At 68.7% G+C, this 113237-nt stretch carries 112 protein-coding genes, 1 tRNA gene and 1 riboswitch (2 of these 114 cut by a window edge); of the genes, 40 read left to right on the forward strand and 73 right to left on the reverse strand.

The genetic code is table 11. The features are described 5' to 3' along the window. Positions 1-511 carry the 3' portion of an alpha/beta fold hydrolase gene (locus AC069H_RS10750; protein ID WP_478232104.1) on the forward strand. 317 nt of this gene lie to the left of the window's left edge, so 511 of the gene's 828 nt are visible here — the last part of the coding sequence; its start codon lies off the left edge, out of view; it ends in the stop codon at positions 509-511. Positions 512-529: 18 nt separating this feature from the next. On the opposite strand, the gene AC069H_RS10755 is transcribed toward AC069H_RS10750, so the two are convergent. The 3 genes from AC069H_RS10755 to AC069H_RS10765 form a co-directional block, all read right to left on the reverse strand. Next, positions 530-1558 carry a helix-turn-helix domain-containing protein gene (locus AC069H_RS10755; protein WP_478232105.1) on the reverse strand — a complete coding sequence of 343 codons (1029 nt, stop codon included), beginning with the start codon at positions 1556-1558 and terminating at the stop codon, positions 530-532. Between the two features lie 269 nt (positions 1559-1827). Beyond that, the gene (locus tag AC069H_RS10760; RefSeq protein ID WP_478227750.1) at positions 1828-2745 is read right to left on the reverse strand and encodes an SDR family NAD(P)-dependent oxidoreductase; all 918 of its coding nucleotides are present in this window, start codon (positions 2743-2745) and stop codon (positions 1828-1830) included. Positions 2746-3221: 476 nt separating this feature from the next. After that, on the reverse strand, positions 3222-3710 hold the full coding sequence (locus tag AC069H_RS10765) for a sigma-70 family RNA polymerase sigma factor (protein WP_478232106.1): 489 nt from the start codon (positions 3708-3710) through the stop codon (positions 3222-3224). A 371-nt stretch (positions 3711-4081) separates the two neighbouring features. Between AC069H_RS10765 and AC069H_RS10770 the strand changes: the two genes are divergently transcribed. Further along, the gene (locus AC069H_RS10770; RefSeq protein ID WP_478232107.1) at positions 4082-4498 is read left to right on the forward strand and encodes an SSI family serine proteinase inhibitor; all 417 of its coding nucleotides are present in this window, start codon (positions 4082-4084) and stop codon (positions 4496-4498) included. 80 nt (positions 4499-4578) lie between these two features. Here the strand turns inward: AC069H_RS10770 and AC069H_RS10775 are convergent, their stop codons facing one another. From AC069H_RS10775 to AC069H_RS10785, 3 genes are all read right to left on the reverse strand, one after another. Next, complete coding sequence (locus AC069H_RS10775) at positions 4579-8394, reverse strand: S8 family peptidase (RefSeq protein WP_478232108.1); 3816 nt, start codon at positions 8392-8394, stop codon at positions 4579-4581. Positions 8395-8725: 331 nt separating this feature from the next. Further along, positions 8726-9628, reverse strand: coding sequence for a hypothetical protein (locus AC069H_RS10780; protein WP_478232109.1), 903 nt, complete (start codon positions 9626-9628; stop codon positions 8726-8728). 585 nt (positions 9629-10213) lie between these two features. Continuing rightward, positions 10214-10645, reverse strand: coding sequence for a hypothetical protein (locus AC069H_RS10785; protein ID WP_478232110.1), 432 nt, complete (start codon positions 10643-10645; stop codon positions 10214-10216). Between the two features lie 1110 nt (positions 10646-11755). Here AC069H_RS10785 and AC069H_RS10790 point away from each other — a divergent pair. Next, positions 11756-11890 (forward strand): hypothetical protein, encoded by a 135-nt coding sequence (locus tag AC069H_RS10790; RefSeq protein WP_478232111.1) that lies wholly within the window; start codon positions 11756-11758, stop codon positions 11888-11890. Positions 11891-11902: 12 nt separating this feature from the next. On the opposite strand, the gene AC069H_RS10795 is transcribed toward AC069H_RS10790, so the two are convergent. Beyond that, positions 11903-11975 (reverse strand) — tRNA-Asn (locus AC069H_RS10795). A gap of 162 nt (positions 11976-12137) precedes the next feature. Here AC069H_RS10795 and AC069H_RS10800 point away from each other — a divergent pair. Then, complete coding sequence (locus AC069H_RS10800) at positions 12138-12317, forward strand: hypothetical protein (protein WP_007031230.1); 180 nt, start codon at positions 12138-12140, stop codon at positions 12315-12317. A 52-nt stretch (positions 12318-12369) separates the two neighbouring features. On the opposite strand, the gene AC069H_RS10805 is transcribed toward AC069H_RS10800, so the two are convergent. Genes AC069H_RS10805 through dnaG form a run of 3 tightly spaced genes read right to left on the reverse strand, consistent with a single transcriptional unit; the run spans position 12370 to position 15590 of the window. Beyond that, the gene (locus AC069H_RS10805; RefSeq protein WP_478232112.1) at positions 12370-13134 is read right to left on the reverse strand and encodes a trans-aconitate 2-methyltransferase; all 765 of its coding nucleotides are present in this window, start codon (positions 13132-13134) and stop codon (positions 12370-12372) included. Positions 13135-13167: 33 nt separating this feature from the next. Then, positions 13168-13680, reverse strand: coding sequence for a hypothetical protein (locus AC069H_RS10810; RefSeq protein WP_478232113.1), 513 nt, complete (start codon positions 13678-13680; stop codon positions 13168-13170). Positions 13681-13682: 2 nt separating this feature from the next. After that, entirely contained in the window at positions 13683-15590 is a 1908-nt protein-coding gene (dnaG, locus tag AC069H_RS10815; protein WP_478227740.1) for a DNA primase, read from the reverse strand. A 142-nt stretch (positions 15591-15732) separates the two neighbouring features. On the opposite strand from dnaG, the gene AC069H_RS10820 reads away from it, so the two are divergent. Further along, entirely contained in the window at positions 15733-16671 is a 939-nt protein-coding gene (locus AC069H_RS10820) for a sigma-70 family RNA polymerase sigma factor (protein WP_478232114.1), read from the forward strand. Between the two features lie 58 nt (positions 16672-16729). Here AC069H_RS10820 and AC069H_RS10825 read toward each other — a convergent pair whose 3' ends face one another. Beyond that, positions 16730-17296: a carboxymuconolactone decarboxylase family protein gene (locus tag AC069H_RS10825; RefSeq protein ID WP_478232115.1), complete on the reverse strand. Its 567-nt coding sequence runs from the start codon at positions 17294-17296 to the stop codon at positions 16730-16732. Between the two features lie 184 nt (positions 17297-17480). Between AC069H_RS10825 and AC069H_RS10830 the strand changes: the two genes are divergently transcribed. Then, a complete protein-coding gene (locus AC069H_RS10830) occupies positions 17481-18737 on the forward strand; it encodes an aldehyde dehydrogenase family protein (RefSeq protein WP_478232116.1) in 1257 nt (418 codons plus the stop codon). Here the strand turns inward: AC069H_RS10830 and AC069H_RS10835 are convergent. The 12 genes from AC069H_RS10835 to AC069H_RS10890 all read right to left on the reverse strand — a co-directional run bounded on the left by AC069H_RS10835 (position 18727) and on the right by AC069H_RS10890 (position 31702). Then, positions 18727-20523, reverse strand: coding sequence for a glycosyl transferase (locus AC069H_RS10835; protein WP_478232117.1), 1797 nt, complete (start codon positions 20521-20523; stop codon positions 18727-18729). The genes AC069H_RS10830 and AC069H_RS10835 overlap by 11 nt on opposite strands. Positions 20524-20705: 182 nt before the next feature. Then, entirely contained in the window at positions 20706-21782 is a 1077-nt protein-coding gene (locus AC069H_RS10840) for a serpin family protein (RefSeq protein ID WP_478232118.1), read from the reverse strand. Positions 21783-22095: 313 nt separating this feature from the next. Beyond that, positions 22096-23364, reverse strand: a complete 1269-nt coding sequence (locus AC069H_RS10845; protein WP_478232119.1) for a deoxyguanosinetriphosphate triphosphohydrolase — start codon at positions 23362-23364, stop codon at positions 22096-22098. Between the two features lie 39 nt (positions 23365-23403). Then, positions 23404-24057: a YdcF family protein gene (locus AC069H_RS10850; protein WP_478227733.1), complete on the reverse strand. Its 654-nt coding sequence runs from the start codon at positions 24055-24057 to the stop codon at positions 23404-23406. Positions 24058-24089: 32 nt separating this feature from the next. Further along, the gene (locus AC069H_RS10855) at positions 24090-24695 is read right to left on the reverse strand and encodes a response regulator transcription factor (protein WP_478232120.1); all 606 of its coding nucleotides are present in this window, start codon (positions 24693-24695) and stop codon (positions 24090-24092) included. Then, positions 24692-25888, reverse strand: coding sequence for a sensor histidine kinase (locus AC069H_RS10860; RefSeq protein WP_478232121.1), 1197 nt, complete (start codon positions 25886-25888; stop codon positions 24692-24694). The genes AC069H_RS10855 and AC069H_RS10860 overlap by 4 nt, the downstream gene beginning before the upstream one ends. A gap of 13 nt (positions 25889-25901) precedes the next feature. Then, a complete protein-coding gene (locus AC069H_RS10865) occupies positions 25902-26630 on the reverse strand; it encodes an ABC transporter permease (RefSeq protein ID WP_478232122.1) in 729 nt (242 codons plus the stop codon). Continuing rightward, on the reverse strand, positions 26627-27544 hold the full coding sequence (locus tag AC069H_RS10870; protein WP_478232123.1) for an ABC transporter ATP-binding protein: 918 nt from the start codon (positions 27542-27544) through the stop codon (positions 26627-26629). Before AC069H_RS10870 ends, AC069H_RS10865 begins: the two co-directional genes overlap by 4 nt. A 146-nt stretch (positions 27545-27690) precedes the next feature. After that, a complete protein-coding gene (locus AC069H_RS10875) occupies positions 27691-29079 on the reverse strand; it encodes a glycine--tRNA ligase (protein WP_340685416.1) in 1389 nt (462 codons plus the stop codon). Positions 29080-29170: 91 nt separating this feature from the next. Continuing rightward, positions 29171-29833 (reverse strand): class F sortase, encoded by a 663-nt coding sequence (locus AC069H_RS10880; protein ID WP_478232124.1) that lies wholly within the window; start codon positions 29831-29833, stop codon positions 29171-29173. A gap of 158 nt (positions 29834-29991) precedes the next feature. Beyond that, entirely contained in the window at positions 29992-30621 is a 630-nt protein-coding gene (locus AC069H_RS10885; RefSeq protein ID WP_478232125.1) for a class F sortase, read from the reverse strand. A 7-nt stretch (positions 30622-30628) separates the two neighbouring features. Next, a complete protein-coding gene (locus AC069H_RS10890) occupies positions 30629-31702 on the reverse strand; it encodes a hypothetical protein (protein WP_478232126.1) in 1074 nt (357 codons plus the stop codon). A gap of 257 nt (positions 31703-31959) precedes the next feature. On the opposite strand from AC069H_RS10890, the gene AC069H_RS10895 reads away from it, so the two are divergent. Continuing rightward, on the forward strand, positions 31960-32343 hold the full coding sequence (locus tag AC069H_RS10895) for an ArsR/SmtB family transcription factor (protein WP_478232127.1): 384 nt from the start codon (positions 31960-31962) through the stop codon (positions 32341-32343). Positions 32344-32345: 2 nt separating this feature from the next. Continuing rightward, positions 32346-32759, forward strand: a complete 414-nt coding sequence (locus AC069H_RS10900) for a Fur family transcriptional regulator (RefSeq protein WP_034316411.1) — start codon at positions 32346-32348, stop codon at positions 32757-32759. Between the two features lie 85 nt (positions 32760-32844). Here the strand turns inward: AC069H_RS10900 and AC069H_RS10905 are convergent, their stop codons facing one another. The 21 genes from AC069H_RS10905 to AC069H_RS11005 form a co-directional block, all read right to left on the reverse strand. Then, positions 32845-33570, reverse strand: a complete 726-nt coding sequence (locus AC069H_RS10905) for a TIGR03943 family putative permease subunit (protein ID WP_340685421.1) — start codon at positions 33568-33570, stop codon at positions 32845-32847. After that, positions 33567-34583, reverse strand: a complete 1017-nt coding sequence (locus AC069H_RS10910; protein WP_478227725.1) for a permease — start codon at positions 34581-34583, stop codon at positions 33567-33569. The genes AC069H_RS10905 and AC069H_RS10910 overlap by 4 nt, the downstream gene beginning before the upstream one ends. A gap of 37 nt (positions 34584-34620) precedes the next feature. Then, the gene (locus AC069H_RS10915) at positions 34621-35043 is read right to left on the reverse strand and encodes a hypothetical protein (RefSeq protein ID WP_478232128.1); all 423 of its coding nucleotides are present in this window, start codon (positions 35041-35043) and stop codon (positions 34621-34623) included. Then, positions 35040-35870: an isoprenyl transferase gene (locus AC069H_RS10920; protein WP_340685422.1), complete on the reverse strand. Its 831-nt coding sequence runs from the start codon at positions 35868-35870 to the stop codon at positions 35040-35042. Before AC069H_RS10920 ends, AC069H_RS10915 begins: the two co-directional genes overlap by 4 nt. A gap of 39 nt (positions 35871-35909) precedes the next feature. Then, positions 35910-36671 (reverse strand): DNA repair protein RecO, encoded by a 762-nt coding sequence (gene recO, locus AC069H_RS10925; RefSeq protein WP_125676128.1) that lies wholly within the window; start codon positions 36669-36671, stop codon positions 35910-35912. A 49-nt stretch (positions 36672-36720) separates the two neighbouring features. Continuing rightward, a complete protein-coding gene (locus tag AC069H_RS10930) occupies positions 36721-37152 on the reverse strand; it encodes a CD225/dispanin family protein (RefSeq protein ID WP_038517052.1) in 432 nt (143 codons plus the stop codon). A gap of 38 nt (positions 37153-37190) precedes the next feature. Next, entirely contained in the window at positions 37191-37658 is a 468-nt protein-coding gene (locus AC069H_RS10935) for a CD225/dispanin family protein (protein WP_091599740.1), read from the reverse strand. Between the two features lie 54 nt (positions 37659-37712). Continuing rightward, a complete protein-coding gene (locus AC069H_RS10940) occupies positions 37713-38933 on the reverse strand; it encodes an RDD family protein (protein WP_478232129.1) in 1221 nt (406 codons plus the stop codon). Positions 38934-39080: 147 nt separating this feature from the next. Continuing rightward, complete coding sequence (locus AC069H_RS10945) at positions 39081-39533, reverse strand: DUF2752 domain-containing protein (RefSeq protein ID WP_478227722.1); 453 nt, start codon at positions 39531-39533, stop codon at positions 39081-39083. Further along, positions 39530-39880, reverse strand: coding sequence for a CD225/dispanin family protein (locus AC069H_RS10950; RefSeq protein ID WP_478227721.1), 351 nt, complete (start codon positions 39878-39880; stop codon positions 39530-39532). Before AC069H_RS10950 ends, AC069H_RS10945 begins: the two co-directional genes overlap by 4 nt. 25 nt (positions 39881-39905) lie before the next feature. Next, positions 39906-40247 carry a CD225/dispanin family protein gene (locus tag AC069H_RS10955; RefSeq protein ID WP_478227720.1) on the reverse strand — a complete coding sequence of 114 codons (342 nt, stop codon included), beginning with the start codon at positions 40245-40247 and terminating at the stop codon, positions 39906-39908. A 156-nt stretch (positions 40248-40403) separates the two neighbouring features. Beyond that, the gene (gene era / locus AC069H_RS10960; protein WP_478227719.1) at positions 40404-41303 is read right to left on the reverse strand and encodes a GTPase Era; all 900 of its coding nucleotides are present in this window, start codon (positions 41301-41303) and stop codon (positions 40404-40406) included. Beyond that, entirely contained in the window at positions 41303-41629 is a 327-nt protein-coding gene (locus AC069H_RS10965; RefSeq protein WP_192745782.1) for a cytidine deaminase, read from the reverse strand. The genes era and AC069H_RS10965 overlap by 1 nt, the downstream gene beginning before the upstream one ends. After that, complete coding sequence (locus tag AC069H_RS10970) at positions 41622-42974, reverse strand: hemolysin family protein (RefSeq protein WP_478232130.1); 1353 nt, start codon at positions 42972-42974, stop codon at positions 41622-41624. The genes AC069H_RS10965 and AC069H_RS10970 overlap by 8 nt, the downstream gene beginning before the upstream one ends. A gap of 11 nt (positions 42975-42985) precedes the next feature. Continuing rightward, positions 42986-43540, reverse strand: a complete 555-nt coding sequence (gene ybeY, locus AC069H_RS10975; RefSeq protein ID WP_340685430.1) for an rRNA maturation RNase YbeY — start codon at positions 43538-43540, stop codon at positions 42986-42988. Between the two features lie 55 nt (positions 43541-43595). Further along, complete coding sequence (locus AC069H_RS10980; protein ID WP_478227716.1) at positions 43596-44678, reverse strand: PhoH family protein; 1083 nt, start codon at positions 44676-44678, stop codon at positions 43596-43598. A gap of 114 nt (positions 44679-44792) precedes the next feature. Then, positions 44793-45143, reverse strand: coding sequence for a histidine triad nucleotide-binding protein (locus AC069H_RS10985; protein ID WP_478232131.1), 351 nt, complete (start codon positions 45141-45143; stop codon positions 44793-44795). 528 nt (positions 45144-45671) lie between these two features. Beyond that, entirely contained in the window at positions 45672-46424 is a 753-nt protein-coding gene (locus tag AC069H_RS10990) for a 16S rRNA (uracil(1498)-N(3))-methyltransferase (RefSeq protein ID WP_340685433.1), read from the reverse strand. Between the two features lie 3 nt (positions 46425-46427). Further along, positions 46428-47588, reverse strand: a complete 1161-nt coding sequence (gene dnaJ, locus AC069H_RS10995) for a molecular chaperone DnaJ (RefSeq protein WP_340685434.1) — start codon at positions 47586-47588, stop codon at positions 46428-46430. 42 nt (positions 47589-47630) lie between these two features. Beyond that, positions 47631-48656, reverse strand: coding sequence for a heat-inducible transcriptional repressor HrcA (gene hrcA, locus AC069H_RS11000; RefSeq protein WP_478232132.1), 1026 nt, complete (start codon positions 48654-48656; stop codon positions 47631-47633). An 81-nt stretch (positions 48657-48737) separates the two neighbouring features. Then, positions 48738-49346, reverse strand: a complete 609-nt coding sequence (locus tag AC069H_RS11005; protein ID WP_478232133.1) for a DUF1707 SHOCT-like domain-containing protein — start codon at positions 49344-49346, stop codon at positions 48738-48740. 298 nt (positions 49347-49644) lie between these two features. Here AC069H_RS11005 and AC069H_RS11010 point away from each other — a divergent pair, with 298 nt between their 5' ends. Then, positions 49645-50835, forward strand: a complete 1191-nt coding sequence (locus AC069H_RS11010) for a lipase family protein (protein ID WP_478232134.1) — start codon at positions 49645-49647, stop codon at positions 50833-50835. 104 nt (positions 50836-50939) lie between these two features. Here AC069H_RS11010 and AC069H_RS11015 read toward each other — a convergent pair whose 3' ends face one another. Beyond that, positions 50940-52436: a CoA-acylating methylmalonate-semialdehyde dehydrogenase gene (locus AC069H_RS11015; protein WP_478232135.1), complete on the reverse strand. Its 1497-nt coding sequence runs from the start codon at positions 52434-52436 to the stop codon at positions 50940-50942. A gap of 145 nt (positions 52437-52581) precedes the next feature. On the opposite strand from AC069H_RS11015, the gene AC069H_RS11020 reads away from it, so the two are divergent. Both AC069H_RS11020 and AC069H_RS11025 read left to right on the forward strand, forming a co-directional pair. Then, positions 52582-54204 (forward strand): PucR family transcriptional regulator, encoded by a 1623-nt coding sequence (locus AC069H_RS11020; protein WP_478227711.1) that lies wholly within the window; start codon positions 52582-52584, stop codon positions 54202-54204. A 59-nt stretch (positions 54205-54263) separates the two neighbouring features. Beyond that, entirely contained in the window at positions 54264-54629 is a 366-nt protein-coding gene (locus AC069H_RS11025) for an SSI family serine proteinase inhibitor (protein ID WP_340685441.1), read from the forward strand. Between the two features lie 121 nt (positions 54630-54750). Here AC069H_RS11025 and AC069H_RS11030 read toward each other — a convergent pair whose 3' ends face one another. The 3 genes from AC069H_RS11030 to AC069H_RS11040 all read right to left on the reverse strand — a co-directional run bounded on the left by AC069H_RS11030 (position 54751) and on the right by AC069H_RS11040 (position 58100). Beyond that, positions 54751-56313 (reverse strand): DUF4153 domain-containing protein, encoded by a 1563-nt coding sequence (locus AC069H_RS11030; protein WP_478232136.1) that lies wholly within the window; start codon positions 56311-56313, stop codon positions 54751-54753. 69 nt (positions 56314-56382) lie between these two features. Continuing rightward, positions 56383-57420 (reverse strand): HAMP domain-containing sensor histidine kinase, encoded by a 1038-nt coding sequence (locus AC069H_RS11035; RefSeq protein ID WP_478232137.1) that lies wholly within the window; start codon positions 57418-57420, stop codon positions 56383-56385. Further along, the gene (locus AC069H_RS11040; RefSeq protein WP_340688479.1) at positions 57417-58100 is read right to left on the reverse strand and encodes a response regulator transcription factor; all 684 of its coding nucleotides are present in this window, start codon (positions 58098-58100) and stop codon (positions 57417-57419) included. The genes AC069H_RS11035 and AC069H_RS11040 overlap by 4 nt, the downstream gene beginning before the upstream one ends. Before the next feature lie 241 nt (positions 58101-58341). Here AC069H_RS11040 and AC069H_RS11045 point away from each other — a divergent pair, with 241 nt between their 5' ends. The 4 genes from AC069H_RS11045 to AC069H_RS11060 are packed head-to-tail and all read left to right on the forward strand — an operon-like array spanning position 58342 to position 63093. Further along, positions 58342-59913: an NCS1 family nucleobase:cation symporter-1 gene (locus tag AC069H_RS11045; RefSeq protein WP_478232138.1), complete on the forward strand. Its 1572-nt coding sequence runs from the start codon at positions 58342-58344 to the stop codon at positions 59911-59913. Next, entirely contained in the window at positions 59864-60706 is an 843-nt protein-coding gene (locus tag AC069H_RS11050; RefSeq protein ID WP_037310537.1) for a nitrilase-related carbon-nitrogen hydrolase, read from the forward strand. Before AC069H_RS11045 ends, AC069H_RS11050 begins: the two co-directional genes overlap by 50 nt. Then, a complete protein-coding gene (gene hydA / locus AC069H_RS11055; RefSeq protein ID WP_478232139.1) occupies positions 60706-62091 on the forward strand; it encodes a dihydropyrimidinase in 1386 nt (461 codons plus the stop codon). The genes AC069H_RS11050 and hydA overlap by 1 nt, the downstream gene beginning before the upstream one ends. 12 nt (positions 62092-62103) lie before the next feature. Then, positions 62104-63093, forward strand: coding sequence for a TIGR03842 family LLM class F420-dependent oxidoreductase (locus AC069H_RS11060; protein WP_063274641.1), 990 nt, complete (start codon positions 62104-62106; stop codon positions 63091-63093). A 61-nt stretch (positions 63094-63154) separates the two neighbouring features. Here AC069H_RS11060 and AC069H_RS11065 read toward each other — a convergent pair whose 3' ends face one another. Further along, positions 63155-64648, reverse strand: a complete 1494-nt coding sequence (locus tag AC069H_RS11065; RefSeq protein WP_478232140.1) for an FAD-dependent monooxygenase — start codon at positions 64646-64648, stop codon at positions 63155-63157. 174 nt (positions 64649-64822) lie between these two features. Here AC069H_RS11065 and AC069H_RS11070 point away from each other — a divergent pair, with 174 nt between their 5' ends. Then, a complete protein-coding gene (locus AC069H_RS11070; protein WP_478232141.1) occupies positions 64823-66286 on the forward strand; it encodes an alpha/beta hydrolase in 1464 nt (487 codons plus the stop codon). Here the strand turns inward: AC069H_RS11070 and AC069H_RS11075 are convergent. The 6 genes from AC069H_RS11075 to AC069H_RS11100 form a co-directional block, all read right to left on the reverse strand. Next, the gene (locus AC069H_RS11075) at positions 66262-67491 is read right to left on the reverse strand and encodes a styrene monooxygenase/indole monooxygenase family protein (protein WP_478232142.1); all 1230 of its coding nucleotides are present in this window, start codon (positions 67489-67491) and stop codon (positions 66262-66264) included. The two genes, AC069H_RS11070 and AC069H_RS11075, sit on opposite strands and share 25 nt — an antisense overlap. Positions 67492-67500: 9 nt before the next feature. After that, positions 67501-68736 carry a serine hydrolase domain-containing protein gene (locus AC069H_RS11080; protein ID WP_478232143.1) on the reverse strand — a complete coding sequence of 412 codons (1236 nt, stop codon included), beginning with the start codon at positions 68734-68736 and terminating at the stop codon, positions 67501-67503. A gap of 10 nt (positions 68737-68746) precedes the next feature. Beyond that, a complete protein-coding gene (locus AC069H_RS11085) occupies positions 68747-69547 on the reverse strand; it encodes a siderophore-interacting protein (RefSeq protein WP_478227702.1) in 801 nt (266 codons plus the stop codon). A 632-nt stretch (positions 69548-70179) separates the two neighbouring features. Next, positions 70180-71394 carry a radical SAM family heme chaperone HemW gene (gene hemW, locus AC069H_RS11090; protein ID WP_478232144.1) on the reverse strand — a complete coding sequence of 405 codons (1215 nt, stop codon included), beginning with the start codon at positions 71392-71394 and terminating at the stop codon, positions 70180-70182. 65 nt (positions 71395-71459) lie between these two features. Next, a complete protein-coding gene (locus AC069H_RS11095; protein WP_478232145.1) occupies positions 71460-71816 on the reverse strand; it encodes a hypothetical protein in 357 nt (118 codons plus the stop codon). Between the two features lie 85 nt (positions 71817-71901). Next, positions 71902-72315: a VOC family protein gene (locus AC069H_RS11100; protein WP_126729537.1), complete on the reverse strand. Its 414-nt coding sequence runs from the start codon at positions 72313-72315 to the stop codon at positions 71902-71904. An 83-nt stretch (positions 72316-72398) separates the two neighbouring features. Between AC069H_RS11100 and AC069H_RS11105 the strand changes: the two genes are divergently transcribed. The 10 genes from AC069H_RS11105 (at position 72399) to AC069H_RS11150 (ending at position 80382) form a co-directional block, all read left to right on the forward strand. Continuing rightward, entirely contained in the window at positions 72399-72971 is a 573-nt protein-coding gene (locus AC069H_RS11105; RefSeq protein WP_340685465.1) for a TetR/AcrR family transcriptional regulator, read from the forward strand. 153 nt (positions 72972-73124) lie between these two features. Continuing rightward, positions 73125-73211 carry a putative leader peptide gene (locus AC069H_RS11110; RefSeq protein ID WP_360907593.1) on the forward strand — a complete coding sequence of 29 codons (87 nt, stop codon included), beginning with the start codon at positions 73125-73127 and terminating at the stop codon, positions 73209-73211. Between the two features lie 36 nt (positions 73212-73247). After that, on the forward strand, positions 73248-74942 hold the full coding sequence (locus tag AC069H_RS11115) for a nitrite/sulfite reductase (protein WP_478232146.1): 1695 nt from the start codon (positions 73248-73250) through the stop codon (positions 74940-74942). Next, positions 74939-75091 (forward strand): eL43 family ribosomal protein, encoded by a 153-nt coding sequence (locus AC069H_RS11120; protein ID WP_007034818.1) that lies wholly within the window; start codon positions 74939-74941, stop codon positions 75089-75091. The genes AC069H_RS11115 and AC069H_RS11120 overlap by 4 nt, the downstream gene beginning before the upstream one ends. After that, positions 75088-75783, forward strand: coding sequence for a phosphoadenylyl-sulfate reductase (locus tag AC069H_RS11125; RefSeq protein WP_192745816.1), 696 nt, complete (start codon positions 75088-75090; stop codon positions 75781-75783). The genes AC069H_RS11120 and AC069H_RS11125 overlap by 4 nt, the downstream gene beginning before the upstream one ends. Before the next feature lie 11 nt (positions 75784-75794). Beyond that, entirely contained in the window at positions 75795-76715 is a 921-nt protein-coding gene (cysD, locus tag AC069H_RS11130) for a sulfate adenylyltransferase subunit CysD (RefSeq protein ID WP_340685467.1), read from the forward strand. Then, positions 76715-77977: a sulfate adenylyltransferase subunit 1 gene (locus AC069H_RS11135; protein WP_478227690.1), complete on the forward strand. Its 1263-nt coding sequence runs from the start codon at positions 76715-76717 to the stop codon at positions 77975-77977. Before cysD ends, AC069H_RS11135 begins: the two co-directional genes overlap by 1 nt. Continuing rightward, entirely contained in the window at positions 77974-78711 is a 738-nt protein-coding gene (locus AC069H_RS11140; RefSeq protein WP_478232147.1) for a sirohydrochlorin chelatase, read from the forward strand. Before AC069H_RS11135 ends, AC069H_RS11140 begins: the two co-directional genes overlap by 4 nt. Before the next feature lie 194 nt (positions 78712-78905). Beyond that, on the forward strand, positions 78906-79529 hold the full coding sequence (locus AC069H_RS11145; protein ID WP_478232148.1) for a cyclase: 624 nt from the start codon (positions 78906-78908) through the stop codon (positions 79527-79529). 79 nt (positions 79530-79608) lie between these two features. After that, positions 79609-80382, forward strand: a complete 774-nt coding sequence (locus AC069H_RS11150) for an enoyl-CoA hydratase-related protein (RefSeq protein WP_478227687.1) — start codon at positions 79609-79611, stop codon at positions 80380-80382. On the opposite strand, the gene AC069H_RS11155 is transcribed toward AC069H_RS11150, so the two are convergent. Genes AC069H_RS11155 through AC069H_RS11165 form a run of 3 tightly spaced genes read right to left on the reverse strand, consistent with a single transcriptional unit; the run spans position 80379 to position 81426 of the window. Continuing rightward, positions 80379-80735: a barstar family protein gene (locus AC069H_RS11155; RefSeq protein ID WP_340685472.1), complete on the reverse strand. Its 357-nt coding sequence runs from the start codon at positions 80733-80735 to the stop codon at positions 80379-80381. The genes AC069H_RS11150 and AC069H_RS11155 overlap by 4 nt on opposite strands. After that, the gene (locus tag AC069H_RS11160) at positions 80732-81211 is read right to left on the reverse strand and encodes a guanyl-specific ribonuclease (RefSeq protein WP_340685473.1); all 480 of its coding nucleotides are present in this window, start codon (positions 81209-81211) and stop codon (positions 80732-80734) included. Before AC069H_RS11160 ends, AC069H_RS11155 begins: the two co-directional genes overlap by 4 nt. A gap of 11 nt (positions 81212-81222) precedes the next feature. Next, positions 81223-81426 (reverse strand): hypothetical protein, encoded by a 204-nt coding sequence (locus AC069H_RS11165; protein WP_340685474.1) that lies wholly within the window; start codon positions 81424-81426, stop codon positions 81223-81225. Positions 81427-81485: 59 nt separating this feature from the next. On the opposite strand from AC069H_RS11165, the gene AC069H_RS11170 reads away from it, so the two are divergent. From AC069H_RS11170 to AC069H_RS11180, 3 genes are all read left to right on the forward strand, one after another. Next, positions 81486-82463 (forward strand): zinc-binding dehydrogenase, encoded by a 978-nt coding sequence (locus AC069H_RS11170; RefSeq protein ID WP_478227684.1) that lies wholly within the window; start codon positions 81486-81488, stop codon positions 82461-82463. A gap of 171 nt (positions 82464-82634) precedes the next feature. After that, complete coding sequence (locus tag AC069H_RS11175) at positions 82635-83678, forward strand: alpha/beta hydrolase (RefSeq protein WP_478232149.1); 1044 nt, start codon at positions 82635-82637, stop codon at positions 83676-83678. Between the two features lie 79 nt (positions 83679-83757). Beyond that, positions 83758-85233 carry an amino acid permease gene (locus AC069H_RS11180; RefSeq protein WP_478227682.1) on the forward strand — a complete coding sequence of 492 codons (1476 nt, stop codon included), beginning with the start codon at positions 83758-83760 and terminating at the stop codon, positions 85231-85233. Here the strand turns inward: AC069H_RS11180 and AC069H_RS11185 are convergent. Next, positions 85208-86257 (reverse strand): NAD(P)H-dependent flavin oxidoreductase, encoded by a 1050-nt coding sequence (locus AC069H_RS11185; protein ID WP_478227681.1) that lies wholly within the window; start codon positions 86255-86257, stop codon positions 85208-85210. The genes AC069H_RS11180 and AC069H_RS11185 overlap by 26 nt on opposite strands. A gap of 155 nt (positions 86258-86412) precedes the next feature. Here AC069H_RS11185 and AC069H_RS11190 point away from each other — a divergent pair, with 155 nt between their 5' ends. Then, on the forward strand, positions 86413-88176 hold the full coding sequence (locus AC069H_RS11190; RefSeq protein ID WP_478232150.1) for a family 20 glycosylhydrolase: 1764 nt from the start codon (positions 86413-86415) through the stop codon (positions 88174-88176). A 57-nt stretch (positions 88177-88233) separates the two neighbouring features. Further along, entirely contained in the window at positions 88234-88680 is a 447-nt protein-coding gene (locus AC069H_RS11195; RefSeq protein ID WP_478232151.1) for a pyridoxamine 5'-phosphate oxidase family protein, read from the forward strand. Between the two features lie 52 nt (positions 88681-88732). Here the strand turns inward: AC069H_RS11195 and lepA are convergent, their stop codons facing one another. Next, positions 88733-90574, reverse strand: a complete 1842-nt coding sequence (gene lepA, locus AC069H_RS11200) for a translation elongation factor 4 (protein WP_478232152.1) — start codon at positions 90572-90574, stop codon at positions 88733-88735. A 113-nt stretch (positions 90575-90687) separates the two neighbouring features. Between lepA and AC069H_RS11205 the strand changes: the two genes are divergently transcribed. After that, positions 90688-91275, forward strand: a complete 588-nt coding sequence (locus AC069H_RS11205; RefSeq protein WP_478232153.1) for a class I SAM-dependent methyltransferase — start codon at positions 90688-90690, stop codon at positions 91273-91275. On the opposite strand, the gene AC069H_RS11210 is transcribed toward AC069H_RS11205, so the two are convergent. Together AC069H_RS11210 and AC069H_RS11215 are read right to left on the reverse strand one after the other, a co-directional pair. Beyond that, positions 91272-91646, reverse strand: a complete 375-nt coding sequence (locus AC069H_RS11210; protein ID WP_007034800.1) for a VOC family protein — start codon at positions 91644-91646, stop codon at positions 91272-91274. The two genes, AC069H_RS11205 and AC069H_RS11210, sit on opposite strands and share 4 nt — an antisense overlap. 23 nt (positions 91647-91669) lie before the next feature. After that, positions 91670-92548, reverse strand: a complete 879-nt coding sequence (locus AC069H_RS11215) for an EamA family transporter (RefSeq protein WP_478227677.1) — start codon at positions 92546-92548, stop codon at positions 91670-91672. A gap of 359 nt (positions 92549-92907) precedes the next feature. Between AC069H_RS11215 and rpsT the strand changes: the two genes are divergently transcribed. Further along, complete coding sequence (gene rpsT / locus AC069H_RS11220; RefSeq protein WP_007034798.1) at positions 92908-93168, forward strand: 30S ribosomal protein S20; 261 nt, start codon at positions 92908-92910, stop codon at positions 93166-93168. A gap of 52 nt (positions 93169-93220) precedes the next feature. Here the strand turns inward: rpsT and holA are convergent, their stop codons facing one another. After that, positions 93221-94204, reverse strand: a complete 984-nt coding sequence (gene holA, locus AC069H_RS11225) for a DNA polymerase III subunit delta (protein WP_478227676.1) — start codon at positions 94202-94204, stop codon at positions 93221-93223. Positions 94205-94339: 135 nt separating this feature from the next. Next, positions 94340-94472, forward strand: a riboswitch (SAM riboswitch). 13 nt (positions 94473-94485) lie between these two features. On the opposite strand from holA, the gene thrC reads away from it, so the two are divergent. Next, entirely contained in the window at positions 94486-95751 is a 1266-nt protein-coding gene (thrC, locus tag AC069H_RS11230; RefSeq protein ID WP_005158594.1) for a threonine synthase, read from the forward strand. 17 nt (positions 95752-95768) lie between these two features. Here the strand turns inward: thrC and AC069H_RS11235 are convergent, their stop codons facing one another. The 7 genes from AC069H_RS11235 to nadD all read right to left on the reverse strand — a co-directional run bounded on the left by AC069H_RS11235 (position 95769) and on the right by nadD (position 102299). Beyond that, positions 95769-98174 carry a ComEC/Rec2 family competence protein gene (locus AC069H_RS11235; protein ID WP_478232154.1) on the reverse strand — a complete coding sequence of 802 codons (2406 nt, stop codon included), beginning with the start codon at positions 98172-98174 and terminating at the stop codon, positions 95769-95771. Then, entirely contained in the window at positions 98171-98893 is a 723-nt protein-coding gene (locus AC069H_RS11240; protein WP_478227674.1) for a ComEA family DNA-binding protein, read from the reverse strand. Before AC069H_RS11240 ends, AC069H_RS11235 begins: the two co-directional genes overlap by 4 nt. Before the next feature lie 146 nt (positions 98894-99039). Beyond that, positions 99040-99885: a DegV family protein gene (locus tag AC069H_RS11245; protein WP_478227673.1), complete on the reverse strand. Its 846-nt coding sequence runs from the start codon at positions 99883-99885 to the stop codon at positions 99040-99042. Positions 99886-99895: 10 nt separating this feature from the next. Beyond that, the gene (octT, locus tag AC069H_RS11250; protein WP_478232155.1) at positions 99896-100624 is read right to left on the reverse strand and encodes a diglucosylglycerate octanoyltransferase; all 729 of its coding nucleotides are present in this window, start codon (positions 100622-100624) and stop codon (positions 99896-99898) included. A 4-nt stretch (positions 100625-100628) separates the two neighbouring features. After that, on the reverse strand, positions 100629-101243 hold the full coding sequence (locus AC069H_RS11255; protein WP_340685488.1) for a histidine phosphatase family protein: 615 nt from the start codon (positions 101241-101243) through the stop codon (positions 100629-100631). Next, positions 101240-101644 (reverse strand): ribosome silencing factor, encoded by a 405-nt coding sequence (rsfS, locus tag AC069H_RS11260; protein ID WP_016332398.1) that lies wholly within the window; start codon positions 101642-101644, stop codon positions 101240-101242. Before rsfS ends, AC069H_RS11255 begins: the two co-directional genes overlap by 4 nt. A 22-nt stretch (positions 101645-101666) precedes the next feature. Then, the gene (nadD, locus tag AC069H_RS11265) at positions 101667-102299 is read right to left on the reverse strand and encodes a nicotinate-nucleotide adenylyltransferase (RefSeq protein WP_478227671.1); all 633 of its coding nucleotides are present in this window, start codon (positions 102297-102299) and stop codon (positions 101667-101669) included. A 216-nt stretch (positions 102300-102515) separates the two neighbouring features. On the opposite strand from nadD, the gene AC069H_RS11270 reads away from it, so the two are divergent. From AC069H_RS11270 to argS, 3 genes are all read left to right on the forward strand, one after another. After that, positions 102516-104621 (forward strand): RecQ family ATP-dependent DNA helicase, encoded by a 2106-nt coding sequence (locus AC069H_RS11270; protein ID WP_478232156.1) that lies wholly within the window; start codon positions 102516-102518, stop codon positions 104619-104621. Between the two features lie 92 nt (positions 104622-104713). Next, complete coding sequence (locus AC069H_RS11275; protein ID WP_478232157.1) at positions 104714-106000, forward strand: MFS transporter; 1287 nt, start codon at positions 104714-104716, stop codon at positions 105998-106000. A 72-nt stretch (positions 106001-106072) separates the two neighbouring features. Continuing rightward, positions 106073-107797: an arginine--tRNA ligase gene (gene argS / locus AC069H_RS11280; protein ID WP_478232158.1), complete on the forward strand. Its 1725-nt coding sequence runs from the start codon at positions 106073-106075 to the stop codon at positions 107795-107797. On the opposite strand, the gene AC069H_RS11285 is transcribed toward argS, so the two are convergent. Continuing rightward, the gene (locus AC069H_RS11285) at positions 107792-109066 is read right to left on the reverse strand and encodes an FAD-dependent oxidoreductase (protein ID WP_478232159.1); all 1275 of its coding nucleotides are present in this window, start codon (positions 109064-109066) and stop codon (positions 107792-107794) included. The two genes, argS and AC069H_RS11285, sit on opposite strands and share 6 nt — an antisense overlap. A gap of 91 nt (positions 109067-109157) precedes the next feature. Between AC069H_RS11285 and AC069H_RS11290 the strand changes: the two genes are divergently transcribed. From AC069H_RS11290 to AC069H_RS11300, 3 genes are all read left to right on the forward strand, one after another. Further along, the gene (locus AC069H_RS11290; RefSeq protein WP_478232160.1) at positions 109158-109793 is read left to right on the forward strand and encodes a TetR/AcrR family transcriptional regulator; all 636 of its coding nucleotides are present in this window, start codon (positions 109158-109160) and stop codon (positions 109791-109793) included. Between the two features lie 77 nt (positions 109794-109870). Next, on the forward strand, positions 109871-110365 hold the full coding sequence (locus AC069H_RS11295; RefSeq protein ID WP_478232161.1) for a SigE family RNA polymerase sigma factor: 495 nt from the start codon (positions 109871-109873) through the stop codon (positions 110363-110365). Positions 110366-110367: 2 nt separating this feature from the next. After that, positions 110368-111054 carry a hypothetical protein gene (locus tag AC069H_RS11300; protein ID WP_478232162.1) on the forward strand — a complete coding sequence of 229 codons (687 nt, stop codon included), beginning with the start codon at positions 110368-110370 and terminating at the stop codon, positions 111052-111054. Here AC069H_RS11300 and proB read toward each other — a convergent pair. Beyond that, positions 111051-112160, reverse strand: coding sequence for a glutamate 5-kinase (gene proB, locus AC069H_RS11305; protein ID WP_043847979.1), 1110 nt, complete (start codon positions 112158-112160; stop codon positions 111051-111053). The two genes, AC069H_RS11300 and proB, sit on opposite strands and share 4 nt — an antisense overlap. Then, positions 112157-113237: the 3' portion of a GTPase ObgE gene (gene obgE / locus AC069H_RS11310; RefSeq protein ID WP_340685497.1), read on the reverse strand. Its footprint extends 383 nt past the window's final position; only the last 1081 of its 1464 coding nucleotides appear in the window; its start codon lies off the right edge, out of view; it ends in the stop codon at positions 112157-112159. The genes proB and obgE overlap by 4 nt, the downstream gene beginning before the upstream one ends.

Consider the following 113237-nt stretch of genomic DNA (forward strand, 5'->3'; position numbering starts at 1 on the left):
CATCGCCGCCGGCAAGGCGCCCGAGCTGGTCGCCGGGGTGATTCTCAGCGGCGCCGTCGTCCGTGACGTGCAGCTCGGCGCGGCCGAGAGGGCGATGATGCGGCTGGCGAACTTGCCCCGGCTGGGACAGACCTTGTGGATGTCCTACTGGCCCAAACTTTTCGGCTTCGAGAAACCGGCCAACTTCGAGCAGCGCCGGCAGGAGCTGGCGGAGAACATGGCCGAGCCTGGCCGGTTCGCGGCAGCCAGGGAAATGCTCAGGAGCAGCCGGGCCTCTGCGGAGCAGGCACTCAGCCAGGTCAGCTGCCCCACGCTCGTTCTGATGGGTGACCATGATCCGGACTTCCGGGATCCCGCCGCCGAGGCGCAGAACACCGCGACCCGCCTCGGCGGTCCGGCGACCGTCGTGATGGTCCAGGGGGCCGGGCACTATCCACACACCGAAGACATGGAAACCGTCGCTCCGGTGGTGATCGACTTTCTCCGCACTGTGGCGCCGGCCAGGTCCTGAACCTCACCACGGAGGGGTTCAGCGATCCGTTGGCGCTTGAGAGGTGGATCGCTGGGTGCCGTCGTCCGCAACCGGGTTGGGAACCAGACCACGGAAGGCAACCTGAAGGCCGGCCTGAAATCGGGTGCGGGCACCCAGTGATTCGATCAAGGAGACCAGTCGGCGCTGGAACGTGCGGTAGGACAACCCGAGTTGCCGCGCGATGGCCTGGTCGGGAAGGCCGGCCGTCAGCAAACCGATGAGACGGAGATCTTCGGCGCTGATCGAGTCCGCGGAGATGTCCCCCCGCTCCGCTGCCGACAGCGGAGCCGCCGATCGCCATAGCACCTCGAATAACGCACCGAGTGCGTCCAGCAGAGCCGAGGGATGAACGATGACGACACTCTCGACCATTGTCGGATCCGACTGAAGTGGCAGCATGGCACGGCGGTTATCCGACAAGATCAGTTTGACCGGCGCCTCGGGAAGCACCCTCGCCTGCTCTCCTCGCGCGATCGCAGGTTCGACCTCGGTCTGCAAACTACGTGTCGCCAGTCCGGCCGTGTCATAGAGCGCACGGAACACGACGCCCCGTTCCAGCATCAGTGCCTCGACCGGAGCGAGAACCTTGGGCGCCACCACGTATGGATGCTTGTCGATGAAGCGAATCTCATTGCTGGTACCGCGGAGAAACTGTTCGACCCGCTGAGCGACCGCGTCCGCACCGGTGACGACCTCGACCAGTTCGGAGGGCTCCCAGCCGGCAGCGGTGCGGAGATTGCGAGCCGAGAGTTGCTCGGCATAGATCCGCGCACGCTTGATCCGCTCCTGTTGCTCGAGGAGCAGCACTTCAAGCGTGGCATCGGGAGCCGGTGTCATGAACGCCGGCGGTCTGTTCTCCGTGCGGGCGACAAGACCGAGGGCTTCCAGCCTGTCCAACAGCCGCCGAAGCTGCTCCCCGCCGAGCCCGGTCTGATCACGGATATCCTCGAAAGTGACCGGCGGGCTGTCGACGAGGAACTCATATACGGTCTGTGCGGCAGCGTCCAAGCCTACGATCTCAAGCATGAGTCGATCCTCTCGCTTACCCCAGCTCGATCCGACGACAAAACTGGCGGGAAGTCGAAACTGGCCAGAATACGCCACCGGTCGAGATTGACGGTTCGCGTGTTCATCCAGAATCATAGGACCTACGGCAACGCAGGGAGTGGTGACGGAATCGCCACTTGGGAGTGTGGAATAGTCGCTGGCGTACAGCGACTGAGGAGGGATGCCGGGTGGAACATGTGGAGCAGCACTGTTCCACTCGGCACTTCCTCAGAGAAACACTGGTTTCGTCAGTAGCAGGCCGAAGAGCACCCCTGAGTTGTTTCCCCCCAGGGAAGCCGCCTGCCGAGCGCATCCTCGGTCATCTCTTCGAGCGCCCGCTGAACGGGAGCACGCAGGATTTCGGGTTCCGGCTGCACGATCTCCTTTCCCTCCAAATAGAACTCGTGTGGCATCGTCCGCATCGTGGCGGCGTACAGCACGTTGTCGGCCGCTTCCGAAACCACGCCTCCCGGAAGCACCACCAACTTTCGCCGCAACTTGGTCTCGGTGACGCCAGGGTCAAGGCAAACTGCCGTGCATCGACTTCCCGCGAAAGCCGACGCCAGCGATGCGGTGTGCACCGCCAAGGCGAACTTCGACTGCGCATAGGCGAGCAAGGGATGATAGCGCCGGCCGTCTACGCATCCCAGGCCTATCGTCCTCGCCTGCCGATGTATGTCACAGACTACGTTGACAACACGGCAACAACGGGCCGCCCGCAGCAGATCGTAGAGTTCGGCCACCAAGAGCACAGGAGAAAGATAGTTCACCTGGAAGATCGACTCGTTACCATCCTCGGTCAGCGCACGTGGGTGCTGACCCGCGGTCGCGGCGTTGTTGACGAGAATGTCGATGTGGTCGAATGTGGACCGGATCGAGGCGGCCATACGCCGTACGTCAGCGAAGGAGCGCAGGTCAGCCAAGACCGGGACGATACTCGTGCCGGGATGCGCCGGAGCCAGCTCCGCGGCGAGTGCGCTCAGCAGAGAAGCCGACTTACCGTGTACCAGCAGTGTGTCGACGATCCCGGCGAGGCGATGCGACACCGCTTCCCCGATACCGTCCGTCGCCCCGGTGACAAGAGCCAATAGCCGCTGCCCGGTCGATGTGATGTCTCTCCGCTCCGACCGGCCACGAGTAGCTGAATTGTTTTCCGCTGATCCCATGTATCACAACCTTTTGTCCACCGGCGCGACCCTCGCCATCGTGCGCAGAACCGGCATTCTCCAGCCGATCGATCTCACTCGCCAGGTAGCTATCAAGGCACACCGCGCCCCCGGCCGGCCAAAGCCCGGAATAGCCGGACCGCCCGCAATGGGGACAAACCGCAAGAAGGTGTTGCATCACAGAGTGACGAGCCCAAGCTTCGATCATCCCCCAATCTCGCCCAACTGGCCGTCAGCGCGTGACCGACGCTTAACGTGATGCAATACTGGCGCGACCCCAAATTTCACACAACACCCGATCGTGTGGTTCGATTACATCCTCTGAGTAGGATGTGAATTGCCAACGTCTCAGTGACCACTACCTGGGCGCGTCGCACCGTCACTCGAATGGCACAACAGGATGTTTCGCCCCACCCCGGCTTGAACTACGTTCAAGAAGATTCACAGCCGAAGCGCTCGCGAATACGATCCAGGTTCTAGCACTCGTAGCAGTTGTTGATACGCCGGCGAATTCGATAGAGCGCCGAGTACGTTCCCTGCGGGGTGGTACGCAGCACTTTCGCGATCTCCGCAGGGGGCAAGCCATCCGTGACCATCGACACCAACTTCCGGTCGCGCGGCGAAAAGTTGTCAAGTCGGCGCCTGAGCCAGTGCGCCTCGGCCCTGTCGCATACGGACTCGGAAGGATCCTGTGAACTCGCTGGGAACAACCGTCGGTCCCTGGCCATTCGCACAGCGACCGCGGTGCGGCGATTTTCGTCGATGCACAATCTGATCACGACCGTGACGAGAAACTGCTGCAGGCGCTCCATATCGAGGCTGGAATAGCAGGCTCCGCGAACGAGCGCCTCATGCACGATGTCTTCCGGATCGCCGGACGGGGAACATCTGCTCGCCGCTACCCGTATCAAAAACCCGCGCAATTTGGCGGACTCCCGCCAGTAGGTGCTGGGCGAGACGGTCATGACGTCCCCCCAACCGCCGCAACACTCCTCAGGTCAAGGTGATCCCAGACCTGCATCAACGATCGCTCCCGTACAGAGAATTTCAGCCAACGTATTTGTTCCACGAGCGTCCGCATACAAGACAGGAACGCTTCATGAAGGAACGCTAACGTTACCTGAACGAAAAGGCCAGGGCCTTAGGACCCTCGTTCCACGCGCCCGTTCGACTGTACGGTGCAAGCGTCGGGGGCCATCCGAGTTAATCGCGTGAGATCCGGCGACGCACCGCGAAACATAGTGGAGGCGAGGCACTGGAGACAGCATGCCCTTGCGCGAGTGTCATCCGATCGTCAAGCGTGAACACGTGGACGGGAAGAAGGCGAAGATTCGAAGTGATCTACAAACACGCTCTTTGGCCTTTGCTGGCCATGATCCTTATCGCACACACCGGGACCGCCGGTGCCACGACCGTGGCCGAACCACCGCCTCAACGGTCGAAGCATTTCGTACAAATGGAACTGAAGGTATCCGACGAGCCGACCGGGTCGGTCGCGCGCACTCGTTACCTGTACTGCGACCCGACCGGCGGCAACCATCCCTACGGAACCGGCGCCTGCCATGATATCGATGTCGCCCGTGGTGAGCTTGACAAGCTACCCGGTAAGCCCGGCAAGCCCTGTAGCGGACTTTACGCTCCGGTAAAGGTCACCGCGATGGGCGAGTGGCGAGGTACGCCGGTGTATTTCAGCCACACCTACCGGAACCAGTGCGTTCTCCGCATCAGCACTGGGCCGGTGTTCCAGTTCTAGATGTTCGCCGGGTCTCAGCACACCGGTCACCGCGCGAGGAGGATCACGTCTCCATCGCGCGGCGACCGGATACAGTGGTGCTATGGAGCGGGGTGTTCCGTAAGCGCGTACGCCCGTTCGAGAGTTTGACTCATCCGATTCCCGGCTGTGTCCCAAGCTTCAGCACGAAGCGAGACGAACCCCGATGTCTCACCGAGCCTCGGATGCGTGATCCGTACCGAATAGCGGCCGTCAGCAGAACGAACCACCTCCGCTCGGTCCCATTTGGCGCCGTCATTCGTCGAGTACCAGAGCCGAAACTCGCTGATGCGGCCCGCTCCCTCTGCACCGTGATGGTGTCCAGCCGTGACGTCGAAGACATGGAGCTTGCCGGCCGGCGCCTGGTTGAGCAGATCAAGCCCGAGCTGGTAACCAATGGTGATGAGCGGTTGGTAGCTACATTTCCGCCAGTCGTCGAGGCAGCCATACCCGGGCGGGATTGCCTCCGGGGGAGCCGACCTGAACGTCGATGCCGTACTGATCCGCGGTGTCAGGCGGTGCACCGCCTTGTTCGGCCAGCCGAACACCGGACGGTCCGGCACGGTTTCCTCCGAATCGAGCCGGAAGATCCCCGTTCGTCTGTCGAGCGGGAAGAGGGGGATGGGCAGATCCGGGCGCCGCATGGCAGGAATTTCTTCACCACCCTGGCGCAAGGTGACCTTACTGATGTACTCCCCGGACTGCCAGGGCTCGCTGTAGTGCCCCGGCGTGGAATCCATCCACTGGGCGGCAGGCAAGAACTCTCCGTTATCGCCGCGGCACAGCGAGCACAGTACGGGGAAGGCGCCTGGGTTGTGGTCTGCCGCGCCACCACGAATCGGTGACTGGAACCATCTTTCCTCTGGGGCGCGTCCGGCATTCGCGAAGATGTTTTCCGCGATCATGGTGAAGGTTGTCGAAAAGTCCGGCACGCCGTCCTTACCCGGTGCCATCTGAGTGACGTACCGCTTCCAGAACACCGTGTCGTCGGCGGGCCCGACGTACTCCGTCCATTTGCCCTGCCCCTGGAACTGGGTCCCGCTGAGCGCGATGCTGGACGGGCCGTCCGTGGGCAAGGCGAACCACCTCTTCCGGTACACCAGATCGGCGCGGTCGCCGTGATAGCGGGTGTCGATGGCCAACATCCGCCGACGATCGACCTTGTTGACATGCTGCGCGGGCACGCCGTTCCGATCACGGAAGTAGACGTTGTACATGTATTCCGGCTGGTTCCGGCTGCTCAGCAGAAGGACGGCATCACCGCCGCGGATCAACTGCTCAAGCCGGTCGCTTTCCGGCCGGTCCAGTGACAGCAGAACCTTGCCACCGGTCAGCATGCCCAGGACCTTGGCGGGTTCGAAGCCGGACGTTGCCATCGAAGCCGGCACCGCCACCTGCCGCTCGCCGACGAACTCGCCGGCGACCGCGGCGGGATCGTACTCGGGACGCAGGATCTGCTCGCCGGCCCGCGTTCGGACTCGCAGGCTGACCAGTGCCTGGCCTAGCGTCAGATAGTCCTGTGACCCCACTGTTCCGTGCCCGGCCGGGGTGGCCGGTGTGACGAACATCTTCCATCCGGTTCCGGACGTGAGAACACCACTCGCGAAAGCGACCGGCGCGCCGGGGATGGTGCGATGTACCGAGGTGAACCGCTCTCGAGTGTCGGTGAGTTCCTGGGTCTGGATCTGCATCGGCACTGTGGCGCGCGCGTCCAGGGCGACGGTGCTGGGCTTGTGAACAGGGACGCCGGCCGCGACAAGCAGGCTGGCACGCCGCGTCTGCCCCCTTCGCTCGGCGATCGTGGCCGTCACCGAATAGTGCCCATGCGGCACTGAGATGGTGCCGGTGCCTCCCTTCACCGTCACCGAGTAGACCGGCGGAAGGAACGGATCGTTGTTCTTCCAATTGCTCCAGTCGTAGTCGTCACGAACGACGGTCAGTGATTGCGCCCCAGGCGCTTTGCCCTGGGAGTCGATCATCTTCACGGTCAAGGGGACCTTTTCGGGCTCCTTGTAGAAGCTGATCGGTGTCCTGACGTCAGCCTTGCCATCAGCGGCCTTCGCCCTGACCACACCGCCATACGCACCTGATCCCCCGCCGACGGTGGGATCGATCGTCACCGTGGCCGTGGCCTTGCCGCCGCTGGGCACGACGAGGGTGTCGGAATCGAGCGTGGCCATGCCGGCAGGCACCGGCTCGCCTTTCCACGTCGTTACGGAAGCTTCGAGCGAAACCGTGACGGCGCGGTCGGAGAGGTTGGTGTAGGTCACCGGACGCTTCGCTTTCGCGCTACCCGCCGAACCGGGTAGGCGTCCGAAGGAGATCGCCGACGGTGCGAGCACCGTGCTCGCCATTGTCTTGGGAATGTCGGCTCGGCCTGCGCCTTGCTCATACCAGGCGACACCGACGTCCTTACCCGTCGAGGTGAGCATCGCCTTCAGCTCGCTCGACCGCCATTGCGGGTGCTTCTGGGCGAGAATGGCCGCCGCTCCGGCAACATGCGGTGTGGCCATGGACGTACCGGAGAGCCGCGTGTAACGCTCACCCACCGGTTCCCCGATGTCGGTTCCGCCGGCGCGGGCAGCCGCGATGTCCACGCCCGGCGCGACGATTTCGGGTTTCACCATCGCGTCGGTCAGCCGCGGCCCCTTGCTGGAGAATTGGGCCGGCCTGTCCGCCTTGTCCACAGCGCCCACCGCGAGCGCCGTACTCGCCGCCGCCGGAGTCTCCACCATGGCGATCCCGCCCGAGTTGCCCGCGGCGGCCACGAAGAGCGCACCGGTCGCCGCGGTCAGCTTGTCAGCCATCTCGCTGAGCGGGTCACCGCCGGCCGAAGGGCCCGCGCCGAGACTCAGATTGATCACTCGTGCTCCGGAGTGAGCCGCCCACTCCATACCGGCCATGAGCTGTGATTCCTCGCCATAGCCCGCGCTGTCGAGAACCTTGGCGTTGAGCAGCTTCACCCCCGAGGCCACGCCGCGATACTTGCCCGCCGATGCCGCGCCCGATCCGGCGATGATCGAGGCTACATGCGTGCCGTGGCCGTACCCGTCATTCGTGTCCGGGTCCGTGGTGAAGTTCCGCGAACCCGCGATCCTGCCCGCCAGATCAGGGTGCGCGGCGTCGATACCGGTGTCCAGCACCGCAACGGTGACGCCGCTGCCGTCGAGTCCTGCCCGCCAAGCCTGGGGAGCACCGATCTGCGCCGCGCTCTCGTCCAAGTTCACCCTGACCCTGCGGTCGAGGCGAATCTTCACGTCACCACTGAACGCCTCTGGGTTACCACCTTGGCCGACCAACGCCCGCCAGAACGCTCCCGCCTCGGCGCGGCGGACCTTCACGGCCGCCGCGTTGATGGTGGGCAGGGTCAGCGTCCGGTCGCTCGCGGGAAAGGCATCCGCCTGGTGGGCGACGACCTCGGCAGGTGTGTCATTCCCGTAGCTCACTATCACCGGCAGCTTCCCGGTCTTGGCATCGGTCAAACCCTGACGGACGAGTTCCTTGACGTCGAACAGCTCCGGGTCGATCGCACCGGATACCAGGTAAGGCTCCACATCCGAGGGGATCACAGAGAAGCCGTCCGAATCGGTCCTGGTCTGAAAGATGGGTGGCTCCCCGGGCCGAGGAGCCGGCTCGATCGACACTCCTGCTTGGCCGCCTGCACGTTCGAAGTAGGTGACGACGTCACCGGTCAGCAAGGTCACGCGATGCGACTGCTCGCCGCCACTCGCGAGCCTGTCCGCACGAGTGGCGACGGACTGCTCTGCCGACGCTCCACCTACGACGATCATGGTGAGGAGGAGGCTGAGCACTATCAGGAACAGACACGGGCGGCTGCGTAGAACACCACCAGCCAGCGGATTCAAATGGGCCTGCATAACACCCTCGTTTCCAAGAAAACACAGAGAACATGGATCGGGCGTCGACTGCAGGCTGCATCGCCTTCATCCGCCCGGCACGTCCGCTCTCCTTTGTCATCCGTAGGTCGACTGCGTCAACGCATGATGACCTGGTTCTCTGGCCCCTGGTTACAGGAATCGTCGGCGGAATCTCGACAATGACCACTACTCGCCGTCACACACCGAGATGGTACGGGTGCACTCAGCGAGGCCACGGGCCTGCTTCCGTGACCCGCCGACGACGTCAGCCGCCCTCACTCCGCCAGTTGGGGCACGCGGGTGTCCTCCTGGGGCAGGGGGTGTCCGTCGTTCAGTACCTCGCAGTACGTGCGGCGACAAGGGCGCTTACAACGGCCTCCCTGCCGCGTTCGTCGGCGCGAATTGTGCTATTCACCTCGATATGCACGAAAGCCGTGCGTTTGGCAGCCGCCATCTTTCCCTGCACATTGGTGTCACCCTCGAGGCCGCGGCACGATTCAGTCCAGGCATGACACAGCGCGAATCCGGCCGCCGTCAGCCGATCGGCCACGCCCAACGCCATGTCATCGACCTCGGCCGCCCCGGTGGAGAGCACGATATCCTTGCCGGGTTGGCTCGAGTCGTGAAATCCGTGGAGCTGAATTTGACCGTACCCGCGTTCGGCCAATTCCGTGGCGATGGCGTGAAACATGGAATTCTCCCGATGCGCGACATCTGCTTGTGTACCGGCGCGCCGGTGAGCTCCCGCCATCAGCAGCACCGCACCGGGGACCATTCTGAAGTAGGACAATCCCATCTGTTCGGTGCGCAGGTCCGAGTTGGGATGCGGTACCTCGACAACGATCGACGGAGGTGCTGAACGATCGATCAGGTAGACGCCCCAGGCACGCTCGGATTCAGGTTCGTTCATCACGAGCGTGTAACCTCGGCCGGTCGCCGAGTCGACACCGTCATGAACGGAAAATCCCAGCTCGTCAAGCCGGGATCCGGTCGCCTCCCCGCGGTCGAGGAGCGCGGTGAACCCATCGGCCCCAGCACGGCGTTCAGCCACATTCGGTGACCGATACGGCCGTTCTGCATCAAGTCCGGCGACGAAGGACGAGATATGCGGGGCCAGATCGAGGCCCCTGGACGATTCCTGAGGCCCGCGTCCGAGCTTGAAGATCACCACCAGGACAATCGCCAGTGTGACAGCTACGCTGACCACGGCGATGGTTCGAGATCTGCTGCGCATTCGAGAAGTGTATTACCGGCGGTCGTTCAGCAGAAGGTCCAGTGCTTCCCATCAAGAATAATGCATACCTGGCTTGGATGCAGGAAACGGTGATACTGCCTGGAGCTGCGATTCCAATGGCCAGGCACCAAGACGGATCCGGCTAGCGCATTCAGATTCTTGATCATTTTCCCCTACGAGGCCCCGCCGGCTGATGGCACCGACGAGGAACCGGTCACCCCGGAGAGGCTGAAACCCTTGCAGACACGTGGTCACGGCCACCTGATCCCTGCGCCGGCCGTTCGCTGAAGGTGAATTTCCCTCGAATCCAAGCCACATGCGGCGCGATGAAGCCGCATTCTTGCGCAAGACCCGCCCTGATCACGGCGAGGACTCGTCCATCGACGTCGAAGCGGCCAGCAGACATCCTTGACCTCCGGCTCTCGCGCGCGGATCCACTCCGGTCCCGCGGCGGACGTCCCAGGTTCGGAGTGGACTCGATGGTAATTCCCCCGCCTTCGACCCCGCGGGGACCAGCCTTGGCACCGCGGTCCATCAACCATGTGATGCCGCGAGTCCCCACCGGCGGGAACTCGCGGACCGCGGCTAATCCTTCCGGCAGTGGTCGACGAAGGTGACCGTGGTGACCCTGTCCTTCACAACCTTGACCACGGCGGTAGCTCTCTTCACATTGATGCGCTCGAAAGGTCCCTGCACCCTGATGTTGACGACCTCGCAGTTCTTGGGCATGTCCCGTTCCCTCACCTGATAACTGCCAACAGCAAGCTTTGGCTCCGAGCGGCACTCCCAGCCGCGCAACAGCCACTCCGCGATCTTTCCTTCGCCAGGTTGACGGATGATGAATCTGAACTTCCCCTTCACGTCTTCGAAACCGCGAACCTGTTTGCACACCCTGATTTCCCCCAGGTCCTTGCGATCAGCCGCCGCCTCTGGCGCCACCAGCGCCGACCCGCCCGACATGAGCGCGAAACCAGCCGTGAGCGCGACGGTCGAACGGCCGCGAACTTGCCATTTCATCGACATTACTCCTCCCGTATCGGCCGATTTTTAATATGACCTCAGTAGCATTGCAGAATTCCATGAACAGCTAAAGATATCCGCATGGCGAATAGTCGTCACTGACCGATGTGAAATATTCCACAAGAAGGAACACTGTTCGCGATTAACCCGTGCGCCCATGACGACAGGCGAACCCGCCGACGGCGAACTCTACCCGGCCACCTCGTTTGGCCGAGCGACTGCGCCAAAATGCGCAAGGGAGAGGTCCGTGTGCGAGGTGTCGAGGTGACGCGGTCCGTGCGAACGCCTGTCGAACCAGACGCCCTGTCCCTTGTGTCCCCTGGTCGAAGACGCCGTCGGCGACTTCCCCCCGGTGACCGCCGCGCGCACGGTCACGTTCCTGCTGCGCACCGGTGCGATCGTCACCGGAGTCATGATCGTGGTGGTCGCTCGCCCGCGGCGCCGGGGTCGCCCCAATATCACGTGGCTTAAGTTGACCTTGGACGACGTTGACAGGTGGGGTGAAGGCTCCCTTCGCTGCGCCTGATGCGACGAAGGGCGCCTTCGGCCTGGTCGCGGGTCGGGTTGGTCGTGAGTGGCGTTTCGGGTTCTGTCGGCCAGGGCAACCGAGCGCGTGACCTGCGGCAATCCTCACCGCTTACGATCAAGACCCCCATCCAAGATCAACTTAAGCTACATGGCATTGGGATCGCCCCGTCCTTGATGAACCGGGCGGGGCATTCGGTGCTCGGCCTGGCGGCACCGCCGGCGCTCCTGGTCGCGACCGCGTGCTCGGTGTCCTGGCGTGCTCGGCCCGGCACGGACGTTGCGAGCGCCGACTGCCGTCATCACGATCACCGGGCCGACCGGCGCCGTGCCGCCGGGGCCCGCGATGTACCTGCCTGTCGCAGGTCTTCGCTCGAGTCCCGGCTCCTGGACGGCCGCGGGCGAAGCTGGACCTGTTCTCACGGTCCTGCTCATCACCTCCCGCTCAGGGTGGCGACCTGGTGGCGACATGGCCGACCGCGCCACCGCCGAGGCGGTGATCCGGAACCGGCCCCCCGCAGGGCACGATCGGCCCGCCGATCAACTCAAGGCTGTTCTCGCAGGTCAGAAAGCTTGCCCTTGGTGACTCCGCTTTCCGCGGAAAGCCGTCTACCCGAGAGCAGCACGCTGGGCACCGCCACAGCCACGATCTTCAGCACGCCGCACCTGGACCCCGAACACGAAGAAGCCCAGGCCGCGTGGCCTGGGCTCTCCTGAAGGAACTCTGTGCTCCCCCGCTTGGACTCGAACCAAGAACCCTCCGGTTAACAGCCGAATGCTCTGCCAGTTGAGCTACAGGGGATTGTGCTCCGTACCGGCCGGATCGCTCCGACCGATGAGAGAACTTTAGCCCATGCCCCCGGCAGCCGCGCACCCACCCCCCACTTCGGGGATCACCTCGTCAAGCCCGCGTTTTGAGGGACAATGACGGCTGGAGCAAGATTGAACGGAGGCGTGGACTCGGATGAAGATGTTCCTGCTGGGCGCGGCCGCGGGCTACGTGCTGGGCGCGAAGGCCGGCCGGGGGCGGTACGAGCAGATCGTGCGGACCTACCGCAAGATCGCTGACCACCCCATGGTGCAGGGCGCCGCCGGGGTCGCTCGCGCCAAGGTCGGTGAGCGGTTCGGGCGGCCTCAGCGCTGACCGTGCCCGAGACGAACCGAAGGGGCCCTTCGCCATTGGCGGAGGGCCCCTTTCACGGCACGACGGCGACCACGAAGACGCGCCGGAACTCGAACCAGGTGGTCCCGTCGGGACGCGGCGGGTAGACCTCGTCCAGCTTCCGGGCGATCTGAGCCCGGAAGTGGTCCCAGTCCTCCCCCGGCAGGGCCTCCTTGACCGGCCGAAGCGAGGTGCCGGTGATCCATTCGAGTACGGCGTTCTCCCCGGTCAGCTGCTGCAGATACGTCGTCTCCCAGGCGTCGACCGCGCATCCCTCGTCGGCCAGCAGGTTCCCGTAGCCGAGCGGGCTGTCGACGGCCTCGTTCTCCCGCAGGACGACGTCGGCGAGGCGCGGAGCCCACTCCTCGGTGCGTGCGAGGGCGCGGACCAGGGCATGCGACGGGGCATCGAAGTTGCCGGGGACCTGGAACGCGAGCGTCGCCCCGGACGGCAGGAGGCTCACCCAGCGGCGGAGCAGGTCGCGGTGCTCCGGGACCCACTGGAGCACGGCGTTCGAGATGACCACGTCGGTGTCCGGTCCGGGCACCCAGTCGTTGACGTCGAGCACTCGCGCGTCGACGCCGCGTGAACGGGCGGCTTCGACCATTTCCGGTGAGCTGTCGCTCGCCTCGATGATCGCGCCGGGCCAGCGTTCCGCCAGGCCGGCGGTCAGGTTGCCGGGTCCGCAGCCGAGGTCGGCGACCCGGCGGGGCTGGTCGGCGGGTATCCGCCCGACGAGGTCGTGGAACGGCCTGGCCCGCAGGTCGGCGTAGTCGAGGTACTTGACCGGATCCCACATGGCGCCTCCCAGCGATACAGTACGAGCGTACTGCTAGCCGCCGGGCTTCGCCAGCTTCCTGGCCGCTTCCTCGGCGATCGCCTTGACGACGTCGCCGTCGGTGCCCGGATCGGGGCGTACCTGAAGCACCGTGCCGTCCTGACCGGGGACCTTGCGCTCGACGAACCACGCTCCCCCGGTTCCGAGGTCCTTGCGGTGCCGTCCCCGGACCGAGCCGTCGACCCGCTGCCGCACCAGGATCGGGACCTTGCCGGGCTTGGGCAGCCGGAACCGGACCGGGGCCTTGTCGGCCAGCAGCACGGCGTTCCCCGCGGTCCCGGTCTCCTCGGACTCGGTCAGGGTCAGCACGCCGTCGGACCACGCGGCCTTGCCGACCAGATGCCAGCCGACCCGGCGCGGCCCCGGTATCCACAGGCCCAGCGCCGTGACCAGCAGGTATCCGCCGCCCTCGACCGCCGCGCCGCCGACGACGTGCTCGCCGTCGTCGAGCGAGCCGTCGAAATCCGCCGGGACACGGTCACCCAGCAGGTGACGCAGCCAGCCCATGCTCAGTCCAATCCGCCGATGGCCTGTTCCTTCAACGCCTTCCGGTACTGCTCGAGCGCGACGAGGTCGCCGAACAGGGCGCGGTAGTCGTCCGGCGCCTCGACCGGGGAAAGCCGCTGGAGCTTCGACTTGATCTCGTTGATCTGGCGGCCGACGAGGCTCTCCTGCACCGCCGCGAGTTGCGCGGAGATATAGCGCGAATCGACCTCGCCCTTGGCGCGCAACGGTTCCACCGAAAGCTCGCTGAGCACTCGCCGCACCGTCCCCTGCGGGCAGTGCGGGGCGGCGGCGTCGAGCAGGGCGGGTCCGGTCAGCCCGGAGCCCGCTCCCCCGGCGGCCAGCAACGCCTTGTGGATGGTGACGTAAACCGGATGGGTGAACGCGTCCTCGGGGAGCGAGTCGTACTCGGCCCCGGCGAGCATCGGTTGCTGCAGCGCCGCCTTGAGCGCCTCACGCTGCGCGATGAACCGCGGGTCGCCGGGCGCGGGCCTGGGCAGGTCCTCCTCGGCCGCGGCCGCCGCCGAGGAGGGAGCGGGCCGCCGGACCTCGACGGTGGCGGAGCGTTTCGCCGTGGCCCCCGCGCTGCCGCGCACCCGGTTCACCACCTGCGCCGCGTCCTGCCAGCCGACCCACCACGCGAGCTTCGACGCGTAACCGTCGCGGCTGGCGCGGTCCTTGATCCCCGCGACCATCGGGACGGTCTTCTGCAGCGCCGCCACCTGACCGTCGACGGAGTCGAGGTCGAACGCCTTGAGCATGCTCTTGATCGCGAACTCGAACAGCGGGATCCGCCGCGCGACCAGGTCTCGCACCGCGGCGTCGCCCTTGGCGAGCCGCAGCTCGCAGGGGTCCATGCCGTCGGGGGCGACCGCGATGTAGGTCTGCCCCGCGAAGGTCTGGTCGCCCTCGAACGCCTTCAGCGCCGCCTTCTGGCCCGCCTCGTCACCGTCGAAGGTGAAGATCACTTCGCCGCGGAAGGCGTCGTCGTCCATCATCAGCCGCCGGAGGACCTTCATGTGGTCCTCGCCGAACGCCGTCCCCGACGACGCGACGGCCGTCGGGACACCGGCGGCGTGCATCGCCATCACGTCGGTGTAGCCCTCGACGACGACGACCTGGTGCCGCTTCGCGATCTCGCGTTTGGCCAGGTCGAGGCCGAACATCACCTGCGACTTCTTGTAGATCGGCGATTCCGCCGTGTTCAGGTACTTCGCCGAGACGCGGTCGTCGTCGTACAGGCGCCGCGCGCCGAACCCGACCACCTCGTTGCCGACGTCGCGGATGGGCCAGAGCAGCCGCCGGTTGAACCGGTCCATCGGCCCGCGCTGCCCCTCCTTGGCCAGCCCGGCCGTGAGCAGTTCCTTGACCTCGAACCCGCGATTGAGCAGATGTTTCGTGAGCTTGTCCCAGCCCGCGGGCGCGTACCCGCAGCCGAACGTCTGCGCGGCGGCCGCGTCGAAACCCCGTTCGGACAGGAAGTCCCGCGCCGCCCGCGCGTCCGGGGTGAGCAACTGCTCGGCGTAGAACTCCTGCGCGGCGCGGTGCGCCTCGATCAGCCGGGAGCGGGTGCCGCGATCACGCTGGACGCTTCCGCCGCCGCCTTCGTAGGTCAGCCGGAACCCCACGCGATCCGCGAGGCGCTCGACGGCTTCCACGAACGAGATCAGGTCCATCTTCTGGATGAACTTGATCACGTCACCGCCTTCGCCACAGCCGAAGCAGTGGAAGGTGCCGTGGGTGGGGCGCACATTGAACGACGGGGTCTTCTCGTTGTGGAACGGGCAAAGCCCTTTCAGGCTGCCGCCGCCGGCGTTGCGGAGGGCCACGTAGTCACCGATGACCTCGTCGATCCGGTTGCGCTCGCGCACCTCCGCGATGTCGCTCTCCCGAATCCGTCCTGCCACGCTCATCACTCTAGGCCGTGTCCGGTCAGTCGCTTCGATGGGCTTCGTGATCCAGGTCAGTGGCCGCCCGGGCGCGAAGACCGCGAAGTGACTGACCGGACACGGCCTGACCTCCCGCTCCCCGAGCGCTGTACGGCACACTCGGGGAATGAGCACCGCCCTGGACGAACTCGCCGGGAATTTCGCCGCGCTGCGCCCCCATCTGGTGTCGGTCGCCTACCGGCTGACCGGCACGCTGTCCGACGCCGAGGACGCGGTCCAAGAGTCGTGGCTGCGCCTGAGCGGCCTGGACGAACGACGTCGCTCGGCCATCGAAGACCACAAGGGCTGGCTGACCACCGTCGTCAGCCGTATCTGCCTCGACCGGCTGCGGTCCGCGGTGGTGCGCCGCGAGCGGTACGTCGGCGAATGGCTGCCCGAACCCGTCCTCGGCCCGCTGGGCACGCCGTCGCCGGAGGATCCGCTGACCGTCGCCGTCCGCGACGACGGGATGCGCATGGCGGCGATGGTGGTCCTCGACCGGCTGACGCCGGAACAACGCGTCGCGTTCGTTCTGCACGACGCGTTTTCGGTGCCGTTCGGCGAGATCGCCGAGATCCTGGGCTGCACACCGGAAACCGCGCGCCAGCACGGTTCCCGCGGCCGCCGCGCGGTCGCGGACGCCGATCCGCCGCCCCGGACGGCGCTCGCCGAACAGCAGCAGATCATCGAGAAGTTCATGACCGCGATGCTCACCGGCGACATCCAGGCGGTGGCCGAGGTGCTGCATCCCGACGTCGTCCTCGTCGGCGACGGCGGCGGCAAGGCCCGCACGGCGATCCACACGGTCGCCGGGTTCGACAAGGTCACCCGGCTGTTCCAGGGCCTCATGCGAATGTACGACCCGGCGGGGATGGAGCAGGCGAGGTTCGCGCTGGTCAACGGCGACCTCGGGGTCTACCTCCCGCCTCAGCCCGGTTCGGACCGGTACCGGGCGCTCGACGAGCACGTCGACGCGTTCGTCATCCGCGACGGGAAGATCGTCGCGATCTACGACATGGCGAACCCGGACAAGCTCACCACCGCGCGGACCCGCGTCGGCCCCTGACCGCGTTTAGTCCTCTGAATGCGCCCAGGGCGCATTCAGAGGACTGAACGCGGGAGTCTCAGGGAAGCGGGATCTTGCAGGCGTCGCCCGAGGTGAAGCCCTGCGCGGTGATGTCGAGCGCGCTGTTCATCCGGGCACGCATGTTCTCGAGGCCGATCTGGTAGGTCAGCTCGATGACGCCTTTGCGGCCGAACTCCCGTTCCAGCTCGGCGACCTGCTCGTCGGTGACGGTCACCGGGCTCGCGGTCATCGCGTCGGCGTACGCGAGCGCGAGCCGTTCCTGGTGGGTGAACGCGGGCGACTTCGCGTAGTCGTCGATGTTCTTCAGCCGTTCGATGTCGAGGCCCTCGTGCAGCTGCAGCATGGTCCCGAAGTCGACGCACCACGAGCAGCCGAGCTGGGTCGCGACGCGGTACACGGCCAGCTCGCGCACGTTCGACGGCAGCGTCTTGCTGGCCTTCTCCGCCATCATTTCGTGCATGCCGTTCGCCCGGAGCAGCGCCGGGTGGTGCGCGTAGACGGCCATCGGCTCGGGCACGGCGCCGAAGCGCTTGCCGGCGAACTTGTAGAACAGCTTCAGCAGGAAGCCGGCTTCGGCGGTCTTCACGGCGGGAATACGCGGCATGGTGTCCTCCTCGTGCGGTTGCGATCACCGAATGGACGAGACTGCCCGCGCGGACGTGACAGCACCATCGGTGACGTGCGCCACGCGGCAGGAGGGCCGTCTTTCGCCTTTTCGCCGGAACCGCCAGTCGATCATCGAAGGTACGCTGGCGAGTCGGCACTTTTCCTTCCACCGAGGAGGACCGATGCTCGCCGTCGAGGATCCCGCCACCGGACAACGGATCACGGCCGTCCCCGACTGCGGGCCAGCCGAAGTCGACAAAGCGGTACGCGCCGCCGCCGAGGCCTGGCCCGCTTGGCACGCCTCGGATCGGCGCGCGGCGCTGACGTCGTGCGCGGTCGTCGTCGAGGAGGCCGCGCCCGTGCTGGCCCCCGTGCTCTCCGAAGAGCAGGGGAAACCGCTTCACGAGGCCAACGCCGAGTTCGCCGGGGCGGCGTCGCGGTTCCGGTACTTCGCCGGGCTGCGGCCCGGACCGCGGGCCGACGGCCAAGGACCGGTCGCCGCGATCACGTCGTGGAACTTCCCTGTGCAGTCGGCCGTCGCGAAACTCGCGCCGGCGTTCGCCGCCGGGAACACGGTGGTGCTCAAGCCGTCGCCGCGCACCCCGCTCACCACGCTGCACCTCGGCCGGATGCTGGCGCAGGTGCTGCCGCCGGGCGTGCTGACCGTGCTCACCGGACACGACCCCCTCGGCGAGCGTCTGCTCGCCCATCCCGGGATCCGGAAGGTCGACTTCACCGGATCGGCGGACACCGGGAAGCGGATGGCCGCCGCGTCCGCGCCGGAATGGCGACGGCTGACGCTGGCACTGGGCGGCAACGATCCCGCGATCGTCCTCCCCGGCACGGATCCGGCCGCCATCGCGGAACGGCTCTTCTGGAGCGCCTTCGCCAACTGCGGCCAGATCGGCGTGGCGGTCGAGCGGGTCTACGCCGTCGGGTCCGTCCACGACGGCGTCGTCGAGGCGCTGGCGGCCGTGGCGACCCGGGTCGTGGTCGGCGACGGACGGACACCCGGCACACAGCTCGGCCCGGTGAACAACCGGCCGCGGTACGACCGCGTCACCGGTCTCACCGACGAGGCACGGGCGGACGGCGCGAGGATCGTGACCGGCGGACCACTCGACGGACCCGGGTACTTCTTCGCCCCGGCGATCCTCGCCGAGGCGCACGACGGTATGCGAGTCGTGACCGAGGAACAGTTCGGCCCGGTGCTGCCGGTGGTCCGATGCTCCACAGTGGACGAAGCGGTCGGGCTGGCGAACGCCACGGCGTCCGGCTTGTGCGGATCGGTGTGGGGCGCGGACGAGGAGTACGCCGCCGAAGTCGCGGCACGGCTCGGCAGCGGGACGGTCCGGGTCAACGAGCACCTGGCGATGTCCGTGGACGGACCGTTCGCGGGCTCGCGATGGTCCGCGAGCCGCGCCGGCCTCAGGGGGTGATCGTCCGGACGTCCCACACCCAGACGCCGTCGACGAACTCGGCGGGCTTCCGCAGCAGCAGGTCCACGGTGGTCCGGAAGGCGTCCTGGTGTTCGCGCGGGATCAGCACGAGCACGTCGGCGTTCCAGTACCGCAGATCCTCCAGCGCCTGCACCCGCTGCGAATCGGTGATCGTCGGCGGTATCCCGGTCTGCTTGATCTGGTCGAAGATGATCGACGTCGGCCGCTGGACGGCGCCGTAGCGGCCGCGTTTGTCGTCAGGACCGCTCGGCCCGACGAAGTATCCCTCCGGCATCGAATAGCCGAGGCCCGCGTCGATCTGCCAGTGCAGCGGTTCGGATTCGCCGGAACTCGGCAACGGCACGGGGACCACGGTCCCGCCGGGCGCGACATAGCTCCGCCAGGTGCCGTCGGCGAGGAACCTCGGCGTCGGCGGCCGTTCCTTCACGATCAGCTGCGTCGGCGCGATCGGCAGCAGTACCGCGATGACGACGCCGATCCACAGCAGCCGCAACGGGAATCGCCGCTCCCCCGGCACTTCGGGGAGTTTCGACGCGACCGCGTAGACGCGCTCGGTCGCCAGCGCCAGCAGAGCGCCGATCAGCGGGATGCAGCCCATCGCGAGCCGCGACTCCAGCAGCGACTCGAACAGCGGCAGTTCCGAGAAGAGTTTCCACGGTCCCGGGATCCCGGTCTCCTCGTGCACCACGATGATCTGCACACCGAGCGAGAGCCAGGCCATCACGAACATCGAGATCGCCAGCGCCCGCGCGAACACCTCGCGCCACAGCCACGCGGTGATGACCACCATCAGCACGATCAACGGCCAGCCGAAGAAGGCGTTCTCCTCAGTGCGGTTCATCGACACGTCCGCGGCGGCCTGCGGCTGCCCGGCGACCGACTGCGTCGCGAACCGGGTGAACGCGGCCGTGTCGTTCCCGACCGGGCCGTGCTCGATCGCCTGATAGCTCTGCGGGCCGAAGAACTGCCACCACAGCGGGAAAGCGCACAGCACGAGCGCCACGAGGACCCCGATGCCGACGCCGATCCCCAGCGGTTTCGCCATCGGCGGGAACTCGCGGTAATTCGTCGCGAAGTAGGCGATGGCGAAGATCGCGAACGCCATCGCGAAGATCAGCAGCGGTTCCTCACCGAGGAAGATCTGGTACGCCGCCAGCAGGCCGAGGAAGATCCCGTTGCGGACGGGCCGTTCGCCGCGGGCGATCTTGAAGACCAGCAGCGCGATGAACGGCAGGACGAACCACGCGACGAAGTTCGGGTGCGCGTTGCCGTGCGAGATCATCGGCGGGGCGAAGCCGGCGAACGCGCCGCCGATGGCCGCGCCGACCCGGTGGGTGACCAGATGCCGCGAGAAGACCCAGTACCAGGCCGCCGCGGTGCCGGCGAGACCGCCGGTGAGCGCGATGGCCCAGGTGACAGTCGGGCCGAAGGTGAGCGTGACCGGCGAAAGCGGGATGCCGATGCCGAGCATGGCCGTGTTGGCCATCAGGTTCACGCCGAGCGGATGGTTCTGGAAATGCGAACTGAGCGGATTCCTCAGGTGCAGCACGTTGTCCGCGGTGACGGAGAAGAACCACTCCCACAGGTTCTGGTCCGACGCGCTGTTCCAGAGATAGCCCTCCTTGAGATCGAGCCAGAGCCCGTTGTAGAGCAGGAAGGCGAACAGCAGGAAGCCGCCCATGATGGCGGCGTCGGTGGCGGCGAACCGGCGGGGTCTCGTGGGAGTCTTCTCGGCCTCCACCTCCGCCGCCTCAGTGGTTGCCATCGGAAGTCCTTCGGGGGTATTCGACGGATCCAGGTTTTCGCTGGGCGTGCGGCCGTGGGGCCCTCGTACCGGGCTGTACTCGGGTCTCACGGCCGTGCGTCCAGCGGGAAGCTGGGCCGTCGAGACCCCCGGAGGACTTCCGATGGTGACCACTTAGCCTGGAAAAGACTCACTGACCATCCTCACGGCTCGACAACGCGGGCGAGAAAGTAGATCACACCCGTCGAGGCATGCCTGACGAGCAGAAGGAAGGGCCGATCGACGGCGACCTCCAGGGGTTCGTCGACGATGAGCGACGTCAGCCGCATCAGCACCGCCGTCGCGGCGGCGCCTTCGAGGCCTTGTTCGTCGATACGGAGCACGGACTGGTGGAGGACCTCGGACACTTCGAGCCGATCGTCGTCGGCGAGCCCGGTGAGGTCGGCGTCGGCGGTGAACATCGTCCGCACCCCGAGGTCCTGGAGTTTCGCCGTCAGCGGGCTGTCGACGTCGAGGTCGAGTTTCGGCAGCGACAGGGCGATGGTCTTGGACCGCGTGTTCTCCAGCAGCCGCGCCAGCTTGCCCGCGTCGAGTTCTGCGTCGTCGAGATCGCCGTCCGGAAGCAGGACGACCGCCTCCACCCCACCCTCGGCGCCGAGGCGGACGACCTGCCAGCCGTCCTCGTGGGTGTGGTCGAGCCGCTTTTCGAGCCACATCGTCGGCACCGTACGGGTGCCGGAGGGCGCGTGGAAGTCCGCGGGCGCGGTGTTGTCACGCGAGAACGGGTTGGTCCAGGCGGTTTTGAGATACAGGGCGTTGACGATCGCGGCGACGGTGTCCGGCGCGACGGTCCCCGGCTTCAGCAGTTCGGGGATCAGTTCGCGGGTGGCCTCGGCGACGTCGGCGTTGATCAGCCGTCGCGCGGCCTCCGGATCGTCGCCGAACGGGGCGCTCTCGACCTTCCCGCCCGGCCAGGTGGCGAGTTCCTCGCGGAAGGAGCCCTCGAGCGGGAGCCCGTCCCAGGCCCAGAGCGTGTTCGCGACCGCGAGTTCGGGGCCGTCGTCGAGCAGCGACGAGGCCTTGCCCAGCAGGTCGGCCAGCTCGTCCGGGTCGCCGAGCAGGGCGATCAGCTCTTCTCTGGTCTTCCCCTTGGCGGCCTGCGTCACCAGGCCGAGCGCGCTCGCGATCGAGTACGGCGAGAAGCACGCGTTCTCCGCGCGGCTCGCCAGCACCCGATAGAGGTCCAGACCAAACCGGAGGTGGCTTTCGACAGCGCCCATGCCGCAGACCGTACCGTGGACGGGCCCGCCCGTCTCCTGTCCGAAGGTTCCGCCTTGGGCGATCCGGGTTCTCTAAAGAGGTAAGTCGAAGGTGTCGTGCCCTGAAGGCCCCCTTTGAGACGGTGAACCCCTCAAAGCGGGCCTTCAGAACATCAGCTTCGACGCCGGGACAGCGGTGTCCCCGATGCGGCATCGGGGACGCTCAACGCCTCCAATGCCACATCGGGAGCACCGAACGGGTAGTGAAGGCCTCCTTCACTACCGTCAGGGTAGGCAAGGGGGCCTTCACCACCCTTTGCTGTAGATGAAGGCCTCAGCCGTGCCTGCCCGTGTGCCAGGCGTGCCACGCGTAGGCCTGCGCGTCCGTGAGCGACGCCACCTGGTCGACGACCACGCGCAGGCGCGCCGCGTCGTCCGGGGCGGCCTCCCACGCGGGAAGGAACAGCCCGTCCAGCGCGTCGGGCGCGCGACGGCACAGCGCCTCGACCAGTTCGGCGAGTGTCTGCCGCTGGCCGTCCTGCATCGCGAGGCGCCGCCTGTCGCTCATCACGTACCGCAGCGCGAGCGCCTTGAACAACGCGACCTCGGCCGCGACCTGCTCCGGAATGACCAGCCGCGCGGCGTAGCGGCTCAGCGGCCCTTCGCCGTACACCTCCCGTGTCGCGCCGACGACCGCCGTCGCGAACCGGCCGACCAGCTCGCTCGTCAGCCGTTTCAACGCGACCTGCGCCTTGAGCGATCCGTCGAGCCCCGGTTCGCTGAGCTCGGCCACCACCGGCAGATCGAGCAGTTCCTTCGCCGCACCCTCCAAAGTGGACTGCGACTGGTGCGAGAACCTTCGCGCCGCCTCGGCCACCGCCGCGCGTTCCTCCGCGTCGGCCAGCACCCGCAACGAGATCCGGCCCGCCAGCACCCCGTCTTCCACGTCGTGCACGGAATACGCGACGTCGTCGGACCAGTCCATGATCTGGGCTTCCAGGCAGGTGCGGCGCTCTGGGGCGCCTTCCCGGACCCACGCGAACACCTCGGCGTCGTCGGCGTAGACGCCGTACTTCGGATTGCCTTCTTCCCGTTGCCACGGGTACTTCGTCGAGGCGTCGAGACAGGCGCGGGTGAGGTTCAGCCCGCCCACGACCCCGCCTTCGAGCAGGACCTTGGGCTCCAGCCTGGTGAGGATCCGCAACGTCTGCGCGTTGCCCTCGAAACCACCGCACGGCTGGGCGACCTCGTTCAGCGCGCGCTCGCCGTTGTGCCCGAACGGCGGATGCCCGATGTCGTGCGCGAGGCCGGCGGTGTCCACCAGATCGGGATCGGCGCCCAGCTCGTCCGCGATGCCCCTGCCGATCTGGGCGACCTCCAGCGAATGCGTCAGCCGCGTACGGGGCACGCCGCTGACCTCGGCCCCTTCACCCGGGCCGACCACCTGGGTCTTGCCCGCCAGACGGCGCAGAGCGGCCGAGTGCAGCACTCGGGCGCGATCACGGGCGAAGGCGCTCCGCCCGTCCGCGGCGCCTTCCAACGCCGCGCCCTTGGGCCGCTCCGGCAGCAGGCGCGCCCTGTCGGCCTCGGTGTAGGTGTCCACCCGACCAGACTAAACGTGGTCACCGACACTTATCGGGCGTCAGACCTCGCCGGTACCGAACAGACTGTCCGCCGGCGACTTCGTGAGGCGGTAGTACAGCAGCGCGCCGGTCTCGCGGACGATGTAGCGCGCCTGCGTCTCGCGGGTCTGCACGATCGGGCCGCGATGGGTGGGCGACGTCCAGGTCTCGAGCCCGAGGTCGTCGGCCATCACCCGGGCGCGGAAGGAGTGCCACGGGTCGCTGACCAGCACCGCGGTCTTCCAGCCCCGTTTCCGCACCTGCTCGGCGACCGCGCGGAGGCTCCGCAGGGTGTCGCTGCCCTCGCCGACCGGCAGCGTCGCCGATGTGGGCACGCCGCGTTTGCGCAGCCACTGCGCGCCCGCGTGCGCTTCGGTGTAGTTGTCGTCCGCCTTCTTGCCGCCTGCGGTGACGATCACCTTCGCCACGCCCTGGTCGTACAGCGTCTTCGCCTTGGCCAGCCGGGCCTGGAAGATCTCCGACGGCCTGCCGTTGTACTGGGCCGCGCCGAGCACCACGATGACGTCGGCCCGGTCGCGCACGTCCTCTCGCGCGACCTGCCAGACCCGGAACGCCGTTCCGCCGATCACCGCGACGACGACCAGCAGGAATCCCGCCACGATCCGGCGCACCCAGTTCGCGCGAGTCGGTTTCGTCCGTTCGGCGGTACTCACGCGGGTGATTCTCGCAGAGCGGGGAGTCGATCTCAGAGCCAGCCATGCTCTTCCGCGAGCCGCACCGCCTCGGCCCGGGTCCGCGCCCCGGTCTTGCCCATCGCGGCCGAAAGATGGTTGCGCACGGTTCCTTCCGAAAGGTGCAGCGCACGGGCGACGTCGGCCACCGTGCTGCCGCCCTTGGCGGCCCTGAGGACGTCGTGTTCGCGCCCGGTGAGCGGGCTCGCGCCGGTGGCGAGCGATTCGGCGGCGAGCGCGGGATCGACCACGCGGAGGCCACCGTGGACCCTGCGGACGGCGTCCACGAGCTGCTCCGGCGGAGCGTCCTTGACCACGAACCCCGCAGCCCCCGCGGCCATCGCCCGCGAGAGATAGCCGGGCCTGCCGAAGGTGGTGCAGATGATGATCCGGCACAGCGGAAGCGCGCCGTGCAGCTCGGCCGCGGCTTCGAGACCGTCCTTGCCCGGCATCTGGACATCGAGCAGCGCGACGTCCGGAGCGGTCTCCTTCGCCCGCTGGAGCACTTCGTCGCCCGAGCCGACCTGGGCGACCACCTCGATGTCGGCTTCGAGGCCGAGCACGGTGGCCAACGCCCCGCGCACCATCGCCTGGTCGTCGGCGAGCAGGACCCGGATCACGCGCAGCCTCCAGCGGGTTCGGAGAGTGGCGCGAGCGCGCCGCTCCGCAAGGCGGATGCGGGTACCTCCGCCCGGACGAGCCATCCTCCCCCAGGTGGCGTGGTAGCGGTCAAGGTCCCGCCGACCGCGTCCAACCGTTCGGTGAGCCCGCGCAGGCCGTTCCCCGCCGCGGCGTCACCACCCTCACCGTCGTCCTCGACTTCCAGCCAGGTCTTGCCGAGGCGGACTTTCACCCGTTTCGCCCCGGAATGCCGGATCACGTTGGTGACCGCTTCCCGCAGCACGTAGCCGAAAGTGCGCTGCAGGGCGGGATCGACGTTGTCCACCGCGTGCGGCAGATCCGCGTCGATCTCGGCCGCCCGCAACGCCGCCCGCGCCCCGGCGACCTCCGCCGACAGCGACACCTCGCGATACTCGGAGACCGTGGCCCGGATGTCCGAGAGCGCGCTGCGGGTCAGCCCCTCGACCTCGCGGATCTCCTGCAGCGCGCGGGAGTCGTCCTTGCCGCTCTCCAGGATCCGGCGGGCGAGCCCGGCCTTGACCGTGATGGTGGTGAGACTGTGGCCGAGGATGTCGTGCAGATCCCGCGCCAGGCGCTCGCGTTCACCCGCCACCGCGAGCGCCGCGATCTCCTGGTTGGCCGCCTCCAGTTTCCGCACCGCGCGGACCAGGTTCGCCATGAAGAACATCGCCGCCGTGATCGAGAGGACCGCCACCAAGTCACCGAAATCGTCCTTCCCGACGGCCAGGTGGACGGCCAGCACCAGCAGCAGGGCGCCGCCGTCCAGGATCACCGCCCACGCCGGCGGCAGCGTGAAGGCCAGCACCGACGTCGCGTAGATCAGGATGTACGGGTTGTTGTCGTGCAGGAAGACCAGGATGAGGCCGATGAGCAGCATCACCACCGAAAAGACGTAGGTCGTCTTCCGCCGGGAAGGCCGCAGTACGAGCGGGAACAGCAGATAACACGCGCCGTAGGCGATCAGGAAACCGACGACCACCAGCGTTTCCGCGGTGACCCCGCTGGTGGTCAGCTCGACCACCGTGGGAATGAAGGTCGGCAGGACGAAGGCGGTGCCCAGTACGGCCCACTTCGCCGGCCGAGGCCCCCGCCCGGTCCGCGGCGGCATGTCCGACCACCAGTTCTCCCGGTCGTCCAAACCCGTCTTCACCCTGCCCGGGTACTCGTTCACCGGTTCACCCTTCTCAGACCCGCGCACTGTCCTTACGGTAACGCCTGATCACGAGCGCCCCGAGGACCGCGGTCCACGCCGCCAGCACGCCGAGCGCGGCCGGGAGACTCACCGTGAGCTGGTCGGTGACGACCGGGCGGACCAGTTGGATCAGCCAGTACGTCGGCGTCACCCGGGCGATGCCGGCCATCCACGACGGCATCCCGTCGATCGGGATCCACAGGCCGCCGAGGAACCCCATGCCCATCATGACGATCATGTTCAGCGGCTGCATCGACTCCGGCGTGCCGAACTGGCCGAGCAGGAGGCCGAGCAGCACCAGCGGGATCGCGCCGAGCCAGATACCTGCCACGAGCCGCAGCCAGCCGGCGGCGTCGAGGTGGACGCCTTGGAAGAGGACGCCGGCCAGCGGGACGACGAGCAGCGACGGGAGCGCGACGAGCATCGCCGAGAGCGCCTTGCCGCCGAGGTAACCGGCTCCGGTCAACGGGGTCAGCCGCAGCTGGCGCTGCCAGCCGGTGGACCGCTCGATGGCGAGTTTCGCGCCGCTCGTCATGGCGGCGGAGAAGGCCCCGAAGGCCATCATGTTGACCATGATCACGCCGGCGATGTCCACCTCGCCCCCTGCGAGAACGTTGGCCTGCAACAGGAACATCAGCACCGGGAAGGCGACGGCGAAGAGCACGAACCGCGTCGAACGAAAGGTACGGACGATCTCGGTCTTGAGGTAGGCGGGGTTCATCGGACGGCTTCCTCGCCGGTGGTCAGGGACAGGAACGCGCCTTCGAGACCGACGGCGCTGATCTCGATGTCGTGCGCTCCGGGCACGTGGGTCAGCAGCGCCCGCAACGTCGTGTCGGAATCGGAACTGGAGATCGCCACGCGACCGGCGCGGAGTTCGAAACCGGTGACCGCGGGCAGCCCCGCGATCACCGGCTCAGCCGCCGCGGGCGCCACCGCGCGGATCGTGCGCCCGCCGGCCAGCGCACGGACCTGCGCGACCGAACCGTCCGCGACGATCCGCCCCGACCGCATCAGCACGACACGGTCGGCGAACTCTTCGGCCTCTTCGAGATAGTGGGTCGCGAACAGGACCGTGCAACCCGAGTTCGTGTACTCGTACATGGACTTCCAGAACTCGCGGCGAGTGCCGACGTCCATCGCGGCGGTCGGCTCGTCGAGGATCAGCAGATCGGGGTCGCTCACGAGCGCGACGGCGAACCGCACGCGCTGCTTCTGCCCACCGGAAAGCTTGGTGGAGAGCCGGTTCGCGAGGTCATCGATCCCGGCGCGGCGCAACGCCTCGCGCACGGGCATCGGCTCGCGGTGCAGCGCCGCGACCATGCCGACGGTCTCGGCGACCGTGAGATCCTCGACGAGGGCGCCGCCCTGCAGCATCGCGCCGATCATCCCGTCGCCGACCGCGTCCCCCGGCTCACGCCCGAAGACGGTCACGGAGCCGCTGTCGGGCACGCTCAGGCCCAGGATCATGTCGACCGTGGTGGATTTGCCCGCGCCGTTGGGGCCGAGGAGGGCGACCACCTCGCCCGGCGCGATCGTCAGGTCCACGCCGTCGACGGCGTGGACGTCGCCGTAGTGCTTACGCAGACCGGAAAGCCGGACCGCCGCCCCCGCGGTGATGTCTTGTTCTCGCATGCCTCAAGCCTGTCGCGACCGGGCGGCCTGGGCGTGGGCCGCGCGTCACGACCTGAGGGTGACAGTTGTCAGGGGTATAGCGCGTGAAGGCCCCCTTCCCTCGGCTGAGCAGAGGGAAGGGGGCCTTCACGCGCTAGGAACGGGCGTCAGGCGCCGATCAGCCGACCCGCCAGGTACGACTCCAGCTTGTCGATCGCGACCCGCTCCTGCGCCATGGTGTCGCGCTCCCGCACGGTCACCGCGTGGTCGTTGAGCGAGTCGAAGTCGACGGTGACGCAGTACGGCGTCCCGATCTCGTCCTGGCGCCGGTAGCGGCGGCCGATCGCGCCGGCGTCGTCGAAGTCGGCGTTCCAGTGCTTGCGCAGCGCCGCCGCGACGTCGCGCGCCTTCGGCGTGAGATCGGCGTTGCGCGACAACGGGAGGACGGCGACCTTGAACGGCGCGAGCCGGTAGTCCAGCTTGAGCACCGCGCGGGTGTCGGTGCTGCCCTTGGCGTTCGGCACCTCTTCCTCGTGGTACGCGTCGACGAGGAACGCCATCATCGACCGGCCGACACCGGCCGCGGGCTCGATGACGAACGGGCGGAACCGCTGCTTCGTGGCCTGGTCGAAGAACGACAGGTCGACGCCGGAGTGGTTCGAGTGCGTCGTGAGGTCGAAGTCGGTGCGGTTCGCGATGCCTTCGAGCTCGCCCCATTCCTGGCCCGCGTTGAACGCGAAGCGGTACTCGATGTCGACGGTGCGCTTCGAGTAGTGGGAAAGCTTTTCCTTTGGGTGCTCGTAAAGGCGGAGGTTGTCCGCCTTGATGCCGAGATCCTTGTACCACTCGGTGCGCGCGTCGATCCAGTACTGGTGCCAGGTCTCGTCCTCGCCCGGCTCGACGAAGAACTCCATCTCCATCTGCTCGAACTCGCGCGTGCGGAAGATGAAGTTGCCCGGCGTGATCTCGTTCCGGAACGATTTGCCGATCTGGCCGATGCCGAACGGCGGCTTCTTGCGCGCCGCGGTCTGCACGTTGAGGAAGTTGATGAAGATGCCCTGCGCGGTCTCCGGGCGGAGGTAGTGCACACCTTCCTCGGACTCGACCGGGCCGAGGTAGGTCTTGAGCATCATGTTGAAGTCACGCGGCGCGGTGTACTGCCCGCGGGTGCCGCAGTTCGGGCACGGCACCTCGGACAGGTCGTCCTCGGACACCTCCTTGCCCGAGCGGGCGGAGAAGTCCTCGGCCAGCTGGTCGGCGCGGAAACGCTTGTGGCAGGACAGACATTCGATCAGCGGGTCGGTGAAGACGTCGAGGTGACCCGACGCGACCCACACCTGGCGCGGCAGGATGACCGAGGAGTCGAGGCCGACGACGTCGTCGCGGCTCTGCACGACGGTCTTCCACCACTGGCGCTTGATGTTGTCCTTCAGTTCGACACCGAGGGGCCCGTAGTCCCACGCCGACTTGGTACCGCCGTAGATCTCTCCACACGGGAAAACGAAGCCTCGACGCTTGCACAGGCTGACGACGGTCTCAATGGTGTTGGCGGGCACTCCACGCTCCGAAGCATGCGGGGACGGGTATGGACTAGAAGGACAAGACTAACCGCCCGTCCCCGCACGACCTCCGGCGAGGTCGGACCGCTCAGGGCCTGCTGACCAAGGAGGCGGTGACGATGCGGTTGTCCTCGTAACCGTCGGTCCCGCCGACGTACTCGCCACCACAGGTGACCAGCACCAGCCGATGCGGCCCGTCCGGTCCGAACAGCTTCTCCGCCTGCTCGGCCAGCTTCGTCTTGTGCACGGTGACGATCTCGCCGATCTGGTAGACCCACTTGCCGCCGTCGGTGTCGACGAGGTCGACCTGCTGGCCGGTCTTGAGCCGCCACAGGTCGTCGAACGGGCCCTTCTTCCCCTTCCAGTTCACATGCCCGGAAAGCAGGGAAGCGCCCTGGCCGGCGCCCAGTTTCGCGCCCCACCAGGTGGCTTCGTCGAGACCCTCGGGGATGGGGAGGGTCCCGTCCGCGGTCAGTTCCTTGCGGATCAGTTTCGCCGTGCCGCCGCCGGGGAGCCTGACCGTGCCGGGCGCCTGTCCCATGTCCGCCGGAGCCTGGGGTGTCTGCACCGACGACGTGGTCACCTGGTCCTGGGCGGCCGCGACGACGGAATCACTCTTTCCGGTGAAAACCAGCACCGCGACCACGGCCGCCACCACGAAGATCGCGCCACCGGCGAGGATCCAGCCCAGGCCGGAACGCTTTCTCGGCCGCTCCTCGCTCGCCGTACCGTCGTCGAACTGTCCCACCATCGGGTATTACTCCTTGCTCGCGTCAAGCCGCCGGAGCGGCCGGTGTGGCTAGACACGCGACGCGAGCCGAGAGAGGTTGCACCGACTTCCCGCATTTCGTCCTCTGAATGCGGTAGTTGCGCACGCATGGACCGCATTCAGAGGACGAAATGCGGGAGTCAGGCGGGCGGCCCGGAAACGAGAGTCGCGACGATGACCCGGTTGTCCCGGTAGCCGTCCGTTCCCCCGAGGTAGTCGCCGCCGCAGGTGACCAGCACCAGCCGGTGCGGCCCGCTCTGCGCGAACAGCTTCGCCGCCCGCGCGGGCAGGTCGTTCTTGTGCACGGTGACGACCTCGCGCACGCGATAGACCCAGATGCCGCCCGCCGCGTCGCTGACGGCCACCTCCTGGCCCTCGTGCATCCGCCACAGCTCGTCGAAGGGCCCTTTGACGCCGCCCCAGTTGACGTGCCCGGAGATCAGCGACGTACCCGTTTCGGCGCCGAGCCGCGCACCCCACCACGCCGCGCCGCCGAGGCCGCGCGGGATCGGGAGGACACCGTGGGAGGTGACCTCGGAGCGGACGAGTTTCGCCGATCCGCCTTCGGGCAGGCGGATCGTGCCGGGCCGCTGCCCCCGTTTCGAACTGTCGGCGGGCAGCGCCAAGGGAGCGCCGTCCTCGCCCGGCATGACCGCGGGTTCCGCGAACGAGACCGCCGGTTCCGGCGGGATCCAGGTCAGCACGACGACGCCCGCTGAGATGGCGAGCGCGGTGACGACGGCGGACAGTACCGCCAGCCAGGACCGCACGGGGCCGCTACTTCTCCCGCACCGGCACGGGCTTGCGACGGCGGAGCAGCAGCATGGCCGCGGCGCCGATCACGATGCCGCCGCCCAGCAGCCCGAGCCCGACCACGGTCCGCGTCGAGTCCGCGGTCTGCGGCGGGATACCGCCCGCGGGCACCGTGCCCGGCACCGCGGGCTGCGCGGGCGCGGCGCCGGGTCCCGTACCGCCGGCGGGCTTCGCCACGAAGTTCCTCGGGATACCGCAGCTCACGCCGCCGAGCACGATCGTCGTGCGGGCCTCGCGCAGATCCTTGTCCTCCTCGTCGCGCACGTGCGTGACGACGTCGACCTTCCAGCCCGCCACCGCGGTCACGTCACCGGCGCGCCAGCCGTCCTGCCGGATGAGCTGGTCGAAGGCGGTCACCCGCGACACGGTCAGGTCGGAGGTGGTCTTGTCCTTGCTGGCCGTCTTGTCGATCCCGCCGGTCGACGGCGGGCCGAGCTTGAGTCCCTTGACGTCGATACCCGAAGCGCCGGACGGCTTCAGGTCACCGTTCTGGTCCCGCACCCAGATCTTGCCCACGCTCGTCGACGACGTCGCCTTGCCAGGCGAGGAGCAGTCGACGGAGCTCTTCGCGCCTTCGAGCACCAGCACGGTGTTGTCGATGGGCTTCGCGCCGCCGCGCCCGTTGTCGATGAGGGCGTAGTTGCTCTCCGCGACCGCCGTCGGGACCGTGGTCTGCTGCAGCGCGGCGATCACGTTGTGGTCGCGGCTGGCGATCCCGGCCGGGAAGGGGCTCTGATCGCCGTAACGGCCAAGGTTGATCGCCCATTGGTCACCGAGGGTGGTCCGCTCACCGGCGTCACGCGGGACGACGGTGCGGTCCGGGGAGAGTTTCGACTGGCCGGGGGTCAACGGCGAACGCTGGGTCTCGGTGATCAGTGATCCCGGGTTCCCGATGCGCACCGACGCCACGTTCGCGAACGACACGGGACCGGTCTTCTCATCGACGGCCTGCGTCGTCTGCGCCGAGGCGAGCCCCGGAACCGACGCCAAAGCGATGGCCGCCGTCGCGGCGGCCAGCTTCGTCACGAAACGAGTCATGTCTCCCCACTGCCTCTCGGGCTCTCAGAGCGCGATCGTCAGCGAGAAGCGACGAAACGCTCCGCGACAACCTTGCACCGTCGGCGACGACATGCGAAGCGGAATGGCCATTTCTCCGCGAAGTCACCCGAATGGAGCAGTAACGCCGCCGCCGAGTGGTCGCCCGGTCGGCGAACAGACCACCCGGGACGGGAACACTAAGATGGACTGGACTGTTACTGGCAATGACTTCGGAAATCATGAACATGGAGGCGGCGATGGCTACGGTGACCCCGGACTCGGCCGCCCCGGGCCTCTCGGAAGACCCCGGTCCGCATTCGTCGGCCCGTCCCCCCGCCGAACCCGCCGTGTCGGCCTCGCCCGCCGTCCTCTCGGACGCCGGCGACCTGCTCCGGGCACTCGCCGCACCCGTGCGCATCGCCATCGTGCTGCAGCTGCGTAACGCGGACCGGTGCGTCCACGAACTGGTGGACACGCTCGATGTCGCGCAGCCGCTGATCAGCCAGCACCTGCGGGTACTGAAGACCGCGGGTGTCGTACAGGGTGAGCGACGCGGCCGTGAGGTGGTGTACCGGCTGGTCGACGATCACCTTGCGCATATCGTGGTGGACGCCGTAGCCCACGTTCAGGAGGGGAAGTGAGCATGAGTCCGACGACGGCCAACAGTTCCGCGCCGGTGCCGGGACGCCGGTCGACGAAACAGCGGGCCGCCGTGGTCGAGCTGCTCAAGGAGATCGACGACTTCCGTTCCGCCCAGGAACTGCACGACGAGCTGCGCAAACGTGGCGACGGGATCGGGCTCACCACGGTGTACCGGACGCTGCAGTCGCTCTCGGAGGCGGGCGAGATCGACGTCCTGCGCACCGATACCGGCGAGGCCATCTACCGGCGCTGCTCGTCTCACCACCACCATCACCTGGTGTGCCGGATCTGCGGCAGCACCGTCGAGGTCGAGGGACCGGCCGTGGAGCGGTGGGCCGAGAAGATCGCCTCGGAGCACGGCTTCTCCGACATCAGCCACACCGTGGAGATCGTCGGGACCTGCTCGAACCACTGACGCCCTCTAGTGGTGCGATGAAGGACGCTTTCATAGCAAATTTTGCTATGAAAGCGTCCTTCATCGCACGCCGCAGGGGGCGCGGTCAGTACTCGTAGGGGTCCTTCGGCGCCGGCACCTGCCGCACCGAGGTGAGCGTCAAGTCCGGCATGTAGCTGTTCTCCCGCACCGCGGTCCCCGGCACGACCGTCCCGGTGACCTCCAGCCAGGTGTCGTCGCCGAATCCCGACGCGCCCTCGCCCACCATCCGCACGGTGATCGGGAAGGCGTCGGCGGCGCAGCAGCCGATCACCATCCTGGCCAGCATCGTGTTGCCCTCGTTGTGCACCACGAACCCGGACAGCCGCACCGTCCGCCCGTTCAGGCTGCCGCTCTTGTCCCAGCCCGCCCGGCTGACGAACTCGTTGACCTCCAACGGGACCACGTCCCCGGCGGGCAGCGGCGGGAAGGCGGCCGCGTTGCTGGCCGAAGCGCTTTGCGGCGCCCTGGCCTCGGTGCGCGTCACCGAATCGGCGCCCAGCGCGGGCGGCGCGACCAGGAACACGGCCAGCACCGGCACCATCAGCAGCCAGGCCGACCGGGTGTTGTGGTCGTGCGCGTGGACGTCCCCGGACACGACGGCGGCGGCCCGCGCGGCCAGCAGGTCACGGACGATCGCGACCGCGCCCAGCGCGACCATCACCGCACCGCCGGCGATGATCCACGGCTGTTGCGCGGGTTTGACGTAGCGCAGGTAGTCGCCGTTGATCGTGATCTTGAGCAGCGCCCCGCCGAGCAGGATCAGGAGGATGTTCTGGGTCTCGCGTTTCACGCGCCACCTCCGAGGATGAGTACGCCGGAGACGACGGCGCAGGACAGCGCGACGACGAACGTCACGGGCGCGAACCGCAGCGCGAACGACTTGCCGAAGGTACCGGTCTGGAGCGCGAACAGCTTCACGTCGATCGCGGGCCCGACCACCAGGAACACCAGCTTCGGCAGCAGCGGCATCGCGGTCAGCGACGCGGCGACGAAGGCGTCGGCCTCACTGCACAGCGCCAGCACGACGGCGAGCACGGCCATCACCAGCACCCCGAGCACGATCTGCTCCCCCAGTACCCCGAACCATTTGGCGGGCACCAGGACGTTCATCGCGGCGGCGATCATCGCGCCGAGCACGAGGAACCCGCCCGCCTCGACCAGGTCCGCCCGCGCGGTCTCGGCGAAGGTCTTCCAGCGCGAACCGTGCTGGACCTCGGGAAGACGCCGCAAAGCGCGCTCCGCCATCCAGTCGAGCTTCCCCCACTTCGCCCACAGCCAGCCCATCACCATCGCCGTGGCGAGCGAACCGGCGAACCGGGCGAACACCATCTCCGGGTTCCCGGGGAACGCCACCGCGGTGGCCACCAGCACCACCGGGTTCACCGCGGGCGCGGCCAGCAGGAACGTCAGCGCGGCCGCAGGCGCGACCCCCTGTCCGATCAGCCGCCGCGCGACGGGCACCGACGCGCACTCACAACCCGGCAGCGCGACCCCGGCCAGCCCCGCGACACCGACCGCCGCGCCGGCCCGGCGAGGAAGCACCTTCTCCAGCACCCGCGCGGGCACGAACGCCGCGATCGCGCCGCTGATCAGCACCCCGAGCACCAGGAACGGCAACGCCTGCACGCAGACCGCGACGAACACCGTCGAGCCGGTCCGCAGCGCGGGCACGTCGAACACCTGCTGGAGCCAGCTCTGCCCGAGGATCGCGATCAGCAGGATCGCGCAGAGCACCTCGATCGAGGTGATCTTGAACCGCCGGGCGGGCTTCCGCTCCGGGGCGCTCCTGGAAATGGTTTCCATGCGCGCGATGATGCCAGGTGACCCTGCGTTCCGGCGGTCACTCCCCGGGAGCGGTCCCCAGCAGGTCCGAACGCAGCTGCGACGCCGTCGAGACGACCAGCATGAGCAGCGTTCCGAGCGGCGAGGAATCCATGCCCTCCGCCGGGAACGCGTACCTCAGCGTGATGTCGATGCCCTTCTCCGAGCGCACGACGCCGAGCGTCCCGAACAGGCCCTGTCCGGCGCGTTCCGCCGCAGAGGCCGCGATCGCCGGGTCGTCCGGCAGGTCCCAGGCGACGACGCAGGTCAGGCTCAGCACGGTCAGCCCTTCGGCCAGCCGGGTCGCCTGGATGACGCACGGGACGTCCGCGTGCGAGAAGGTCAGCGCGCCGTCGTCGTCGACGTGGACTTCGAGATAGCGCTCGAGGGCTTCCCGTGCCGACGTCAGCAACGCCGCCGTGTCCGCTGCTTCGGTGGTCATGCGGTCCCTTCGGAAGCCTTGTCGGCTTTGTCGACGGCCCCGCCGAAGCGGCGGTCCCGTTTCGCGAACTCGAGGCAGGCCCGCCACAGGTGGGTGCGGTCGAAGTCCGGGAAGAGCGTGTCCTGGTAGACCATCTCGGCGTAGGCCGACTGCCAGAGCAGGAAGTTCGACGTGCGCTGCTCCCCCGACGGCCGCAGGAACAGGTCCACGTCCGGCATGTCGGGCTGATACAGGTACTTCCCGATGGTCTTCTCGGTGACCTTGTCCGGGTTCAGCTTCCCGTCGGCGACGTCCTGGGCGATCCGCCGCATGGCGTCACCCAGCTCGGCGCGGCCGCCGTAGTTGACGCACATGGTCATGTTGAGCGCCGTGTTGTGCTTGGTCTTCTCCTCGGCGACCTGCAGTTCCTTGATGACGCTCGCCCACAGCTTGGGGCGGCGGCCCGCCCAGCGGATGCGGACGCCGATCGAACCGAGGTAGTCGACCTGGCGGCGGATGGTGTCGCGGTTGAAGCCCATCAGGAAGCGGACCTCCTCCGGGCTCCGCTTCCAGTTCTCGGTGGAGAACGCGTACACCGACAGCCATTTGACGCCCAGCTCCACGGCACCGCTGGCGACGTCGATCATCACCGCTTCCCCGCGTTTGTGGCCTTCGATCCGCGGCAGTCCCCGCTGGTTGGCCCAGCGGCCGTTGCCGTCCATCACCAGCGCCACATGCTTCGGGAGGAGTTCCCGGGGGATCTCCGGCGGCCGGGCACCGGACGGATGCGGCTCCGGCGCGCGAAGTTCGAATTGTGACGCCTTGTTCTCGCGTCCCCTGCGCAGCACCTTCGAGCCTCCTGATCGAGCGAACCTGTGCCTGCGACCCTACTGCGCCTGCGTGCTGGTCTCCCGCGCACGCCTCTCCACCAGCGGCAGCGACCGCAACTGGCGCTCCAGATGCCACTGCAGATGGGCCGCGACCAGGCCGGACGCGTCCCGCCGCGGCACCGGCTGCGAAGCCTCGGCCACCGGCCACTCGCCGTGCAGGAGCGCCGCGAGCAGGGTCAGCACCTCCGGGGAGGGGTGGACACAGCCGGGGACCCGGCAATCCGGGCACATCGAGCCGCCCGCCGACACGCTGAACGCCTTGTGCGGTCCTGGCAGGCCGCACCGGGCGCATTCGGTGATCGCGGGCGCCCAGCCGGCGTACGCCATCGCCCGCAGGAAGAAGGCATCGAGGATGAGGGAACTGTCCCGCTCCCCGCCCGCGAGCGCGCGAAGGGCTCCGACGACGAGCATGTAGAGCTTGAGCACCGGCTCGCCCTCTTCGGCGGACAACCGGTCCGCCGTCTCGGCGATGGCGCTCGCGGCGGTGTAGCGCTGGTAATCGGCCACCAGGGGCAGCGCGAAGGCGTCGACCGTCTCGACCTGGGTGATCACGTCGAGGGAGCGGCCGGTGTAGAACTGGACGTCGACGTGCCCGAACGGCTCCAGACGGGCCCCGAAGCGCGATGACGTCCGACGCACGCCCTTCGCGACCGCACGGACCTTGCCGTGCCGCCGCGTGAGCAGGGTGACGATCCGGTCGGCCTCACCCAGCTTGTGCGTCCGCAACACCACTCCGGTGTCGCGATAGAGGTTCACCACCCCGACATCGTCCCACCCGGGACCGACATCGGGGTGGTGCGCCCCGGAATCAGCAGTAGCGGCCGTAGCAGCTCGGCACGGACGCGGCCGCGACGATCGAGATGATGATCATCACGATGGCGAAGAGGCAGCCGAGGCCGCCGATGATCGACGCGATCATGCACATGGTCCGTGTCGACCGTGACGCGTCCGCGGCGGCGGCGTAGTTGCCCTGCATCTTGTACGTGTTGACCTCGTTGGACTTCATGATCGCGAAGATCGCGATGATCCAGCAGAGGAAGATGCAGCCGATCGCCCAGCCCTTGTAGTCCTTGATGGCGTTGATGTCGCCACCGCCGCCCGGCATACCGCCCGGAGCGCCGTAAGGGGAAGGCTGGCCGTACGGGGCGGGCTGCCCGTAGGGAGCGGGCATGCCACCGGAGGGCGGCCCATAGCCAGGCTGCTGTCCGTAGGGCTGCTGCTGGCCGTAGGGGTTGGTCATGAAAGTGGTCCTCGTTGTTCTTTCGGCTACGGGTCGGGCTAGATGCTCGCGGCGACCAGGACGATCCAGAGAATGGAGAACAGGCAGCCGACCCCGCCGATGATCGAGGCGATCATGCACATGGTCTTCGTCGACTTCGACGCGTCCATGGCGGCGGCGTAGTTGCCCTGCATCTTGTACGTGTTGACCTCGTTGGACTTCATGATCGCGAAGATCGCGATGATCCAGCAGAGGAAGATGCAGCCGATCGCCCAGCCCTTGTAGTCCGGGATCGAGTTGATGTCGCCGCCACCGGGCATGCCGCCCGGAGCGCCATAGGGCGCGGGCTGACCGTACGGCGCGGGCTGGCCATACGGCGCCGGCTGGCCGTACGGCATCGGGTTCGCGCCGGAAGGCTGGCCGTACGGCGCGGGCGTGGCGCCGGACGGGGGTCCGTATCCGGGCTGAGGCTGCTGACCATAGGGCTGCTGGCCGGGGCCGGGCTGCTGGCCGTACGGGTTCGTCATCGGGTTCCCCACTTGTGTCGTGCTTCCCGACGGGTGGATCCCGCCGGTCGTTCCTTACTGCTGCGGTGTTCCGGGCCCGTTCGGCCCATCCGCTCCGGGCAACTGCTGCCTCAGCTGCTCCGGGGTGATCTTCTGCGTCGGCTCGGCTTCGTCGAACCCGGACGGCGCCTGCTGAGGCTGCTGCCCCGGGCGAAGGACCTGCGTCGGCTCGGACTCGCCCAGGGCCGGTCCAGGCTGGGACTCCGAGGACGGCGCCGCGGTTCCCTGCGGCTGCTGTCCGAACGGCTGGGGCTGCTGGGGCGCGCCGAACGGCTGCTGCGGCTGCTGGCCGAACGGCGAGGGCGGCGCGGGGAACGACGACGAAGCCGGCTGCGGCGGCTCGGGGAATCCCGGCGCCTGGCCGAAGGGCGCCGACGCGGGCGCGGCGGCTTCGCCCGGCACGACGACGGTGCTGAGGATCTTGTCGGCGAACGTCTGCTTCTTCTGGTCCCACAGCGGCCAGAGGTAGCCGAGACCGCAAACCCAGCCGTCCAGGTTGTGGCACAGGTCCCGGACGAAGGCCATCAGCGGGCCGATCGGCTGCCCGTCACTCTCGCGGACGAGTTTGATCTTCAGGATCTTCTTGCCGAGCGACTGGCCGGTGGTGCCCATCTTGATCCACCGGTTGTAGACGGTCCAGGCGATCCCGGCGAGGTAGCCGACGACGGAGATGATGCCGCCGATGAGCGAATTCGCGTTCGTGGCGATGATGGCGCCGATGATCGGGAGCACGAAGATCGGCGCGAAGTCGATCAGCGACCCGGCCGCGCGCAGGCCCCAGTGGGCGTAGTCGGTCTGCGGGCCGAACTGGGCGGCCTGACCGAACGGCGAGGGCTGGCCCTGCTGCCCGAACGGCGAAGATTGCCCCGGCTGCTGGCCGAACGGGGACTGCGGCTGCGCGCCGAACGGCTGCGACTGCTGCTGCCCGAACGGCGAAGGCTGCTCGGCGGGCGCTTGCTGCCCGAAGGGCGAAGGCTGACCAGATTGCTGTTGTCCGAACGGCGAAGCCTGCTCACCAGGAGCCTGCTGTCCGAACGGCGAAGGCTGGCCACCTTGCTGCGACTGCTGGGCCTGTTGCCCGAACGGCGAAGGCTGTTCTCCCGACGGCTGCTGTCCGAACGGCTGCTGCGGCTGCGGTGACTGCTGCCCCTCCCCCGGCGGGGGCCCGGATCCGGGCGGCGGCTGCTGTCCCGGCGGCTGCTGTCCCGGCGGCTGCTGGCCGTAGGGAGTGGTCATCGAAATCCCCTCGCTGGTTCCTCGCCCCTGGCGCACGGGGCCTAGTGCGGCGACCCGGGGTGAATGTACGGCATGGGTACACACCGAGCAGACCGGTGCGCGGGAGCGTACTCGGTACCACCGACGATCCGGGCCTCGGCCCGGCACTCACACGTAGAGCGAGGTGAACGGGGCGAAGGGCAGGTTACGGATGACGAACCAGACGACGAACACGACACCGAACGCGAGCGGCGTCCAGCGCCAGTGCAGCCAGCTGTTCACCGCGCGGCCCCGAAGTCTTCCGACCGCCCAGGCGACGGTGCTCCAGACGAGCAGCAGAACGACCACAAAGGACACCGCGTTGTAGTGCAGCGCGGCGGGAATGTCCCCGTGCAGCGCGCTGTAGACCATGCGCATGCCACCGCAGCCGGGACAGACGATGCCCAGCAGGGTCTTGGTGGGACAGACCGGAAGCGGTCCGCCAGGGGTGGTGGGATCGCCCAGCCACAGGGCGACGCAGCCGAGGCCCGCACCGGCGGCGATGGCCAGGGGTGGTCCCAGCGCGCGGGCCTTCGCCTTGAACCCGCGCGCCGGGAATCCCGTGTAGACGGACGACGTCACGGCGTGTAGCTCGCCGCCGAAGCACCGATGATGATCATCACCACGATGAAGATGATGTACAGCAGGACGAGAACGCCGGTGGCGATCGCTCCCCACATGGACCACTTCTTCGCGTCGTCGGCGGCCTTCTGGGCTTCGGCGTGGAAGCCCTGCGACCACAACGTCTGCACCTGGCTCGACTTCACGATCGCCACGATACCCAGCGGCAAGCAACACAACACCGTGCAGAGAATGGCCCACACCAGGTTGTTGTCCGGCGGCGGACCGTAGTTCGGCACGCCGCCGTAGTACGGCTGCTGCGGCGGTGGCCCGCCCGGAGGCGGGTAGTTCGGGTACTGGTCGGTCATGAGGTCTCCCCCTCGATCGCCTCGATCAGCGGTAGGTGTTCATGTCGACGGAGGTCGCGAAGACACCGAGCACGACGACGAGGATGACGTACAGGATGGCGAGTACGACACCGACGATCGCCGCGATGATCGACCATTTCTTGGCCGCGTCGGCAGCTTCCTGCGCCGCGGCGGGCTGGCCCTGCGCCCAGAGGGTGTTCACCTGGTTCGCCTTGACGATGGCGACGATACCGAAGGGCAGGCAGCACAGGATCGTGGTGAGGATGGCCCACACCAGGTTGTTGTTGGGCGGCGGGCCGGGGTTGTTGAAGCCTCCACCGCCCTGAGGGTCGCCGGAGTAGTTGGGCAGGCCCTGGTTGTCGGTCATTTACCGCTTTCCCTTCACGAATGAGATGTGGAACTGCGACCCGGGCGCGCCGCCCGATCAGCGATCACCGGAGTCAAGGGTTGAGACTCTAAGGTCACCCGTCCGGTTCCACATCATCAACCGGTCTCCGCGACCGAATCGAGACATTCCGTTCAGTCAGAAGCCCAGCCGTCGCAACTGCCGGGGGTCGCGCTGCCACTCTTTGGCGACCTTGATGTGCAGGTCGAGGTAGACCTTCGAGCCGAGGAGCCCCTCGATCTGCTGCCGGGCGCGCGCGCCGACGTCCTTCAGCCGCTCACCCTTGTGCCCGAGGATGATGCCCTTCTGGCTCGGTCGTTCCACATAAAGGAACGCGTGCACGTCGATCATGTCGTCCCTGCCCTCGTGGGGCAGCATTTCCTCGACGGTGACGGCGATCGAATGCGGGAGCTCGTCCCGGACACCCTCCAGCGCCGCCTCGCGGATCAGCTCGGCGACCAGGATCTGCTCGGGTTCGTCGGTGAGTTCGCCGCCCGGGTACAGCTGCGGGCCTTCGGGAAGGTGCCGCACCAGCAGATCCGAGAGCGCGCCGACCTGGAAACCGTCCACAGCGGACACCGGGATCAGCTCGGCGAACTCCATGACCTCCTGCAGGGCGAGCAACTGCTCGGCGACCTGCTCGGGTTTCACGAGGTCCGTTTTGGTGACGACGCCGATCACCGGGGTGCGCTTGGCGATCTTCTTGAGCTCGGCGGCGATGAACCGGTCACCGGGACCGACTTTTTCGTTGGCGGGCACGCAAAGCCCGACAACGTCCACTTCGGACCATGTCGAGTGGACGATGTCGTTGAGCCGCTCGCCGAGCAGGGTTCTCGGCCGGTGCAGCCCCGGCGTGTCGATGATCACCAGCTGGGCGTCGTCGCGGTGGACGATGCCGCGGATGGCGTGGCGGGTGGTCTGCGGTTTGCTGGAGGTGATCGCCACCTTGCTGCCGACGAGCGCGTTGGTCAGCGTCGACTTGCCCGCGTTGGGCCGTCCGACGAAGCAGGCGAATCCGGAACGATGCGGCTCGGCCATCAGCTCAGCACCTTGCCACTGGGATCCGCGAGATAGACCGGGGCGTCTTCGGCGATGTCCCGCACCGCCTGGAGCGAGGCGCCGTTCAGGAGGGCGTCACCACTGACGACGACGGCGGCCTCGATTCCTTCGGCTCCGCTCGAAACGGCGGCGGCGACGGCGGCCTGCAGCGCGGTGAGCTTGAACGACGGCTGGTCGACCGTGCTCGCCGCGTAGGTGCGTCCGTCGGTGTCGCGGAGCGCGGCGCCCTCGGCGGCCTGGGTGCGGGCTCGCGCGGACCTGGCCAGGGTCACCAGCTTCTGGTCTTCGGCGTCCAGCTCAGGCATGTTCGACACTCCTGTCACTTTCATCAGGCTGCGGGACCCGGGTCCGGCGCCTGCCCTGGGCAGCGTCGGTCACCGCGTCCGCGTCGGCGGGGTGGACGACCACCGTGGTGATCCGCATCCGCCCGCGCCGGTCCTTACCGCCTTCGGCGAACAGCCGAAGCCCGGCGACCTCGGCTTCGGCCCCCGGCAGCGGGACCCTACCCAGTCGCTCGGCGAGCAGCCCGCCCACGGTCTCCACGTCGTGGTCTTCGAGGTCGATCCCGAACAGTTCGCCCAGGTCGTCGGTCGAGAGCCGGGACGAGACGCGGACCGCGCCGTTTTCGAGTTCTTCGACCTCGGGACGTTCGTCTGCGTCGGATTCGTCGGTGATCTCGCCGACGATCTCCTCGAGGATGTCCTCGATGGTGAGCAGGCCGGCGGTGCCGCCGTACTCGTCGACGGCGATCGCCATGTGGTTGTGGGAGACCTGCATCTCCTTGAGCAGGTCGTCGAGCCGCTTCGAGTCCGGCACGAAGCTCGCCGGGTTCATCAGCTCCTCGACCTGGCGCTGCGAGCCGCCCTCGGCCATGTACGCGGGCATGAGGTCCTTGATGTTGACCACGCCCACCACGTCGTCGACGGAGTCGCCGATCACCGGCAGCCGGGTGAACCCGGTCCGCAGGGCCAGCGCGAGCGCCTGGCGCACGGTCTTGTCGTGCTCGATCCAGACGATCTCCGTCCGCGGCACCATGACCTCGCGCGCGACGGTGTCACCGAGCTCGAACACCGAATGGATCATCTCGCGTTCGGATTCCTCGACGACGCCGCGTTCCTGGGCGAGGTCGACCAGTTCACGCAGTTCGACTTCGGAGGTGAACGGGCCTTCGCGGAAGCCGCGGCCGGGGGTGATGGCGTTACCGAGGACGATCAGCAGCCTGCTGAGCGGGCCGAGGATCGAGCCGAGGATGCGTACCGGCCCCGCGACGACCAGGCCGATCCGGTACGGGTGCTGGCGGCCGAGGGTGCGCGGGCCGACCCCGATGAGCACGTAGCTCACCACGACCATCACACCGGCGGCGACGACCACGGCGAGCCACAGCGGCTGGATCCAGCCGAGGACGTCGACGGTGACCAGCACGGTGGCGGTCAGCTCGCAGGTCATCCGCAGCAGCAGGATCAGGTTGATGTGACGGCGGCGTTCGGCGATGACCAGCGAAAGCTGACGCGCGCCGGGACGGCCGAGCCGGACGAGACCGTCGGCACGGGCCTTGGAGACCGTGCTGACCGCCGCGTCGGCGGCCGCGAACACCCCTGCGAGCAGGATCAGCGCGATGGCGATGACCAGCAGGGCCGCGGGACTACCCATTTCGGCGCCGCCTAGGCCGGCGGTTCGTCGGCGGGCACGGCGTCGAGGCCGGCGGTTCCGAGGAGCCTGTCGTCCGCGGACCGCTGCGCGTCGCGCTTGTTGAGCGCGGCCACGGCCGCCTGGAACTCGCCGAGGATCCGCTTCTGCAGGCCGAACATCTCACGTTCCTCGGCCGGTTCGGCGTGGTCGTAGCCGAGCAGGTGCAGCACGCCGTGCGTGGTGAGCAGGTGCAGCTCGTCCATCAGCGAGTGACCCGCCGTCTTGGCCTGGTCCTTCGCGAACGCCGGGCACAGCACGATGTCGCCGAGCAGCGCGGGCGAGGCGTCCGGCGCGTCGGGGCGGCGCGACGAGTCGAGCTCGTCCATCGGGAAGGCCATCACGTCGGTGGGACCGGGCAGGTCCATCCACCGCTCGTGCAGGTCCTCCATCACTTCGAGGGTCACGAGCAGGATGGACAGCTCGGCGAGCGGGCTGACCTCCATCTTGTCGAGCGCGAAGCGGGCGGCCGACACGATGGAGGCCTCGTCGACGTTCACGCCCGATTCATTGGCGATCTCGATGCTCATTTCTCATCCCCGATAGTGCGCGCCTTGGTCGATTCGGGCAACGGGCGCTCAATCCTCATCTCCGTTGCCCTTTCCAGCCGTTGCTCTTGTCCTGGCTGTCCTGCAGCGCCTGCCACTTCTCGTACGCGTCGACGATGTCGCCGACGAGCTTGTGCCGCACCACGTCCTGGCTGGTGAGCTGGGCGAAGTGCAGGTCCTCGACACCTTCGAGGATGTCGCGGACCACCCGCAGGCCGCTCTTCTGGCCGGTGGGGAGGTCGACCTGCGTGACGTCGCCGGTGACGACGATCTTGGCGCCGAACCCGAGCCGGGTGAGGAACATCTTCATCTGTTCCGGCGTGGTGTTCTGCGCCTCGTCGAGGATGATGAAGGCGTCGTTGAGGGTGCGGCCGCGCATGTACGCCAGCGGCGCGATCTCGATGGTGCCCGCCTGCATCAGCCGCGGGATCGACTCGGGCTCGACCATGTCGTGCAGCGCGTCGTAGAGCGGGCGCAGGTACGGGTCGATCTTCTCGTTGAGCGTGCCCGGCAGGTAGCCGAGGCGCTCACCGGCTTCGACCGCCGGACGGGTCAGCACGATGCGCGTGACCTGCTTCGCCTGCAGTGCCTGGACGGCCTTCGCCATGGCGAGATACGTCTTGCCGGTACCGGCGGGGCCGATGCCGAAGACGATCGTGTGCTTGTCGATGGCGTCGACGTAGCGCTTCTGGTTGAGCGTCTTGGGCCGGATCGTCTTGCCGCGCCGGGAGATGATGTTCATGCTCAGCACTTCGGCCGGTGACTCGTGGTCACCGGTGGAGAGCATGCCGACGGTGCGGCGGACGGTGGCCGGGTCGACCTGCTGGCCGCGGCCGGCGATGGTCACGAGTTCGGCGAAGACACGCTCCGCGAAGGCGACGTCGGCGGGTGCGCCGGTCAGGGTGACCTCGTTGCCCCGGACGTGGACGTCGGCGGCGAGGAGTTCCTCGGCGACGCGGAGGTTCTCGTCCCTCGAGCCGAGCAGGCTGAGCGCGGCGGCGTCGGGGATGGGGAATCGGGACTGGGCCGCCTCGGTGATCGCGGCCTCGTCGGTCTTCGTCGGGATGACGTCCGCGGGAACGTCGGGTCGGGCGGCTTCACCCGGTACGGTTCCGGCCACGTGGCCTCGGGCCTACTTCCTGCGCTTACGCTGCGATTTTCAACGACAGTGACGAGTTCGATGTTACTGGTTGCGGGTGCCGGCACGCAGTCCGGTTTCCGCGGGGCGCGCGCTTCAGCTCCCGAAATGCCCCAGCTGCTCGCCACCGAGCACGTGCGCGTGCACGTGGAAGACGGTCTGCCCGGCGTCACCGTCGGTGTTGAACACCACCCGGTAACCGGACTCGGCGATCCCCTCGATCTCCGCCACCTTGCGGGCCGTAAGCGCGACATCCGCCAGCAACTGCGGATCCGCCGCCGCCAGCTCCGCCACGTTCCGGTAGCGCTTCTTCGGCACCACGAGCACATGCACCGGGGCCTGCGGCGCTATGTCCCGGAACGCATACGTCGTCGCGTCCTCGTACACCTTGTCGGACGGGATCTCCCCCGCGATGATCCGCTCGAACAACGTCTCCGCGTCACTCATTCCCCCACCCTATCCCCACGCCGAGTACGTGCGCGGATGGCCGACACACGTGCGGAAATGGACGACACGCGTGATCAGACGGACGACACACAACCGAGGCGCCTCTACCTCACCAGGCGAGGGCCGCCAGGCCCTATGCCGGTACCGAAGACCTACGCACGCTCGGTCCCCTACGCACGCTTCGCTTTGCCACTCCGCCCGCCAACCCCCGCCGACCGCACCGTGGGGGGTCCGGGGGGCTCGGCCCCCCGGGCGATACGCGGAACCGCGCCGCGGCAGCGAATTTCGGGGCGGAGCCTGCGAAGCCCCGAAATGAAGATGCCGCGGCGCGGTGGAGCCTGGGGGTCGCTCCACCGCCGCCGCGGCTCCGCCGGACCGAGGGGGGAGGTGCCCGGCGGGGATTCACGCGCGCGACTGGGCTTCATCCCCAGTGGCGCGCCGAAACCGTGTGTTGCGCGTCAGTTGACGAGAGTAACGGCTGTTTGCGTGATCGCGCCATAACTCGCCGCAAATTAGTGGGGTGTTTTTTCACTTCCAGCGCTCCGTGAGAACCCCCAGCGCCCCGAGTGCCACGGCGGCGGCGGTGGAGGTGCGCAAAACGGTGGGGCCCAACCGAATGGCGGTCGCGCCGGCGTCGGTGAGGGTACTCAGTTCTTCGTCGGTGATGCCGCCTTCGGGGCCGACGACGAGGAGGATGTCGCCTTGTGCCGGGAGTTCGATCTCGGTGAGGCGGGTGGTGATGCCGGATTCGAGGACCAGCGCGCGGGAAACGGTCTGGGCGAGTTCGGCGAGTTCGCGGGTGGTGACGGGTTCGGCGACTTCGGGGACGTGGGCGCGGCGGGCTTGTTTGGCGGCGGCCCGGGCGGTGGTGCGCCAGCGGCTGAGGGCTTTGTCGCCGCGGGTTCCTTCTTCCCAGCGGGCGACGCTGCGCGCGGCGCGCCAGGGGACGATGGCGTCGGCGCCGGCTTCGGTGGCGAGTTCGACGGCGAGTTCGCCGCGGTCGCCCTTCGCGAGCGCCTGGGCGACGATGACGCGCAGGGCGGGCGGTTCCTCGATCCAGTGTTCTTCGATGGCGAGGGTGAGCGCCGCGTCGCGGCCCGCCTGGACGGCTTCGACGACGCAGCGTGCCATGCCGCCTTCGCCGTCTGAGAGCACGAGACGTTCGCCGACGCGCAGGCGGCGGACGGTGGCGGCGTGCCGGGCTTCCTCACCGTCGAGCGTGGTGCGCCCGGAGCCGGGCAGCGCGGCGGTGAGGAAGACCGGGAGTGTCGTCTCCGGCACGGGTTACCGGTGGTTCTTGGTGCGCAGCTTGGAGAACAGCCCGCCGGGCTTGGAGCCGTTCGAAGCGAGCGAAGGGACGTCTTCGCCGCGTTGCTGGGCGAGTTCGACGAGGAGGTCGCGCTGGGCGTCGTCGAGTTTGGTCGGCACCACGACGTCGATGTGGACGTGCAGGTCACCGCGGCCGTCGACGCGGCCGGAGGACCGCAGCCGCGGCATGCCCTTGGCGGTGAGCACGAGTTCGGTGGCGGGCTGGGTGCCCGGCTCGATGTCGAGTTCGTAGTCGCCGTCGATGAGCGTCTCGATGGGCACCGTGGCGCCGAGGGCGGCGGTGGTCATCGGGATGCGGAAGTTGCAGTGCAGGTCGTTGCCCTGCCGGACGAACACCTCGTGGGGGGCCTCGTCGATCTCGACGTACAGGTCGCCGGCGGGGCCGCCACCGGGGCCGACCTCGCCCTGGCCGGAGAGGCGGATGCGCATGCCGTCGCCGACGCCCGGCGGGATCTTGGCGGTGACGTTGCGGCGGGCGCGGACCCTGCCGTCGCCGCCGCACTGGCGGCAAGGGTCGGGGATGACCTCGCCGAAGCCCCGGCAGACCGGGCACGGACGGGCCGTGACGACCTGGCCGAGGAAGGACCGCTGCACGGACTGGACCTCGCCCGCGCCGCCGCAGGTGTCGCACGTCTTGGTGCCGGTGCCTTCGGCGGCGCCGGCGCCGCGGCACAGATCGCAGACGATGGCGGTGTCGACGGTGATCTCGCGGTCGACGCCGGTGGCGCATTCCTCGAGGGTGAGGCCGAGGCGGATGAGCGCGTCGGAACCGGGCTGCACGCGGCTGCGCGGGCCACGGCCGCGGCCGCCGCCACCTCCGGCGGCGCCGAAGAAGGCGTCCATGATGTCGCCGAGGCCGCCGAAGCCCGAGAACGGGTCTCCGCCGCCGCGGGCGCCGCCGTCCATCGGGTCGCCGCCGAGGTCGACGACCTTGCGCTTCTGCGGATCGGACAGCACCTCGTACGCGGTGGTCACCTCGCCGAAGCGGTGCTGAGCGTCTTCCGACGGGTTGACGTCGGGGTGCAGTTCACGGGCCAGTTTGCGGTACGCGCGCTTGATCTCCTGATCCGTCGCGTTCTTCGCAACCCCGAGAATGCCGTAATAGTCCCTCGCCACCGTCTTCGCCTTCTCCTTCTGACTTAGACCTCAACGCCGCGTTCAGCGGCCGGAGAGGATCTGCCCCACGTAGTTCGCCACCGCGCGCACCGCGGCGATGGTGTTCGGGTAGTCCATCCTGGTCGGCCCGACGACGCCCATCCCGCCGAGCAGCATGTCGTCCATCCCGTAGCCGATGGACACCACCGAGGTGCTGCGCATCTGCTCGTCCTCATTTTCCTCACCGATGCGCACGCTGATCGCACCGGGGTTGCGGGCGGCCGCCAGCAGCTTGAGCACGATGACCTGCTCCTCGAGCGCCTCCAGCACCTGCCGCAGCGATCCGGGGAAGTCCGAAACGTTGCGGGTGAGGTTGGCCGTGCCGCCGAGCACCAGCCGCTCTTCGGGGTGTTCGACCAGCGATTCCACCAGCACGGTACAGACGCGGGTGAGGCTGTCGCGCAGTTCACCCGGCGACTTCTCCGGCAGTTCGGCGACCGCCGCCGCGGCCTCGGAGAGACGGCGGCCCGCCAGCGCCCCGTTGAGCACCGTGCGCAGCCTGGCGACGTTCTCGTCGGTGATGACGTCCCCGAGGTCGACGGTGCGCTGGTCGACGCGGCCGGAATCGGTGATCAGCACCAGCATCAGCCGCGCGGGGGTGAGCGGCACCACTTCGAGGTGGCGGACGGCGGAGTTGGTCATCATCGGATACTGGATGACCGCGACCTGCCTGGTCAGCTGCGCGAGCAGCCGGACGGAGCGGCGCAGGACGTCGTCGACGTCGGTGCCGCTGTCGAGGAAGGCCGTGATGGCCCGGCGTTCGGCCGCGCTGAGCGGTTTGACCTCGGCGATCCGGTCGACGAACAGGCGGTATCCCTTGTCGGTGGGAATCCGGCCGGCACTGGTGTGGGGCTGTGTGATGTAGCCCTCTTCCTCCAGCGCCGCCATGTCGTTGCGCACCGTGGCGCTGGACACCCCGAGGTTGTGTCTGTCGACGATCGCCTTGGACCCGACGGGCTCCTGGTTGGAGACGTAATCGGCGACGATCGCGCGCAGCACTTCGAATCGGCGTTCTTCCGCGTTGGCCACCCGCACCTCCCTCGGCTCGTCCTCACAACGAGTTTACGGAAGGCGAAGTGCCCGGGGAGCCACCGGACTTCTTTGGGGCCGTCAACCGCGTCCGCGAAGGGAGCGCCGCCGCGGCTCCACGGGCCTTCGGATCACCTTCACGGACCCCCACCAGGCGAAACCCGTGACGCGGAGCACCGGCGCGCCCGTCGTCGGCCGCCGCCGCCCCGTCCCGCGGCCGGTGCCGAATCCGCCCATCAGGCCGATGCCCCGGACGTCGAGCGCGAAGTCCTCGGGAACGACGATCTTGACGCCGCCCATGACCGCCACCGCCCTGATCGTGCAAGGTCCGCCGTCGATCCGGGCCCGCCGCAGATCGAGGCGCACGCTGCCCCAGAACGCGCGGCTGACATGGTTCGGCGGCAGTGGCCCGGCGAACCGCCGCGTGCTGGCGGACATGACGGCGAACGAGCGCCGTCCGCCTTGCTCCTCGTCGCCGGTGTGGGACAGGGCGAGCGTGCCGCCGGGGGACAGATCCGCGACGACGGGTTCGAATTCCGCGAAGGTCTTGGCCGCGTAGACGGCGTCCAGCCTCGTTTCCAGTTCACCGGCGGTGATCCGTCCCGCACCCATGGCTTCGCACAGCAGTCGCGCGACGTTTTCGCGATCGGAATCGGCTACCCGCATCGCCGACCGCTTCGATTCTGACATGACGGCGATGCTAACCGGAATCGGCGATCGCTCCGGCCATTCCCCGGCGACCGGACGGAAAGCCATGACCACCATGAGCGAATTCGGTTTCTCCGCACTGACCGTAATGACAAGTCCATTTTCCGCCTGACAATCGCGGAGGCGGACAGCCGTACCGCCGCGACAATTCGACGACCGGCGATTGACCGCGCGGGCACGGAAGGGCTTCCATCTAGGCATTCTTCCACCGGCCGCACTTTCCGACTCAGCGTGGAGCGCAGTGATGACTTCTCCCTTTCGCCATACCCTCATCGCCATCTTGACCGCGACCTTGGTCGCCGCGGGCACGGCGGTCGCGAGCGCGGACACGAATTCGGTGTACACCTCCTCTTCACCACTTCCCGCCGGCGAGAACGGTGACGTGGTCAAGTCGCAGCCTTCGACCTACAACGGCGCGAAGGCGACCCGGATCCAATATCTGTCGCGGGACAACAAGAACAAGCAAGTCGCGGTGAGCGGCACCGTTCTGGTGCCGGACAAGCCGTGGAACGGTCCCGGCGAACGGCCGATCGTGGCCTACGCGCCCTTCACCTTCGGCATGGGGCCGGACTGCGCTCCCTCGAAAACCCTCGCGGGCGAGGGGGCCTCGGACCTGATCTCCGGATTCCAAGGCGGTTTCGTCAACGCGTTGCTGGGCGCCGGGTTCGCCGTGGCACAGACCGACTACATCGGACCGTGGGTGGAGGGCGGCGGCGACCACCCGTACGTCGTCCGGTTGTCCGAGGCGCACACCGTGCTCGACGTCATCCGCGCCGCGCAGCGGCTGCCGGGAACGGGCCTGCCCGCCAAGGGCCCGGTGGGCATCGCCGGCTACTCCGAGGGCGGCAGTGCCGCCGCGGCCGCCGCCGAACTGGCCGCCACCTACGCGCCCGAACTGGACATCAAAGGCGTCTACTCCGGCGCGCCGCCCGCGGACAAGGCCGTGCTGTCGAAGTCGCTCGACGGCGGGATGTACGCCGGGTTCCTCGGTTACGCCCTGATCGGTCTCAACCAGGCCTACCCCGAGGCCAGGTTGATGGACCTGGCCAACCAGGCCGGTGCCGAGCTGTTCCTGCGGGCCCGGCAGACCTGCACCATGAACGCGGTCCTCCAGTTCATGTACAAGCAGTCCAGCTCGCTGACCAAGGACGGCAAGCCGGTGTCCGCCTACCTGACCCAGCCGCCGTTCGACGCGATCGTGGCGGAGAACCGGATCGGCACGATCAAGCCCGCCATGCCGGTCATGGTCGAACACAGCCCGCTGGACGACGTCATCCCGGCCGCCGTCGGCAAGCAGATGGCGAAGGACTGGTGCGGCAAGGGCGCCAACGTCCAGTGGAAGGACTTGACGACCTTCACGCCGTTCTTGTCCCACGCGCTGGGTATGACGACCGCGTCCGGCGACGCCACCGAGTGGCTGAAGGACGCGTTCACCGGGCAAGCCGGCAACGGCAACTGCGGCCGATTCTGACGCGCGGCGCGACCCATCCGAGCGGCCTCGCGAGTGGCCCCGGTCCGTCCTCGTGAGTGGCTGGGACGGTTAGAACCGTCCCAGCCACTCACGAGACCCGAGCGTCAGCTGTTGCGGGGGAAGCCGAGGTTCACGCCGCCCTGCGAGGGGTCCGGCCACCGCGACGTGACGACCTTCGTCCGCGTGAAGAAGTGGAACCCCTCCGGCCCGTACGCGTGGCTGTCCCCGAACAGCGAGTCCTTCCACCCGCCGAACGAGTAGTAGCCGACCGGCACCGGGATCGGCACGTTCACGCCGACCATCCCGACCTCGACCTCGTTCTGGAACCGCCGCGCCGCGCGCCCGTCGTTGGTGAAGATCGCGGTGCCGTTGCCGTAGGGGTTGCCGTTGATCAGCTCCAGCGCGGCGTCGTACCCCTCGGCCCGCGCGACCGCCAGCACCGGCCCGAAGATCTCGTCGGTGTAGATCGACATCTCCGGCGTGACGTGGTCGAACAGCGTCGGGCCGAGCCAGAACCCGCCGTCCTCGCCGTCGACCTCGACGCCGCGGCCGTCGACGACGAGCCGGGCGCCCGCGTCGACCCCCGCCCCGACATAGGACTCGACGCGTTCGTGGTGGGCGGCGGTGACGAGCGGCCCCATCTCCGAGGTGGGCCGCATGCCGTCGCCGACGCGGAGCCGCTTGATCCGCTCGGCGATCTTCGCGACCAGTTCGTCGCCGACCGGGTCGACCGCGACCACGACCGACACCGCCATGCACCGCTCCCCCGCCGAGCCGAAGCCCGCCGAGACGGCCGCGTCGGCGGCGAGGTCGAGGTCCGCGTCCGGGAGCACGACCATGTGGTTCTTCGCGCCGCCGAGCGCCTGCACGCGTTTCCCGTGCCTGGTCCCGGTTTCGTAGACGTACTTCGCGATCGGCGTCGACCCGACGAACGAGATCGCCTTGACGTCGCGGTGTTCCAGCAACCCGTCGACGGCCACCTTGTCGCCGTGCAGGACGTTGAGGACGCCGTCGGGCAGGCCCGCCTCGGCGAACAGTTCCGCGATGAAAACGGCCGCGGACGGGTCCTTCTCGCTCGGCTTGAGCACGACGGTGTTGCCGCAGGCGAGTGCGTTCGGCACGAACCACAGCGGGACCATCGCCGGGAAGTTGAACGGCGAGATCACGCCGACCACGCCCAGCGGCTGCGAGATCGAGTAGACGTCGACACCGGTGGAGGCGTTCTCGCTGAATCCGCCCTTGAGCAGCTGCGCGGCACCGCAGGCGTACTCGACGTTCTCGATCGCGCGCGCGACTTCGCCCGCCGCGTCGGATTCGACCTTGCCGTGCTCGCTAGTGACGATCTTCGCCAGCTCGTGGCGCCGCGCCGAAAGCAGCTCACGGAAGGCGAACAGCACACGTGTCCGCCCGGCCAGCGACGTCCCGCGCCAGCCCGGCAGCGCCCGGGAGGCGGCGGCGACGGCGGCGTCGACGTCGTCCCGCGCGGCGAAGGCGACCTTCGCCCGCACCTGGCCGGTGGCCGGATCGAACACGTCCCCGGATCGTTCGCTCACGCCTTCGCACGGTTTGCCGTCTATCCAGTGGGTGATGCGGTCGGTCACGGGTTCCGCCCTCCTGATCGCCGGGTGCCTGCTCCCGGTCGAGTCTGGGCGCGCGCGCCACACCGACGCCATCGGCAACGTGTACGGACTCCCGGTCCCGGCCGTACAGTCTGTCTCCAGCGTTGCCGAGCCGAGTGGGAGGCCGATGTACCCGACCGTCGCCGAGGTGCTCGCGCTGCCGGTGCTGCGTCAGGGCAGGCCCCATGTGGTGGCGGGGGCGGCGGGGCTGGACGCGCCGGTCCGCTGGGCGCACGTCGCCGAGGTCGCGGACATCGCCCCGCTGCTGCGCGGCGGGGAACTCGTGCTCACCACCGGGGTCGCGCTGCCCGACGACGGCGCCGCGCTCGCCCGGTACGTCGCCGATCTGGCCGGTGTCGGAGTGGCGGGGATCGTCGTCGAACTCGTCCGGCATTGGAGCGAGAAGCTGCCGCCCGCGCTGGTCGACGCCGCGGATCGGCACGGTGTCCCGCTGATCACCCTTTCGCGCGAGACGCGCTTCGTGTCGGTCACCGAGGCGGTGAACGGGCTGATCGTCGACGCCCAGGTCGACGAACTCCGCGCGGCGGAGCGGGTCCACGAGACCTTCACCGCGCTGACGGTCGCCGGTGCCGAGCCGGGAGACATCCTGCGCGAGGTCGCGAGGCTCACCGAACATCCGGTCGTGCTGGAGACGCTGTCGCACGAGGTCCTCGCCTACGACACGGCGGGGACCGACCCCGGTGAACTGCTGCCCGGCTGGCCGTCCCGGTCGCGGCCGGTGCAGGTCGGCGAGCGGACCGGTTACCACCCGGGCGCGGGCTGGCTGATCACCGTGGTCGGCGCGCGCGGGCACGACTGGGGGCGGCTGGTCGTCGTCTGCGGGGATCCGCCCCCGCACCGGCACGTCGTGGTCGCCGAACGCGCCGCGTCCGCGCTCGCGGTCCACCGGCTGGTCGCCAAGGACACCGACTCCCTCGAACGCCAGGCGCACCGCGCGATCCTGACCGAACTGCTGGCCAACCCGGTGCCGCCCGCCGAACTGACCGCGCGGGCCTCGGCGCTGGGTGTCCCGCTGACGGGACGGCTGCTCGTCGGGGTCTCCGTGCGGCCGCGGATCACCGTGACCACCAAGGCCGCGCAGTCCACTCCGGTGCTGCTGCGGGAACTCGCCGAGGCGACCGTGCTCGCCGCCCGGCACGCCAAGGTGTCCGCGCTGGTGGCCACCGACGACACCCAGGTGCGCGCGCTGATCGCGCTGTCGCCGGAGGCCGGGGTCGACGCGGTACTGAGACGGCTGGCGAACGACGTCCACGAGGCCCGCGCCGGAGCGCCCGCCGTGGTCGCGGTCGGGACCACGGGCGGCGGGCCCGCCGACGCGCGCCGGACGCTCGTCGAAGCCGCGCAGGTGGCCGCCGCGGCGCTCGCGGAAAACGTCGAACGGATGGTCCACCGGCTCGACGACGTCCGGTTGCGCGGACTGCTGCATCTGCTGGCGAGCGACGAACGGATCACCGCGTTCGCCGCGCGGGAGCTCGGCCCGCTGCTGAGCCGGGACGCCGCACAGGGCAGCAGACTCGTCCAGGCGTTGAGGCATTACTGCGAGCACGGCGGCAACAAGTCGGCGGCGGCCGCCGCCGCGCACACCTCGCGCACCGCCTATTACCAGCAGCTGGCCAGGATCGAGCAGGTCCTCGGGGTACGGCTCGAAGATCCGGAGTCGATGCTCTCGCTTTATGTCGCTTTGCTCGCCCACGACATTCGAAAAGCGGACGACCACACGTCCGAGTGAGCAAATCTCACCCGAGCGTGGAACACAGTGACCGGGTCACGTCAGCCGATAGGGTTGATATGGCTTTCTTCGAACCGATCGGCGCCTGCGTGCTCGCGCTGGCCTGTATGGCCCCCGCGCAACCCGCCGAATCCACGTTTCAGCTGACCAGCCACGACACCCGGGGCCGGATCGGCACCGTCTCGCTCACCTGCGAACCCACCGGGGGGTCTCACCCGGGACGCGGTGGCGCCTGCGCCAAACTGTCCGAAGTGGACGGAGAGTTCGACCGGCTCCGCCCGGAACCGCGGGCCTGCACCCTCGAGTACGCCCCGGTGGACGTCTCCGCGGTCGGCAAGTGGCGCGGCGAACCGGTCACCTACCGCACTTCGTACGCCAACCGTTGCGTCGCCGACGCCGAGTCGGCAGGCGTCTTCACTTTCTGACCGCTCCCGACTCCGTCGAGGTGACCGCCGGGCCTCCCCCTCGGTGGCCCGGCGGGGCCGGCCACCGCGGCCTTGATCGCCCTCACCCCCACGAGGGCGATCAAGGCCGTGGTGTCACGACTCAAGAACGGGGCAGGTACCGGCACCCGATCCCGTCCTTCGCGGCAACGGGGGTCTGACGCGCGAGGGACCGGCTCAGGTTCCATTCGCGCCAATCATCTTCCGAAATTCCCTTGAGGACCGGCCTGAGCACGCAGGACCGCAGCGGCTCCGGAAGCCGGTCGGCCGACGGCACGACGTCGGCGGAAAACCTTGAGAGGTAACCGGTGTCGAGCGTCTTGCCGTGCGCGAGCCGGTCGATGTTGCGGTCGGCGATGAACCGTTCCGGATCGAGGACGGCCAGTCCGAGCAGCGCCGCGACGGCGGCTCCGATGGCCGCGCGCGGCAGCCAGGCCGACCGCAGCGGGAGCAGGGAAACGAGCACCAGCAAGAAGATCAGCCCGATCCAGAGTTCGCAGACCTCGACCAGCAGCCGCAGCACGGTGAACCCGTACGCCTGCTGGTATGTCCACATGCGACTCAACGCCGAGGCGACCAGCACCAGGCTGAGCACGCTCAGCGCGCCGAGGAGGCCGCGCTGCCAGGCCCGATCGGCCGCCGACGACTTCGGCGCCCATCGCAGCGCGGCGGCGACCAGCAGCAGGGTCAGCACGGTGATGGCGGAGAGCTGCCAGAACCCGCTCCTGGCGTATTCGGCCGCCGTCAGGCCGCTCGTGGCCAGAAGGTATTCGGTGCCGCCGAACAACACGACCAGGCGGACCACGACGAAGCTCGTGAACAGCGCCGCCAGCACCCCCAGCGGCAACGTCCATTCGAGCCGGTGCGCCAGGCGTTTGCGCGGCGTGTCGACAGCAGCACTGTCGGACGGCAGCGGGGGCGCCGCCAGCAGGTAACACGCGCCGGTCACGGCCGACGCGGCCACGACGAAGAAGAATCCCCAGCGCACGAACGTTCCGGGGTTCAGTTCGGGGAGCACCGCGTCGACGACGTTCGCGAACGCGGCGTCCGCGCCCCGCAGCAGCGGCACGAACACCAGCAGCAAAAAGGCGCTGGCCAGCACCGGCACCAGGAACCTCGGCCTCGCGCGGCCTTCCTGCTTCTTGCCGAGCTTCACGAGCCCGCGCCCGATCCACGGGATCGAAAGCAGCGCTTCGATCGGGACCGCGAAGACGTCGTAGATGATCGTGTTCACCGTGCGTTTCCCGACCACGGCGAGGGATCCGGCGACGAGGGCGGCCAGCACGCACAACACGTTCAGCCACACCGACGCGCGGACCATGCCGACCGCGAGCAGGCCCAGCGCGGCCGCCGCCCATACCGCGTTGACCAGACGGAAATGCGGTTCGGCGTCGCCGCGGGCGCGCTTGTCGGCGAAGTAGACGGCCACCGCGAACGCGAGCCCGGCCACGAACCAGCCGGCTCCGGGCTCGTCCGGCATGGCGAAGGCGGCGATCAATCCGGCCGCGACCGCCGCGGGCAGGACGGAGCCGGGAAGCGGGACGATCGTCGATTTGGGCGGCACGCGGGGCCGCATCAGCACCGGGACCTGCGGCGCGGGCGGCAACGTGGCGGTCGCCGCCGGGGGCGGCGTGTGCGCCTGCCGGTCTTCTTGGTCTTCACTCATCTCACTCCTCCAGTTTGCGAAAGCACATATCGCAGTGTGCGCAGAGCCGCCGAAAACACGCGGCAGGGACTAGGGAACGGGGATCACGACGCGGATGACACAGCCCGGCCGGTGCTCGGGGGTGACGACCGCGATGCTGCCGTCGTGGAGGTCGACCACCCACCGCGCGATCGCGAGGCCGAGGCCGGTGCCCCCGCCGCCCGCCCGCTCGCCGCGGGTGAACCGCTCGAACACGCTGTCCCGCTCCCCCGGCGGGATCCCGGGGCCTTCGTCTTCGACCTCGAGGACGACGTCGGTCGCGCGGGCCTCCGCCCGCACCCGGACCTCTCCCCCGGCCGGGCCGTGCCGGACGGCGTTGTCGAGCAGGTTGACCACGACCTGGTAGAGCCGGCCGCGGTCGGCGACGGCCGTCGCGCCGGGCGGCTGGACGTCGACGGCGAACCGCACGCCACGGCCGGTCGCGGCGGCGGTCACCCCGGCTTCGGCGGCGACCTCCTCCAGCAGCAGTTCGAGATCGAACTCCTCCAGCTGCAACGGGAACGCGCCCGCGTCGATCCGCGAAAGATCGAGGAGTTCCGAGACCAGCCTGCCGAGCCGCTCGGTCTGCTGCAGCGCGGTCTTCAACGTCGCCGGATCGGGTTCGGCGACGCCGTCGACGAGGTTCTCCAGCACCCCGTTCAGCGCGGTGATCGGCGTGCGGAGTTCGTGGGAGACGTTCGCGATCAGCTCCCGGCGCCGCTGATCCGAGGCGTCCAGGTCTGCGGCCATCTGGTTGAAGGCCTGTGACAGCTCCCCAACCTCGTCGCGGGCGGTCGCCCGGACCCGCCGGGTGTAGTCGCCCTTGGCCATCGCGCGGGCGGCGGCGGTCATCTCGCGCAGCGGCCTGGTCATCCCGTGCGCCAGGATCTGCGAGGTCACCACGGCGAGCACCATCGCGGCGATCGTGGTCCGCGGCGGCAGCCAGCCGATCTGCCAGTTGAAGAAGGCGAAAGCGATACCGCCCGAGGACACCAGCAGGATCGCGAGCTTGAGCTTGATGGAACGGACCGGGTCCAGCGGTCTCGGGAGCGCGTCGACGACGCGGCCGAGCAGGGGGCGAAGCTTCACGATCCCACCTCCAGGGCGTAGCCGACGCCGTGCACGGTGCGGATGAGGTCGGCGCCCAGCTTGCGGCGCAGCGCCTTGATGTGACTGTCGACCGCGCGGGTGCCCGAACCGGTGCCCGCGACGTCCCAGTCCCAGACCTCGCTGAGCAGGCGTTCCCTCGGCTGCACCGCCCTCGGGCGCTTCGCGAAGTGGACGAGGAGGTCGAACTCGATCGGCGTCAGCTGGGCCTGGTTGCCCGCGCGCGTGACCCGCCGCTGCTCGACGTCGATTTCGAGGTCGCCGAGGACGATCTTCGTACCGGCGTCGCTCACGTCGGTCCTGGCCGCTCGTTCGACGCGGCGCAGCAGCGCGTGCACCCGCGCCGAGAGCACCCGCATGGAGAACGGCTTGGTGAGGTAGTCGTCCGCGCCGACGCCGAGACCGATCAGCATGTCCGTCTCGTCCGAACGGGCGGTCAGCATCAGCACCGGGACCGGACGGCGGGCCTGGATCCGGCGGCAGACCTCGAGCCCGTCGAATCCCGGGAGCATCACGTCGAGCACCACCAGGTCCGGCTCGCGCTCGGCGTCGGTCTCGACGCCGGAAGGGCCGTCGTGCGCCAGGTCCACGGTGAATCCCTCGGCCCGCAGCCGCGCGGCGATGCTCTCGGCGATGGTCACGTCGTCCTCGACGACCAGCACCCGGCGTCCTCCCAGTTCCATGGGGATGACTGTAAGCACCGGCCGTGGAGACCATCCGGGTGAGCTGTGGAGATCCTGTGGAGATGTTTCGGCCGGTTTGCCGCATTGCAACGTCCGCGTGTGTGACGCAGGTCATGCACCGCGAGCCTTCGAGCGCAATCGACAGTCTGCGCTCCGACGCCCTCAACAGTGAACAGTCTGCCAGTCCCACCCGCGCGGCGCGGGCGAGCACGATTCCGCAATGGAGCCGACGGCACGCGGTACGCAGCACGTGCATCCTGATGGCCGGGTGGAACTCGGCGAGGTCGAGTCCTTGAAGGACAGCCGCTTCTACAACGAAGAACTCGCCCCGGTCCCGGTCGAAAAGCGGACCTGGACCACGTACACCTACTTCGCGCTGTGGATGGGCATGGCGCACAACATCCCGTCCTACGCTCTGGCGGCCTCGCTGATCGCGCTCGGGATGGACTGGGTGCAGGCGCTGCTCACGATCACCATCGGCAACCTGATCGTGCTGATCCCGATGCTGCTCAACAGCCACGCCGGGACGAAGTACGGCATCCCCTTCCCGGTGTTCGCCCGCGCCTTCTTCGGGATGCGCGGCGCGAATCTGGCGGCGTTGCTGCGGGCGTTCATCGCGTGCGGCTGGTTCGGCATCCAGACCTGGGTCGGCGGCGAGGCGATCTACATCATCGTCGGGCGGCTGGCGGGTTCCGGCTGGAAGGATTCCACCGTCGTCCTCGGCCAGCACTGGACACTGTGGCTTTCGTTCGGCCTGTTCTGGCTGTTCCAGATGCTCATCATCTGGCGCGGGATGGAGGCGGTCCGCCGGTTCGAGAACTGGACGGCTCCGCTGGTGTCGGTCGGCTTCCTGATCCTGCTGGGCTACGTGCTGGTCAAGGCGGGCGGGCTCGGCCCGATCCTGTCCGAACCCGGGAAACTCGGCTGGGGGCCGGACTTCTGGAAGGTGTTCGCCCCGGCGCTGATGGCGATGATCGCGTTCTGGTCGACGCTTTCGCTGAACATGCCGGACTTCACCCGGTTCGGCGGCAGCCAGGGCAAACAGGTCCGCGGCCAGATCCTCGGCCTGCCGACCACGATGACGTTCATCGCGATCGTGGCCATCCTGACCACCTCGGGCGGCAGCGTCCTCTACGGCGAGCAGATCTGGGATCCGGCGAAACTGGCCGACCGGTTCGATTCCCCGGTCGTCGTGGTGGTCGCGCTGATCGCGCTGGTGTTGGCGACCGTGTCGGCGAACCTCGCGGCCAACGTGGTCAGCCCGTCCTACGACTTCTCCAACGCCTTCCCGAAGAAGATCACCTTCGCCGTCGGCGGGCTGATCACGGGCATCATCGGCATCGTCATCCAGCCGTGGCGGCTTTACTCCGACCCGAACATCTACATCTTCGCGTGGCTCGGCTTCTACGGCGGCCTGCTCGGCGCCGTCGCCGGGGTGATGGTCGCCGGCTACTGGGTCGTCTACCGCACCAAGCTGCGTCTGCGGGATCTGTACACCGAACGCGGCGTCTACTGGTTCAACGGCGGCTGGAACTGGCGGGCGCTCGTCGCGACGCTGGTCGGTGCCGTCCTCGCGGTCGGCGGCGCGTACGGCGGGCCGTTCCCCGCCGACGGGCTGATCCCGCTCCTGAAACCGCTCTACGACTACAACTGGGTCGTCGGCCTGGCGGGCGCTTTCGTCGTCTACCTGCTGCTGGCCCTGCCCGAACGCAACCGCACCACCGAGATCGAGGAGGATGCAAGTGAGCGACCTGGTCCGAGCCGGATTGATCCAGCAGCGGTGGACGGGTGACAAGGAGTCGATGATCGCGAACGCGGTCGAAGCCATCGGCAAGGCCGCTTCGCAGGGAGCGCAGGTCGTCTGCCTGCAGGAGTTGTTCTACGGCCCGTACTTCTGCCAGGTGCAGGACACCGACTACTACTCCTACACCGAAGGCATCCCCGACGGGCCGACGACGAAGCTCATGCAGGAGGTCGCCGAACGCCACGGCGTCGTGCTGGTCGTCCCGATGTACGAGGTCGAGCAGCCCGGCGTGTACTACAACACCGCCGCGGTGATCGACGCCGACGGCACCTACCTCGGCAAGCACCGCAAGAACCACATCCCGCAGGTGAAGGGGTTCTGGGAGAAGTTCTACTTCCGGCCCGGGAACCTGGGCTACCCGGTGTTCGACACCGCCGTCGGCCGGATCGGCGTCTACATCTGTTACGAGCGGCACTTCCCGGAGGGCTGGCGCGCGCTCGGCCTGGCGGGCGCGAAGATCGTGTTCAACCCGTCGGCGACCAGCCGGGGCCTTTCGGAGTACCTGTGGCGGCTGGAGCAGCCCGCGGCCGCCGTCGCGAACGAGTACTACGTCGGCACGATCAACCGCGTCGGCGTGGAACCCTTGGGCGACAACGACTTCTACGGCCAGTCGTATTTCGCGGACCCGCGCGGCCAGCTCGTCGGCGAAGCCGCTTCCGACACCGAGGAGGAGATCGTCGTCCGCGACCTCGACATGGCGAAGCTCGCCGAAGTGCGGGACCTGTGGGCCTTCTACCGAGACCGGCGTCCCGACAGCTACGGACCCCTCGCGGAGGCGTGATGACCACCCTCATCAGCGGCGGGCAGGTGCTGTCCACGGCGGGCGCTTCGACGGCGGACGTCCTCGTCGACGGCGAGACGATCTCGGCCGTCGGCGCCCCCGGCACACTGGGGCCCGCCGATTCGGTGATCGACGCCACCGGGAAGTACGTGCTGCCCGGCGGGATCGACGCGCACACCCATATGGAGATGCCGTTCGGCGGAACACATTCCGTCGACACCTTCGGCACCGGGACGACGGCGGCGGCGTGGGGCGGGACGACCACGATCATCGACTTCGCCGTCCAGGCCAAGGGCACGTCTCTGCTGTCCACTATGGACAAATGGCACGAGAAGGCCGACGGCAACTGCGCCATCGACTACGGCTTCCACATGATCGTCTCGGACGTCAACGATTCGTCGTTGAAGGAGATGCGGGCCTGCGTCGACGGCGGTGTCGGCAGCTTCAAGATGTTCATGGCCTATCCGGGAGTGTTCTACTCCACGGACGGCGAGATCCTGCTGGCCATGCAGAAGGCGCGCGAGATCGGCGCGACGATCATGATGCACGCGGAGAACGGCATCGCGATCGACCAGCTGGCCGCGCAGGCGTTCGCCGCCGGGAAGATCGACCCGGTGCAGCATGGGCTCACCCGGCCGCCGGAGCTGGAGGGCGAGGCGACCTCGCGCGCGATCCAGCTGGCCAAGGTGACCGGGGCGCCGCTGTACATCGTGCACCTCTCGGCGTCACAGGCGCTCGCGGCGGTCGCGGAAGCGCGTAACGACGGGCAGAACGTCTTCGCGGAGACGTGTCCACAGTACCTCTATCTGTCCATTGAGGACTTGGCGAAGCCGGATTTCGAGGGTTCGAAGTACGTCGCCTCTCCCCCGTTGCGGGAGAAGTCGCATCAGGCTGATCTGTGGCGAGGTTTGCGCACCAACGACCTCTCGGTGGTGTCGACGGATCACTGCCCCTTCTGTTTCAAGGACCAGAAGGAGCTCGGTCGCGGCGACTTCCGCGCGATCCCCAACGGGATCCCCGGCGTCGAGCACCGGATGGACCTGCTGCACCAGGGTGTCGTGGCGGGTGAGCTCACCCTCGGCCGCTGGGTCGAGACCTGCTCGACCACCCCGGCGCGGATGTTCGGGCTCTACCCGCGCAAGGGCGTCATCGCAGCGGGTTCGGACGCGGACATCGTCGTCTACGACCCGGCGGCGAAGCAGACCCTTTCGGTCGAGACGCACCACATGAACGTGGACTACTCGGCCTACGAAGGGATGGAGATCACCGGCAAGGTCGAGACGGTGCTCTCACGCGGGCGCGTGGTCGTGTCGCCGTCCGGCTTCTCGGGCAGTACGACGCACGGGAAATTCCTCTCGCGCGACCTGAACCAGTACCTGAACTGAGGCGGTGGCCGGATGGACTTCGGGATTGTGCTTCAGACCGACCCGCCCGCGCGCGACCTCGTCCGGCTGATGAAGGCCGCCGAGGACCAGGGTTTCCGCTACGGCTGGACCTTCGACTCGTGCGTGTTGTGGCAGGAACCGTTCGTCATCTACTCGCAGATCCTCGCGGCGACGTCGTCGATGATCGTGGGCCCGATGGTGACCAGCCCGGCCACCCGGGACTGGTCGGTGATGGCGTCGACCTTCGCCACGCTCAACGACATGTACGGCAACCGCACCGTCTGCGGGATCGGCCGCGGCGACTCGGCGCACCGGGTGGTGGGCATGCCACCGTCCACTTTGGCCACCGTGCGCGACTGCATGCACGTGGTCAAGGAACTCGCCGAAGGACGCGAAGTCCTGTTGCGGGACAAGCCGGTGCAGATCCCCTGGATCCGCAACGGCAGACTCGAAATGTGGATGGCGGGATACGGGCCGAAGGCGCTGAAGACGGTCGGCGAGCACGCCGACGGCTTCATCCTCCAGTGCGCCGATCCCGCGATCGCCCGGTGGACCATCGGCTCCGTCCGTGAGGCGGCGCGCGCGGCGGGTCGGGATCCGGCGGGGATCACGATCTGCCTCGCGGCCCCGGCGTACGTCGGCGACGACCTGGCGCATCAGCGGGAACAGTTGCGCTGGTTCGGCGGGATGGTCGGCAACCACGTCGCGGATCTCGTGGCACGGTACGGCGATTCCGGGCCGGTGCCGCACGAGCTGACCGACTACATCCGCGAGCGACAGGGCTACGACTACTCGCACCACGGTCGGGCGGGCAATCCGTCGACCGATTTCGTGCCGGACGAGATCGTGGACCGGTTCTGCCTGCTCGGGCCGTCTTCGGCGCACGTGGAACGCCTGGAGGAGCTGGCTTCGCTCGGTGTCGACCAGTTCTCGCTGTACCTGATGCACGATCAGCGCGAAGAAACCCTGAAGCGCTACGGCTCGGAGGTCATCAACCGCTGACGATCCGCATTTCGTCCTCTGAATGCGTTCTTACCGCATTCAGAGGACGAAATGCGTGGGGTCAGGCGCCGAACCAGGCGGCGAGGGCCTCTCGCAGGCCTTCGGTGTCGGTGTCGCCCGCCCAGGCGACGTAGCCGTCGGGGCGGATCAGGAGGACGTCGGCGGGCCGGTCCTCCGCCTTCGCGGTGTGGACGTCCACACGCCCCTGTGCGAGGTCACGCAGTTCGGGCCTGCCCGCGAGGTCGAGCAGGACCGGCCGCGCCGGGCGCAGCAGTTCGGCGACGCTGGTCGGGCCCTCGTCGGTCTCCAGCGCGAGATCCGGGACGAGCGTGCCGGCGAGCGCGTGCCCGGAGCCCGGCATCGGGTAGCGCGTGTCGGTCCCGGCGACGTGAGAGGCCAGCCGTCGCGCTGCCTGCTCGTCGTCCAGCAGTTCCTGGAAAACCGTGCGGAGCGCTTCAGCCGCTTCGTCGTGCCCGCGCCGCAACGCGACCTGTGCCCGGGACTGCAGGAGCGCACGCGCACCGGCGGCGTGCCGTTCCGCGTGATAGGTGTCCAGCAGCCCTTCCGGCGCCCGGCCCTGGATCTCCGCGGCCAGCTTCCACGCCAGGTTGACCGAGTCGGACATGCCGACGTTGATCGCCGTGCCGGTGGACGGCAGCAGGTGGGCCGCGTCGCCCGCCAGCAGGATCCGGCCTTCGCGGTAGCGCTCCGCCTGGCGGGCGGAGAACTGGTAGCGCGAGAGCCGGACCGGCTCGCCCAACGGGACGTCGCCGCCGAGCACACGGCGAATGCTGTCCCCGAGTTCGGCCAGGGTCATCGGCACGTCGTCGTCGACCTCGCCGGGATCGTCCTCCGTGGTCTGGATGAACACGATCCCCGGCGTCAGCGAACCGAGCGCGAACACGCCGGTGTCGGTGCGCGTGAAGCCCGCCTTGATCCGGCCCAGTTCCGGCGTCTCGATGTCGCCGTTGTCGTGGACGGTGAGCCCGTCGGGGATCTTGACCTGCCCGATCCGGTTGACCTCGGGATAGGTGGTGCCGGGGAAACCGATCCCCGCCATCGAACGGACGGGACTGCGTCCGCCGTCGCAGCCCACCAGGTACGGGGCGCTGACCTCGTACGATCCGTCGGGTCCGCGCACCTCGGCGGTCACCGAGTCCTCGTCCTGGCGCAGCCCGACGACTTCGTGCCCGCGACGCACTTCCGCGCCGAGTTCGATGGCGTGCTCCTCCAGCAGCCGCTCCAGCGACTGCTGGCGTACCGAAAGCGCCTTCAGCGGCGGCTCCTCGAACCGGGTGAGGTCGACGTGCACCCCACCGAACGGGAACCGATGCGGCGGGACGGGGTCGGTGACGAGCCCCCGCACCCGCTCCAGCAGGCCGCGATGGTGCAGCAGGTCCAGGATCTGCCCGCTGAGGCCGTGGGCCTTCGGAGTCTTCCCCTGTTCCGGCCGCCGTTCCAGGACCAGCGGGCGCGCACCGGCCAGCCGCAGTTCGGCGGCCAGCATCAGACCGGTCGGGCCGGCACCCACGATGATCACGTCGACGTCCGTCAAATCTTCACTCCTGTTCGGCCTGTTCTCGCTACGGCCGAGGAGTCTGCGGCACCACCGGGGTCTTGCCGCAAGCCCCCTGGTGCGCTATATGTTGAACATGGAGGGGCTTACCCCACCATTTTTCCTGGTACAAGCACCAGGGATCGCGCGCCCGCGAGGCGAGACGCTGGGCCGGTGACCAGAATCCGCATCGCCGCCGTACTCACTCTCACCGCACTCACCGCCGTCACGATCACGCCCGCGGTCTCGGCCGCGCCGAAGGGGCTCGCCTGGGGCCCCTGCCCGTCCGGATCGCCACCGGGCTACGACTGTGCCGAGATCGAAGTCCCGTTGTCCTATCAGGACCCGGGGGGACCTCGGATCACCATCGCGCTCGGCCGCCTCCCCGCGACGGACCAGAAGCACAAACGCGGCACCCTCTTCACCAACCCCGGCGGCCCTGGGAACCACGGCCGCTTCAGCAGGTTCCAGACCCCGTCCCTGCACCGGCAGTTCGACATCGTCGGCTTCGACCCGCGCGGCGTCGGCGCCAGCACACCGGTCCGATGCTTCACCTCCGACGCGGAAACCGTTCCGCTCAAACGAATCCTGGGCAACTTCCCGATCACCGCCGAGCAGGAGACCCGGCATTTCGCCGACGCCCGCGAGGTCACCGCCTCCTGCGGCCGCAACGCCGGGCCGCTGCTCGGCCACCTGTCGACCGCGAACGTCGCCAGGGACCTCGACAGGATGCGCCAAGCCGTCGGCGAGCCCCGCCTGCGCTACTACGGGCTTTCCTACGGCACCTACGTCGGCGAGGTGTACGCCAACCTGTTCCCGCATCGGGTCGGCGCCTTGGCACTGGACGCCGTCAACGATCCGATCGCCTGGTCCACCGGACACCGCCCGGAGGACGCGAACGTCCCGTTCAGCACCAGGCTCGGCGGGTTCCGGGACGCCGACCGCGCGCTCCAGGCGTTCCTCGACGCGTGCGCGGCCGACACCCGGTGCGCGTTCCGCGAGCCGGGAAAGGACTTGCGGGCCAAGTACGACGGGCTCCTCGACCGGCTGGAAGCCACGCCGGGGCCGGTCACCTATCAGGAGGTCGTCCGGCGTACCCACCACGGGTTGACCGACGAGGCCCACTCGCCCGCGCTGGCGGAATTCCTCCAGTCCGTGACGAAACCCGTCGTGGCGAAGGCCATCGCGACACCTTTCGATTCCGCGATGGGTGGCGGCGGGACGATCTGCGCGGACACCACGAACCCGCGTGACCCGGCCGCCTGGCCTCGCGCGGCCCGCGCGGCCGACCGGGAAAGCCGCGGTTTCGGTTCGTACGACGCGTATCTCTCCCTGCCGTGCGCCTTCTGGCCCGCCTCCGACCCGGCGCGGTACACGGGACCGTGGAACCGGCCGACCGCGCCGATCCTGTTGCTGGCCAACGGCAAGGGCGACCCGGAAACGCCGTACGCCGGGGCGAAGCGGGCCGAACGCATCCTCGGCAACGCCCGGCTCCTGACGCTGGACGCCTGGGGACACGGCGCGTTGAACCGCAGCGCCTGTGTCGACGCGGCTGTCGACGCCTACCTGTCCCACGGACGCCTTCCGGCGCGCGGCACCGTGTGCGCCCCGGATCACGCGCCGTTCGACGCCAGGTAAGCCCGTGCGGTGTCCGCGTCGGTGAGCCAACCGGCGTAGTCGGCGGGATCGGCGAAGATGTTCGCGAACCGGCGCGCCACCTCGGGCGCCGTCCGCGCGGCTTCCAGGGTGGCCAGCACGTGATCCGGCGGCGGGCCGAGCAGATCGTTGCTCAGCCGGGTCGCGTGCTGGGCCTTTTCCCAGTATTCGGCGAAAGTTCCACGCAGGAACGCTTCGTCGAACGGACGGTCACCGTGGTCGAGGATGCGCCGTTCGCAGACCGCGGCCGCGTGCGCCGCCATGTTCGCGCCCTGTCCGGCGATCGGGTCGTTCGTCACCGCGGCGTCGCCCATCGCCAGGACCTTCGCCCCCGACGGCAGTGTCCCGACCGGGTCGCGCACGATCGGCAAGACCCGGCCGCGCAGAACGTCCAGCGGCCCGCTCGGGCGAGCGTCGGCGAGCGACTCCTCGACCCACGGGAATTGCCTGCGCAGCAGCCTCATCGCGAGGGCGAAATGCTCATCGACGCCGGTGACGCCGTCCCAGACGTCCATGGGGCCGCCAGGCACACCGAAGAACCCGAGCCCGAAGACCGGTCCGCGCACGGACTGGATCGGCAGCCCGAACAGCTCACCGGCCTGGGAGAGCCCGAACGTCAGGCCCGGATACACCGGAAGTGGTTCGTCCCGGCCGGACACGAGGTACAGGATCCCGATGGTGCGCTGCGGCTCACGATGCGGGGAACGCGCGTCATCACGCGAGAAGAGGGCGTCGAACTGCGGCCCCCGCCCGGCCGCGACCAGCACGAGTTCGAATTCGCGGGCGTACTGCTCCAGCCCGTCCGGGGTCACCTTGCCGATCCGCACCTCGCCGCCGCGTTCGGCGAAGGCGGTCAGCCAGGCGGACACCTTGACCCGCTGGTCGACCGACTGCGCGGGATGGTCGAACCGGGCCTGCCACGAGACGGCGGGCTCCGGGGAGTCCCCGGCGAGCCCGAACGACGCGCCGAGGATCTCCGGGGCCTGTCCGTCCCAGAAGTTGATGCCCAGCGCGCGTTCCCGGGTCAGCGCGGGATGGAACACGCACTGGTTCGAGATGAGCCTGCCGTCGCGGATCGTTTCGGCGTCGCGGTCGGTGACCACGGTGACGGCGTATCCGTGCCGCTGCAGGCCCAAGGCCAGGACCAGTCCGGCTTGACCGGCCCCGACCACCACGATCCGGCGCATGGCTCCCCCTCAGTCGACCAAGGCTTGGTACACCAGGTTCCTCAATTCGACGCGGATCGGATAGGTCGACGACGGCAGCAACTGGGTGAAGAACAGGACCGTGATGTCTTCGTCCGGATCGACCCAGAACGCGGTGCTCGCCGCGCCGCCCCAGGCGAATTCCCCGGCGCTGGCCAGGGTCTTGGCCTTCACCGGGTCGTCGAGCACGGAAAAGCCCAGGCCGAAGCCGAAACCGTCGTACGGCGCCTCGGAGAACCCGGTTCGCCCGCAGGTCTCCAGGTCCACGCCGCCGGGCAGGTGGTTGGTCGCCATGAGCCGCACCGTGCGCGGGCCGAGCAGCCGGACGCCGTCGAGTTCGCCGCCGCGCACCAGCATCTGCGCGAAACGGTGGAAATCACCCGCCGTGGAGACCAGCCCTCCGCCACCCGAGAAGCACGAAGGCGCGACGCGGCCGACGTTGCCCAGCTCGTCGTGACGGAACGGCTCCTTGGTGGCGGGATGCGGCACGTAGAGCGCGGCCAGCCGGTCGAAATCGCCGGCGGCGGCCTGGAACCCCGTCTCGTGCATGCCGAGCGGAATAAAGATCCGTTCGGCGAAGAAGACGTCGAGTGACTGCCCCGAGACGACCTCGATCAGCCTGCCGAGGATGTCCGTCGCGACCGAATAGTTCCATTCCGAACCCGGCTGGAACAGCAGCGGCAACCGCGCGATCGCTTCGGAAACGCCCGCCAGATCGAGCCCGGGCGCGGTGCCGAGGTCGAACCCAGCCTCGCGGTAGAGCGCGTCGACCGGATGCGTGCGGTGGAAACCGTAGGTCAGCCCCGCGGTGTGGGTGAGCAGATGCCAGAGGCGGATCGGTTCGGCGGCGGGCACGGTCGCCGGCTTCACCGACGAGCCCCCGGCGAAGACCCGCGGTTCCGAGAACTCCGGCAGCCAGCGCGAGATCGGGTCCTTGAGGTCGATGAGCCCCGCTTCGACGAGCATCATCGCGGCGACGGAGGTGACCGGCTTCGTCATCGAGTAGACGCGCCAGATCGTGTCGGTCTCGACCGGAAGCCCGGCCTCGATGTCGCGCTGCCCGTTCGACGCGAGATGCGCGACCTTCCCGTTCCTGGTCACCACGGCCAGATACCCGGGGAGCCGCTTTCGCTCCAGATACCCGTCGAAGTGCTTGTCGATCCGGCGCAGCCGCTCCGCGTCGAAACCCACCTCGGCCGGGTCGACGTCCACCTTCAGCTCGATCATGCGACCGAGGCTACGCGTTCCGCTCGGCCTGTTTCTCCAGTCGCCACGCCTCGTCGGTCTTCCCGATCCGCCAGTATCCGGAGATCGACAGCAGGTCGCGACGCATGCCCCGGTCGTCCAGCAGATGACGCCGCAGGTCCCGGACGAACCCGGCCTCGCCGTGGACGAACGCCTGCACGACACCTTCACGCCAGTCGAGCGCGCGGACGGCGGCCGCGAGATCGTCACCCCGGCTCCGGTGCAGCCAGGTGATCCGCGCGTCGCCCTTGGTGGTCAGCGACTGCTCTTCGGCGGCGTCCTCCACGAGGATGAACGCGTGCACGGGAACACCGGCCGGCATCGCCTCGAGCGAAGCGGCGATCGCCGGCAGGGCACTCTCGTCCCCGGCGAGCAGATGCCAGTCGGCCTCCTCGCCCGGCGCGTACGCCCCGCCAGGTCCGGAAATGAGCAGCTCGTCGCCGGGTTTCGCGGCGGCGGCCCACGGCCCGGCGACCCCCTCGTCACCATGGTGGACGAAGTCGAGCACCAGCTCGCCGAGGTTCGCGTCGAAAGCGCGGACGGTGTACGAACGCATCCGCGGCCACTGCTCGCGCGGCAGCTCTTCGCGGACGCGGGCCAGGTCGAACGGTTCGGGATAGGTGACGCCAGGCACCCGGAAGTGCACCTTGACGTAGGCGTCGGTGAATTCGTTGGGCTGGAAGGAGGCGATCTCTTCGCCCCCGGCGACGATCCGGACCATATGCGGGGTGATCCGCTCGGTGCGCAGCACCCGCAGCCGGGTCGCCGACACCGCTCTCCGCGCCTCGGCCATGCACACTTCCTTTCCAGGGTTAGGTGAACCTAACCGAGCGTACGCCTTTCGTCGTCGGGCCGGGCGAGGTCTCCCATCATCCGATCAAAGCCTCGCCGACGTCGTACACCCGGTGGGTCACCCGGGCACCGGCCCGATCCTCCTCGACGGTGTACTCACCGCGATACCACCAGCCCCCCTGCCGGGCGAGGAAATACGCTCGGCATCCGTCTCGAATCCGGGTTGCAGGGCTGCGCCCGCAGCGTCCCCGCGAGCCGGGTGAAGACCTCGGCGACCTCACGAAACCCTCGCGGCCGGATCGCTCACCCGGGTGTTCTGGAACGACGCGACGCGCCAGCCATCGGGCTCCTCCACGAGCACGTACGTCAGAACGCCACTTGCCACTCACGCCCCTTATCGAAATCGCACATCTAGTCAACAAACAGACATTCTACCGCCGGAATGTGTCCCTTGTGGACACTCAAGACACAGCCAACTCCTGCCGGCCAGTCCAGAACCACCACACCACGAAGACCGCTTCTCCCACCTTGAAGTCAGCAAAGGTGGCGTGTCCGTGAAGGCCTCCTTCCCTACTCTCAAGGTAACGAAGGAGGCCTTCACGGACTTCGTGCCGCAACAGACCTGCCCGCCACTCAGGTGAGCCGGCGCACCAGACCGTCCGCCAGCAACCGCCCGCGATCGGTCAGCACCGCACGTCCCTGACCGTCCAAAGCGGACTGATCCAGCAGTCCTTCGGCGGCGGCGGCACTGGCCTCGGCCCGGCCGTCGTCGTCGAGGGCGTCGAGCGGAAGCCCTTCGGACAGCCGGAGTTCCAGCATCACGCGTTCCAGATGCCGGTCCTCGTCGGTCAGCAGTTCGCGGCCCGCGGCAGGCGACTCCCCGGCCGCGAGCGACGCGGCGTAGCGGGCCGGGTGCTTCACGTTCCACCACCGGACGCCGCCGACGTGGCTGTGCGCGCCAGGCCCGGCGCCCCACCAGTCACCGCCGCGCCAGTAGCCGATGTTGTGCCGGCAGCGGGCTTCCTCCGAGGTCGCCCAGTTGGACACCTCGTACCAGCGCAACCCCGCCGAGGCGAGGACGCGGTCGATCATCTCGTAGTCGGCGGCCAGCACGTCGTCGTCCGGCGCGGACAGTTCGCCGCGGCGGATGCGGCGGGCGAGCGCGGTGCCCTCTTCGACGATCAGCGCGTACGCCGAGACGTGGTCGACACCGGCGGCCAGGACCGCGTCCAGGGAAGCCTGGAGATCTTCGGTCCGTTCCCCCGGCGTGCCGTAGATGACGTCGAGGTTGACGTGCTCGAACCCCGCGGCGCGGGCCTCTTCGGCGGCCGCGACCGGACGGCCCGCGGTGTGCACCCGGTCGAGGATCTTCAGCACGTGCTGCGCGGCCGATTGCATCCCGAGCGAGATCCGGTTGTACCCGGCGTCTCGGATCCCCGCGAAGAACTCGGGCGAGGTGGACTCGGGATTGGACTCCGTCGTCACCTCGGCGTCCGGCGCGAGCCCGAAGGTGTCACGGACGGCGTCGAGAACGCTTCTGAGCCCGTCGGCGCCGAGCAGGGACGGGGTACCGCCGCCGACGAAGACGGTGTCGACCGCGGGCGGCTTCCCCAGCACGCGCGCGGCCAGATCGAACTCGCGCTTGAGGCCTTCGAGCCAGGACTGCGGCGACGAACCGCTGTCCAGCTCACCGGCGGTGTAGGTGTTGAAGTCGCAATAGCCGCAGCGGGTCGCGCAGAAGGGGACGTGCACGTAGACACCGAACGGTCGCGTGCCGAGCCCTTCCAGCGCGCTCTCGGGGAGCGCGGACTCGACGGGCGTGGTGGTTTCGGGCAGCAACGCGGGCACACCCCAGTGTCCCCCACGCAGTGAAGGCCTCCTTCCCGGGGGAAAGAGGCCTTCACTGCGACGCGCTATCTGTCGGCGATGCGCACCTTGACCGACGTGGAGCGGGTGCCGTCGTCGAACCGCACCCAGATGAGGGTCTCCATGCTCAGCGAGTAGTCGTTGACCACGTGGTCGAGCGACCACTCGCCGTGGTCGTCCGCGACGGCGTCGCGGCTCATGGCGACCTCGACCAGCACCGTATGGGCCAGGTGTCCCCGGACCTTCGGCGAGCAGCCGACCGCCTCGAACCGGTACGAATCACCCTTGTGCAGCACCGCCCCCTCGTCAGGCGAGATCAGCCTGCAACCCTGCTGAGCCCCGGAAGCGGTACCGGGGATCAGCAGGGACGCCAGCACCATCGCGGCGACCACCCATCGGCGCATGCGCAACTCCTCCGTCCTCTGTGGATCGGAGATCGAAGCTAGCGGCGTCGGCGGCCTCGCGCGGCCTCACTCACCCGAAGCGGTACTAGGCCAACCCGTTCGCGGCCAGCCATTCCGGCGACGGCGGGATCACCTCGATGATGTCGATCAGGAAGCCATTGAGGTCCTCGATGTAGAAGTGCCGCTGGCCGAACTCCTCGTCCACGAGTTCGGTGACGATCTTGACCCCCTCCTCGCGCAGCCGCTCGTACTCGGCCGCCGCGTCGTCGACCATGAAACCGACCATGGAGCCGGCCGCTTCCTGCGCCCGCCACGGCTCCGGCGTGGCCTTGTGACCGCGCTTGGCGAAGCTCATTTCGTAGCCGGGGACGCCGACGTTGAGGCTGGAGAACCAGTCGAGCTCGATCGTCACCGTCAACTGCATGTGCCGCTTCCACCAGGCGGTGGTCTCGGCGATGTCGTCGACGAGCACACAGGCACCGAAACCGCTGAGTTGCATCTGGTGTTTCCTCCCAGTTCTAAACCACTTGACTCGTAGTACTATAGACATAGTGGTTTGACTGAGGCAAGGAGAATGTCCCGATGCGACAGAACCCGGAGCGCAGGACCGCGCTGACCGACGCCGCCATCACCGTCCTCGCCCGCGAGGGCGCGCGCGGGCTCACCTACCGCGCCGTGGACGTCGAAGCGGACGTCCCGCCGGGAACGACGTCGAACTACTTCCGGAACCGGGATCAACTGCTCGGCGAGGTCGGCGTCCGCGTGCACGAGCGGCTGTCGGCACCGGCGGACGTGATGGCGAACCCGCAGGCCGAGTCGCCGTCCCACGACCGGGTCGGCGTCCTGCTGGGCGAGCTCATGGGCCGCCTGACCGCTCACCGCGAGCCCTATCTCGCCCTGCTCGAACTCCGCCTCGAAGCCACCCGGCGCCCGGATCTCTCGGCCGCGCTGACCAAGACCATCCGCGAAGGCATCGACATGAGCGTCGACTGGCACGTCGCGGCAGGCATGCCGGGCGGGCGCGCCGAAGTACTGCTGATGTACCTCGCGCTGACCGGGCTCACCGTGGAACGGCTCACCCTGCCGGAGGTGCTCGCGGACGTCGCCGACGAGGACGTCATCCGGATCATCGTGGACCGCGTCCTGCCGTCGTGAGGAGCGCGCGTTCTGCGTCACAATGCCCGTCGGCGAACCCGGACTTGACCTTCGAGTCAGACCTTTGACCAGCCAAAACAGCCGAATCCGGATGGGGTTCCCAGTATTCGGACCGGCCTGGACCACATAGTGGGCGCGTGGCACGCTGAATCAATGACCCGCGCCGGAATCACCCTCGTGGCACGCCGCCACGTGGATCTCCGTCGTGTGGCGAGCGCGCTCTGTGCGACGAACCGCTGACTCCCCGCCACCACCACGATCTGCCGGAGGACTCCCATGTCGTCGCCCACGCGCGAGACCCCTGCCCGCACGCCCCGGGTGAAACAGAAACGGGGCGAGGGGCAGTGGGCCCTGGGGTATCGCGAACCCCTGAACCCCAATGAGCGGTCCAAGAAGGACGACAACCCGCTCAACGTCCGTGCGCGGATCGAGAACATCTACGCCCGCGGCGGCTTCGATTCGATCGACCCGGGTGACCTCCGCGGCCGGTTTCGCTGGTTCGGTCTCTACACCCAGCGCAAGCCGGGGATCGACGGCGGCCGCACCGCGACGCTGGAACCCGAAGAGCTCGACGACCGCTACTTCATGCTGCGGGTGCGGCTCGACGGCGGCGCGCTGACCACCGACCAGCTCGCCGTGCTCGCCGAGATCTCGCAGACCCACGCGCGCGACACCGCCGACATCACCGACCGGCAGAACATCCAGTACCACTGGATCCAGATCGAAGACGTCCCGACGATCTGGGCGAAGCTCGAAAAGGCCGGGATGACCACGCTGGAGGCGTGCGGCGACAGCCCGCGCGTCATCCTCGGCTCCCCCGTCGCGGGCATCGCCGCCGACGAGATCATCGACGGCACCCCCGCGATCGACGAGATCAAACGCCGCTACATCGGCGACCCGCGCTACTCGAACCTGCCGCGCAAGTTCAAGACCGCGGTCTCCGGGCAGCAGGACGTCGCGCACGAGATCAACGACGTCGCCTTCGTCGGCGTGAACCATCCCGAGCACGGCCCCGGCTTCGACGTCTGGGTCGGTGGCGGGCTGTCCACCAACCCGATGATCGGGCAGCGGCTGGGCGCCTGGGTCTCCCTCGACGAGGTCCCCGACGTGTGGGAAGGCGTGATCAGCGTCTTCCGCGACTACGGCTACCGGCGGCTCCGCGCCCGCGCCCGGATCAAGTTCCTGGTGAAGGACTGGGGCGCCGCGAAGTTCCGCCAGGTTCTGGAAGACGAGTACCTCAAGCGCAAGCTGACCGACGGCCCGGCACCCGAGGTGCCCGCCGCCCAGATCGACCACGTCGGCGTGCACCCGCAGATCGACGGGAAGTTCTACGTGGGCGCCGCGCCGGTCGCGGGCCGCGTCTCCGGCGCCACCCTGCTGGCCGTCGCGAAGGCCGCCGAGCGGGCCGGGTCGAACCGCGTCCGCCTGACCCCGCACCAGAAGCTCGTAGTCCTCGACGTCCCCGAGGCCGAGGTGAACGGGCTGAAGAGCGAGCTGGCCGATCTCGGCTTGGAGACCGAGCCTTCGCCGTGGCGCCGCGGGATCATGGCCTGCACCGGCCTGGAATTCTGCAAACTCGCGATCGTCGAGACCAAGGCCCGCGCGATCGAACTGGTCACCGAACTGGAAAAGCGTCTCGCCGACATCCAGGCAGAGATCGAGAACCCGGTGACCGTGCACCTCAACGGCTGCCCCAACTCGTGCGCCCGCGTCCAGACCGCCGACATCGGGCTCAAGGGCCAGGTCGTCACCGACGAGGACGGCAAGCAGGTCGAAGGCTTCCAGGTGCACCTCGGCGGTGGGCTCGGCCTCGACGCCGGATTCGGCCGGAAACTGCGCGGGCACAAAGTGACCGCGTCGGAGCTGACCGCGTACGTCGAACGGGTCGTGCGGGCGTACATCGCCGGCCGCGAACCCGGCGAGCGGTTCGCCCAGTGGGTCCTGCGGGCCGACGAGAGCGTCTTGCAATGACCGAGCGCGCGACCCCGTACCACTGCCCTTTCTGTGGCGATGAAGACCTGCGGCCGGAAGAGGGCGGCTCGTGGCTGTGCTCGGGCTGCCGCCGGGTCTTCACCGTGAAGTTCCTCGGACTGTCCTTTCCGGAGGTGTCGCAAGGATGACCGCCACGGCCGACTACAAGACGCTCGCCGAACGGGCTTCGAAGGAGCTCGCGGAGGCGACCGCGACCGAAGCTCTCCGCTGGACCGCGGAGACCTTCGGTGACGACTTCATCGTCGCCTCCAACATGCAGGACGCCGTCCTCATCGATCTGGCCACCCAGGTCAAACCCGACGTCGACGTGCTGTTCCTGCAGACCGGCTACCACTTCCCGGAGACCATCGGCACCCGTGACGCGGTGCAGGCGGTGTACCCGGGCGTGCGGATAGTCAACGCCGAGGCCGAACAGAGCGTCGCCGAACAGGACGCCGAGTACGGCCCGAAGCTGCACGAGCGCGACCCGAACCAGTGCTGTCACCTGCGCAAGGTCGTGCCGCTGCGGAACACGCTCGCGAAGTACTCGGCGTGGGTGACCGGCGTCCGCCGCGTCGACGCGCCGACCCGCGCGAACACCCCCATCGTCACCTGGGACGACCGCAACGGGCTGGTGAAGATCAACCCGATCGCGCCGTGGTCCGACGACGAGTTCAGGGACTACATCGACGAGCACGGGATTCTCGAGAACCCGTTGGTGTCCATCGGTTATCTGTCGATCGGCTGCGCGCCGTGCACCGCCAAGGTCGCCCCGGGCCAGGACCCGCGCAGCGGCCGCTGGGCCGGGCAGGGCAAGACCGAATGCGGCCTCCACGGGTGAGAAGGGACGAAATGACCACGCTCGAACCGGCCACAGATGCGGCGCAGGACAACCTCGCCGCACTGGAATCCGAGGCCATCCACATCTTCCGCGAGGTGGCGGGTGAGTTCGACCGGCCGGTGATCCTGTTCTCCGGCGGCAAGGACTCGACGCTCCTGCTGCACCTGGCGATCAAGGCGTTCTGGCCCGCTCCGGTGCCGTTCCCGTTGCTTCACGTGGACACCGGGCACAACTTCGACGAGGTCATCGACTTCCGCGACCGCGTCGTCGAGCGGCACGGGCTGCGGCTGGTGGTGGCGAAGGTCCAGGACTGGATCGACGACGGCAGGCTCGAAGAGCGCGCCGACGGGATGCGCAACCCGCTGCAGACCACGCCGCTGCTCGACACGATCGCCGAGAACAAGTTCGACGCGGTCTTCGGCGGCGGGCGCCGCGACGAGGAGCGCGCTCGCGCCAAGGAGCGGATCTTCAGTCTGCGCAACGCTTTCGGCCAGTGGGAGCCGCGACGGCAGCGCCCCGAACTGTGGAACCTCTACAACGGCCGTCACCGTCCCGGCGAGCAGGTCCGCGTCTTCCCGCTGTCCAACTGGACCGAGGCGGACGTCTGGAACTACATCGCGCGGGAGAAGGTCGAGCTGCCGTCGATCTACTACGCGCACCGGCGCGAGGTCTATCAGCGCGACGGCATGTGGCTGGCCGAAGGCCCATGGGGCGGGCCGCGGCCGGACGAGGTCGTCAAGGAACTGACCGTGCGCTACCGGACCGTCGGCGACGGTTCGTGCACGGGCGCCATCGAATCGACCGCCGCCACGGTGGACGAGGTCATCGCCGAGGTTTCGGCCTCCCGGCTCACCGAGCGCGGCGCCACCCGCGCCGACGACCGGATGTCGGAGGCGGCGATGGAAGACCGCAAGCGGGAAGGGTACTTCTGATGTCCAGCCTCCTCAGGCTCGCGACCGCGGGCAGCGTGGACGACGGGAAGTCGACCCTGGTCGGGCGGCTCCTGTACGACACCAAATCCGTCCTCGCCGACCAGCTGGACGCGGTCACCCGCGCCAGTGTCGACAAAGGACTGTCCACTCCGGACCTCTCCCTGCTCGTGGACGGCCTGCGCTCGGAACGCGAGCAGGGCATCACGATCGACGTGGCGTACCGGTACTTCGCGACGCCCAGGCGCAGTTTCGTGCTCGCGGACACGCCCGGCCACGTGCAGTACACGCGGAACACGGTGACCGGGGCATCGACCGCGCAGCTGGCCGTGCTGCTGGTCGACGCGCGCAAGGGCGTCATCGAGCAGACCCGCCGTCACGCCGCCGTACTCGCCCTGCTCGGCGTCCCGAACCTGGTGCTGGCGGTCAACAAGATCGACCTCGTCGGCTACGACGAAGCGACGTTCACCGTGATCGCCGAGGAGTTCGCCGAGCACGCCGCGTCCCTGGGCTACGAACGGGGCTCCGTGCTCGCGGTGCCGGTTTCGGCGCTGGTGGGCGACAACGTGGCGGAGAAGTCGGACAAGACCCCGTGGTACTCCGGCCCGACCCTGCTGGAGCACCTGGAAACCGTGCCGGTGGCGCCGGATCCGCACGATTCGGCGTTCCGCTTCCCGGTGCAGTACGTGATCCGGCCGCGCACTGCCGACCACCCCGACTACCGCGGGTACGCGGGGCAGATCGCGGCGGGCACAGTCCGGCCCGGTGACGAGATCGTCGTGCTCCCGCAGGGAATCCGCAGCCGGGTGGAGGGCATCGACACCGCCGACGGGCCGCTCGCCGAAGCCGGCGCCGGTACCTCGGTGACCCTGTTGCTCACCGACGATGTCGACATCTCGCGAGGTGACCTGATCGCCGCCGCCGACCGGCAGCCGACGGTGACCGACGAGATCACCGCGACGTTGTGCTGGCTCTCGGCCAAGGCGCTGAAACCGGGCGCGCGGGTGCTGGTGAAGCACGGGACGCGGACGGTGCAGGCCCTCGTCGGCGAGCTCCACGCACGGTTCGACGAGCAGACCTTGTCCAGTGTGGACGACCCGGGCACGTTGGAACTCAACGACATCGGCCGGGTCACGCTCCGGCTGGCCGAGGAGATCGGCGTCGACGACTACGGCGTCAGCCCGCGGACGGGCGCTTTCCTGGTCATCGACCCGAAGGACGGCGATACACTGGCGGCCGGACTCGTCGGCGAAAGGTTCGCATGACCCCACCCCTCCTCGCCGTCGCCCACGGCAGCCGCGACCCGCGGTCCGCCGCGACCATCCGCGCCCTGCTCGGCGTCTCCCGTGGGCTGGCGCCGGGCCTCGATATCCGCGAGTCCTTTTTGGATCTCTCGGAGCCGTTGCTCACCGACGCCCTGCGCGGCCTCTACGCCGAGGGACACCGCGAGGTCGTCGTGGTGCCCCTGCTGCTCGGCGTCGCGTACCACGCCCGGGTCGACCTGCCCGCGCTCGTCGCCGAGGTGACCGCGGACTGCCCGGGCCTCGACGTGCGGGTTTCCGGGGTGCTGGGGATCGATCCGCTCGTCGAGACGGTCGCGCTGGACCGGCTCACCGAGGCGGGCGCCGAGCTCGACGACCCCGGGCTGGGTGTCCTGCTGGCGGGCGTCGGCTCGTCGAACGTCGCGGCGAACGACGCGGTCGCCGGGATCACCACCCGCTGGCACCTGCGCCGCGGATTGCTCGCGACGCCCGCCTTCGCCAGCGCCGCGCAGCCGGACGTGCCGGCCGCCATCGCACGGCTGCGCCTCAACGGCGCACAGCGGCTCGCGGTCGCGGGCTGGTTCCTCGCGCCAGGGCTGCTGCCGGACCGGATCGCGCGACTGGCCCGCGAAGCCGACCCGTCGGTGATCGTCGCCGGGCCGCTGGGGCCGGATCCGCGGATCGCCAGGCTCGTCCTGGACCGCTACGACGTCGCCGCCTCCCGGCTCGCCGCCTGATCATTCATCGGCGCAGTAGAGCGGCGCGTCCCGTTCGGATGCTTGATACCGATTTTCGGTGGGTTCCGTTCCCAGTTCCGTGACACCCCGCGTATGGGAACGGAGATTTCTTGACGAGTTACTTAACTTGCCGGTAACTCTCTAAACGCTGCGCAGCTCCCTCTCTCCCCATCGAACCCCCAGGTAGGTGGAACATGAAGGCTGCCATCCGTGCCCTGGTCTGCGCCTCGGCCGTGCTCGTCCCGCTCGTCGGGCTCGCCGCACCGGCTTCCGCGGCGACCACCGTCGTCTTCGACTGTGAGGCGAAGCCGCCGCTCGTCGGCAACAAGTACCTCAAGCTGAACCAGGACGCCGACGTCACCGCTCCCGCCACGGTCGCCCCCGGCGCCGCGCTCGACGTCGTCATCGATCCGGCGCCGAACACGGTCCCGGCCGAAGTCAGCGGCTACCAGGTCAAGAACATCAAGGACTTCTCACTGAAGATCCCGATCCCGGCGAACTCGACCTGGGTGGGCGCCGACCTCGCCGGCGGCTCCGGCATCGGCTCGACCCCGCCGAAGATCACCGTCTCCGGCAGCGTCGCGACGCTGAGCTTCCCCGGCCCGATCGCGGGCGGCTCGACGTTCGAACTGCCGACCGTGACCGCGCACCTCACCGCGGGCTCGTCCGGCACCATCGAGACGAAACTGGGCGGGACCAGCTACAGGGACCCGGGCCTGACGTTCACCGCCGTGGTCAGCGCCGGTTTCGACGTCTCCGCCCCGACCGCCTGTTTCCCGAATCCGAGCCCGACCTTCACCACGACGACGATCGGCTGACCAGTGCCTGCGCCACCGTCGGTGGAGATGGTGGCGCAGGCCACTGCCCGGCCTGTCTTCGCCCATGCGAAGGTGAGGCATGGCTGACGAACTGGTGCACTACGACGTGGTGGGCGGCACCGCCACGATCACCTTGGACTCCCCGCACAACCGCAACGCGCTCTCCGCCCAGCTGCGGCGTGAACTGAGCGAATCGCTGGACAAGGCACGGGCGGACGACGCGGTGCGGGTCATCGTGCTCACCCACACCGGTCCGGTGTTCTGCGCGGGAATGGATCTCAAAGAGGCCCGCGGCGCCGGTGCGGGCGCCCAGGGCGTCAACGAGTTCCCGAAGATCCTCGAGCAGCTGTGGACCAGCCCCAAACCTGTCGTGGCCAAGCTGGCGGGCCCCGCGCGGGCGGGCGGTATCGGCATGGTGGCCGCGACCGACATCGCCGTGGCCGTCCACGAAGCGACCTTCGCCTTTTCCGAGGTGCGGATCGGCGTCGTGCCCGCCGTCATCTCGCTCACCGTGCTGCCGCGGCTCAACGCCCGCGCCGCGCACGAGCTCTTCTTGACCGGTGACACCTTCGACGCGAATCGCGCCGTCGAGATCGGCCTGTTGAACTCCGCCGTCCCCGCCGACGAACTCGACGGCGAGGTCGCCCGCTACGTCAAGGCACTCGCCCTCGGCGGGCCGAAGGCGCTCGCGGCCACGAAGGAACTGCTCAGCAAGCCTCGCCCGGCGACACCGTCCGAAGGCTTCGAGGCCATGAACAAGCTTTCCGCCGGCTTCTTCGCGAGCGAAGAAGGCCAGGAGGGCATCACGGCCTTCGCGCAGAAGCGCAAGCCGAACTGGGTCCCGGAGGCCTAATCCGGCAAGACGACAGTGAGGCGCCGGGAGTCCTTCCGGTCACCGGAGGGCCCCAGCGCCCGCTGCGCGTCGGAAAGCACGCTGCGGACGGCCAGGTACGCCTTGGGATCGCGCTCCCTGAGGCCCGAGGAACCGGACCAGATCAGCACGTGCTCGCCGACCGGGAGCCACGACAGGTCGGTGAGGCAGTCGTAGAGCGCGTCGAGATTCTTCCCGAAGTAATCAGGGAACGACAGCGCCTCCGCGATCGCGTCGAGCGTCGTGTCCTTGTCGACCGTCCGCGCGCCGTCGATCAGATGCGGATACGCGCCGCGGGCGAACGCCTTGTCCGCCGCTTCCTTGCCCGCGCTCATCGGCTGGGATCCACTACGACGAAGGACTTGTAGTGGTCGTCGGTGTAGTACAGCTCCTTGCCGCTACCGGTCACCAGCCGCCTGGCCCCGCGATCGGGGCTGCCCGGCGTCTTGACCGTGTACTCCCGGTAGTAGCCGGACCCCTTGGCGGGCAGGACCTTCTCCCGGTTCTGGAAGGTGACGTCGTCGTTGCGCGGGTACGGGTACGGCCCACCCGCCTGGATGAGCTTCCAGGTGTCGGACGCCTGCGGGGGAAGTCCGGTGAGCGGTTTGACCGGGAGACCCGACTCCGCGCCCGCGACCTTGCCCTTCGCCTGGCTCGCCGCGGCGTCGCCCGAAGGCGCGGCCGAAGCGGACGAACTCGCCGGAGCGCTCTTCGTGTCGTCACCACTGATGCCGTCCTTGACGAACCAGCCTGCGAGCACCAGCACGATCAGGCCGATCAGGGCGGCGGTGATCCGCCTACGGTTGAACATGGTGTGCCAGCTTAGGACGGCCGGTCGGGGTCGTTCGCATCGCGGGCCGTGCCGAAGAGCCGGGCGACCTTTCCGAACACCGAGTCGAGCACCCAGGCCGCGACCAGGCACAGCGGCACGACGACCGCCATGACCAGTACGAACTGCACGGGAAACGGGGCCTGCGCGAGCCACAGTTCGACGCCGTCCCACCAATCTGCGAGCCCGTTGAACACGATGTGAGCCTACGCTCGCACCCACTGCCACCGCCGGTCAGGCCATGTAGGTTGCTGACATGTTCGCCGTCTACGCATCCGAACCCAACGCCGAAAAGCCGCTGGACTCGCTGGTGATCGGCGAGCGACCCGAGCCCGACGTGCCCGAAGGCTGGGTGCGGGTCAACGTCAAGGCCGCCAGCCTCAACATGCACGACCTGTGGACGTTGCGCGGCGTCGGCATCAAACCCGAGCAGTTCCCGATGATCCTGGGTTGCGACGGCGCGGGCACCCTCGACGACGGCACCGAGGTCGTCGTCCACTCGGTGATCAACGCCCCGGGCTGGCAGGGCGACGACACTCTCGATCCGAAGCGCACCTTGCTCACCGAGAAGTACCAAGGCACTTTCGCCGAGCAGGTCGTGGTTCCGGCCCGCAACGTCGTGCCGAAGCCGTCGAGCCTGACCTTCGCGGAAGCCGCGACCATGGGCACGGCGTGGCTGACCGCGTACCGGATGCTGTTCGTGAAGTCCGGGCTGCGACCGGGGCAGACGATGCTCGTGCAAGGCGCCTCCGGCGGCGTCTCGACCGCCCTCGTCCAACTCGGGCGCGCGGCCGGGTTCCGAGTCTGGGTGACCGGGCGTAGCGAGGAAAAGCGTGCGCTGGCCGAGAATCTGGGCGCACATCAGACCTTTGAGTCCGGCGCGCGACTGCCGGAGCGGGTCGACGCCGTCTTCGAAACCGTCGGGAAGGCGACCTGGTCGCATTCGGTGAAGTCGCTCAAACCGGGCGGGATCATCGTCGTTTCCGGCTCGACCAGCGGACCGGATGCTCACGCGGAGTTGCAGCGTGTGTTCTTTCTGCAACTGCGTATCGCGGGTTCGACCATGGGAACCAGGGACGAACTGAACGATCTTCTCGCCTACCTGGAACTCACGGGGGTGCGTCCGCGGATCGGCGCCGAACTGCCGTTCGCGGAGGCCGAAACCGGGTTTAAGAACATGCTCGACGGGGAAACCTCCGGTAAGGTGGTCTTCACACATTCATCGGAGGGGTGAGCCCTCCTCCGCGCCACGATGGAACGCGCACACAAGCGCACGTCCGCGCGTTCCGCGCAGGTCAAACAGTCATTTCGCAGTCTTGTCAAGTGTCAAGAACGTTATGACTCGGGGAGCTTTTCACGACCAAAGTTCGACCAAAATCCGACCTCTCGCGGTTAGCCTTGAAGGATGACCGCATCGCAGCGGCCCGAACCGGCGGACCCGGGGGGCCGGACCACCACCGACACCGACCCGATCCGCGTCTCGTTCCGGCGCTACGCCGGTGTCCGCACCAGGGTGCTCGAAGTCGGGCCGCAGCCGGTGGAGTCCACCGACCGCGCCCCACGGCGGGTGCTCGGTAAGCGGACCACCGCGCGCGGACAGGTCAAGCCGACGGCGCCGAGGTTGGTGCTGCTGCACGGCTATTGCGACAGCGCCGACACCTGGCGCCCGGTTCTGGAGCTGCTCGCGGCCGCCGGTGTTCCGGCGGTCGCGGTCGATCTTCCCGGATTCGGTGACGCTCAGCCACTGCGGCCGGGCCCGATGCTCCCGCAGCTGGACGCGTTCACCGCGGCCGTGGTCAAGGAGCAGGCGGTACTCGGCACGGTGGCGCTCGCCGGCAACTCGCTCGGCGGCACGATGAGCCTCCGGGCCGCCGAGAACCACCGCCTGCCGGTCGCGGGCGTGGTCTCGATCGCCGCACCCGGTTTCGTGGACAGCTGGCTCATCCGCACCGTGGCCCGGTACCCGCTGCCGCTCCGGATGTACTCGGCCCTGCCGCTGCCGATCCCAGGTTTCCTCGTGCGCGCCGTCGCCGAGCAGGTCGTCCCCCGGCTGCTGTACGCCGACTCCTCCGTCGCGGACGCCGCTCAGGTCCGCCGGTTCACCTCGCTGTTCCCGGACTACCGGTCCACCACCACCCGGCTCGAACAGGCGAGGCAACTCGTCGAAGAGCTGGCGAACGCGTACCGGCTCGAGGAAATCCGGGTCCCGCTCCTGGTGGTCGTCTGCGGCAAGGACAAGCTGGTCAGCGCAGCCTCCGGGCGCCAGCTGCATGCGCTGGTCCCGCACAGCAGGCTGATGGTGCGCGGGGACTGGGGCCACTGCCCCCAGCTGGACGACCCCGTCGAGATCTCCGAGCTGCTGACCTACTTCTCCGCCGGCGCGTCCAGGCCGTCGAAGATCGCCGCTCGCGTGGCCGCCGAAGTGAGCGAGGACACCGTCGCCGGATAGGTGCGATGTCCCGACTCCCGCTACGGTGCCCTTCGGACTGTGACCCAGTCCGAAGGGCACAACCTGTTGGGAGACGACGATGTCCGCACCGCGCAGCCTGGGCTCGGGATCCGGGATTTTCCGCCGTAAACCGATCGATCAGATCCAAGAACTCAGCGGGGGCGGAGGGCTCCAGCGCACGCTCGGCCTGCGACAGCTCACCGCGATCGGCGTCGGCGGCATCATCGGTGCGGGGATCTTCTCCCTGGCCGGCGCGGTCGCGAACAAGACGGCCGGACCCGCCGTGCTCATCTCGTTCCTCATCGCGGGTATCGCCAGCGCCGCGGCCGCGTTCTCCTACGCCGAGTTCGCCGGGCTGATCCCCCGCGCCGGGTCGGCCTACACCTACGGCTACACCGTGCTGGGCGAGATCGTCGGCTGGTTCATCGGCTGGGATCTGCTGCTGGAGTACACCGCGATCGTGGCGGTGGTCGCGATCGGCATCTCCGGCTACTTCAACGAACTGCTGGGCTACCTCAACATCGAGCTCCCGACGTGGATGCTGGGCGCTCCGGGCACCGAAACGGGCGATGTCGCACCGGGGTCCTACAAGATCAACCTGTTCGCCGTGCTGCTGTGCCTGCTGATCGCCTTCATCCTCAACCAGGGCATGAAGAACGCGGCCCGGTTCGAAACGCTGCTGGTCTACCTGAAGGTCGGCCTGGTCCTGCTGGTCATCGTCGTCGGCGTCTTCCACATCAACACCGAGAACTACTCGAACTTCTTCCCGTTCGGCCTCAGTGGCGCGTTCACCGGCGCGGCGACCGTGTTCTTCGCGGTCTTCGGTTACGACGCCATGTCCACCGCGGCCGAGGAGTCGACCGACTCCCAGAAGCACATGCCGAAGGCGATCATCTACTCGCTCGCCATCTCGATGGTGCTCTATGTGCTGGCCTGCCTGGTCCTGACCGGGATGGTCAACTACAAAGACATCGACAGCGAGGCCGCCTTCTCCAGCGCCTTCGCCGGCCTCGGCATGAAGTGGCTCGGCCTGATCATCGCCGTCGGCGCGATCATCGGTATCACCACGGTGCTGTTCACCTTCCTCATGGGCGCGAGCCGGGTCGGCTACTCGATGAGCCGCGACGGCCTGCTGCCCAAGTGGTTCAGCAAGACCCACCCGGTCCGCAAGGTGCCGAGCCGGATGACCTGGGTGCTCGGCATCGCGTCGGCGATCATCGCCGGGCTGCTGCCCATCGGCGAGGCCGCGGAACTGACGAACATCGGCATCCTGCTCGCCTTCGTCGTCGTCTGCATCGCGGTGATCGTCCTGCGCTACAAACAGCCCGACCTGCCCCGCACGTTCAAGACGCCGGGCATGCCGATCGTGCCGATCATCGGCGTCGTCTTCTCGATCTGGCTGATCACGTTCCTGAACCCGGAGACCTGGCTGCGGTTCGCCGCCTGGTTCGGCATCGGCCTGATCATCTACTTCGCCTACAGCCGCCGCCACTCCGCGATGAACGCGGACAACGGCGACGCGAAGCATGTCAGCGGAGACGACTCAAACGCGTAGCGGCTTCGCGGGCTTCGGTCTGGAGGCGTTCGACGATCGACGCCACCGGGCCGGAGCCCGCGAGTTCGTAGGTCTGCCCCGCGTAGAGGGACATGATCTCGGGGTCGCCCGCCTTGCCCGCCGCCGCGCGGATCGGTTTGGTCAGGTTGTTGACCTCCGGATACGCCGACGGCGCCGTGGCCGAGAAGTCCGCGACCACGCGGTTGACCAGTGACCGGGCGGGACGCCCGCTGAACGCCCTGGTGAACGCCGTCGGCCTTCCTCCGTCCGCGAGCGCCTGCCGGTGCGCGGGCTGCGTCCCGGCCTCGTCCGCCCGCAGGAAAGCGGTGCCCAGCTGTGCCGCGACGGCCCCCGCCACCAGCACCGCCGCGATATCGCCGCCGTGCACCAGCCCGCCCGTCGCGATGAGCGGCAAATCCGTTCGTGCCGAGACGAGGCGGAGCAGGCTGAGGACGCCGTACTGCGCGCCCCCGCCTTCGGCACCGGGCTCGTCAGCGAAAAGCCCTCGATGCGCTCCGGCCTCGAATCCCTGGACCACGAGGGCGTCCGCGCCGACAGCCACGGCCTGATCGGCCTCCGCCGGACTGGTGACAGTGACAGCCACCCTGCTCCCGTTGGCGTGCAAGCGTTCGACATCCTCGGGCGAAGGTGCGCCGAAGGTGAACGAGACGACCGGCACCTTCCGCTCAAGGACGACCTCGAGCTTCGCGGCGTAGGCATCGTCGTCCCAGCGCGGCTCGCCGGGTTCGACACCGTGACGTTCGGCCTCCGCGCGCCAGCGCTCGACATGCGCGCCGAGATCCGCCTCAGCGGCGCCACCTGAGACGAAGAGGTTCACGCCGAACGGCTCGCCGGTCAGCGCGGCCGTCTTCGCGATCCGGTCCGAGAGGGCGTCGGCGCTCAGATAGCCCCCGGCCAGGAAGCCGAATCCTCCCGCCGCGGTCACCGCGGCCACGAGCTCGGGAGTGGTCGGCCCGCCCGCCATCGGGGCCGCGATCACGGGAAAACGCAGATCTTCGAACACGTTTCCGACGATAGACCCCTCGTGGCGACACGGAATGTGACGTTCGAGTCACTCCGAGATTCCCCTCTTGATGGTCTAGACCTTTGACGCTGAGAATGCGACGATCGAGCCAGCGCGTGACGTGCGTCACCCCCCCTGTCCCCTGGAGGCACCCGGTGAAGACCTTGAAAGCGCGGCTGGGCCGCGCCTTCGTCGGGGTGGTGCTGCTCGCCGGCGCCACCACCGCAGCCGCCCCAGTCGCCGACGCGGCCACTCCGCCACTGCAGGCGATTGTCCCGGTCCCGGTCTCGGTCCGTGCGGTCACCGGCTCCGACCACACCTTGACCACGAACACCAAGATCTACACCCAGGCCGGTTCGGCACAGGCCAAGGCCGTCGGCGACTACCTCGCCGGGATCCTCCGCACGTCCACCGGCTTCCCCCTGCCTGTCTCCGACGCGCCGTCGGGCACACCAGCCGACGGCATCTCGCTACTCCTGTCCGGCGCCGACGCTCGTGTCGGCGACCAGGGCTACCAGCTCAACTCGACGTCCGCTTCGGTCGTCCTGCGCGCTACGACACCACAAGGTCTCTTCGGTGGCATACAGACACTGCGGCAGCTGCTGCCGGGCAAAATCGAAAGCTCCACGGTCCAGCAGGGGCCCTGGACGGTCCCGGGTGCCGACATCCTGGACTACCCGCGATTCGGCTACCGAGGCGCGATGCTCGACGTCGCCCGGCACTTCCATCCGGTCGCCACGGTCAAGCGGTACATCGACCAGCTGGCGCAGTACAAGATCAACAACCTGCACCTGCACCTCGCCGACGACCAGGGCTGGCGCATCCAGATCGACAGCTGGCCGCGGCTGACCACCTACGGCGGCAGCACCCAGGTCGGCGGTGGCGCCGGCGGCTACTACACCAAGGCGCAGTACACGGAGATCGTGAACTACGCGGCCTCGCGGTTCATCACGGTCATCCCGGAGATCGACATGCCCGGGCACACCAACGCCGCCCTGGCCTCGTACGCCGAGTTGAACTGCAACAACACCGCTCCCCCGCTGCGCACCGACACCGCCGTCGGCTACAGCTCGCTCTGCATCTCGAAAGAGATCACCTACACCTTCGTCAACGACGTCATCCGCGAGGTCGCCGCGCTGACGCCCGGGCCGTACTTCCACCTCGGCGGCGACGAGGCCCAGGCCACCAGCGACGCGGACTACCGCACGTTCATGAACCGGGTGCTGCCGATGGTGGCCGCCGCGGGCAAGCAGGTCGTCGGCTGGCACGAGATCGGCAAGGCCACCCTGCCCGCCACGGCGACTCCGCAGTTCTGGGGCACGACGACGTCCAGCACGGAGGTCACGAACGCCGTCGCCCGCGGCAGCAAGGTGATCCTGTCGCCGGCGAACAAGGCCTACCTGGACATGAAGTACAACTCCAGTACCCCGATCGGGCTCTCGTGGGCCGGCTACATCGAGGTCCAGGACGCCTACAGCTGGAATCCGGGCGCCTACCTCTCCGGCGTGCCCGAATCCGCCGTTCGCGGCGTCGAATCGCCGCTGTGGACCGAAACCGTCGTCACCCCGGCGAACATCGACTACCTCGCCTTCCCCCGGCTCCCCGCGCACGCCGAACTCGGCTGGTCGCCGTGGTCGACCCACGATTGGAACACCTTCCGAGTACGCCTCGGCGCTCAAGCCCCGCGGTGGCAGGCCCAGGGCCTCGACTACTACAAGTCGAGCCAAGTGCCTTGGGAAACCGGATCCGGGAACCCGGGCACCTGCTCTCTCCCCGCCTGGGACCGCGCTTCAGTCTACACCGGAGGATCGACCGTCTCCCACAACGGGCGCAAGTGGACGGCGCAGTGGTGGACGCAAGGCGAGGAACCCGGCGCAGGCGGCCAATGGGGTGTCTGGCGCGACAACGGCACCTGCTGATCCTTCCGTTGGTCCGCTCGGCCCTCTTCCCCTGGCCGGGCGGGCTACGGTGGCCCCATGGCCGCAGACCTCGAACTCGTCCGCACCCTTTCCTTGCGCGAAAACGGACTCGCGACCGTCTCGACGGTCCGCGCGGACGGCACCGTCCACTCCTCGGTGGTCAACGCCGGCGTCTTCGAAGACCCGGTCACCAAGACACCGGGAGTCGCCTTCGTGGCGATGGGCGGGGTGAAGAAACTCGACCTGTTCCGCCGGGCCGGCCACGCCACGGTCACCTTCCGGCGCGGCTGGGAGTGGGCGGCGGTCCAGGGAAGCACGCACCTGATCGGACCGGACGACCCGGACCCGGACTTCGACCTGGCAGGCCTCCCCCGGTTGCTGCGCGAGGTCTTCATCGCGGCGACGGGGACCCACGACGACTGGGACGAGTACGACCGCGTGATGGCCGCCGAACGCCGGGTCGCCGTCTTCGTCACGGCGAACCGCATCAGCGGGAATCGCTGACGCGAAAAGGCCGCTCGGATCGCGATCCGAGCGGCCTTTTCGCAAGTGTCGCCTACTTCTTCTTGCTCCCGGCGTCCTCAGTGGACAGCGCGGCGACGAAGGCTTCCTGCGGGACCTCGACCCGGCCGACGGTCTTCATTCGCTTCTTGCCTTCCTTCTGCTTTTCCAGCAGCTTGCGCTTACGCGAGATGTCACCGCCGTAGCACTTCGCGAGCACGTCCTTGCGAATCGCGCGAATGGTCTCGCGGGCGATGATCCTCGACCCGACGGCCGCCTGGATCGGGACCTCGAACTGCTGCCGCGGGATCAGCTCGCGCAGCCGCGTCGCCATCCGGTTGCCGTAGCCGTACGCGGCGTCCTTGTGCACGATCGCCGAGAACGCGTCGACGGTCTCACCCTGAAGCAGGATGTCGACCTTGACCAGGTCGGCGACCTGGTCGCCGCCCTCTTCGTAGTCAAGGGACGCGTAGCCGCGCGTACGCGACTTCAGCGTGTCGAAGAAGTCGAAGATGATCTCCGCGAGCGGGATGTTGTAGCGCAGTTCGACGCGGTCCTCGGAGAGGTAATCCATCCCCAGCAGCGTGCCGCGCTTGGCCTGGCAGAGCTCCATGATCGTGCCGACGAACTCCGACGGCGCCAGGATACTCACCTTCGAAACCGGCTCGTGGACCTCGGAGATCTTCATCCCGGACGGCCAGTCCGACGGGTTCGTCACCACGACCTCGCTCTTGTCTTCGAGCACGACGTTGTAGATGACGTTCGGCGCGGTGGAAATCAGGTCGAGGCCGAATTCGCGCTCGAGCCGGTCCCGGGTGATCTCCAGGTGCAGCAGGCCGAGGAAGCCACAGCGGAACCCGAACCCGAGCGCCACGGAGGTTTCCGGCTCGTAGGCGAGCGCGGCGTCGTTGAGCTGGAGCTTGTCCAGTGCTTCACGCAGCTCGGGATAGTCCGAACCGTCGACCGGGTACAGGCCCGAGTAGACCATCGGCTTCGGTTCGCGGTAGCCCGCGAGCGGCGCCTCGGCGCCCTTGCGCTCGGAGGTGACGGTGTCACCGACCTTCGACTGCCGGACGTCCTTCACCCCGGTGATGAGGTAACCCACCTCACCGACGCCCAGCCCCTTGCTGGCCTTGGGCTCCGGCGAGATGATCCCGACCTCGAGGAGTTCGTGGGTGGCGCCGGTGGACATCATCTTGATCCGCTCGCGCGGCGTGATCTTCCCGTCGACGACCCTGATGTAGGTCACGACGCCCCGGTAGGTGTCGTAGACCGAATCGAAGATCATCGCTCGGGCGGGCGCGTCCGCGTCGCCGACCGGCGGCGGGACCTGCTTCACGCACTCGTCGAGCAGTTCGGTCACGCCCATGCCGGTCTTCGCCGACACGCGGAGCACGTCCGAGGGCTCGCAGCCGATGATGTGCGCCAGCTCGGCCGCATACTTGTCCGGATCGGCCGACGGCAGGTCGATCTTGTTCAGCACCGGGATGATGTGCAGGTTCTTCTCGAGCGCCAGGTAGAGGTTCGCCAGCGTCTGCGCCTCGATCCCCTGTGCGGCGTCGACCAGCAGGATCGCTCCTTCACAGGCCTCCAAGGCCCGGGAAACCTCGTAGGTGAAGTCCACGTGACCGGGGGTGTCGATCAGGTGCAGGACATGGTCCTGGCCGTCGACCTTCCAGGGTAGGCGCACGTTCTGCGCCTTGATGGTGATCCCGCGTTCCCGTTCGATGTCCATGCGGTCGAGGTACTGAGCGCGCATGGCCCGCTCCTCGACCACGCCGGTGAGCTGCAGCATCCGGTCGGCCAGGGTCGACTTGCCGTGGTCGATGTGCGCGATGATGCAGAAGTTCCGGATGAGTTCCGGGGGCGTGAAGGTCGTGTCGGCGAACGTCGTCAACGGGTTTCCTCGCGAAGGTCGGGGTGTGCCACCTCTATGGTCCCATGCCGCTCCGGGTGCGAGTGGGGGTCATCCCCGATGCGGCCCGTGATGAGCTGTGGTGCCCTCGAAGTATGAGTACTTCACTCTCCCAGATACTCGACCGGACGTTCGGCCATCCCCGGGGACTGCTCGGCCGGTTCGGCGGCCGGGCGATGGCGCACGGCAACGCCGCCACCGAACTTCGCGTCGTCGAGCTGGCGTCGATCGGGTCCGGCGAAACCGCCCTGGTCGTGGGCCCTGGGCCGGGCATCGGTCTCGAGGCCACGGCCGCGCGCGCGGGCCGCGCGATCGGCGTCGACCCCTCCCAGGAGATGCTCGTCCGCTCGCGCCGCCGCTGCGGCGACGAGGTGGAGCTACGGCACGGCACCGCGGACTCCACAGGCCAGCCGGACGAGAGCGTCGACGTGGTCCTGAGCGTCAACAACGTGCAGTTGTGGAGGGACCGGGCGGCCGGGTTCGCCGAACTGTTCCGCGTCTTGCGGCCCGGCGGGCGGCTGCTGCTGTCGGCGCACGAGAAGTGGCTGCCGGTGTCCCGGCACGAGCTGGCCGACGAAGTGACCGCCGCCGGCTTCACCGACCTGCAGACCTGGACCTGGGAACCGCCGGGCTTCGGTGCCTCGCTCGCCGCTCAGCTGCGCGCGATCAAGCCGCCGGCCTAGCGCGGATCAGTGCGCAACGGGTGCTCACGCGGCACCTCGACCAGCACGATCCTGGTGCCGTCCGGATCGGCGATCCACGCTTCGTCCAGACCCCAGGGTTCACGCCGCGCCCCGCGGACAGGCTCCAAACCCTTCTCCGCGAGTTCCTCGAGCGCCGCGGGCAGATCCCGTACTTGGAGCCACAACGCGACGTCCGGGGTCGGGCCGGTTTTCCCGGTACCGACGATCTCGATCGACCCGTTCCCGGCGAAGAACACCGTCCCGCCGGGGAACTCCTTGTCGATGGCCAGGCCCAGGGTGTCCCGATAGAACGCCGTCGACACGTCGAGGTCCTTCGGGTGGATCAGCACCCTGCTGCTCAGCACGTCCATGGCTCAATCCCTACCGGATGGGTTCAGGCCATCGCAATCGCGGTGATCCCCGCCAGCACCACCACCGACCCGGCCAGCCTGCGGACGGCGTTCGCCTCCCCCAGGACCAGCCAGGCGGCGAGGCCGCCCAGGACGATGCTCAGCTCCCTCGCCGGTGCGACGAGGCTCACCGGAGCGATCTGGAGGGCGTAGAGCACCAGCAGGTAGGCGGCCGGCGAGAGCACACCGACGACGAACACCTCACGCTTGTGTTCGCGCCAGAGCCACGAGATCTCTTCGCGGTCCTTCAGCGCGTACGGCGTCATGAGGAGGCTCTGCACGATCGCGCCGGTTCCGAAGTAGACGATCGGCGGGACCGCGAGGCCCGTGACCGAATGGGCGTCCCAAAGTGTGTAGGCGGCGATCGTGAGCCCGGTCAGCATTCCGTAGACCAGGCCTTTGCGGCGAGCGACACGATCGGCGGCGTCGGCATGCGCCGACGCCCGGCCGGTCCCGATCACCAGCACTCCGGCGACCACGAGGAACGCGCCCACCAGGCCGAGCACCCCCGGCCGCTCGCCGAGCAGTACGACGGCCGCGAGCACCGAGATCAGCGGCCCGGTACCGCGGGCGACGGGATAGACGACGGAAAGGTCGCCGACGGCGTAGCCCCGCTGGAGGACGATCCCGTAGGTGACGTGGAACACCGCCGTGACCACCGCGGCGAGCAGCCAGGTCCACTGTGGACGTTGCGGCTCCACGGCCAGCGAGACGGCCATGACGGGGACGAGCAGGATCGCGGAGAGGCTGTAGTAAGCCCAGACGAACCGGGCTCCGCCACGACGGATCCGCTTGGCCGCGAGGTTCCAGCCCGCGTGGATGACGGCGGCGATGACGACGAAAAACAGGGCGGTGGCGTTCACGACGGACCTTTCACGTTTTCCGCGCACGCGGAAAACACCGGTCCTCCAGGCTTTTGTCCCGTCAGATGAACGGCGGCGCTTCCGGCCCCGCCGATGGTGCCGCTCGGACCTGTCCCATCTGCCCTGATTGTGTGTTTCGCTGAACGGGCAGGCGGCGGAACCCTAGGCACTACGCTCCGCACCGTACCTCAAGCACCCGTCCCGAGGTGGCCGCGAGCCACCCCTGGACGGCTGTTAAGCTTGCCTTTCACCGTCGTGTGGCATTCCGTCATGGAGGAAACCCGCGCGCTCCCACGAGCACGCAGGGCCGGTCACAGCGCGGCGGTGAAACCACCGAGAGACTCAAGAGGAGCGCCCCCGTGGCCAACATCAAGTCGCAGATCAAGCGCATCACCACCAACGAGAAGGCGCGTCAGCGCAACCAGGCGATCCGGTCCTCGGTGAAGACCGCGATCCGCAAGTTCCGCGAGGCCGCCGACGCCGGCGACAAGGCCAAGGCCCTGGAGCTGCAGAAGGACGCGGCCAAGAAGCTGGACAAGGCCGTGACCAAGGGCGTTCTCCACGCCAACCAGGCCGCCAACAAGAAGTCCGCGCTGGCGAAGCGCGCGAACTCTCTCTGATCGGCTTTCGAAGGGCCCCGGCGACGCGCGTCGCCGGGGCCCTTCGCCGTGTTCAGCGGCTTGCGCCGTGGGCGGCGACGACCTCCAGGACGGCGCGCTCCAGCGCGTACTCCGGGTTGGCCGCGACCCCTTTGACCTCGGCGTTGAGCCGGGCGACCACCCGCATCGCGGTGGCGAGCCCGTCCTGGCCCCAGCCGCGGGCCTGCCCCTGGGCCTTGCGCACCTTCCACGGCGGCATCCCCAGCTCACCCGCCATCTGGTTCGGGTTCCCGCGACCGGCACCGGACACCCGCGCGATCGTCCGGACGGCGTCGGCGAGGGCGTCCGCGACCAGCACGTGCGGTACGCCCAGCTGCATCGCCCAGCGCAGCGACTCCAGCGCCGCCGCCTTGTCCCCGGCGACGGCCTTCTCCGCGACGGCGAACCCGTTCACGTCCGCACGGCCCCGGTGGTAGCGCCGGACCGCCTGCTCGTCGACCGTTCCGCCGGCGTCCGCGACCAGCTGGGTCGCCGCCGACGACAGTTCACGCAGATCCGAACCGACCGCGTCGATCAGCGCGAGCACGGCCGCACCGTCGATCTTCCCGCCGACCCGGCGGACCTCGTTGCGGACAAAGGATTCCCGCTCCGCGGGCTTGGTCAGTTTCGGGCACTCGACAACCTCCGCACCGGCCTTCTTCAAGGCAGCGGGAAGCCCCTTCGCGGCCTTGCTCCGGCCGCCTCCGCTGTGCACGACGACGAGCACGATGCCGTCGGCGGGCGCCTTGACGTAGGCCATCACCCCGTCGGCTAGCTCCTGCGAGATGTCGTGCGCGGACTCGAGGACGATCACCCGGCCTTCGGCGAACAGGGAGGGGCTGACCATCTCCGCGAGGGCTGGGACTGTGAGGTCCGACACCCGGATCCGGGTGAGATCCGCCGTCGGGTCGGCCGCCTTGGCCGCGTCCGAGGCGCTGCGGACCGCGCGTTCGATCAGCAGCTCTTCCTCACCGAGAACCAGGACCAGCGGCGATGGGGCGGAAGCTTGCGTCGTCACGGTGACGATCCTGCCACTCCTCCTCTCGTGTGCTTTGTCCGGTGATGTGTTGCGGGCACTGTGGCCCCACCTGAGCCTCATGTCGTACGGTGTTGGCGAGGCGACGCGATCATGCGCGTGCCGACAATCGAATACCGCTCATCCAGAGGGGCAGAGGGAACGGCCCGATGAAGCCCCGGCAACCGGCGTCAGCCTGTCATCCCGCGATCGCGGGATAGCTGACGAACACGGTGCCAATTCCGGCCCGCCATGGCGGGGCAGATGAGGAAAGGAACCTCGCGATGACCGCAACCCTCGGCACGACCTCCACCACCAAGACCCCGGATCTCGGACCGGCCGTCGAACTGGTGTCGAAGGAAGAGGGACACCGGCAGCCGCTCGCTCCCGAATTCGTTTCCGCCGAGGACTTCTCGCCGCTCGAAGTCGCCTACGACTTCGGCCGCGTGCGCCGCGAGGACATCGAAGCCGGACCGAAGAACATCTGGCGCTACAAGAAACTCCTTCCCGTTCCCTCGAATGTCGAAGAGATCCCCAACACCGAACCCGGCGCCACCCGGCTCATCCAGGCCGACAGGCTCGCGAAAGCCTTGGGTGTCAAGAAGGTCTGGGTCAAGGACGACACCGGCAACCCCACCCACTCCTTCAAGGACCGCGTGGTCGCCGTCGCTTTGGCGGCCGCGCGCGAGTTCGGGTTCGATGTGCTCGCCTGTCCCTCGACCGGCAACCTGGCCAACGCCGTCGCCGCCGCGGCGGCCCGTGCCGGCTGGCGGTCGGTCGTGCTGATCCCGAAGACCCTGGAACGCGCCAAGATCCTCACCACCGCCGTGTACGACGGTGACCTGATCGCGGTCGACGGCAACTACGACGACGTGAACCGGCTCGCCACCCAGCTCGCCGCCGAGCAGGAGAGCTGGGCGTTCGTCAACGTGAACGTCCGGCCCTACTACTCGGAAGGCTCCAAGACGCTGGCCTTCGAGGTCGCCGAACAGCTCGGCTGGCGACTTCCCTCCCAGATCGTGGTGCCGATCGCCTCCGGTTCCCAGCTCACCAAGGTGGACAAGGGTTTCCGCGAGTTCGGGCAGCTCGGCCTCGTCGACGAGACGCCGTACAAGGTGTTCGGCGCGCAGGCCACCGGCTGCTCCCCCGTCTCGGCGGCCTTCCGCGCGGGGCACGACGTCGTCCAACCGGTCAAGCCGGACACGATCGCCCGGTCGCTGGCGATCGGGAATCCGGCCGACGGCCCCTACGTCCTCGATGTGGTCAACCGCACCGGTGGCGCGATCGAAGACGTCACCGACGAAGAGGTCGTCGAGGGCATCCGGCTGCTCGCCCGCACCGAAGGCATCTTCACCGAGACCGCCGGCGGCGTCACCGTGGCGACGGCCAAGAAGCTCATCGAGACCGGCAAGCTCAACCCGGACGAGGAGATCGTCCTGCTGATCACCGGTGACGGCCTCAAGACCCTCGACGCCGTCGAGGACAAGATCGGCCCCAAGGCCACCGTCAGCGCCTCGGCCGACGCGGTGCGCGAGGCTCTGGGCATCTGAGTTCCCGTCGGCCCGCCTCAAGTACGAGGCGGGCCGCGGGGCTCACCCCGGCGTACCAGGGCGAGGCCTCGCGCGTCGGCGAGGACCGCGGTGTCGCCGTCCGTGTCCGTCCTGGCGACCGACGCGCCGACGGCGGCCAGATTGTCCAAAGTGGACTTGTTCGGATGCCCGTACGTGTTTCCGGCGCCGACGCTCACCAACGCCGCCCGCGGCGCGACGGCGTTGAGGAAATCCGGTGCCGTGTAACGGCTTCCGTGGTGCGGGACCTTCAGGATATCGGCACGCAGTTCTGCCCCCTCGGCCATCAGGTCGGCCTGCGCGGCGAGCTCGATGTCGCCCGTCAGGAGCACCCGGCCCGCCGGGGTCCCGGCGCGCAGGACGACGGAACCGTTGTTGATCACCGTGCCGTCCTGTTCGCGGACCGATCGACCGGTGACATACCGCGGCCCCAGTACATCCAGTGACAACCCCGGCCAGTCCAGCCGTTGCCCGATCTCCAGCTCCAGCAAGGGAATCCCGCGGCGCGCGGTCTCGTCCGCGACCTGCTGCCACGCCCAGGCGGGAGCCCGGCCGGGGCCGACGGCGACCGCCCCGACCGACCTGCCCTCGAAGACGGATTCGAGGCCGCCGATGTGGTCGGCGTGCAGATGACTCAGCACGATCAGCGGAACCCGGTCGACGCCGAGCCTGCTCAGGCATTCGTCGACCGGCCCCGGTTCCGGCCCGGTGTCGACCAGGACCGCCCGCCCTTGCTCGCCGGTGGCGAGGACGACGGCATCGCCCTGCCCGACGTCGCAGGCGACGGCACTCCACGACGCCGGCGGCCACGCCGGAGCCAGCACTCGCACCGGTACGAAGACGAGCAGCCCGGCGGCCAGCGCGACCGCCAGGAGGATCCTGGCGTGCCGCAGCCGGATGGCGACGAGCAGGACGACAAGCAGTCCGGCCGCCAGAAGCCCGCCCCACCAGCCGTCCGGCCAGTCCAGGACCGCTCCCGGTGCGCGGGCGCCGTGGCGGGCCACGGTGATGAGCCAGCTCGCCTCGGGTTCGGTCAGGCGGACCAGCAGCCTTCCCGCCGACGGCCACCACGGGCCGACGACGGTGGCGAGCACGCCGAACACGGTGGCCGGGGCGACCACCGGCGCGGCGAGCACGTTGGTCACCACCGAGACGAGACTGACCGATCCCGCCATGCCCGCGATGACCGGCGTCGTCACCACGAACGCGGCCAGCGGGATGGTCAGCCCCTCGGCGTAGCCTGCCGGGACACCGCGTCCGACCAGCCATTCCGCCCACCTCGGCGCCAGCAGCACCAGGCCGGCCGTGGCCAGCACCGAAAGCGCGAACCCGAAGTCGGCGGCCATCGCGGGGTCGGCCACTACGAGCCCGGCCACCGCGAACGCCAGCGCGGGCAACGCCGAACCCCGGCGCCCCAGTGCCAGCGCCAGCAGCCCGACCGCCCCCATCACCCCGGCGCGGAGCACGCTGGGCGCGGGCCCGGCGAGGACCACGAACCCGGCGAGCCCCGCGGCGGCCGCGGCGGCGGAGGTCCGCGGCCCGATCCGGAGCACCCTCAGCAGGAGAAGGATCGAGCCGCAGACGATCGCCACGTTCCCACCGCTCACGGCCATCAGGTGGGACATGCCGGAGTCCGTGAACTCGCGTTCGACCCTCGGGGACAGTGTGCTCGTGTCCCCCACGACCAGCCCGGGCACGAGACCGGCCTGCTCCTCCGGGAGGACGGCGCACAGCTCCCGGAGCCCGGCGCGCAGCGATTCCGCGGCTCGCTGCCACCAAGGCGCCGGCCCGAGGGCCGACGGCGGGCCTCGCACCGAAAGGACCGCGACCGTCAGTTCAGCCCCCTTCGACGGCGCGAGCCGCCCTGAGGCGGTGACCTGCTGCCCGGGCAACAGGGCCGTCCACCCCTCGGCGGGAGCGAGCAGGAGGATCCGGCCGGCCGAATCCACCACGCGCTCACCCGTCACCGCGGTGTCCACCGTCGCGGCGATGACCACCAGGCGGGTGCCTGCCCGGCGATCGGCGTATCCGGCACCGCGGACCGGACGTGGCCGCTCGGTGACCACCACCCTCGTGGTGACGTCACTCCCCCGTGCGGCGGCGGCACGGAGGTCGTCGTGCTCGGCGGCCCGGATCCGCAGCGCCACCGGGCCGGCGGTGAGCACGCCGAGGACCGCCAGGGCACCCAGGCCCGCCACCCACCGGGACGCCGTCCGGCGGGCACGGACACCGGCGGCGATCGCGAGCACCACGGCGGCCGCACCGCAGAGCATCGTGATCCACCAGCCGCCCAACAGCCCGGAAAGAGTGCCGAGCCAGGCAGTCATCGCGGCCGGTATCAACCGCAAGTCCTGTCCTCGCCACGACGCGGTGTCCACTTCGGACGGATCGGCGGACGGGTTCATCCGACGGACACCACTTCCCGGAGCTTTCGATATTTGGATTCGCCGATCCCTTCTACGTCACGGAGTTGCTCGACGCTGGTGAACCCGCCGTGCCCGGACCGCCAGTCGACGATGCGTTTCGCCATCACCTCGCCGACCCCGGGCAGGGTGTCGAGTTGCTCGGCCGTGGCCGAGTTCAGGTCGAGCTTCCCCGGCGGTGCCGCCGTTCCGGCCGCGGCCGGAACGGGGACGCCGACGCCCACCTGCTCGCCGTCGGTGAGCCGCCGGGCCAGATTCACTCCGGTCAGATCCGTTCCGGGCTGTGCCCCACCGGCCGCCGTGAGGGCATCGGCGACCCGTGCGCCCGGAGGGACCGTGACCAGGCCGGGTTTGAGGACCCGGCCGACGACGCTGACCACCAGAGGCGCCTTCCCCGCCGCGGCGGGGACGTCTCCGGCGGCCTTCGCCGACGGCAGGGGAGGCGGGGTCTCCGCCCCCGGCCGGTGTCCGAACAAGGCGATCGCGCCGGTCACGATCACGGCCACCGCGATCAGCACGGCCACCACGACGAACCACCGCCGGCTCACCGGGATCCCGTCCGCCGTGAACCGGGTGGGCACCCAGCGGCGTACGAGCCTGCCCGCGGGCGGGCCCTGGGTGGGCGACGACAGCTGCGCTGCCAGCCACGCCAGCCTGGCGTTGACGGAGGGTCCCGATGGACGGGCGGTTTGGTCGAACACGTGACCGACGCTACGGAGCGGGAGCGGCGGGCGGCAGTGGTGAATCCCGAGGCTGTGGACAAGTGGGGTGTTGTGGACAACCAGGGCACGGCCGAGACCGGATCACCGGTTTCCGTCGGGGTCGTATGCGACGCTGGACGGTTTCCTCAGCCCGCTCGCTGGATCACGACGCCGAGCACGCCGGGGCCGGTGTGGGCCCCGATGACGGCGCCGATCTCCGAGACCACGCACCCGTCCGGGCAGTTGATGGATTCCTCGAGCCGGTTGGCCAGTTCGACGGCGCGCTCGGGCGAAGCGAGATGGTGGACGGCGATGTCGGCGAGCCCGCCTTCGGCCGCTTTCACGGCGAGTTCGACCAGCCGCGCCACCGCGCGATTCATCGTCCGCACCTTCTCCAACGGCTGGATCCGGCCGTCGGACATGTGGAGCACCGGTTTCACCGCGAGCGCCGTGCCGAGCAGGGCGGCCGCCGGACCGATCCGCCCGCCGCGACGCAGGTATTCGAGGGTTTCGACGGCGAACAGGGTCTCCGAGCGGCCCACCGCGTCGACCGCGGCGGCCTCCACCTCGGCGGGGTCGGCCCCGTCCGCGGCGGCACTCGCCGCGCACAGGGCGGCGAAGCCGAGTCCCATCGCGGTGCTGCGCGAATCGACCACGCGCACCTTGTCCGGCCCGACCTCCTGGGCCGCGAGCACCGCGGCCTCCCAGGTCCCGGACAACTCCCTGGACAGATGCACCGACACGACGGCGTCCGCACCCTCGGCCAGCGCCGCCCGGAACTCCTTGACGAATTCGGTGGGCGTCGGCCGGGACGTCGTCACCAGGCTGCGTTTGCCGAGTGCCTCGGCCAGAGCGGCGGGGCCCATTTCGACGCCGTCGAGGAAAACGACACCGTCCACGAGGACGTGCAGCGGGACCACCCGGATCCCGTTCCGTTCGGCGAAGCCTTCCGGCAGGTGGGCGGTGGAATCCGTGACTACGGCGACCGACACGGCAGTCAGCCTACGTTGCCGCGGAGCGGAGCACCGGGGCCATCAGGCGGGCCATTTCCGCGCCGACGGCGGCATGTCCCTCCCACCCCCAGTGCAGCCCGTCCGGATTGCCCCGCCCGCTCAGCACGTGGTCGCCGACGACGGCTCCGAGATCCAGCAGCGGGACGTCCGCGCGCCGGCCCCAGTCGGCGATGGCCGCGGCGGCACCGGCGCGGGCGGTGTGGACGCGGCCGTACGAGTCGGATCGATGCACGGAGGGCAGCATGCCGAAGACCGGCAGCTCCGGTCGCAGCGTGCGCAAAGCTCCGACAGCGGTGTCGAGATACTGGACGGTGAGCTTCGACGGCAGGACCACCGGACGTCCTCGGAGGGCGATCGCGAGCCGCGGCTGAGCGGCCAGATACGCCTTGCGTACCACGCGCCGCAGCGGGTCGGGCCGAAGGTAGCGGAGGCCGGTGCGAAGGTAGGTGGGAAGCGGCGAGGGCAGGGTGTCCATGCTCCCGACGGCCAGTACGACGGCGTCGGCGTGATGGAGATCGGCCCAGACACGCGGATCACCGATCAACGACCACCAGGCGTCACGGGCGGTCCAGCCGAACCCGGCGACGAGGTCCACGCCACCGCCCCCGAGCGCGTCGGCGGCGATATTCGGCCACAGGCGCGCGTCGTCGGCGGCGAGCGGGCCGTCGGGGCCGTGGAAACTGAGGGAATCGCCGAACACCAGCAGGCGCGGGGCCATGGGATCAGCCGGTGATGCCCGCGTTGTAGGCGGCCAGCCGCCAGTTGCCGTCGCGTCTGGTCAGCTCGACCCAGTGACAGTTCGCGATCCCGCCCAGCGACGGCCAGGAGGCGACCGGCAGGCCGAGCAGTTTCGCGGTCAGCGCGATGATCAGGCCGCCGTGCGTGGCCAGCAGTACCGCGTCGCCCGCGCCGGAATTGGGCTGGTCCAGGTCCGCGACGACCTCCAACGCCCGTTCGGCGACGTCGACCCGCGACTCACCACCGGGCGGCGCCCAGGTCGCGTCGACGCGCCAGCGTGCGCGTTCCCCGGGGTACGTCTCGTCGACCTGCTGGCCGGTGAAGCCCTGCCATTCACCCAGATGGGTTTCCCGGAGACGCTTGTCGATCCGCAGCGGGACGCCGATGGCCTCCGTGAGCACGGTGGCCGTGTCGGTGGCGCGGCGCAGATCCGAGGCGATCACCAGATCCGGAGAGAACCGGGCGAGCGCGGGCACGGCGAACCTGGCCTGGTTCCAGCCGACCGGGGTCAACGCGGAGTCCAGATGCCCCTGCATCCGGCCCGCCGCGTTGTAGTCGGTCTCGCCGTGGCGCCAGAGCACCAGCCGCCGCGGGCTCACGAGGCGCCTTGCGCGTCGGCGGGGTCCTCCTCGGCGGGTGTCTCCAGACCGGCGACCTCGATCCGCGGGCAGTCCTTCCAGAGCCGCTCGAGACCGTAGAAGGAGCGTTCCTCCTGGTGCTGGACGTGGATGACGACGTCGACGTAGTCCAGCAGGACCCAGCGGCCCTCACGGGCGCCCTCACGGCGGACGGGCTTGTGCCCGCCGAGCCGGAGCTGCTCCTCGACGTTGTCGACGATGGCGCCGACCTGGCGCTCGTTGGGCGCGGAGGCGATGACGAAGGCGTCGGTGATCACCAGCTGGTCGGACACGTCCAGCACGACCACGTCGCTCGCCTTCTTGTCCGCCGCCGCATGGGCGGCCGCTACGGCCAGCTCTCGTGCCTCGGACGTGGCTGTCACAGTTCTCCTCAAACAGATGGTTTTACTCGCGGGTGCGCCCGACGAGGGTACCCGGTGGGGAACCCCGGTCTTTGCGATAGAGGTCCTTTTTGGCGATGTAGCGCACCACACCGTCGGGGACGAGGTACCAGACGGGCTCCCCGCCTTCGACGCGCTCGCGGCACGCGGTGGACGAGATCGCCATCGCGGTCACCTCGACCAGGCTCACCTTCCCGCTCGGCAGATGCTGCGAATTGAGGCGGTAGCCGGGCCTGGTGACGCCGATGAAATGCGCCAGGTCGAACAGCTCGTCGGCGTTGCGCCAGGTGAGGATCTGTTCGAGCGCGTCCGCGCCGGTGATGAAGAACAGCTGGTCGTCCGGGTATTCGGCACGCAGGTCGCGCAGGGTGTCGACGGTGTAGGTCTGCCCGACGCGGTCGATGTCGACGCGGCTGACCGAGAACACGGGGTTGGACGCCGTCGCGATCACCGTCATCAGATAGCGGTCCTCGGCGCGGGTGACCACCCTGTCGGACTTCTGCCACGGCTGGCCGGTGGGCACGAAGATGACTTCGTCGAGCGCGAACCGCGCCTGGACCTCACTGGCCGCGACGAGGTGCCCGTGGTGAATGGGGTCGAACGTGCCGCCCATGACCCCGATCCTGCGTGGTGACATGGGTCGTGAGCCTATACAGCGCTCGAGGCTCCACGCTCGGGTCGCCGGACCCACCGACCGGTGGTGATCTGGATCACATTACAGTCCGTTCCATGGATGAACGGTCCGTTTCGAAGCCAAGTTGGGCGCGAAGCGCCTCCGTTGAGGGTGGCGGCGGGGGCATGGATGGACATGCCGATCGCGACTTCGTCGGTGGCATGGGGTAGAGGTGGGGACGTGGACACATCGACTCTCCGGGATCGCGCCGAGACCCTCCTCCAGTCGTTGGCGGGCGAGGGCGCCCGCCTGCGTGACGACCAGTGGACGGCCATCGAGGCGCTGGTCGCGCACCGCCGTCGCGCGCTCGTCGTGCAGCGCACCGGCTGGGGGAAGTCCGCGGTGTACTTCCTGGCCACCGCGTTGCTGCGGGAGCGCGGCAACGGCCCGACGGTGATCATCTCGCCGTTGCTCGCGCTGATGCGCAACCAGATCTCCGCGGCGGCGAGGGCGGGTATCCACGCGGCGACGATGAACTCCGCGAACCCGCAGGAGTGGGATCAGGTCCAGGCGGCGATCGCGGCAGGCGAGGTCGACGTCCTCCTGGTCAGCCCGGAGCGGCTCAACAACCCGGACTTCCGCGACACCGTCCTGCCGAAGCTGACCGCGACCGCCGGCCTGCTCGTGGTCGACGAGGCGCACTGCATCTCGGACTGGGGCCACGACTTCCGTCCGGACTACCGGCGGCTGCGGACACTGCTGAAGGACCTGCCCGAAGGTGTCCCGGTGCTCGCCACCACCGCGACCGCGAACGACCGCGTGGCGACCGACGTCGCCGAGCAGCTCGGCATCGGCAACGGGGGCGACACCCTCGTCCTCCGCGGCAGCTTGGACCGCGAAAGCCTGCATCTGTCGGTGGCCAGGCTGCCGACGTCGCAGGCCCGGCTCGCCTGGCTGGCCGAGCACCTGGCGGAGTTGCCGGGCTCCGGCATCATCTACACGCTCACCGTCGCCGCCGCGCACGACGTCGCGGGATTGCTGACCGAGCGCGGCTACCCGGTCGCCGCCTACACCGGGAAGACCGATCCGGCGGACCGGCAGGCAGCCGAAGACGATCTGCTGAACAACAACGTCAAGGCCTTGGTGGCCACTTCGGCACTGGGCATGGGGTTCGACAAGCCGGACCTGGGCTTCGTGGTCCATCTCGGCGCCCCGTCCTCGCCGATCGCGTACTACCAGCAGGTCGGCCGTGCCGGGCGTGGCGTCGACCGCGCCGAAGTGATCCTGCTGCCTGGCCACGAGGATAAGGACATCTGGGCGTACTTCGGTTCGCTGGCGTTTCCGGACGAACTCCGGGTGACCCAGGTGCTGAACGCGCTGGCGTACGCGGACCGTCCACTGTCGACACCGGCACTCGAACCGTTCGTGGAGCTCTCCCGCTCCCGGCTGGAGATGGTCCTGAAGGTGCTGGACGTCGACGGCGCCGTCCGCCGGGTGAAAGGCGGCTGGGAAGGCACCGGCGAAGACTGGCGCTACGACAAGGAACGCTACGCGCGAGTAAGCGCGGCGCGGACCAACGAGCAGAACGCCATGCTGGCGTACCTGGAGACCACCGGCTGCCGGATGGAGTTCCTCCGGAAGCAGCTCGACGATCCCGAAGCGACACCCTGCGGGCGCTGTGACAACTGCACCGGAAAGCATTGGGACACCACGATTTCCGACGACGTCGTCGACGCCACCCGGCAACGGCTGCGCCGTCCCGGGGTCGAGGTCGCGCCGCGGAAGATGTGGCCGACCGGGATGGCCGGGCTGGACGTTCCGCTTTCCGGGCGGCTGCCGGCGGGCGAGCAGGCCGAAACCGGCCAGGTCGTCGGCCGGGTGACCGACGTAGGCTGGGGCACGCGGCTGCGCGAACTCGTCGGCCCGGCCGCGGTGGACACCGAACTCCCCGACCCGGTCTTCCAAGCCTGTATCGAAGTGCTCAAGGGCTGGCAGTGGCCGGAGCGCCCGGTGGCAGTGGTGGAAGTGCCTTCCGCCACGCGACCTGAGCTGGTCCACAGCCTGGCGACGAAGCTGGCCTCGATCGGACGCCTGGAGTACCTGGGCGCCGTCGCCTCGGCGGGGCCGCCCCCGCGTCAGGCGAACAGCGCGCAACGGCTGGCCGATCTGTGGAAACGCCTCAGCCTCCCCGAGGACCTGTCGGTGCGAGTGGCCGCGACCGACGGCCCGATCCTGCTGGTCGACGACCTCATCGACACCGGATGGACGATGACGCTGTCCGCGCGCCTGCTCCGCCAGGCCGGAGCCCGTGCGGTGCTGCCGTTCGCTCTCGCCAGCACCTCGTAACCGAAGAGCCCCGATCCCGACATTCGACAGGTTCTTTCCCGCGCGGGGACTTTCTGGCAAGGTTCCGTCCACGCGCGAGTACGGAGGTGCCGATGGCGGACTCAACGACGGAGCGGCTGGGGCATCGGCTCCCGGTGAAGAAGTTGTTCGCCGCCAGTGTCGGCAACGCGCTGGAATGGTTCGACTGGACCATCTACGCGACCTTCAGCATCTACTTCGCCAGTGAGTTCTTCCCGAAGGGCAACGAAGCCCTGGCGTTGATCAACACCTTCGCCACCTACGCGTTGGCGTTCTTCTTCCGCCCGCTCGGCGGGATGTTGCTCGGCCGGTTCGCCGACGTCAGGGGCCGGAAGCCGGCGATGATCCTGACCATCGTGCTGATGGCGGGCGGCTCGGTGGCCATCGGTCTCCTGCCGACGTTCGACCAGGTCGGCTGGCTGGCCCCGATCCTGTTGCTGCTGGCCAGGGTGGCGCAAGGACTGTCGCTCGGCGGTGAGGTCTCCAACGCTTCGGCCTACCTCGGTGAGATCGCGCCGCCCGCCCGCCGCGGCCGGTACTCCGCCTTCTTCTACATCTCGACCGGTTCCGCCGTCCTGCTCGCCTCGATCCTCGGATTCGTGCTCGCGCGGACGATGTCCAAGGCGGACCTGACCGCGTACGGCTGGCGGATCCCGTTCCTGCTCGGCGGTGTTCTCGGCATCATCGGCCTGTGGCTCCGGCGCAGCCTCGCCGAGACCGAGATCTTCGAGGAGAAGAAGTCGACCGCGCGCCGGGTCGAGCGTCCGCTGCGCACCACCCTCCGCGAGCACCCGCGGGCCGTCGTGCAGCTCGTGGGCTTCTCGATGCTGTCGACCCTTTGCTACTACACGTTCTTCAGCGCCCTGACTTCCTTCGCGGTCAAGACCCGCAAGGCCGACGACGTCGACGTGTTCCTCGCGTTGTCGATCGCGACGGCTTTGTTCGTCGCGCTTCAATACCCGATGGGCGCCTTGTCGGATCGCTTCGGCCGCAAGCCACAGCTACTCGTCTGGGCGGCGGCGACCGCGATCCTCATCGTCCCGCTATCCACTTTGGTCAGGCCGGGGCTGCCGGGCCTGCTGGTCGTGTTCTGCGTCGGGCTCTGCCTGTACACGGCGATGACGTCGATCGCGCCCGCGATCATGAGCGAGCTGTTCCCCACCGAACTGCGCGGTCTTGGCATCGGCGCCTGGTACAACCTGACCGTCGCGTTGTTCGGCGGGACCGCTCCCCTGGTGCTCACCGCGCTGTCCGACGCGGGGTTGTCCACGCTGTTCTTCTGGTACGTGGCCGCCGGAGCGGTGATCGCGTTCTTCGTCATTCGCACCTTGCCGGAGACCAAGGGCAGCGACCTGCGCTGAAAACTCCGTCGCCGATGACGTGACGAGGTGGCTACCCTCGCGCTCCTACGACGAGCGCGAAGGAGGGACACCGTGTTGTTCGGCGATGTAAGCGAGGAATTGGCGCGACGCGTGGTGGATGCCCTTCGTCACGTCACCGACATCGAACCTCCGTCCGCACTGGTGCGGGTCTCCGCGCGGGACGGGATCGACTATCAGTGCGATCTCGCGATGAGCTTGGGCAAGCGACTCGGCAAGCCACCGAGGGAGATCGCCGCCGACATCGTGTCGCGGCTCGACGTCGCCGACCTCGCCGAACCACCCGAGGTCGCGGGGCCGGGCTTCCTGAACTTCACGCTGCGCTCGTCCTGGCTGGCGGAGCGGACGACCGCGCTCAACGGTGACCCACGGCTGGGCGTCGCGGTGACGCCGCGTCCACGGCGGATCGCCATCGACTACAGCAGTCCGAACGTGGCGAAGGAAATGCACGCCGGACACCTCCGGTCGACCGTCATCGGTGACGCGATCACGCGGCTGGCGCGGTTCGCCGGGCATGAGGTCATCCCGCACAACCACCTCGGCGACTGGGGTACGCCGTTCGGCATGCTGATCGAGCATCTGCTCGACGAGCGCCCGTCGGGTCCTTACACGATCGGCGATCTCAACGGCTTTTACCGGGCCGCCCGGACGAAGTTCGAAAGCGACGACGACTTCGCGGCCCGGTCTCGGAATCGTGTAGTGCTCCTGCAAAGCGGTGACGATGAGACTTTGTCGCTGTGGCGGCGTCTGGTCGACGAGTCGACACGGCATTTCACTCAGGTCTACGAACTCCTCGGCATCGACCTGACCGATGAGGACATCTACGGCGAGAGCTTCTACAACCCGTTTCTCGCCGCCGTCGTGGACGACCTGACCGCCGCCGGGCTGACCGAGATCAGCGATGGCGCGGTCTGCGTCTTTCCCGACGGTTTCCGTAACCGGGAAGGCGATCCGCTGCCGCTCATCGTGCGGAAGCGGGACGGTGGATACGGCTACGCGGCCACCGATCTCGCGACCTTGCGGTACTGGACGGAACAACGTGGGGTGACCGACCTGCTCTACGTCGTCGGAGCGCCGCAAGCGCAGCACTTCGCGATGGTGTTCGCCGTGTGCCGGGCCGCCGGCTGGCTCCGTGACGACCATCGGGCCGAGCACATCGGGTTCGGTTCGGTGCTCGGTGAAGACGGGCGTGCCATGAAGACCCGGGCGGGCGAGTCGGTCCGTCTTTCCGACCTGCTCACCGAGGCGGTCTCCCACGCCGCCGAAGTGATCGATGGCCGGGGCGACCTCTCCCCCGGCGTGCGGGAAGAGGTCGCCGAGGCGATCGGGATCGGCGCGCTCAAGTACGCCGATCTTTCCGGCGATCGCGAGCGTGACTACGTCTTCTCCTGGGACCGGATGCTCTCCCATGACGGAAACACGTCGGTCTACCTGCAGTACGCCAACGCACGGATCCGTTCCGTGCTGGCGAAGGCGGGCCAGGACCTCACCGGCGCGCGGATCCTGCTCGGCCATCCCGCGGAACGAGCGCTGGCACTCGCGCTGGCCCGCTTTCCCGAGGCGGTCGGCGCGGCGACCGCCGGGCATCTCCCCCACAAGCTGTGCACCTACCTGTACGAAACCGCGGTCGTTTTCTCGCGGTTCTACGTACAGTGCCCGGTACTGGACGCGGAAGGTCCCGGCGTCCGCGACTCGCGTCTACTGCTGGCCGAGCTCACTTCGAAGACGCTGACACTGGGTTTGTCCCTGCTCGGCATCTCGACCCCTGCCCGGCTATGAGTCGCCGTGGTCGCTGAAGACCTTGCGCTTCAACGGAGGGACCGCCTGGAAGAAGCGGAACATTCCTCGCGCCATCGTGCGGCCCGCCCGGTTCTCCGACACGAACTGGCGGGCGCTGCGTTCCGAGTCGCGCACCGCCGCGAAACCGTAGTCCCGCATCCGCTGCTCGTAGTCGGCGACCGCGGAGCGCACCGCGCCGGTCTTCCGTACTTCGACGAGGTTGCGGCACAACAGCTGCGCGTCCCGGAGGGCGGTGTTCGCCCCGATGCCGCGGAACGGGGTCATGCTGTGGATCGCGTCGCCGATCAGGGTGACGTTGCTCGTCGGCCAGGGAGCGACGGGTTTCGAAGTGAAGATCGGCAGCCGGGACACCGACCCCTCGGGCGAGCCGGCGACCAGCTCCTTGAACGCGGGGGCCCAGTCGTCGATCAGGTCCAGCACCAGGGACCGCAGAGCGGACCCGGACAATGACGACAGGCCGTCCGGATAGCGTCGGCGGTCCGCGGCGAACGCCCACATGACGTAACTCGAGGTGTTGTCGAACAGGACGGGGTCGTACTCGGCAGTCTCGTCGTCGACAGACAGGGCGCCGCTCAGCTCGTGCGGCGCGCTGAACAGCCCCGCGCCGGTTCGCGGCATCACCATGCTCGGGCCGTCGGTGAGCCGGGAAGGCAAACGCTTGCGGGTCTCGTCGGTCAAGGGGTGTTTGCCCGCGATGGCGATGATCCCGGTGTCCACCCGGTCGGCTTCGGGCAGGAACTGTTTGCGCACCCGGGAATTGGCCCCGTCGGCGCCGATGACCAAGTCGGCCTCGACGGTGCTGCCGTCGGCGAACTCGCAGACGACCACCTCGCCTTGGCGGCGGTAGCCGACGAACTCCTTGCCGTGGTGGAGAACTCCGTCGAGCCCGTCGGACAGCACCTGATGGAGGCTGATCCGGCTGACCGAGTGGTGGTCCGACGCGGGATCGGGGCTCGATATGAGCTCGCTGTCGATCACCATCAGGTCCTGCAGCCGCTCGGTGACGAAGGTGAACGGTCCGCTGGTGGTGCCCGTGGTGTCCAGGAAGCGTTGCCAGAGCTCAGGCGGAAGGCATTCGTGCAGTGCGGCCGAACCGTGCGGATTGATGTGCACGCGATAGCCCTGCAGGCGTTCGATCCGGGTGCGGCCGCGCTCGTGGACGGACACGTCGATCCCCGCCTTGCGCAATCCCTGCGCCAAACAGAGCCCGCCCGTTCCGCCGCCGATGATCGCGATTCTCGTGGTCACGGGTTTCTCCTCTCTCCGCAGACAACTATCATCCAGACGGATGATACGGTCAACTATACGTTTGAAAGAGTCAGCGGCTAAGCTGAACCCCATGTCCGAATCCGCCCCACGCAGCCCTCGCCGCGCCCCCGTCGAACGCCAGCGCGATCCCGAGCGCACGAAGAAACAGCTCTTGGAGGCGGCGAAGGCCGAGTTCGGCGCGAAGGGCTACGCCGCGGCACGCGTCAGCGAGATCGCCGTGAAAGCGGGCGTGAACAAGCAGCTGATCTCGTACTACTTCGGCGGCAAGGAAGGGCTGTACAACGCGCTGACCGCGACGATGTACGACGACTACGTCGCGGCCGCCGACCACGAGAAACCGTTCGCGGAGGTCGTCCGGTTCTTCGCCCAGTCGGGAGTCCGGGATCACGACCTCGCCAAGCTGTTCCTCTGGGAGAACCTGACCGACGGCGCCCCCGACGCGGTCGGCGTCGAGGGCCAGCGCGGGTTCCTCCAGCGGCAGGTGGAGTACGTACGGGCCCGGCAGGCCGCGGGCGACTTCCCTGCCGACCTCGACCCCGGCTTCCTGCTGGTGATCTTCATGGCCGCGTCCAGTGCCGCGCTGGCACTGCCTCGCGTCGTACGCGCGGTCTCCGGGCAGGACCCCGCGTCGGCCGAGTTCGCCGAGGCCTACGGCGAACAGCTGGCGCGCCTCGTCGGCCACCTCGCCGATCAGGGGAAGCGGTAGCAAAGGTCCCCCGCTGTCGCTTGAACCTTTCGGGCCCCCGCCGGACTAGAGAGGGCACGAAGAAGAGGGGGTGGCCGGTGGGACAAGCGAGAGACGCCGACTTCAGCGAGTACTTCGCGGCCCGCGTGCAGCGGTTCCGGCGGCTGGCGTTCGGCATGTGCGGCGACTGGCACGGCGCCGAGGACCTGGTGCAGGCCACGTTCGTCCAGTTGTACCGGCGTTGGCGGCGGGTGCGACCGGACACCGTCGACGCCTACGCGCGCCGGATCCTGCTCAACCTCTTCCTCGGCCGGAAGCGAAAACACGGCCGGGAACTGGTGACCTCGACGCCTCCGGACCGGGCCGCCCCCCCCCCGGGCTACGACAGCCACGATCGGATCGATCTCGAGCGGGTGCTCAGCGGCCTGACGCCGCGCCAGCGCGCGATGGTCGTTCTCCGCTTCCTCGAGGACCTCTCGGTCGCCGAAGTGGCTTCGCTGCTCGGTGTCGCCGAAGGCACGGTAAAGAGCCAGACCGCCCGTGGGATCGAAGCACTGCGCGCCGTCCTGCCCTCCCCGACGAGCAAGGAGTAGTCATGGAAGACCAGGACGTCCGCTCCGCGCTGAAGGAGTACGTGACCGAGGCCGAGCCGCCCGTCGGGCTCACCGGCGACGGCGTGCTCGCCGCGGGCCGCCGGTCACGACGGCGCCGTCTGACGACAGTGGTCGCGTCAGTCGCCTTGGCCGCGGCGGGATTTCCGGCTGGAACCGCGATCATCGCGCTTCCCGACCGGAACGAGCCGGCCGCGGCTTCACCCTGCGGCGCGAAGTCGACTGAGGAAACGACTGAAGCGGCGAAGGCCCGGCTCTCCTGCGTGCTCGAAGCGACGGTCCGGGCCCGGGTCACTCTCGGCTCGGACACCCCGTTCGACCTGAAGGCCATCCCGATCGGCAAGGGGAACGGCTACCGCCTGGTGTACCCGGTTCGCGACGGCTCGCTGTCCGTGACCGTGCTGCCCAACAACGGAACGCTGCTCTCCACGGGGGTGGCCTGTCGCAGACTGGATCCAGTCCCGGCCACCTGCTCGGCGAGCCTGATCGACGGCGGGACCCTGATCGAGACGACGACCGGAGAAAAGGACGGTCACCTCTCCTACGGGGCGGCCTATCAAACCGAGACGGCGATCGTGGAGGTCTCCACCGACGGCGGCGACAACGCGCGGCCGCCGCTGAGCGAGGCGCAGGTCCGCGAAATCGCCCTGACCCCGGGCCTGGTGCCCTAACGGCGCAGCGGGACGAGGTCGTCCGCGTGGACGACCTCACGGCGTTGTTCCGCGGGGAGGTCGTGGCTGGAGCGGCCGATGAGGTCGGGCAGTTCGCCCGCGTCGAAGGCCACGACCCCGCGCGCCACGGTCCGCTGTCGAAGATCGACCAGGTCGACGACGTCGCCGGCTTGGAAGTCCCCGTCGACGCCGGTGATCCCGGCGGCCAGCAACGAGCGGCGGCGGCGGACGACGGCCGCGACCGCGCCGTCGTCGAGGTGCAGTTTCCCGGACGCGCCCGCGGCGTAGCCCAGCCAGAACCGGCGGGCCGACAGCCGGGAGTCCGCGGCGGCGAAAGCCGTGCCGACCTCGGCGGTGGTCAGGGCGCGCGCTGCCTCGGAAGCGGCGGCGAGCAGGACTGGGATTCCAGCGCCGGCGGCGGTACGAGCGGCTGCGAGCTTCGAGACCATGCCGCCGGTGCCGAGCCCGGAGCTCGACATGCCGACGGTGATTCCGTCCACATCGGACTCCCCGGCGACCTCGGCGATCTTGCGGGTCGCTCCGTCACGGGGATCCCCGTCGTACAGACCGTCCACATCGGACAACAGGACGAGCGCGTCGGCGCCGATCAGGTGAGCCACCAGCGCGGCCAGCCGGTCGTTGTCGCCGAAGCGGATCTCTTCGGTGGCCACGGTGTCGTTCTCGTTGACCACGGGAACCGCGCCGAGGGCCAGCAGCCGGGTGAACGTGTTCTGCGCGTTGCGGTAGTGCGCACGGCGAACGACGTCGTCCGAAGTCAGCAGAACCTGGCCCACGGTCAGGGAAAAGCGGCCGAACGACTCGGCGTAGGCGTGCGCCAGCGCGAGCTGGCCGACACTGGCCGCGGCCTGCTGGGTGGCGAGGTCACGCGGCCGTTTGCCGAGCGAGAGCGGCGCGAGTCCCGCGCCGATCGCGCCCGAGGACACCAGCACGATCTGCGTGCCGCGGGAGACCCGGTCGGCGATCGCGTCCACCAGAGCGTCCAGCCTGGTCACGTCGAGACCGTCGCCGGCGGTGGTCAGCGCTGAGGAACCGACCTTGACGACCACCCGCTTCGCGTCGGCGATCGCCACCCGGGTTGAGCTCACTCGTCGTCCATCTCGTCTTCGTCTTCGATGCCGTCCGGACCGTCACGACGGATCCGGCGGGCTTCCTTGCGCTCGGCGGCACCGATCCGGCTGGTGTTCTCCAGCCGCACGTCCGTGCCCCGGCCCGACAGGTGCACCGCGACCCCGGCCGGGGTCGACGGCTCCCACTCGAACTGGACGTCGCCGATGGTGACGGGGCTGCCGGGCACGGCGCCCTTGCGTGCCAGCACTTCCTCGACACCCAGCCGGTTGAGCCGGTCCGCGAGGTACCCCACGGCTTCGTCGTTGCCGAAGTTGGTCTGCCGGATCCACCGTTCCGGTCGGGAGCCGCGGATGATGAACGCGCCTTCCTCCTCCGGGTCGAGCTCGACGGTGAAGCCGGCGTCGTCGACGGCCATCGGCCGGAGCACGACCTTCGCCGGCTCGGGGGCAGGCTGGTCGGCGCGGTACTTCTCGACGACGGCGGCGAGCGCGTAGGTCAGTTCCTTCAGGCCCTGCCGCGACGCCGTGGAGATCTCGAACACGCTGAGCCCGCGGGCTTCCAGTTCCGGGCGCACGAACTCGGCGAGTTCGGCGGCGTCCGGGATGTCGATCTTGTTCAGCACCACCACACGCGGCCGGTCGGCGAGGTCGCCGCCGAGGCTCGGGGTATAGCGGGCGAGCTCCTCTTCGAGGGCGTCGATGTCGGACAGCGGGTCGCGCCCAGGCTCGAAGGTCGCACAGTCGACGACGTGCACCAGCACCGCGCAGCGTTCGATGTGGCGCAGGAAGTCGAGGCCGAGGCCCTTGCCCTCGCTCGCGCCGGGGATCAGCCCAGGGACGTCGGCCATGGTGAACACGGTCGAGCCGGCGGTGATCACGCCGAGGTTCGGCACCAGCGTGGTGAACGGGTAGTCGGCGATCTTCGGCTTGGCGGCCGACAGCACCGAGATCAGCGACGACTTGCCCGCGGACGGGAAGCCGAGGAGACCGACGTCGGCGACGGAGCGCAGCTCCAGAACGAGGTCGCGGGACTCTCCCGGCTCGCCCAGCAGCGCGAATCCGGGTGCCCGGCGGGCCTTGGAGGCCAGCGCGGCG

The sequence above is a fragment of the Amycolatopsis sp. NPDC043887 genome, from assembly GCF_056435665.1.

Bases quoted from the DNA above. Each gene is read 5' to 3' on its own strand.
- hydA (WP_478232139.1), top strand. From the start codon at position 60,706: ATGACCACCCTCATCAGCGGCGGGCAGGTGCTGTCCACGGCGGGCGCT.
- AC069H_RS10930 (WP_038517052.1), bottom strand. From the start codon at position 37,152: ATGACCAACCCCTACGGCCAGCAGCAGCCCTACGGACAGCAGCCTGGC.
- AC069H_RS11085 (WP_478227702.1), bottom strand. From the start codon at position 69,547: ATGGCCGAGGCGCGGAGAGCGGTGTCGGCGACCCGGCTGCGGGTGCTG.
- AC069H_RS10880 (WP_478232124.1), bottom strand. From the start codon at position 29,833: ATGGTGGGACAGTTCGACGACGGTACGGCGAGCGAGGAGCGGCCGAGA.
- AC069H_RS11170 (WP_478227684.1), top strand. From the start codon at position 81,486: ATGTTCGCCGTCTACGCATCCGAACCCAACGCCGAAAAGCCGCTGGAC.
- AC069H_RS11195 (WP_478232151.1), top strand. From the start codon at position 88,234: ATGGCCGCAGACCTCGAACTCGTCCGCACCCTTTCCTTGCGCGAAAAC.
- AC069H_RS11210 (WP_007034800.1), bottom strand. From the start codon at position 91,646: ATGGACGTGCTGAGCAGCAGGGTGCTGATCCACCCGAAGGACCTCGAC.
- AC069H_RS11005 (WP_478232133.1), bottom strand. From the start codon at position 49,346: ATGTCAGAATCGAAGCGGTCGGCGATGCGGGTAGCCGATTCCGATCGC.
- AC069H_RS11145 (WP_478232148.1), top strand. From the start codon at position 78,906: ATGAAGGCTGCCATCCGTGCCCTGGTCTGCGCCTCGGCCGTGCTCGTC.
- AC069H_RS10900 (WP_034316411.1), top strand. From the start codon at position 32,346: ATGAGTCCGACGACGGCCAACAGTTCCGCGCCGGTGCCGGGACGCCGG.
- AC069H_RS11110 (WP_360907593.1), top strand. From the start codon at position 73,125: ATGACCCGCGCCGGAATCACCCTCGTGGCACGCCGCCACGTGGATCTC.
- AC069H_RS11120 (WP_007034818.1), top strand. From the start codon at position 74,939: ATGACCGAGCGCGCGACCCCGTACCACTGCCCTTTCTGTGGCGATGAA.
- dnaG (WP_478227740.1), bottom strand. From the start codon at position 15,590: ATGAGCGTGGCAGGACGGATTCGGGAGAGCGACATCGCGGAGGTGCGC.
- AC069H_RS10870 (WP_478232123.1), bottom strand. From the start codon at position 27,544: ATGCGAGAACAAGACATCACCGCGGGGGCGGCGGTCCGGCTTTCCGGT.
- AC069H_RS11180 (WP_478227682.1), top strand. From the start codon at position 83,758: ATGTCCGCACCGCGCAGCCTGGGCTCGGGATCCGGGATTTTCCGCCGT.
- AC069H_RS10950 (WP_478227721.1), bottom strand. From the start codon at position 39,880: ATGACCGACCAGTACCCGAACTACCCGCCTCCGGGCGGGCCACCGCCG.
- AC069H_RS10810 (WP_478232113.1), bottom strand. From the start codon at position 13,680: ATGGGCTGGCTGCGTCACCTGCTGGGTGACCGTGTCCCGGCGGATTTC.
- AC069H_RS10760 (WP_478227750.1), bottom strand. From the start codon at position 2,745: ATGGGATCAGCGGAAAACAATTCAGCTACTCGTGGCCGGTCGGAGCGG.
- AC069H_RS11020 (WP_478227711.1), top strand. From the start codon at position 52,582: ATGTACCCGACCGTCGCCGAGGTGCTCGCGCTGCCGGTGCTGCGTCAG.
- cysD (WP_340685467.1), top strand. From the start codon at position 75,795: ATGACCACGCTCGAACCGGCCACAGATGCGGCGCAGGACAACCTCGCC.
- AC069H_RS10835 (WP_478232117.1), bottom strand. From the start codon at position 20,523: ATGGCAACCACTGAGGCGGCGGAGGTGGAGGCCGAGAAGACTCCCACG.
- octT (WP_478232155.1), bottom strand. From the start codon at position 100,624: ATGGCCCCGCGCCTGCTGGTGTTCGGCGATTCCCTCAGTTTCCACGGC.
- AC069H_RS11150 (WP_478227687.1), top strand. From the start codon at position 79,609: ATGGCTGACGAACTGGTGCACTACGACGTGGTGGGCGGCACCGCCACG.
- AC069H_RS11135 (WP_478227690.1), top strand. From the start codon at position 76,715: ATGTCCAGCCTCCTCAGGCTCGCGACCGCGGGCAGCGTGGACGACGGG.
- AC069H_RS11155 (WP_340685472.1), bottom strand. From the start codon at position 80,735: ATGAGCGCGGGCAAGGAAGCGGCGGACAAGGCGTTCGCCCGCGGCGCG.
- AC069H_RS11140 (WP_478232147.1), top strand. From the start codon at position 77,974: ATGACCCCACCCCTCCTCGCCGTCGCCCACGGCAGCCGCGACCCGCGG.
- AC069H_RS11045 (WP_478232138.1), top strand. From the start codon at position 58,342: ATGGAGCCGACGGCACGCGGTACGCAGCACGTGCATCCTGATGGCCGG.
- AC069H_RS10825 (WP_478232115.1), bottom strand. From the start codon at position 17,296: ATGCCGCGTATTCCCGCCGTGAAGACCGCCGAAGCCGGCTTCCTGCTG.
- AC069H_RS10890 (WP_478232126.1), bottom strand. From the start codon at position 31,702: ATGACTCGTTTCGTGACGAAGCTGGCCGCCGCGACGGCGGCCATCGCT.
- AC069H_RS10840 (WP_478232118.1), bottom strand. From the start codon at position 21,782: ATGGGCGCTGTCGAAAGCCACCTCCGGTTTGGTCTGGACCTCTATCGG.
- AC069H_RS11030 (WP_478232136.1), bottom strand. From the start codon at position 56,313: ATGAGTGAAGACCAAGAAGACCGGCAGGCGCACACGCCGCCCCCGGCG.
- AC069H_RS10940 (WP_478232129.1), bottom strand. From the start codon at position 38,933: ATGACCACTCCCTACGGCCAGCAGCCGCCGGGACAGCAGCCGCCGGGA.
- AC069H_RS11235 (WP_478232154.1), bottom strand. From the start codon at position 98,174: ATGAACCCGTCCGCCGATCCGTCCGAAGTGGACACCGCGTCGTGGCGA.
- era (WP_478227719.1), bottom strand. From the start codon at position 41,303: ATGGCCGAGCCGCATCGTTCCGGATTCGCCTGCTTCGTCGGACGGCCC.
- AC069H_RS11100 (WP_126729537.1), bottom strand. From the start codon at position 72,315: ATGCAACTCAGCGGTTTCGGTGCCTGTGTGCTCGTCGACGACATCGCC.
- AC069H_RS10985 (WP_478232131.1), bottom strand. From the start codon at position 45,143: ATGAGTGACGCGGAGACGTTGTTCGAGCGGATCATCGCGGGGGAGATC.
- AC069H_RS10865 (WP_478232122.1), bottom strand. From the start codon at position 26,630: ATGAACCCCGCCTACCTCAAGACCGAGATCGTCCGTACCTTTCGTTCG.
- AC069H_RS11300 (WP_478232162.1), top strand. From the start codon at position 110,368: ATGGAAGACCAGGACGTCCGCTCCGCGCTGAAGGAGTACGTGACCGAG.
- AC069H_RS11125 (WP_192745816.1), top strand. From the start codon at position 75,088: ATGACCGCCACGGCCGACTACAAGACGCTCGCCGAACGGGCTTCGAAG.
- AC069H_RS11275 (WP_478232157.1), top strand. From the start codon at position 104,714: ATGGCGGACTCAACGACGGAGCGGCTGGGGCATCGGCTCCCGGTGAAG.
- nadD (WP_478227671.1), bottom strand. From the start codon at position 102,299: ATGTCACCACGCAGGATCGGGGTCATGGGCGGCACGTTCGACCCCATT.
- AC069H_RS10915 (WP_478232128.1), bottom strand. From the start codon at position 35,043: ATGACCACCGAAGCAGCGGACACGGCGGCGTTGCTGACGTCGGCACGG.
- AC069H_RS10780 (WP_478232109.1), bottom strand. From the start codon at position 9,628: ATGCGCAGCAGATCTCGAACCATCGCCGTGGTCAGCGTAGCTGTCACA.
- AC069H_RS11205 (WP_478232153.1), top strand. From the start codon at position 90,688: ATGAGTACTTCACTCTCCCAGATACTCGACCGGACGTTCGGCCATCCC.
- AC069H_RS11115 (WP_478232146.1), top strand. From the start codon at position 73,248: ATGTCGTCGCCCACGCGCGAGACCCCTGCCCGCACGCCCCGGGTGAAA.
- AC069H_RS11080 (WP_478232143.1), bottom strand. From the start codon at position 68,736: ATGATCGAGCTGAAGGTGGACGTCGACCCGGCCGAGGTGGGTTTCGAC.
- AC069H_RS10970 (WP_478232130.1), bottom strand. From the start codon at position 42,974: ATGGGTAGTCCCGCGGCCCTGCTGGTCATCGCCATCGCGCTGATCCTG.
- AC069H_RS11075 (WP_478232142.1), bottom strand. From the start codon at position 67,491: ATGCGCCGGATCGTGGTGGTCGGGGCCGGTCAAGCCGGACTGGTCCTG.
- AC069H_RS11290 (WP_478232160.1), top strand. From the start codon at position 109,158: ATGTCCGAATCCGCCCCACGCAGCCCTCGCCGCGCCCCCGTCGAACGC.
- AC069H_RS10955 (WP_478227720.1), bottom strand. From the start codon at position 40,247: ATGACCGACAACCAGGGCCTGCCCAACTACTCCGGCGACCCTCAGGGC.
- AC069H_RS10800 (WP_007031230.1), top strand. From the start codon at position 12,138: ATGAAGATGTTCCTGCTGGGCGCGGCCGCGGGCTACGTGCTGGGCGCG.
- AC069H_RS10785 (WP_478232110.1), bottom strand. From the start codon at position 10,645: ATGAAATGGCAAGTTCGCGGCCGTTCGACCGTCGCGCTCACGGCTGGT.
- AC069H_RS11060 (WP_063274641.1), top strand. From the start codon at position 62,104: ATGGACTTCGGGATTGTGCTTCAGACCGACCCGCCCGCGCGCGACCTC.
- AC069H_RS11175 (WP_478232149.1), top strand. From the start codon at position 82,635: ATGACCGCATCGCAGCGGCCCGAACCGGCGGACCCGGGGGGCCGGACC.
- ybeY (WP_340685430.1), bottom strand. From the start codon at position 43,540: ATGAGCATCGAGATCGCCAATGAATCGGGCGTGAACGTCGACGAGGCC.
- AC069H_RS10935 (WP_091599740.1), bottom strand. From the start codon at position 37,658: ATGACGAACCCGTACGGCCAGCAGCCCGGCCCCGGCCAGCAGCCCTAT.
- AC069H_RS10755 (WP_478232105.1), bottom strand. From the start codon at position 1,558: ATGCTTGAGATCGTAGGCTTGGACGCTGCCGCACAGACCGTATATGAG.
- AC069H_RS11160 (WP_340685473.1), bottom strand. From the start codon at position 81,211: ATGTTCAACCGTAGGCGGATCACCGCCGCCCTGATCGGCCTGATCGTG.
- AC069H_RS11095 (WP_478232145.1), bottom strand. From the start codon at position 71,816: ATGCGCCGATGGGTGGTCGCCGCGATGGTGCTGGCGTCCCTGCTGATC.
- AC069H_RS10775 (WP_478232108.1), bottom strand. From the start codon at position 8,394: ATGCAGGCCCATTTGAATCCGCTGGCTGGTGGTGTTCTACGCAGCCGC.
- AC069H_RS10910 (WP_478227725.1), bottom strand. From the start codon at position 34,583: ATGGAAACCATTTCCAGGAGCGCCCCGGAGCGGAAGCCCGCCCGGCGG.
- AC069H_RS10820 (WP_478232114.1), top strand. From the start codon at position 15,733: ATGAGCACCGCCCTGGACGAACTCGCCGGGAATTTCGCCGCGCTGCGC.
- AC069H_RS10965 (WP_192745782.1), bottom strand. From the start codon at position 41,629: ATGCCTGAGCTGGACGCCGAAGACCAGAAGCTGGTGACCCTGGCCAGG.
- AC069H_RS11105 (WP_340685465.1), top strand. From the start codon at position 72,399: ATGCGACAGAACCCGGAGCGCAGGACCGCGCTGACCGACGCCGCCATC.
- AC069H_RS10805 (WP_478232112.1), bottom strand. From the start codon at position 13,134: ATGTGGGATCCGGTCAAGTACCTCGACTACGCCGACCTGCGGGCCAGG.
- AC069H_RS10895 (WP_478232127.1), top strand. From the start codon at position 31,960: ATGGCTACGGTGACCCCGGACTCGGCCGCCCCGGGCCTCTCGGAAGAC.
- thrC (WP_005158594.1), top strand. From the start codon at position 94,486: ATGACCGCAACCCTCGGCACGACCTCCACCACCAAGACCCCGGATCTC.
- AC069H_RS10765 (WP_478232106.1), bottom strand. From the start codon at position 3,710: ATGACCGTCTCGCCCAGCACCTACTGGCGGGAGTCCGCCAAATTGCGC.
- AC069H_RS10830 (WP_478232116.1), top strand. From the start codon at position 17,481: ATGCTCGCCGTCGAGGATCCCGCCACCGGACAACGGATCACGGCCGTC.
- AC069H_RS11025 (WP_340685441.1), top strand. From the start codon at position 54,264: ATGGCTTTCTTCGAACCGATCGGCGCCTGCGTGCTCGCGCTGGCCTGT.